The following is a 113,476-nucleotide window of genomic DNA, read 5'->3' as shown; positions in this document are numbered from 1 at the left end:
TCCGGTCGCCGTCGTGCGCGAGGCGGACGACCTCGCCGACCACGATCACCGCGGGCGCGGCGACGCCGGCGAGGCCGGCGGCCGGAACGATGCCGGCGAGGTCGGCGACGGTGGTCCGCTGGTCGCAGCGGAAGCCGCGTTCGATGATCGCGACGGGCATCGCGGCGGCCATGCCGTGACGCGCGAGCCCGGCGGCGAGCTGCGGCAGCGTGTTCACGCCCATCAGCACGACGATCGTGCCGCCGAGGCCGGCGAGGTGGTGCAGCTCCTCCTCGCTGAGCGGTGCGTGCCCGGAGACCACCGTGAAGAGGCGGCTGACGCCGCGGTGGGTGAGGGGGATGCCGGCGGCGCCGGGCACCGCGACGGCGCTCGTCACGCCGGGTAGCACCTCGACCGGCACGCCGGCCCGGTGGCACGCGAGCACCTCCTCGCCGCCCCGCCCGAACACGTACGGGTCGCCGCCCTTCAGTCGGACGACGTTCCGGCCGGCGAGCGCGTGCGCGACGAGCAGCGCCTCGATCTCCTCCTGGGGCAACGCGTGGTGCCCGGGCCGCTTGCCCACGTCGACCAGGTCGGCGTCGGGTGCGAGCTCGGCGAGGCGCGCGTGCGGAGCGAGGCGGTCGTAGAGCACGACGTCCGCGGCACCGAGGGCGCGGACGGCCGCGACCGTGAGCAGGTCCTCCCGCCCGGGGCCGCCGCCGACGAGCGTGACGCGGCCGGTCATGCGCCCGCCCCCCGCACCGGGATCGTCGGGCCGGCGACGAGCACCGCCTCGCCTCGTGCGATCTCGTCGGGTCGGGCCGGGCGGAGCTGGCCGCGCTCCTCGACCCGTGCGAGCGCGGCGACGGTCGCGGCCTCGGGGTCGCCGGAATCGGGCGCGTTCACGAACGGGCGGAACCGCCGCAGCCGCTCGGGGTCGGCGAGCGTCGCCGCCCACTCGTCCTCGTACGTGTCGACGTGCTTCGCCATCGCCGCCTCGAGCTCGTCGGCGAGGCCGAGCGAGTCGTGCACGACGACGTCGCGCACGTGGTCGAGCCCGCCGTCGAGGTCCTCGATCCAGCGAGCCGTGCGCTGCAACCGGTCGGCCGTGCGGATGTAGTACATCATGTAGCGGTCGATGTAGCGGATGAGGGTCTCGTCGTCGAGGTCGCTCGCGAGCAGCTGCGCGTGTGCGGGCTGGAAGCCGCCGTTGCCGCCCACGTAGAGGTTCCAGCCCTGGTCGGTGGCGATCACGCCGACGTCCTTTCCGCGGGCCTCGGCGCACTCGCGCGCGCAGCCCGAGACGCCGAACTTCAGCTTGTGCGGCGACCGGAGGCCGCGGTACCTGAGCTCGAGCCGGATCGCCATCGCGACCGAGTCCTGCACGCCGTACCGGCACCAGGTCGAGCCGACGCAGCTCTTCACGTTCCGGAGGGCCTTGCCGTACGCCTGTCCCGACTCGAAGCCGGCGTCGATGAGCCGCTTCCAGATCTCCGGAAGCTGGTCGAGGCGCGCACCGAAGAGGTCGATGCGCTGGCCGCCCGTGATCTTCGTGTAGAGGCCGAAGTCGGTGGCGACCTGCGCGATGACCGCGAGCTTCCGCGGCGTGATCTCACCGGCGGGGATGCGCGGCACGACGGAGTACGTGCCGTCCTTCTGCATGTTCGCCATGGCACGGTCGTTGGTGTCCTGCAGGCCGCCGCGGCCGCCGTCGAGGATGTACGAGCCGTGCTGCGCGGCGAGCACCGACGCGACCACGGGCTTGCACACGTCGCAGCCGCGGCCGGTGCCGAGCCGGCCGATGATCTCCTCGAACGAGGCGAGCTCCAGCACGCGCACGGACTCGAAGATCTCCTGCCGCGAGATCGGGAAGTGCTCGCACAGCGCGCGCGAGACCGTCTTGCCGGACTTCTCCAGCTCGGCCTCGAGGAGCTTCTTCACGAGCGGCACGCACGATCCGCACTGGGTCCCGGCCCGCGTGCAGGCCTTCAGCGGGCCGAGCTCGGCGCAGCCCTCCTCGTGCCCGCCGTGCGGGCCGTTCACCGCATCGCGGATCGTGCCGGCGGCCACGTTGTTGCACGCGCACACCAGAGCGGATGCCGGGAGCTCGTCGCCCGCGGGCGCCTCCATGCCCGACGCCGAGAGGTACGCGGCCGGCTCGCCGGACAGCTCGGTGCCGAGGAGCGGCCGCAGCGACGCGTACGGCGAGGCGTCGCCGACGAAGACGCCGCCGAGCAGGGTCTTGGCGTCGTCCGTCATCACGAGCTTCTGGTACAGGCCGCGCGCCGGGTCGGCGTAGACGATCTCGAGCGCCTGGTCGGTGCGGGCGAGCGCGTCGCCGAAGCTCGCCACGTCGACGCCCGAGAGCTTCAGCTTCGTCGCGTCGTCGACGGTCGTGAACTCGGCCGCACCGCCGAGCAGGCGGTCGGCGACGACCTCCGCCATCGCGTTCGCGGGGGCGACGAGCCCGGTGCAGCGTCCCTCGAAGCTCGCGACCTCGCCGATCGCCCAGACGTTCGGGGCGGATGCCGCGCACGCCGTGTCGATCGCGACGCCGCCGCGCGGTCCGAGCTCGAGCCCCATCGCCCGAGCCAGCTCGTCGCGCGGCGTGATCCCGATCGCGAACACGACGAGGTCGGCGTCGACGCGGCGGTCGTCGGTGAGCTCCACCCCCACGACGCCGCCGCTGCCGGTGAGCACCTTCGCGGGGCGGACCCCGAGGTGCAGGTCGATGCCCTGGCCGGCGATGATGCGCCCGAGGGCGCGCCCGGCACCCTCGTCGAGTTGCGCCGACATCAGCCAGGAGCCGGAGTGCACGATCGCGGCGCGGGCGCCGAGCGTGGCGAGGCCGCCCGCCGCCTCGAGCCCGAGCAGCCCGCCCCCCGCGACGACGACGCGTGGGGCGCGGCCGAGGCGCTCGGCGAGGTCGCGGGTCTCCGCGACGAGGGCGTCGACGTCGTCGATCGTGCGGTACACGCGGATGTGCTCGCTGCCCGGGATGGCCGGCACGGGCGCGCTCGAGCCGGTCGCGAGCACGAGGTCGTCGAACCGCAACCCGATGCCGTTCGCGGTCGTGGCCACGCCGGCCGCGGCGTCCACCTCGACGACGCGCTCGCCCGTGAGCAGGCGGACCGACCCTTCCGCCCACGGCGTCGGGGAGAGGGTGAGGTCCGCACGGGTGTCGGCGAGCCGGGTGCTCAGCGCGACCCGGTCGTACGGTGCGTGCACCTCGTCGGCGACGACCGTGACGCGGAGCGTCCGCCCGCCGTCGCGGGCGTGCAGGCTGTCGGCGAGTCGGTGCGCGGCGGGCCCGCCGCCGACGACGAGCACGTCGCGCGGGGCGGCGGCGTTCGCGGTGTCGTTCATGGCTCCTCCGGTCCTCGAGTTGACGGCGAGCGTACGGCGGCGCGGTTTCGCTCCTGTTTCGAGGCCGTAACACAAGTGCTCCGGGACCTTGCATCGCGCGTCGGGACGTGTGAGGGGGGTTTCACCCGTGCGAAACACCGTCGGCGCGCCGGGGGAAACATCGCGCGCGTAGCGTCGTCGGCACCGAACGGCCCCGACGGGATCGGAACCGAGGAGAGGAAGCCGCACATGACGTCGACCATGGAACTCGCCACCGACTGGGTCCCCGCGTGCGGGGTCGCCGACCTCGAGCCCGGCTGGGGCGAGGTCGCCCTCGTGGGCGCCCGGATGGTCGCGCTCGTGCGCGTCGACGGCGACGAGGTGTACGCGGTCGATCACCACGACCCGCACACGGGCGCCCCCGTGATGGCGCGCGGCATCGTCGGATCCCGCGGCGAGCGGCCGACGATCGCCTCGCCGCTGCACAAGGAGGTCTACGACCTCGGCACCGGGGAGTGCTTCACCGACCCGTCGCTGGGGCTCCGCACCTACCGCACGCGGGTGGTCGGCGGGATGATCCAGGTCGAGTTCGACGCCTGACCGCCGAGGCGGCGAGGCGATTCAGCCGCGCTGCGTGAGGACGATCGGGTCGCCCTCGGTGATCGCGACCGTGTGCTCCGAGTGCGCGCCCCGGGAGCCGTCGACGCTCCGCAGCGTCCAGCCGTCCGGGTCCGTGAAGATGCGGTCGGTCGAGTGCAAAAACCACGGCTCGATCGCGACGACGAGCCCCGGCTTCAGGGGGAGGCCGCGGCCGGGACGGCCGCTGTTCGGGATGTGCGGGTCGCCGTGCATCGTGCGGCCGACGCCGTGGCCGCCGAAGTCGGTGTTGATCGACAGGCCCTCGGCCTTGGCGACGTCGGCGATCGCGCGCGAGATGTCGCCGATGCGGTTGCCGGGCCGCGCCGCGGCGATGCCCGCGTCGAGTGCGCGGCGCGTCGTGTCGATGAGGCGGAGGTCCTCGTCGCGCGGCGTGCCGACGACCACCGAGACGGCCGAGTCGGCGACCCATCCGTCGACCGAGGCGGCGAAGTCGAGGCTCAGCAGGTCGCCGTCCTTCAGGCGGTAGTCGTGCGGGAGGCCGTGCAGGACCGCGTCGTTGACCGACGTGCAGATGACCTTGCCGAACGGACTGGCGCCGAACGACGGGTGGTAGTCGATGTAGCAGCTCTCGGCGCCCGCCTTTCGGATCATCTCGTGCGCGAGCGCGTCGAGCTCCAGCAGGTTCACGCCGACGGACGCGGCCTTCGACGTCGCCTCCAGCACGCTGGCCACGAAGCGGCCCGCGGGGCGCATCTCCTCGATCTCGGCGGGGGTCCTCAGTTCGATCACGCTCATCCTCTCCGCCCACCATTCTGTCGGGTCCGCCCTGAGTGAACACCCGGCCGCCGTCCAGTCGCCCGAAGTACGCTGGGCGCATGCTCATCCGACGGGGGTTCTACCGGTGGCAGTTCGCCGCCGCGATCGTGCTGCCGGTCTGGCTGCTCATCGGCTACGCGATCTTCGGCTCGAGCGGATGGGGCGTCGTCGGCCTCATGTTCGTGACGCCGATCGCCTTCATCACGCTCGGCGTCGTCGCCCTCCTCGTCGCGGCCCGGCCCGACGTCCGGCGCGACAGGGCCGTCGCCTGGTCGGATGTCGCGGTGCTCGGCGCCTGGCACCTGCTCATCGTCGCCGCGGGGTTCTACGGGCCGACGGGCATCACGTTCGCGATCCTCGCGATGGTGGGCGCGATCGCCGCCTTCTGGTACGCGGTCTGGCGGCTCCTCCGCGACGGCGCCCGCCGCGTGCGGGCGACGATGGACGAGTACGAGCGGCTCGTCGCCGAGGGCGCGCCCGCGCAGGGGGTCGACGGGCGCACGACCCGGTCCGCCGAGGACGCCGGCGAGGTCATCGTCATCCGCGAGGAGCGACGCTGGGAGGAGCGGCGGGGCTGACCCGGTTCCGCGCGTGCGGCGCCGCCACGCGGCATCCCATCACCGCTTTTGGCCGGTGGCGCACGATCTGGCAGAATGGTTGTTCGTGCCGTCGCACCGCTCTGCCTCCGGGGAGCCCGCACGTCGCGAGTGATCGCGCGAACGGCGCCGAACTCTTCTTCCAATCAGATCCGCGTTCGACCGGTGGCGGGCGCAGAGAGCGAACCATCATGCACATCCTCGACCACGTCGACGCCGCGAGCCTGCGTTCGGACATCCCGGACTTCCGCCCCGGCGACACCGTCAAGGTGCACGTCAACATCATCGAAGGCACGCGCTCGCGCATCCAGGTCTTCCAGGGCGTCGTCATCGGCCGCTCCGGCGAGGGCGTGCGGGAGACGTTCACCGTTCGCAAGATCAGCTTCCAGGTGGGCGTCGAGCGCAAGTTCCCGGTCCACTCGCCGGTGATCGACCACATCGAGGTCGTCACCCGCGGTGACGTCCGTCGCGCCAAGCTCTACTACCTGCGCGAGCTCCGCGGCAAGAAGGCGAAGATCAAGGAGAAGCGCGAGAACTGATCGGCTGCGAGCCGCGGTCGAACGCGTCATCCGCTCGAGCTCCCCACCCCTAGACTGGGGCGGGGAGCTCGAGCCGTTTCATGACTGAAGACACACGTACAGAGCGCGACGAACGCGCCACCTCCGGCGCGCCGTCACGACGCCGGAGCGCACTGCTGTTCATCCGCGACCTGGTGGTGATCTTCCTGGTCGCCGTGCTCGTCTCGTTCCTCATCAAGACGTTCCTGATCCGGTCGTTCTTCATCCCGTCGCAGTCGATGGAGGCGACGCTGATGCAGGACGACCGCATCATCGTCAACCAGCTCGTCCCCGAGGTCACGCCCATCGAGCACGGCGACGTCGTCGTGTTCAAGGACCCCGGCGGATGGCTCCCCGCACGCTCCGAGGAGGCGCGGCCGCCGCTCGTGGCGGTGATCGACGGCTTCTTCGCGTTCGTGGGCCTGTCGGCGCCCGACTCGAACGACCACCTCGTCAAGCGCGTGGTCGGCCTGCCCGGCGATCACGTCGTCTGCTGCAACGCGCTCGGCCAGATGACCGTGAACGGCGTACCGCTCGACGAACCGTACGTGGCCCTGCCGCCCGGCGAGACGAAGGTCTCGCGCGACGATTTCGACACGACGGTGCCCGACGACTCGCTCTGGGTCATGGGCGACAACCGCTACAACTCCAAGGACTCGCGCTACAACACCGGCACGCCGCTCGAGGGCTTCGTGCCGATCGAGAACGTCGTCGGCCGCGCCGTCATCGTCAGCTGGCCGATCTCGAACTGGGCCTGGCTCGACAACTATCCCGAGGTGTTCGCGGGCGTCGACGAGGGGACCGGCTGAGGTGAGCCCGGCAGGAGTGCCGACGATGAAGGTCGAGCGCGACCTGCTCGCCGGGGGAGCGCCCGTCGTCCTCGCGTGCGACGAGGTCGGTCGTGGCGCGCTCGCCGGTCCGGTCACCGTCGGCATCGTCGTCATCGACTCGACGGTGAAGCGGATGCCGGCGGGCCTTCGCGACTCCAAGCTCCTGCCCGAACCGAAGCGCGAGTTGCTGGCGCCGCGCGCCGCGGGCTGGGTGCTCGCCTCCGCGGTCGGGGAGGCGAGCGCGGACGAGATCGACCGGCTCGGGATCATGGCCTGCCTCGGCCTCGCGGGTGCACGTGCGTTCGCCGCACTCGCCGTCGACCGCGGGCTCGTCGCGGGCGCTCCGCTGGTCCTCGACGGCAACTACGACTGGCTGAGCCAGTCGATCGAGCACCGGGCGCAGGTCATCACGCGGATCAAGGCCGATCGCGACTGCGCGTCGGTGTCCGCGGCATCCGTCATCGCCAAGGTCCACCGCGACCGGGGCATGCGCCGCGCGCACGATGAGACGCCGCTCTACCACTGGCACGAGAACAAGGGGTACTCGAGCGCCGCGCACTTCGCCGCGATCGCGGAGCACGGGCCGAGCGAGCTGCACCGGCACACCTGGCTGCACGATCGGTCGACCGAACCGGCGCCGTCGCTGTTCGACCTCGAAGTAGGATGAACCACGATGGATGAGGACGAGTTCGACGACTACGACCGTGAAGTGGAGCTCGCGCTGTACCGCGAGTACCGCGACATCGTCTCCCAGTTCAAGTACGTGGTCGAGACCGAGCGACGGTTCTACCTCGCGAACGAGGTGGAACTGGTGCGCCGCGACACGGAGCACGACTTCTACTTCGAACTCTCGATGAAGGACGTCTGGGTGTGGGACGTCTACCGCGCCGACCGGTTCGTGAAGTCGGTGCGCGTGCTGACGTTCAAGGACGTCAACGTGGAGGAGCTCGCGACCCGCGAGTTCGAGCTGCCCAAGGACCTCGCACTCGAGGAGTAGGCGCGGCACCACCCGTCCTCCACCTCGGCGTTCCGTCGGTGTTCCGTCCCGGACTGGGGCCGGGCGCGCACGGTCGCACTCGGCGGTCGCGAGTCTGGGGCCATGGCCCACAACATCGAACTCGGACGACGCGGCGAACAGGTCGCGGCCGAGCATCTCGAGGCGCGCGGCATGCGCGTGCTCGACCGCAACTGGCGCTGCCCGCAGGGCGAACTCGACCTCGTGCTGCGCGACGGCGACGCCACGGTCTTCGTCGAGGTGAAGACCCGCACCGGACCGTCGTTCGGGCACCCGTTCGAGGCGATCACCGCGGTCAAGCTCGCGCGTCTGCGCCGGCTCGCGCTCGCGTGGTGCGAGGCGCACGACGCACCGTCGGCGCGGATCCGCATCGACGCCGTGGCCGTGCACGCACCCTCGGCCTCGCCGGCGATCGTCGAGCACCTCGAGGGGATCGGCTGATGCCGGTCGCACGCACGCGCGCCGTCGCGCTCGTCGGACTCGCCGGCTCGATCGTGGAGGTCGAGGCCGATCTCTCCAGCCAACTGCCCGCCTTCGTCATCATCGGGCTGCCCGACGCGGCGCTCGGGGAGGCACGCGAGCGGGTGCGGTCCGCGGCCACGAACGCCGGCTGCGCGCTGCCGTCGCGACGGCTCACGGTGAACCTGTCGCCGGCCTCACTGCCCAAGCACGGTTCCGCATTCGACCTGGCGATCGCCCTCGCCTGCCTCGCCGCAGCTGGCAGCGTCGACGCGGAGTCGGTCGGGCGGTTCGTGCACCTCGGAGAGCTCGGGCTCGACGGGCGCCTCCGTCCGACGCACGGCATCCTGCCCGCGGTCCTCGCGGCCGTGCGTGCCGGGCACGAGCGCATCATGGTGCCCGTCGCGAACGCCGCCGAGGCCCGGCTCGTACCCGGTGCCGAGATCGTCGCCGTGGCCACGCTCCGCGAGGCCGTCGAACGGCACGGGGGAGATCCGGGACCGGCTCCGCACCGCCTCGGCGACGCGGCGTCCGTGACCGAGACGAGCGATGCGACGCCCTCGCCGCCGTTCGTGCCCGACGGCGATCTCGCCGACGTCCTCGGCGGTGAGGAGGCGATCCAGGCGCTCCTCGTCGCCGCGGCAGGCGGTCACCACCTGCTGCTCGCCGGTCCGCCGGGCGCGGGCAAGACGATGCTCGCCTCACGGCTGCCGGGGATCCTGCCCGACCTCGAACCCGACGCGGCGCTCGAGGTCGCGTGCCTCCGCTCGCTCGCCGGCCACCCCATCGGCGAGACCCTGTCGGTGCGACCGCCGTTCGAGGCGCCGCATCACACCGCGAGCGCCGCCGCCATGGTCGGCGGCGGCAGCCGCGTCATCCGCCCGGGCGCCGCGGCGCGGGCGTCGCACGGCGTGCTCTTCCTCGATGAGGCACCCGAGTTCCCCGCCAACGTGCTCGATGCGCTGCGACAGCCGATCGAGTCCGGGCGGATCAGCATCCACCGGGCGAACTCGGTCGCGACCTTTCCCGCCCGATTCCAACTCGTCCTCGCGGCGAACCCGTGCCCGTGCGGCGGCGGGGATTCGCCGGAGGAGGCGTGCGCCTGCCCGCCCGCGGCCAAGCGACGCTACTTCGCGAGGATCTCGGGACCGCTGCTGGACCGCGTCGACCTTCGGCTGTGGGTGAACCGGGTGACGCCCTCGCGCCTGGCCATCGAGCGGGACCGGGCACTCGAGCCCGGCGCGGCGCCGACGCTCACCTCGCGTGCGGCCCGCGAGCGGGTGATCAGCGCCCGCGCGGCGGCGGCCGAGCGACTGTCGGGCACGCCGTGGCGCACGAACGCCGAGATGCCGGGCCCGTGGCTGCGGGGAGCGGGCGGGCTGCATCCCGGGTCGAAGGCGACCCGTGCCCTCGACCTCTCGCTCGAGCGCGGCGGCGTCACGATGCGCGGCTACGACCGCGTGCTCAAGGTCGCGTGGACCATCGCCGACCTCGAGGGTGCGGAGCGCCCCGACCACCAGCACGTCGGACGCGCGCTCATGATGCGAGGCGGAGTGCCCGCATGAGCCGCAACCTGTTCGAGGACCTCGCGCAGCAGACGGCGGGCGAGCTCGGCGCGATCCGGGCGGCAGGGTCCCGCGCCGGGGCGGGCGCGGTCGAGCCGACCGATGTCGTGGCGTCGATCCTGCTCGGCTTCGTGTCCGAACCCGGTGACGGCGTGCTCGGGCGGCTCGTCGGGTCGCTCGGGGTCCGTTCCGTGGCGACCGGGCTGCTCAGCGGATGGCCGGCCCGCGAGTTCGCCGACCGGACCGCCGACGCGTCCGGCCGGTCGGATCCGCCGAGCACTCGCGAGCTCGCGGCGGGCATCGCGCGCTGGCGTCCGCGTCTGGACCGGGACGCGTTCGTGCGCTCGATCGCGCAGGCCGCACGCGTGCGCGCCCGCCTCCTCCTGCCGGGCGATGCCGACTGGCCCGGCGGGGTCGACGATCTCGGCGTGCATGCTCCGCTCGCCCTCTGGGTGCGCGGCCGGTCGTCGGCGCTCGCCGAGACGCCGTCGATGGCGCTCGTCGGCGCACGGGCGGCGTCGGGCTACGGGGAGCACGTCGCCGTCGAGGCGTCCGCAGGACTCGTGGACCGGGGGTTCGCGATCGTATCCGGCGGCGCGTACGGGATCGATGGCACCGCGCATCGCTCCGCGCTCGCGGCGAACGGCACGACCATCGCATTCCTCGCCGGCGGCGTGGACCGCTTCTACCCCGCCGGGCACGAGGCGCTCCTCGGACGGATCGCAACGACGGGGGCAGTCGTCTCCGAACTGGCGTGCGGCGCTGCGCCGACGCGCTGGAGGTTCCTCCAGCGCAATCGGCTGATCGCCGCCGCCGCGGCGGCGACCGTCGTGCTCGAGGCGGGCGTGCGGTCCGGCTCGCTCAACACCGCGGGCCACGCGGCGGCACTCGGACGTCCCCTCGGCGCCGTACCCGGGCCGGTGACGAGCCCGTCGTCGGCGGGCTGCCATCGCCTGCTTCGGGAGTTCGACGCGGTCTGCGTGACGGACGCCGCGCAGATGGCGGAACTCGTCGCGTTCGGTGCAGAGGAGGACGGTGACGACGACGCTCGGTCCCGTCCCGGGGCCGCGACGCGCACGCTGGAGGTCCTGACGCCGGAGGAGCACCGGGTGCTGGACGTGCTCGGCATCCGTCGTGCGCGCACCGTTCGCGAGCTGGTACCGGCCACCGGGATGACCGCGGGCGACGTGCTGGGCGCGCTCGGCGCGTTGGATGCCACGGGCCTCGCCGCGCGATCCGGGGACGGGTGGGTTCGACGACGCCCCGAATGAGGCACTCGGCAGGGTGCGGGTCGTGGTCCTAGGCTGGCGGCGGAGGTAGACATGGATCATCCTCGGCTGGGCAGGTACCCCGCGGCGCGGCACGTGATCGCGCATCTCAGCGACACGCACCTCCTCGACGGCGGTGCGCCGCTCGGCGGGCGTGCCGACACGGTCTCGAACCTCCACCGCGCCGCGGAACAGCTCTCGCGGATGACGGGCGGGCTCGATGCGATCCTCGTCACGGGAGACGTCGCCGACCTGGGGGAGGAGGACGCGTACCGGCGGGTCCGGGCCGTGCTCGACCCGGTCGCCGACATCACTGGCGCGCGCATCGTCTGGGTGATGGGCAACCACGACGAGCGCGAGCCGTTCCGGCGGGTGCTGCTCGGCGACGACCGCGGCGACGACGGTCCCGTGAACCAGGTGATCGACCTCGACGGGCTCCGCATCGTCACGGTCGACTCGAGCGTGCCGGGCTACCACCACGGCATCCTGGAGGCCGAGACGCTCGACTGGCTCGACGTGGTGCTGGCGGAGCCGGCGCCGAACGGGACGATCGTCGCCCTGCACCACGCGCCGATCGCCACCCCTCTCGCCCTGATGGACGTGCTCGAACTCCGACGGCAGGACGAGTTCGCCGAAGTGGTCCGCGACCGCGACGTGCGCGCCATCCTCGGCGGCCACCTGCACTACCCGACCCAGGGGACCTTCGCAGGGATCCCCGTCTCGGTGGCGGGCTCCCTCGCCTACACGATGGACCTCTCGGCGCCCGCCCGTCACCTCGTCGGCATCGACGGCGGCAGGTCGTTCTCCCTCGTGCACTGCTTCGACGACGCCGTCGTCACCTCCGTCGTCCCCGTCGGGTCGTTCGGCGAGATCACGAGCTTCGGCGAGCAGTTCCTCGCCGAGGTCGAGGCGCTCGACGAGGAGGGACGACTCGACCGGTTCTCGCGCAAGCGCGAGTGGGTGACGGATGGCTGATCCGGCTCCATCCGTCCGACCCGAGCCGCTCGACCGCGATTCCGCCCGGCCGATCGCACTGCACGCCGCGGTCGACGGCTACCTCGAGCACGTGCGCCTCGAGCGGGGCTACTCGGAGCACACCGCGGCCGCCTACGGGTCCGACCTGACCGACCTGATCCGGTTCGCGGAGACGCGAGCCGTGACCGGCGCCGACGGGATCGACCTGCACCTGCTCCGCGACTGGCTGTGGGAGGCGACGGAGCGCGGCCTCGCGCGGGCGACCGTGGCGCGACGCGCGGCGTCCGCCAGGGGGCTCTGCGCCTGGCTCGAGCGCACCGGCGCGCTGCCGGCGGATCCCGCCGCACGGCTGCGCGCGCCGCGTGCGAAGCGCACGCTTCCCCGCGTCGTCGCCGCACCGGCCGTCGCGACGCTGCTCGACGCGCTCCAGATCAGGGCCGCCGAGGGCGACCCGGTCGCGGTGCGCGACCTCGCGCTGATCGAGCTGCTGTACGCGTGCGGGCTGCGCGTGTCCGAGCTCGTGGGACTCGGCGTCGACGACATCGACCGCGGCAACCGGACGGTCCGCGTCACGGGGAAGGGGTCGAAGCAACGCGTCGTGCCGTACGGCGCGCCTGCGGCGGCGGCGCTCGAGCGCTACCTCGGGTCGGCTCGGACGGCGCTGCTCGCGGCCGCCGCCACGTCGGATGCGCGCGGCGCGGCGGCGTCGACGGGTGCAGCGCACGCGGACGCCGCGCACGCGGTGTTCGTCGGCGTCCGCGGCGCGAGGCTCGGCGTCCGGAGCGTGCACCGCCTCGTCGCGGGCCTCCTCGCGGACCTGCCGGGGTCGGGCCCCGCGGGCCCGCACGCCTTCCGGCACAGCGCGGCGACGCACCTGCTCGACGGCGGGGCCGACCTCCGCGCCGTGCAGGAGTTCCTCGGGCACGCGAGCCTCGGCACGACGCAGATCTACACGCACGTCTCGGCCGAGCGGCTCAAGCAGAGTTATCGCACCGCGCACCCGCGCGCCTGAGCCGCGTCCCGTCGTGGACGGACCCCGGCCGGCGGACCGCCCGGCGTCTCGCGCGACCGCGCGGCTCGATCCGGCGCTCCGTCACCGCCCCATCGGCAGCAGGACCGCTCGCGGCACGCCGCCGAACATGAGGAGCGGGGACACGTACTCGCCGTGGATGCGTACGCCGAAGTGCACGCAGTCGTCGTGGCAGTGACCGCCGGCATCGACCGTCGCGACCGTCTGGCCGGCCCGCACGGCGTCGCCGGCCGCGACGGCGGCCGCGACCGGCTCGATGGAACTCACGACGCCTCGGCCGTGGTCGATCGAGAGCACGCCGCGTCCCGCGACCGGACCCGCGAAGGACACGACCCCGTCGTCGGCGGCGACCACCGTCCCGCCGGGCGTCGCAGCGAGGTCGATGCCGCGATGCCCGGCGGCGTACGGCGTCGGCGGAGCGCGGAACGGCGCCACGAGCACGGCGGGCGGGCCGACCGGCCAGGTCCAGCGCATGACGGACGGGTCGTCGTCGGAGCCCGACGTGCGGGTCGAGGCGGGCGCAGCAGAGGCCGCCGGGCGGGGCGACGGCGAGGCCGAGGCCGTCGCGGAGGGGCCGAGGATCACGAGGAACGAGGCGAGCAGGCCGGCGGCGGCCACCGCGACGGCCCGTCCGGGCAGGGGAGACGGGTGCATGCGACGAGGATCGCGGATCGCGACATCCGCCCGCCGTCGGCCCGCGGGACCGCCCGGAGCGGAGCGCCCGCCGCGGTTGGGGAGGAGGGGTCGCCGGGCGGCGCCGTGATAGCATGTCCGGAGCGTCCCGCCTGTCGGGGCGACTACGCGTGCCCATTCGGCCACCGACTCCACTCAGTCCCGCTCGTGCCCTTCCCGGCGCGGGCCGGCGGAGCCGTGCCGGGCACCAGGGCTTCCGGCCGCCGGCCGGGGCATCAACTGAGAACAGAAGGAGAACGGCCATGGCCGTCGTCACCATCCGCCAGCTGCTGGACAGCGGCGTGCACTTCGGGCACCAGACCCGCCGTTGGAACCCGAAGATGAAGCGCTTCATCTTCACCGAGCGTTCCGGCATCTACATCATCGACCTCCAGCAGTCGCTCGCCTACATCGACAAGGCCTACGACTTCGTCAAGGAGACGGTCGCCCACGGCGGCACCATCCTCTTCGTCGGCACCAAGAAGCAGGCGCAGGAGTCGATCGCCGAGCAGGCCACCCGCGTGGGCCAGCCCTACGTCAACCAGCGCTGGCTCGGCGGCCTCCTCACCAACTTCGCGACGGTCTCCAAGCGCCTCGCGCGGATGAAGGAGCTCGAGGAGCTCGACTTCGAGGGCACCACCTCGGGCTTCACCAAGAAGGAGCTGCTCCTCAAGAAGCGCGAGCTCGACAAGCTGCACAAGTCGCTCGGCGGCATCCGCAACCTCTCGAAGACGCCGTCGGCGCTCTGGGTCGTGGACACCAAGAAGGAGCACCTCGCGATCGACGAGGCCAAGAAGCTCGGCATCCCCGTCATCGGCATCCTCGACACCAACTGCGACCCCGACGAGGTCCAGTACCCGATCCCGGGCAACGACGACGCGATCCGCTCGGTGAGCCTGCTCACCCGCATCATCGCCGACGCCGCCGCCGAGGGCCTCATCCAGCGCCACCAGAAGCCGGAAGAGGGCGAAGAGGCCGAGCCGCTCGCCGAGTGGGAGCAGGAGCTCCTCCAGGCCGGCGCCGAGACCACCCCCGAGCAGGCCTCCGCCGAGACCGAGAAGGTCGCGGAGACCGTCGCCGAGGCGAAGGCGGAGGCCGCCGAGGTCCAGGCCGAGGTTCCGGCCGAGGAGTCGGCCGAGCCGGCCGAGGCTCCGGCCGAGTCGGCCGCCGAGTAGTCGCCACCCCTTCATCCACTCCGAAACGACAGGGAGTCCATTCCACATGGCCAACGTCAGCATCGCCGACATCAAGGCGCTCCGCGAGCAGCTCGGAACCGGCATGACCGACACCAAGAACGCGCTCGTCGAGGCCGACGGCGACATCGAGAAGGCGACGGAGATCCTTCGCCTGAAGGGCGCCAAGGGCAACGCCAAGCGCGCCGACCGCTCGACCTCAGAGGGCCTCGTCGCCGCCGCCGAGAACGGCGACGGCACCGCGACCCTCATCGAGCTCGCCTGCGAGACCGACTTCGTCGCCAAGGGCGAGAAGTTCGTCGGCCTCGCCGACCGCGTGCTCGCGGCCGTCGCGGCATCCCGCGCCGAGACCGTCGAGGCCGCCCTGGCCGCGCCGGCCGAGGGCGGGACCGTCGCCGAGCTCATCGACGGCGAGGCCGCGATCCTCGGCGAGAAGGTCGAGCTGCGTCGGGTCCGCCTCGTGAAGGGCGAGCACTTCTCGATCTACCTGCACAAGACCTCGAAGGACCTGCCCCCGCAGGTCGGCGTGGTCCTCGGCTACGCGGGCGACGACGCGGAGACCGCGCGCTCGATCGCGCAGCACATCTCGTTCGCCGCGCCGGAGTACCTCACACGCGAGGACGTCCCGGCGGAGGCCGTCGAGAAGGAGCGTGCGCTCGTCGAGCAGATCACCCGCGAGGAGGGCAAGCCCGAGGCCGCCCTCCCGAAGATCGTCGAGGGTCGCCTCGGCGCGTTCTTCAAGCAGGTCGCGCTGCTCGAGCAGGACTACGCCAAGGACAACAAGCTGTCCGTCGGCAAGGTCGTGCAGGACGCCGGTCTGACGGTGAGCGACTTCGCTCGCTTCAAGGTCGGCGCGTAACACGTGCCAGGGGAGTCCGGATCGCATCATGCGGTCCGGGCTCCTTTGCTGTGTCCGGATGCCGCGGGCGCGCCTCGGGCACGGCGCGGTCCCGCCTGCACTGCGGCGCGGGCCGGGAACCACTAGTTTTGAGTCGCAGAGGGGAAGGATCGGTCGGGGATGACGGAACACACGCGCAGGGTGATGCTCAAGCTGTCGGGCGAGGCGTTCGGCGGCGGCGCACTCGGGGTCAATCCCGACGTGGTCAGCTCGCTGGCCCGTGAGATCGCCGACGCGGCCCGCACGGTCGAGGTCGCGATCGTCGTCGGCGGCGGCAACTTCTTCCGCGGCGCGGAGCTCAGCCAGCGCGGCATGGACCGCGGCCGGGCGGACTACATGGGCATGCTCGGCACCGTGATGAACTCGCTCGCCCTCCAGGACTTCCTCGAGCAGGCCGGCGCCGAGACGCGCGTGCAGTCCGCGATCTCGATGACGCAGGTGGCGGAGCCCTACATTCCGCGGCGTGCCGAGCGACACCTCGAGAAGGGCCGCGTGGTCATCTTCGGCGCCGGTGCGGGGCTGCCCTACTTCTCGACCGACACCGTCGCCGCGCAGCGTGCGCTCGAGATCGGCGCCGACGTGGTCCTGGTCGCCAAGAACGGCGTCGACGGCGTCTACTCCGACGACCCGCGGACCAACCCCGACGCGCACAAGATCGACCGCATCAGCTACCAGGAGGCGCTGCAGCGCGGCCTCAAGGTGGTCGACTCGACCGCCTTCAGCCTCTGCATGGACAACGGCATGCCCATGCAGGTCTTCGGCATGGAGCCCGCCGGCAACGTGACGAAGGCGATCCTCGGCGAGCGACTCGGCACGATCGTCAGCAACGGCGAGCCGACCGCCGATCGATAGACTGTCCCGAGCCCGAGAGAAGGAGTCCCCGTGATCGCGGATGTACTGTCCGAAGCAAGTGCACGCATGCAGAAGGCCGTGGAGGTCGCCAAGGACGAGTTCGCCTCGGTTCGCACCGGCCGCGCCAACCCGCAGCTCTTCCAGAAGATCATGGTGAGCTACTACGGCACGCCGACCCCGCTCGCGCAGCTCGCGTCGCTCGCGAACCCCGAGGCGCGCACGCTCGTCGTCACGCCCTACGACAAGGGCGCGATGAAGGACATCGAGCAGGCGATCCGCGACACGCCGAACCTCGGCGCGAACCCGTCGAACGACGGCAACATCATCCGCGTCACGCTTCCCGAGCTCACCGAGGAGCGTCGCAAGGAGTTCGTGAAGATCGTCCGCGCCAAGGCCGAGGACGCGCGCGTCTCGGTCCGCAACATCCGTCGCAAGGCGAAGGACGACCTCGACGCGCTCAAGGGCGAGGTCGGCGATGACGAGGTGGCACGCGGCGAGAAGGAGCTCGAGCACGTCACCAAGTCCCACGTCGACCAGATCGACGAGGCGTTGAAGCGCAAGGAAGCCGAACTTCTCGAGGTCTGAGGCGACACGATGACGGGCGCCCCGGACGGGGAAGGGTCGGACGCCGAAGACCAGAGGCATTCGACGCGCGATGAGCTCCGCGCGCAGATGCATGCGCGGCGGGTGGACCTCGAACGGCAGTTCGAGGCCTCACGCGCGCAGTTCGACGAGGCGCAGGAGCGGATCAACGCCCGCACGGGCCGCAACCTCCTCCTCGCCACCCTGATCGGCCTGGCCTTCGGCGGCACCCTGCTGCTCAGCCTGCTGGTGTTCAAGGAACTCTTCATGGTGTTCGCGGTCGTCCTGGCCGGGTTCTCCAGCTCCGAACTGGCGACGGCGCTGAAGCACGGCGGATACAAGGTGCCGCGCATCCCGACCGTCGCGGCCGCGATCGTCGCCGTTCCGGTCGCGTACTACTTCGGGCCGGCCGGACAGCTCGTCGCCGTCCTCGGCGGCATGCTGCTCGTCGTCGTCTGGAGACTCGCGGAGCAGATGTCGTCGACCGTGCGCTCCGAGACGTCGGGCCTCGCCCGCGACGTCGGCGCCGCCCTCTTCGTGCAGGGCTACGTGACCTTCCTCGCCACATTCGCCGTGGTGCTCACCGCCGCCGACGGGGGCCAGTGGTGGACGCTGGCGTTCATCATCACGGCCGTCGCCGCGGACACCGGTGCCTACGCGTCGGGGCTCGCCTTCGGCCGGCATCCGATGGCGCCGGTGATCAGCCCGAAGAAGACCTGGGAGGGGTTCGCCGGCGGCGCGCTCGCGAGCCTCATCGCGGGTGTGCTGCTCGGCCTGTTCATGCTGGGGCAGCCGTGGTGGTTCGGGCTCGTCTTCGGCGGGGCCATCTTCCTGTCGGCGACCCTCGGCGACCTCGCCGAGTCGCTGATCAAGCGCGACCTCGGGATCAAGGACATGAGCTCCTGGCTCCCGGGCCACGGCGGGTTCCTCGACCGACTCGACTCGATCCTGCCGTCTGCCGCCGTCGCGTTCGCCGCGTTCCAGCTCTTCGGATGAGCGTGCGCGAGGAACCGACGGGCGTGCGCGATACTGGTGCGGTGGATGCCACGTTCCCCCGGGCCCGCAGGAACCAGCTGGGCTACAAGACCGCCGAGGTCGAGGACTTCCTCCAGCGCGCTCGTCGCGCATACGACGGCCGAGCCGCACCCGACGACGAGAGCCTCGACGCCGAGCGCATCCGCCTGACCGCGTTCTCGATGCAGAAGGGGGGGTACTCGACGTCGCACGTCGACGCCGCGATGGAGCGACTCGAGGACGCGTTCGCGTTCCGGGAGCGCCAGATCGCCTCCCGCCTGCACGGCGACGAGGCGTGGCTCGCCGAGGCCCGCACGACCGCCCAGGTCGTCGCGAACCGCCTCGCCCGCCCGGAGGGCGCCCGATTCGATCGCGTGAGCTGGCTCGCCGTCGGCTACGACGTGCACGAGGTCGACGCGTTCGCCGACCGCCTGACCCGGTACTTCCGCGACGGCTGGCCCATCGCGATCGACGACGTGCGCGCCGTCGTGTTCTCCGCGCAGCGGGGCGGGTATCGCGAGGCGCAGGTCGACCTGGTCCTCGACGCCGTGGTCGACGTCATGCTCGCGGTCCGGTGAGCGAGCAGGGGTTCGCCAGAGGGGACTCCCTCCGATACACTCGGTCAATCGTGGGCAGGCATTCGGGTGAGTACGACGAGATGCCGATGGATGCCGTCCGCGAGCGCTGGGCGCGCGACGACGCCGCGGCCGAGGCTCGGTCGAGGCGTCCCGTCGAGACGCCGGGTCGAGTGGATCGGCCGATGCTCGATCGGGCGGCGACACGGCCCGTGCGGCCGGCCCCGCAGCCGGGAGCGTCGCTGCAGCGTCCGGCGCCCGGTCCGGCCCGGCCCGGGCTCTCGCGCCCGGCCACGGCGTCGAACTCATCGACGCCTCGAGCGGCCGAGCGTCGGAGCGTGACCGGCCCCGTGAAGCAGGCCGCGACGGTGGTGTTCGCGTTCGCGGCATCCGTGAGCTTCCTGCTCGTCAACGTCGTCGACCCGTACTCGGGTGCCACGGCGACCTCGACCTACGTCCCCGTCGACCGCTTCGGCGGGGAGGCCGCGCAGGAGGTCGAGCTCGACGAGGGATACTCGTCGCTCGCCGTGGCGTCCGAGGGCTACGTCGTCGAGGCGAAGCCCGACGAACCCGAGCCCGAAGCCGCCGCCGCGGCCGGATGGGCCCCGCCCGCGGTCGTCCCCGACCCGGGCAGCGCGCAGGCGTACGGCGCGCAGGCCGTCGCCGCACGGGGCTGGCCGACGACGGAGTTCGACTGCCTCGTCGCCCTGTGGAACAAGGAGTCGGGCTGGCGGGTGAACGCGTACAACGCCTCGAGCGGCGCCTACGGCATCCCGCAGGCGCTTCCGGGGTCCAAGATGGCCACGGCCGGCGCCGACTGGGAGACCAACGCGGCCACGCAGATCGAATGGGGCCTCGGCTACATCCAGGCCCGGTACGGCACGCCCTGCGGCGCTTGGGCGCACTCGCAGAGCGTCGGCTGGTACTGATCCGGCGCCGCCGGATCGGATCCCGCCCCGACCGTAGACTGGACCGATGGCCCGCTCGAACCGCTCCCGTGGTCGCGCCGCGAAGGCGCGCGAGCCCCACCCGGAGCTCGACGTCGCCCGCATGACGGCCGGCTGGCGCCGGACCGAGGTCAGGGCGGGCCGCGAATGGAACGTGCAGCCCGTGTCCGAGGCGCAGGCCGTGAAGGCCTACCTCTGCCCGGGCTGCGGACTCGAGATCGAGCCCGGTGTCGCGCACCTCGTGACCTGGCGTGCCGACGGCGTCCTGGGCGACGCCGCCGACCTCGCCTCGCGCCGGCACTGGCACACCCACTGCTGGAGGATCGGACCGACGTGACCGACGAGACCGTGACCGAGACGACCGAGATCCGCGCCGGCGTCCTGCTGCCCGCGCGCCGCGAGGAGATCGAGCTGCGCACCGACGACGGCCTCCGCCTCGTCGGCGAGCTCGCGACGCCGCTCGAGCGAGCGCCCGTGGCGACGCTCGTGACGCTGCACCCGCTGCCCACCGCCGGCGGCTTCATGGATTCGCACATCTTGCGCAAGGCCGCCGCACGGCTGCCCGCGCTCGCCGACCTCGCGGTGCTCCGCTTCAACACCCGCGGCACGAGCTCCGACCGCGGCACGAGCGAGGGCGAGTTCGGGCACGGCGTCAGCGAACGAGCGGATGTCGCCGCGGCGATGCGGTTCGTCGCCGAGCGCGGACTGCCGGACCCGTGGCTCGTCGGGTGGTCCTTCGGCACCGAGCTCGCGCTGAAGTACGGGCTCGAGCACGGGATCGCCGGCGCAGTCCTGCTCTCGCCGCCCCTGCATCGCACGAGCGACGAGGAGCTCGCGCGGTGGCGATCGGCGCCGGTCCCGATGGTCGCATTGATCCCGGAGCACGACGACTTCCTGAAGCCCGCCGAGGCGGCCGAGCGGTTCGCGGGGCTGCCGAACCTCACGCGCATCGACGTCGAGGGCGGCAAGCACCTGTGGGTGGGGGAGTCCCAGACGCGCCGCGTGCTCGACGAGATCGTTCGGGCGGTGAACCCCGGCGCGCTCCCGCTCGCGACCGAGTGGCCCGCGGCATCCGTCTCGATTCCGGAGGCCTGACCCGGCAGCGTCGGCGTGTCGGGTGACGGCGGGGCGGCGCGTCCGCGCACCGACCCGACGCAGGGTCACCGCGGCCGGGCTCAGCGCTCGTTCTGGCGCGGGATGACGACCTGCTTGATGATCAGCAGGATCGCCGCGGCGATCGGGATCGCGACGAGTGCTCCGAGGATGCCGAGCAGCGCGCCGCCTGCGAGCGCCGCCACGACCACGAGCGCCCCGGGCACCTTGACGGCGCGGCTCATGATGCGCGGCGCGAGCACGTACGCCTCGACCTGCATGTAGATCAGGTAGTACACGGCCGCCACGAGCGCCGTGAGCGGCGATCCGAGCCCCGGGATGAGGCAGATGAGGACGATGATCACAGAGCCCGTCAGCGTGCCCACCAGCGGCACGAGCGAGAACAGGAAGGCGATGAACGCGAGCACCGCCGGGAACGGCGCCTGGATGATCGAGAGGAACGCGAAGCTCAGGAAGCCGTTGACGGCCGCGAGCGAGACCTGGCCGATCACGTAACGGCCGACCGACTGCGTGATCTGCTCGGTCAGGTCGGCGAAACGTGCCCGACGCGAGGCGGGGATGAGCTGGTACGTCGCGCGCTTCATCGTGTCGAGCGACGCGGTGAAGTAGATGGTGAGGACCGCGACGACGATGACGGCGAACACGCCGCCGCCGATGGCGATGGCGACCGCCCACACGCCGCCGAGCAGCTCGCTCAGGCGGTTCGGGTTGGTGAAGAAGTCGGTGAGCGCCGCGCCCGCCTGCTCGCTGATCTCCTCGATCCGGAGCAGCGGGAACTGCTCCTGCAGCCAGGCGATCCAGTCGACGCGGTTGATCTGCGCGATGATCCCCGGGATCTGCGAGATGAGCTCGGCGACCTGGTCGACGATGATCGGGATCACCGCGATGAGCAGCGCGGCGACGACCGCGGCGACCCCTGCGATGACCAGCAGGATGGCGCCCCAACGCGGAAGCCCCCGGCGCTCGAGCCCGCTCACGGCGGGTTCGAGGCCGAGGGCCAGGAACAGCGCTGCTCCGATGTAGGTGAGGATCGTCGACAGGCTCGACACGGCGGACAGGATGACGAGTCCCGTGCCCACGCCGAGCGTGCCGACGAGCGCGATGCGGAACGCGTTCTGGATCTTCAATCCGCGCGCTCCCTCGTCTCGCGTTACTTGTTCGCCACCTGCTCCGCCTGGGTCAGCACGCCGCGCAGGCTCTCGAAGTAGCCGGCGACGGCGTCTCGCTCGATCCTAATCTGGGCGAGGCGGTCCTCTGCGTCCGCCACGAGGGCGCGCGTGCGCTCCTCGGCGTCGGCGATGAGCTTGCGCGCCTGCGAGTGCGCCGCGGCGACCCGCTCGCGTGCCTCCTCGTCGGCCCGGTCGCGGGCGTCGGCGATGTCGGTGCGCGCCTCGGTCTCGAGTCGATCGGCCTCGGCACGCGCGTCGTTCGTCCGGGCGACCGCCTCGGCGAGTTCGGCGTTGGCGTCCTCGAGGAACTTCTTCGTCTGGTCCGCGGCCTCCTGCTGGGCGGCGAGCAGCTCCTGCTCGGCCTCGTCGCGCTTGGTGGCGAGCTCGGCCTCGAGGTCCATGCGTGCGCGCTCGATCTCGCGGCGCATCCGGTCGACCTCGTGCGTGGTCTTCTTCTTCATCGACGTCAGCTGGTTGTCGAGGTCGATGCGGGCCTGCTCGGCCTCGGCCTCGAAGTCGGCGCGGGCCTGCTCCTGCTCGAGCGCGAGGTCGGCGCGCATCTGCTCCAGCTCGGCCGCGTGCTTCGCGCGCATGCGGTCGAGTTCGTGCTGGAGCTTGAGGCGGGCGGTCTCGGACTCGCGCTCGAGGTCTACAGCGACCTGATCCCGCTCCTGCGCGAGCTTGGCGCGCTCGGACTCGAGCTCGCGGTCGAGGTCGGTGCGCGCCTGCTCGAGCTCGTGCTCGAGCACGGCGCGGCGCTCCTCGATCTCGGCGTCGAGCGCGGCGCGGGCCTCGGCCGTCTCGCGCTCGAGGTCGAGGCGAGCCTGCTCGGTCTGCTTGGCGAGGTCGATGCGGGCCTGCTCGGTCTCCTTGGCGAGCTCGGCACGCTTCTGGTCGAGCTCGATCGCGACCTCGGCGCGGGTCTGCTCCGTCTCCTCCTGGAGGCCGGCCGCGGCGGCACGGGCCTCGTTCGCCTCGGTGTTCGCGGCGACGAGCATCTCCGCGGCCTTGCGCTCGGCCTCCGCGACCACGGCGGCGGACTCGCGCTTCGCGGTGGCGCGGACCTCGGCTGCCTCGGTCGATGCGGTGCCGCGGATGGACGCCGCGTCGCGGTTCGCGTCGTCGCGGGCCTGCTCGCTCGCCTCGTGCGCGCGGGCCACCATGTCGTCGGCCTCGGCGCGGGCGTTCTCGAGGAGGCGATTCGCCTGGGCGCGGGCCTCGCTGAGCGTCCGCTCGGCGAGCTCGTGCGCGTCGGAGCGCATGAGGTGCGCCTCGTCCTCGGCAGCGCGGCGCAGCTTCTCCGCGTCGATGTCGGCCTGGGCGATGAGCCGGGTCGACTGCTCCTCGGCGACCCGCAGCGTGTTCTCGAGCTTCGTGCCCAGGCCGGAGAACGTCGGGCTGCCGACCTCCTCGAGCTCGGCGGTGAGTTCCTCGATCCGCGCGAGGAGTCGCTTGTTCTCCTTCTGCGCGTCGCCGGACGCGTTGTTCGCCGCGATGATCTCGCGACGGAGCTGGTTGATGCTGCGGTCGACCTCGTCCTTGTCGTATCCGCGGAACACCTGCGTGAACTCGGTCTCTTCGACGGCCAATTCTTCCTCCGGGGTCCGTGTCCCGCGTTGTGGGGGGTTGTGGGGGGGGGCGCGCGGGTCGCCTCCGATCATACGGCTCGGCGACGTGCCGCAGGAGGCCGATGTCACACAGACATCGGTTAGGAGACTCCCAGACACCGTCGGTAGTGTGGGGTGTCTTTGTCGGATGCCGCCCCCGCGGCCTGGAGGTAACCCGAGTGCGATTCGTCCTCGCCATTCTGGCGTTCGCTGCTGCCGCCGTGCTGGTCGGCATCGGCATCGCCCAACGGACCGTCTTCCTCGAGCCGGACAAGGTCACGCTCGGGACGGTCGTCGAGAACCAGGCCAGTTACACCGTGCTCACGCCGGAGGCGCTCGCAGCCAACCCCGGGAAGCAGACGATCACCGTCTCCGGCGGCGGCCCGGTGTACCTCTCCTACGGGCGGACGGACGACGTGCTGAGCTGGATCGGCGACGACCCCTACGTCTCGATCGGCTACGACGGCGAGACGGCCGAGCTCACGAGCGAGGTCGTCGTCGCGGAGCCCGTCGAGGACTCGACGCCCGCGACTCCGACTGCGCCGGCGACCGAGGAGCCGGAGGCCGCCGAGGATGCCGAGGACGAGCCGGACCCCGCCGCATCCCCTGCCGGGAGCGACCTCTGGCTCGACGAGTTCACGGGCGATCGCACGCTGACGACCACGGTCGACGTTCCCGAGGACATCACGGTGCTGGTCGCCTCCGACGGCACGGCGCCGGCGCCGGGCCGGATCGTCGTCGCCTGGCCCCTCGACAACGCCACGCCGTGGGCCGGTCCGCTCATCGCCGGCGGCGCCGTGCTCTTCCTCGCGGGGATCATCCTCGTGATCTCGGGCGTCTTCGCGCACCGCCGCTCGCGCGGGCCGCGTCGCAACCTCCCGAAGGGACCCAGGGGCAAGCTCATGCGCGCTCCGAAACCGCCGCGATCGCAGCGCGCGGCACTCGGCGCCGGCGGTGCGGGCCCGTCCCGCGGCCGCGCGCGCCGCGTCGCGCTGCTCCCCGTGCTGCTCGTGCCCGCGATCGCCCTGTCCGGGTGCTCGGCCGATTACTGGCCCGACCTGTCGTCGGCGCCCGAGACGACCGCGCCGGCCACTCCGGTCGAGACGGCCCCCGAGGGCGAGGGCGAGGAGGCCGAGCCGGCCGACCCCGAGACCCCGGCCGTGGTGCCCGCGGTGACCGTGCCCCAGATGGAGCGCATCATGCGCCGCATCGCCGTGTTCACGACCGAGGCCGACGCCGACGCCGATGCGCAACGGCTCGCCGAGCGCTTCACCGGTCCCGCCTTCGAGGCGCGCAAGGCGAACTACGCGATCCGCAAGTCCCTTCCCGACCACGCCGCGCTGCCTGCGATCCCCGCATCGCCGCTCACCCTGACCCTTCCGCAGCAGGCCACCGGATGGCCGCGTACGGTCCTCACGATCGCGAAGAACAGCGATGACGAGACGATCGCGCCGACCGCGCTCGTGCTCCGCCAGGAGTCGCCGCGCGAGAACTACAAGGTGCTCTACGCGACCGCGCTCGTGCCCGATGCCGACGTCCCCGAGGTCGCTCCCGCCTCGATCGGCGCTCCGCCGATCAACCCGGAGTTCAAGGGCCTGGTCATGCCGACCGGCCAGGTCGCACCGGCGTACGCCGACGTCCTGCTGAAGGGGGACGAATCCGAGTACGCGCAGTTCTTCGACCCCGAGGGCGACATCATCCGCCAGCAGCTCGGCGTCGAGGGGCAGCAGGCGATCGCCGCCGACCTTCCGGAGACGGCCGACGTCGCGTTCTCCAATGCGCCGGGCGACAGCCCGACGGTGGCCCTCGCGACGAACGACTCCGGGGCGCTCGTGACGGTCTCGATCACGCAGACCGAGAAGGTCACACCCAACGACGGCGGCACGATCGGCTTCACGGAGGGCCAGCCCGGCGCCGCACTCTCGGGCTTCGACGAGAAGAGCGCCAAGGGCGTCCAGCGCGTCATCGGCATCCAGCTCATGTTCTACGTCCCAGCGGTCGGATCCGAGGAGCAGATCCGCCTGCTGGGCTGGTCCGAATCCCTGATCGGCGCATCGGAGGTCAAGTGACGAACGCGTTCCCGCCCCACGAGCCCGCGAGCCTTCGCGGTGCGGTCGACCTGTCCTCGCTCGTCCACCGCGACGAGCGCAGGGCTGCGGATGCCGCGGCGCCCGTCGCCGGAACCCCCGGCGGCTACGTCGCCGCGGTCGACGACCAGAGCTTCGGCCAGGTGCTCGAGCTGTCGCGTTCAGTACCAGTGGTGCTCGCACTCTGGGCATCGTGGAGCGAGCAGTCGACCCAGCTCGTCGCCTCGCTCGAGCGTCTCGTCAACGCCCGCGAGGGCCGGCTCGTGCTCGCCCCGGCCGACGCCGACCGCAGCCCGCAGCTCGTCCAGGCGCTCCAGGCGCAGGCGATCCCGACGGTGGTCGCGCTCGTCGCCGGCCAGCCCGTGCCGCTCTTCCAGGGAGTGCAGCCCGACGAGGTCATCGACCAGGTGTTCGATCAGCTGCTCGAGGTGGCCGAACGCAACGGCGTGACCGGGCGCGTGCCCGCCGCCGACGGCGCGGAGGAGGTCGACGGAGCCGCGGACGAGCCGGTCGAGGAGCCGCTGCCGCCGCTGCACCAGGAGGCGTTCGACGCGATCAGCCGCGGGGACTACGAGGCCGCGGCATCCGCGTACCGCACCGCGATCGCACAGGACCCGCGCGACGACCTCGCGGTCGCCGGCCTCGCGCAGGCCAACCTGCTGGGGCGCCTGCACGGCAAGACGCTCGACGAGATCCGCAATCGGGCGGCGGCGGCGCCGACCGACCTCGACGCGCAGCTCGACGTGGCCGACCTCGATCTCTCCGGCGGGCACGTCGACGACGCGTTCGCACGACTCCTCGAGCTCTTCCCGACGCTCGACGCAGCCGGCAGGAACCGGGTGCGAGAGCGACTGCTCGAGCTGTTCCAGGTGGTCGGCGTGGAGGACCCGCGGGTGGCGGCGGCCCGGCGGCGGCTGGCGATGCTGCTCTACTGAGGTCTCGGTCGCTCCGGCTGCGCCGGTGATCCTCGACCCACCCGGTCCCGGTCCGGGCCGGCGCCCGCTCGCCGGTGCTACTCGACCTCCGGGGTGAACCAGAGCGCGCCGAGCGGGGGCAGGGTGAACACCGCCGAGGCCGGCTTGCCCGCCCACGGCTCGTCGGTCGCGTCGACCCCGCCCAGGTTGCCGACGCCCGACCCGCCGAACTCCGCGGCATCCGTGTTCAGCACCTCGCGCCAGCGGCCCGCGAACGGCAGGCCGAGACGCACGCCCTCGTGCGGATTCCCCGCGAAGTTCACGATGCACAGCAGCGGCCGGCGGTCGCGGTCGTAGCGGAGGAACGCGATCACGTTCATGTCGGCGGCACCGCCCTCGACCCAGTCGAAGCCGGCGGAGTCGTCGTCGAGCTGCCAGAGCGCGGGCGTCTCGGCGTAGGTTCGGTTCAGCCGGCCGACGAGCTCGGCGAGCTGGCGGTGGCTCGGCTGGTCGAGGATCCACCAGTCGAGGCCGCGCTCCTCGCTCCACTCTGAGAGCTGCCCGAACTCCTGGCCCATGAACAGCAGCTGCTTGCCGGGGTGCGCCCACATGTAGGCCAGGTAGGCGCGCGTGTTCGCCAGTTGCTGCCAGTGGTCGCCGGGCATCTTGCGGACCAGCGATCCCTTGCCGTGCACGACCTCGTCGTGGCTGATCGGCAGGATGAAGTGCTCGCTGAACGCGTAGAGGAACGAGAACGTGAGCTCGCCGTGGTGGTGAGAGCGGTACATCGGGTCGCGCTGGATGTACTGCAGGGTGTCGTGCATCCACCCCATGTTCCACTTGTAGCCGAAGCCGAGCCCACCCGACGAGGTCGTCGCCGTGACCCCCGGCCACGAGGTCGATTCCTCCGCGACGATCACGACGCCGGGGTTGCGCTTGTACGCCGTCGCCGTCGCCTCCTGCAGGAAGCCGATCGCCTCGAGGTGCTCGCGCCCGCCGTACCAGTTCGGCAGCCACTCGCCCTCCTCGCGCGAATAGTCGAGGTAGAGCATGGATGCCACGGCGTCGACCCGCAGGCCGTCGACGTGCATCTCCTCGAGCCAGAACAGGGCGTTCGCGACGAGGAAGTTCCGCACGCGCGGGTTGCCGTAGTCGAAGACCAGCGTGCCCCAGTCCCTCTGCTCGCCCCGTCGCGGGTCCGGGTGCTCGTAGAGCGGCTCGCCGTCGAAGCGCGCGAGCGCCCACTCGTCCTTCGGGAAGTGCCCGGGCACCCAGTCCATGAGCACGCCGATGCCGGCCCGGTGCAGACGGTCGATCAGGTACTTCAGGTCGTCGGGGCTGCCGAAGCGCGAGGTGATCGCGAAGTAGCCGGTGACCTGGTACCCCCACGAGCCGCCGAACGGGTGCTCGGCGAGCGGCAGGAACTCGACGTGCGTATAGCCCAGCCACTGGAGGTACTCGATGAGCTCGTCCGCGATGTCGCGGTACCCCTTGCCGGGCCGCCACGAGCCGAGGTGGAGCTCGTAGATGCTCATGGGCAACTCGTGCGGGTTGCGGTGCGCGCGCTGCGACATCCACTCGCCGTCGGCCCAGTCGTGCCCGCTCGTCGCGACGACCGACGCGGTCGCGGGCGCGACCTCGGCGCGCCGGGCCATCGGGTCGGCCTTCATGAGCCACTCGCCGGACTGGGCGAGGATCTCGAACTTGTACGCCGCACCCGGCTCGACGTCGGGGACGAACAGCTCCCACACGCCGCTCGAGCCCATGTTGCGCATGGCGTGGCCGAGGCCGTCCCAATGGTTGAAGTCGCCGACGACCCGCACCGCGCGGGCGCGTGGCGCCCAGACCGTGAACGAGACGCCGCGGAGCGGCCCGGTGATCGACGGGTACTCGCGGTGGTGCGCGCCGAGCACGGTCCACAGCTCCTCGTGCCGACCCTCCTCGATGAGGTGCAGGTCGAGCTCGCCGATCGTCGGCGCGTACCGGTAGGGGTCGTCGGCGGTCCACTCGGCGCCGTCGTCGTAGCGCGCCCGGATGCGGTATCCGGTCGGTCCGAACGCACCGGCGCCGGCCCAGATGCCGTGGCCGGCGTGCTCGAGGGCGAGTTCGACGCCGTCGTCGAGCACGGCGGTGACGGATGCCGCGAGCGGCCGCCGAACGCGGATCACCGTGCGCGCTCCGCCCGCTCCGGCGGTCTCGAAGCCGTGCTGGCCGAGCACCTGATGGGGATCGTGGTAGCGGCCCTCCGCGACGGCACGGAGGAGGTCGTCGTGCACCGGCGGAGCCTGGACGGGGGTCGTGTCGGTCATGCCGTGCCTCGAATCACTTGCAGGATGTGCACCGGCTGCGTGAACGCGTCCAGTCGCACGTAGTTGTGCTCGCCCCACGCCCAGCGTTCGCCGGTCACGAGGTCCTCGACCTCGAACGTGCCGCCGGCCGGGAGGTCGATCGCCGGCAGGTCGAGGTGCACGGTCGTCTCGCGGACGGAGTGCGGGTCGACGTTCGCGACGACGAGGATCGTGTCGTGGTCGTCCGGTCCGTGCCCCTCGATGAAGCGACCCTCGAGGTGCTTGGAGTACACCAGTACCGAGTCGTCGTCGCTGTAGTGGAACCGGATGTTGCGGAGCTGCCCGAGCGCGGGATGGTCGGCGCGGATGCGGTTCAGGATGCCGAGGTACAGCGCCAGCGAGGTGCCATCCGCTTCGGCCTTCGCGAAGTCGCGCGGCCTGTACTCGTACTTCTCGTTGTCGATCGCCTCCTCGGCACCCGGCCGGGCGACGGACTCGAACAGCTCGAAGCCCGAGTACACGCCCCAGGTGGGCGCCGCGGTCGCGGCGATCGTGGCGCGCACCGTGAACGCCGCGGGGCCGCCGAACTGCAGGTACTCGGTGAGGATGTCGGGGGTGTTCACGAACAGGTTCGGCCGCATGAAGTCGGCGGTCTCCTGCGACACGCTCGTGAGGAACTCCTCGAGCTCGGCCTTGGTGTTGCGCCAGGTGAAGTAGGAGTACGACTGCTGGAACCCGACCATCGCGAGCGCCTGCATCATGGCGGGGCGCGTGAACGCCTCCGCGAGGAACACCACGTCGGGGTCGGTGGCGTTGATGTCGCCGATGAGCCGCTCCCAGAAGGCGAGCGGCTTGGTGTGCGGATTGTCGACTCGGAAGATCCGCACGCCCTGCTTCATCCAGTGCCGCACGATGCGGGTCACCTCGACGACGAGTCCCTCGAAGTCGTCGTCGAAGTTCACGGGATAGATGTCCTGGTACTTCTTCGGCGGGTTCTCGGCGTACGCGATCGTGCCGTCGGGGAGGGTCGTGAACCACTCCGGGTGCTCGGCGACCCACGGGTGGTCGGGGGAGGCCTGCAGCGCGAGGTCGAGCGCGATCTCGATGCCGAGCGCGGCGGCGCGGCGCACGAACGCGCGGAAGTCGGCGAGGGTGCCGAGTTCGGGGTGCACGGCGTCGTGCCCGCCGGTCGCGGCGCCGATCGCCCACGGCGAGCCGGGGTCGTGCGGACCGGGCGTCAACGTGTTGTTCGGTCCCTTGCGGAACGCGAACCCGATCGGATGGATCGGAGGGAGGTAGACGACGTCGAACCCCATCGCCGCGACGCCGTCGAGTCGGCGCTGCGCGGTGCGGAACGTGCCCGACTTCCACGAGCCGTCCTTCTTCAGCTGCCGCGCGCCCTCCGAGCGCGGGAAGAACTCGTACCAGGAGCCGACGCCCGCGCGCCTCCGCTCGACGAGGATCTCGTGCTCCTCGGAGTCGGTCGTGAGCCGGGCGAGCGGGCGCGAACGGAACTCCTCCAGCAGCGGGTCCTCGAGCAGCGCCCGACGAGCGGATGCCGCGGCATCCGTGTCGCGAAGGGCCGCCGCGTACGCCTTCAGGCGCTTGCGCACGGCCGCCGGCCGGCCGGCCTCCTTCGCCGCGCGCTCGGCGAGCCGCGCCCCGATCTCGTACATGAGCTCGACGTCGACGCCGGCGTCGATCTTCACCTCGGCGTCGTGCACCCACGTGCCGACCTCGTCGCCGAACCCCGTCACGCGCCAGCGCCAGGTGCCGAGCTCGTCGAGCCGGACCTTCGCCTCCCAGCGGTCCGTGCCCGCGGCGAGCGCCTCCATCCGGTGACGCTGCCGGACGCCGGAGGGGCTCGTGAGCACCAGCATCGCGCCCACGAGGTCGTGCCCCTCGCGGAACACCGTGGCGCGGAACGGGACCACCTCCCCGGAGAACGCCTTCGGATTCCATCGCGGATCGGGCAGGGCGGGCGTGAGCCGGGTCACGGGGATCCGGCCGGCGCGGACTGGGCGGCTCGTCACGTTCCGACCGTAGCGCGGATGGGGTGGGACCGACACCGGTTGCGCGGCGCTGCGCGCGACGCGGCCGCATCGCCCCCGTTCATCTTCCGGACACACGGCGCTGCGTAGGGTGGACCCCGTGAAACCGATCCGCAAGTTCACCGTCAGGGCCGTCGTCCCGCCGCAGCTCGGTGCCCTCGAAGAGCTCGCCGCGAACCTCCGCTGGTCGTGGCACGAACCGACGCGCCGCCTGTTCGAGCACATCGATCCCGCCGGCTGGCGCCGGTCGGGGCGAGACCCCATCGCCTTCCTCGGCGACGTCGACCCGCGCCGTCTCGACGAACTCGCGCACGACGACGGGTTCGTCGGCTGGGCCGAACACGAGCGTGCGGCGCTCCGCGCCTACGTCTCGGAGCCGCGCTGGTACCAGTCGCTCGGCGCCGGGACGCCGAGGACGGTCGCGTACTTCTCGCCCGAGTTCGGCATCACGGAGGCGCTCCCGCAGTACTCCGGCGGACTCGGCATCCTCGCGGGCGACCACCTCAAGGCAGCGTCCGACCTCGGCGTGCCGCTCGTTGCCGTCGGCCTGTTCTACAAGGCCGGGTACTTCTCGCAGGCGATCGCGCCCGACGGCTGGCAGCAGGAGCGCTACCCGGCGCTCGACCCCGACGGGCTCCCGCTGTCGGTGCTGCGCCGCGCCGACGGCACGCCCGTGCAGGTCACGCTCGCCGTGCCCGGTGACCGCAGCCTGCACGCCCGGGTCTGGCAGGCCGCGGTCGGCCGGGTGCCGCTGCTGCTCCTCGACACCGACATCCCCGCGAACGACGACGACCTCCGCCAGGTCACCGATCGGCTCTACGGCGGCGGCGGCGAGCACCGGCTGCAGCAGGAGCTGCTGCTCGGCATCGGCGGGGTCCGGGCCCTCCGCGCGTGGAGCGCGCTCACCGGCCGGCACTTCCCCGACGTGTTCCACATGAACGAGGGCCACGCCGGGTTCCTCGGCCTCGAGCGCATCTCGGCGTGCATCGGCGAGGGGCTCTCGTTCGCCGAGGCGCTTCAGCTCGTGCGCGCCGGGACGGTGTTCACGACGCACACGCCCGTGCCCGCGGGAATCGACCGGTTCGATCGCGCCCTCGTCGCCGCCTACCTCGACTCGGGGCTGCTGCCGGGCATCGACCCGGCCGACGCCCTCCCGCTCGGCCTCGAGCCCGGCGTGCCCGCCGAGGACAGTGCGTTCAACATGGCCATGATGGGGCTCCGGCTCGCCCAGCGCGCGAACGGCGTGTCGAAGCTGCACGGCGAGGTCAGCCGGCGCATGTTCGGCGACCTCTGGCCCGGCTTCGACGCCGACGACGTGCCGATCACCTCGGTCACGAACGGCGTGCACGCGCCGACCTGGACCGACCCGGCGCTGCTCGCGCTCGCCGAGGAACGGCTCGGCACCGGCGACACCGAGCACGCGGACTGGCTGAGCGCCGCCGTGAGCGACGCCGAGCTGTGGGGCGTGAAGCGCGGCATGCGCCTGCAGCTCGTGGAGGACGCCCGTCGCCGCCTCGCGACCGCGTGGGCCGACCAGCACGGCGGCGCCGTGGCGCCCGACTGGGTGCGCCGCGTGCTCGACCCCGACGTGCTCACGATCGGCTTCGCGCGCCGCGTGCCGACGTACAAGCGGCTGACGCTCATGCTGCAGGACCCCGAGCGGTTCGCGGCGATCCTCACCAATCCCGACCGCCCCGTGCAGTTCGTGATCGCCGGCAAGGCGCATCCGGCCGACGACGAGGGCAAGCGGCTCATCCAGCGACTCGTGCAGTTCGCCCAGCGACCCGAGCTCCGCGAGCGCATCGTGTTCCTGCCCGACTACGACATCGGGATGGCCCAGCTGCTGTACCCGGGCTGCGACGTCTGGATGAACAACCCGCTGCGCCCGCTCGAGGCCTGCGGCACGTCGGGCATGAAGGCTGCGATGAACGGCGCCCTGAACCTCTCGATCCTCGACGGATGGTGGGCCGAGTACGCCGCGGACGACCACGGCTGGGTCATCCCCACGGCGGATGCCGCGGGCGACCAGGCCGAGCGCGATCGGCTCGAGGCATCCGCCCTCTACGACCTCATCGAGCACCGGATCACCCGGCTCTTCTACGACCGCGACCGCGACGGCGTGCCGACCGAGTGGATGGCGCGCGTGCGCCGCACGCTCGCGAACCTCGCGCCCGAGCTCGGCGCCGACCGCATGGTGCGGGAGTACGTCGAGCGGCTGTACCGCCCGGCGGCCGAGCATGCCGCCGTCGTCGGAGCCGACGGCGCGAAACCCGCACGGGAACTCGCCGCGTGGGGCGCCCGCGTCCGGACCGCGTGGCCGGGCGTCCAGGTCGCGCACGTCGAGTCGGGCGGCGTCGAGTCGACGCCGCACGTCGGCGATGAGCTGCACCTGCGCGCGCACGTCGCGCTGGGCGCGCTGACCGAGTCCGACGTCGCCGTCGAGGTCGTCTACGGGCACTCGCACGGCGACGATCGCATCGACGACGCGAACGTCGCCGAGCTCGTGCCCGACGGGGCGTCGACGACGGATGCCGCGACCCGCGTCTACGTCGGCACGGTCACGCTCGACCGGGCGGGCGCGTTCGGGTACACGGTGCGCGTCGTGCCGCGGCATCCGCTGCTCGTCTCGCCGGCCGAACTCGGACTGGTGGCCGCGGCCGGCTGACCCGCCGGCCGCACCGGGACCGAGCGCGCGGGTCGTCAGCGGGCGCGGGCGATCGGGGCGTAGCGGCCGGACGTGACGGCGACGAGGTCGTCGGGTGCGAGCTCGAGGTCGAGACCGCGGCGCCCGCCGGAGACGAGGATCGTGTCGAACAGGATCGCGGTCTCGTCGAGCACGGTCGGGAGCGCGACCTTCTGCCCGATCGGGCTGATGCCGCCGACCACGTACCCGGTCTTCCGCTCCGCGAGGGCGGGGTCGGCCATCTCCGCCCGCTTGCCGCCGAGCGCGGCGGCCAGGGCCTTCAGGTCGAGCTGCTCGGCGACCGGGACGATGCCCACGGCGAGGGCGCCGTCGACGTTCGCGAGCAGCGTCTTGAACACCCGCTCCGGCTCGATCCCGAGCTTCTCTGCGGCCTCGAGGCCGTACGCAGCCGCGCGCGGGTCGTGCTCGTAGGGGTGGGCGGTGAACGGGATGCCGGCGCGTGCCAGGGCGACGGTCGCGGGCGTTCCCGCCGCGGCATCCGGTCGCCTCGCCATCAGCGCGACGGCTCCGAATCGTCGGCGCGACGCCCGTCGCCGGCCACGTCGGCCACGTCGGCCCCTGCGCCGAGCGAGCCCGCCGCGGCATCCACCAGCACGGGCGCCGGGTCGCCTGACGCGCGGAACAGCCGCATCGACTGCGGCGTCATCGCCAGCCGCGTGCCGGGCTCGTGCACGGCGCCCGGCTCGTCGCCGGGTTCGTCGACCGCCGAGTCCCACAGCGGTTCGTAGCCGTCGACGCCCGGATGCTCGGGCAGGAGCACCTCGACCCCGACCTCCGAGGCGTGCACGACGAGGAGGATGCGGTTGTGCTCCTCGAACTCCGGCGTGGAGGCCGCGAGGAACTGCAGGGTCCGCTGCGACGGGTCGTTCCAGTGCTCGATCGTCATGGTCTCGCCTGCGGCGTTGTACCAGTCCATCTGCGACGCGCTCGGCACGCGCTCGCCGAAGCGCCCGTACCGGACGGGCCGGAGCGCCGGGTGCTCGCGGCGCAGCCGCAGGAGGTGCCGGGTCGTCGCCTCGAGCGCGGCGTCGCGCGCCGCGCCATCCCATGCCAGCCACGTCAGCTCGGAATCGTGGCAGTACGCGTTGTTGTTGCCCCGCTGGCTGCGGCCGTACTCGTCGCCGGCGGTGAGCATCGGCACGCCCGCCGACAGCAGCAGCGTGCCGAGCAGGTTCCGGATGCTCCGGCCGCGCGCCGCGACGACGTCGGCGTCGTCCGTGGGGCCCTCCACGCCGTGGTTGTAGGAGTTGTTGTGGTCGGAGCCGTCGCGGTTGTGCTCGCCGTTGCCGAGGTTGTGCTTCACGTCGTACGCGGTGAGGTCGGCGAGCGTGAAGCCGTCGTGCGCGGTGATGAAGTTCAGGCTCGCGAGCGGGCCGCGCTCGGCGGCGAACGTGTTCGACGAGCCCGCGAGGCGGGTCGCGAAACGGCCGATGCCGCTGCCGTGCTCGCCGCGGCGCTCGCGGCGCAGGTCGCCCAGCCAGAAGTCGCGCATGCGGTCGCGGTAGCGGTCGTTCCACTCGCTGAACCCGGGCGCGAAGTTGCCGGTCTGCCAGCCGAACGGCCCGACGTCCCACGGCTCGGCGATGAGCTTCGACGCGCCGATGACGGGGTCGGCGAGCATGCCCTGCAGCAGCGGATGCTCGGGGGAGTAGGCGCCGAGCGCATCGCGTCCGAGTGTCGCCGCGAGGTCGAGGCGGAACCCGTCGACCTGGAGTTCCTCGGCCCAGTACCGCATCGAGTCGAGCACGAGGCGCACCGGCGCATCCTGCCCGAAGTCGAGGGTGTTGCCGCACCCGGTGGTGTCGACGTACCGGCCGTGCGCGTCGTGCCGGTAGTAGGACGCGTTGTCGATGCCGCGGAAGGCGTACGTCGGCCCCTGCCGACCCTCCTCGGCGGTGTGGTTGTAGACGACGTCGAGTACGACCTCGAGGCCCGCCTCGTGCAGGCGCTTGACCATGCCCGCGAACTCCCGCCGCACCGCGGCGGGGCCGCCGGCCTGGGCCGTCGAGCTCGCGTACGGCGCGTGCGGCGCGAAGAAGCCGAGGGTGTTGTAGCCCCAGTAGTTGACCTGGCCCTGTCGCACGAGCCGTTCCTCGGGAACGAAGGCCTGCACCGGCAGCAGTTCGACCGTCGTGATGCCGAGGCCGGTGAGGTACTCGAGCGACGCGTCGTGAGCGAGGCCGGCGTAGGTGCCGCGCAGGGCCTCGGGGATGCGCTCGTTCAGCCGGCTGAAGCCCTTCGCGTGCGCTTCGTACACCACGGTGTGGTCGAGCGGCACCCGTGGCTTTCGGGCGCCGCCCCAGTCGAAGCCCTCCGAGCCGAGCGAGTCGAGCACGACCCCGCGCCACGACCCATCGGCGGCCGCATGCAGGCCCCGCGCCCACGGGTCGAGCAGCGTGTGCGCCGGGTTGAAGGCGTGCTCGAGGCCCGCGGGCCCGTCGACGCGCAGGCCGTAGCGCGCGCCGGGGACGAGGGCGGCGGATGACCCCTCCCACACGCCGTGCGCGTCGCGTTCGAGCGCCACCCGCTCGATCGCCCAGTTCAGATCCTCCGCGCCGAAGACCTCGAGGTCGACGGAGGTCGCGTGCTCCGACCAGACCCGGATCGTGCCGCCTCCCGGGCCGGTGCGCACGCCGAGGTCGCGGAGCGGATCGGGCGGGGACATGCGAACTACAGTAGTTCGTGGGGAACCGGTTCCCGGTCAGGAGGTGCTCGATGCCCCGCCCCGAACCCGTCTACCTCGACCACGCCGCAACGACGCCGCTCCGCCCCGAGGCGATCGACGCGATCACGCACGCGCTGCGCCTCGTCGGCAACCCCGCGTCGATCCACAGTGCGGGCCAGCACGCCAAGCGCCTGCTCGAGGAGGCGCGAGAGCAGGTCGCCGCGACGCTCGGCGCCGACCCCATCGAGGTCGTCTTCACGGGCAGCGGCACCGAGGCCGTGAACCTCGCGGTCAAGGGGCTCTTCTGGCGACGGCGCGCCGAGGCGTCCGCCCGCCGCATCCTGCTGCCCGGCGGGGAGCACCACGCCACGCTCGACACGGTCGAGTGGCTCGCGGGCATGGAAGGCGCCGAGGTCGTCGAGGTGCCGCTCGACGGGGTGGGACGGCTGCGGGTCGACGCGCTCGCCGCCGAGCTCGCGCGGGACGCGGCATCCGTCGCCCTCGTCACGATGCTCTGGGCGAACAACGAGGTCGGGACGATCGAGCCCGTGCGAGAGGTCGCCGAACTCTGCGCGCGGGCGGGAGTGCCCCTCCACGTCGACGCGATCGCCGCCTACGGGCATGTGCCCGTCGACCTGCGCGCGGTGCGCCGCGACACGGCGGCCCCCGCGGGCGCCGGCCTCGTGGCGATCAGCGTGTCGGCGCACAAGGTCGGGGGACCGGTCGGCATCGGCGCGCTCGTGCTCGACCGATCGACCCGCATCGAGCCGCTGCTGCACGGCGGCGGCCAGCAGCGTCGCATCCGCTCGGGCACCCAGGATGTCGCGGCGGCGGCCGGATTCGCCGCGGCCGCGCGCGCGACGGCCGAGCGGTCCGTCGCCGAGGACGAGCGGATGTCGCGCCTGCGCGACCGGCTCGTGGCAGGGGTCGCGGCGTCCGTGCCGGTCGCCCGCCTCTCGGGCGACCCCGACCCCGCAGGGCGGCTGCCGGGCAACGCGCACTTCTCGTTCGCCGGGTGCGAGGGCGACTCGCTGCTGTTCCTGCTCGACGCCTCGGGCGTCGCCGTCTCGACCGGATCGGCGTGCCAGGCCGGTGTGCCGGAACCGTCGCACGTGCTCCTCGCGATAGGACGCACCGAGGCCGAGGCGCGCGGCGCCCTCCGCATCACGCTCGGCTGGACGACGACCGACGCCGACGTCGATGCGTTCCTCGAGGCGCTCCCGGCGGCGGTCGAGCGCGCGAGCCGGGCCGGCATGGCCGCCCGCCTCACCGCCTTCGACCGCTGACCGGGGAGCCGGGACCGGGGGATCGGGGGATCCAGCGAGGGCGCAGGGACGGGTTCGTAGACTGGGGGGCATGCGAGTCCTGGCAGCGATGAGCGGCGGCGTCGACAGCGCCGTCGCGGCCGCGCGCGCCGTCGAGGCCGGCCACGACGTCGTCGGCGTCCACCTCGCGCTCAGCCGCATGCCCGGCACGCTCCGCACCGGCAGCCGCGGCTGCTGCACCATCGAGGACTCGATGGATGCCCAGCGCGCCGCGAACGTCCTCGGCATCCCGTACTACGTGTGGGACTTCTCCGAGCGGTTCAAGGCCGATGTCGTCGACGACTTCATCGCCGAGTACGCCGCCGGACGCACCCCGAACCCGTGCATGCGCTGCAACGAGCGCATCAAGTTCGCGGCGCTGCTCGAGAAGGCGCTCGCGCTCGGCTTCGACGCCGTCGCGACGGGGCACTACGCGAAGATCACGACGGATGCCGCGGGCCGCCGCGAGCTGCACCGCGCGAGCGCGGAGGCGAAGGACCAGTCGTACGTCCTCGGCGTGCTCACGGCCGAGCAGCTCGCGCACGCGTACTTCCCGCTCGGCGACACGCCCTCCAAGCAGCTCGTCCGCGAGGAGGCCGCGCGCCGCGGCCTGTCGGTCGCGCAGAAGCCCGACTCGTACGACATCTGCTTCATCTCCGACGGCGACACCAGGGGTTGGCTCGCCGAGAAGGTCGGAACCGCGCCGGGCGACATCGTCGACCGGTCGGGAGCCGTCGTCGGCGCGCACGAGGGCGCGCACGCGTACACCGTGGGCCAGCGTCGCGGGCTCCGGCTCGGGACCCCGGCGGACGACGGCAAGCCGCGATTCGTGCTCGAGGTCCGCCCGAAGGAGCGGACCGTGGTCGTCGGCCCGAAGGAGGCGCTCGCCGTCGCGCAGGTCGCCGGATCGCGGTTCTCGTGGGCGGGCGCCGACCCCGTGGCATCCGGTCTCGTCGTCGCCGACGGCGACGCCTTCGACTGCGAGGTGCAGATCCGCGCGCACGCCGATCCGGTTCCGGCGGTCGCGAGCGTGAGGACGGATGGCTCCGGCCGAGCCGAGCTCGTGATCACGCCGCGAAGCCCCCTCGACGGCGTCGCGCCGGGGCAGACCGCGGTCGTCTACGTCGGCACCCGAGTGCTCGGCCAGTGCACGATCGACCGCACGATCAGCGCGGTCCCCGTCGGGGCCTAGGCAGAATCTGTCCCCCATTCGGGGGCCGGATCGCGTAAGGTGCCCTAGGTGGCGTCGCGTCCCCCCGGCGACGCCGCGTGAGGAGCTCCCGTGACGTACTCGCACTCGCTGTATCCCGACCCCGCACGCGATCCCGCGGATCCGTTCCGGAACCTCGACCCGGCACCCGTCACCGGGTCGACGGTCGTCATCGACCCCGGGCCGGGCGGCTACGACGCCGTCGAGCCGCCGCCCGTCACCTTCGAGGAGGTCGCGGAGCGCCAGCGCGAGGCGTTCGGCGGTCCGAAGATCGGCGCGGCCTTCTTCGGCGTACTGGTCGCCGCGGCGACGGGATCCCTGCTCGCGGCGGCGCTCGTCCTCGCGGACGCGACGCTCGGCCTCGCGGTGATACCGGACCCGTGGGCCTCGGGCGGCGTCGGCCCGCTCGATTCGACTGCGGTCGGTTGGGTGGTCGTCGGCGTGCTCGTCGCGATCGTGCTGGTCGCCGCCTACTGCGGCGGCTACGTGGCGGGGCGGATGGCGCGATTCAGCGGCATCGCGCAGGGGCTCGCCGTGTGGGTGTGGGCGATCGTCCTCGCGGTCGCCGGAGGGATCGGCATCGCGCTCCTGGATGGCCGGTACGACCTCCTGGTGCACGTCGCGGGCGCCCGGCCGAGTGTTCCCGTCCCGGAGGACGCCCTGATGGTCGTCGGCGTCTCCGCCGCCGTCGCCGTCGCCGTCGTCGCGCTGGGTGGTGCCCTCCTGGGCGGGGTCGTCGGGGTCCGGTACCACCGACGCGTCGACCGCGTCGGAGTCGACGACTAGCCCGAGTCGCCCCGTCGGCCGGCGGGGCCCATGCGCCCCTGCTGGGCGCCCGCTGGATGTTCCCTGCATGCTGCGAGCGCACGCGCGCCCGGTTTGTCAAGGCCCCCGCACGCGCCGTCGTCCGCGCGTAGGGTCTCAGACGCGCCGGCAGGGCTCCGCCCACGGCGACGACCAGAGAGGGGACCACATCATGAGCACCTCCACAGACCGTCCCGGGCACGATCCGAATCGCGATCCGCGCACCCGGACGACACCCACGGACAGGTCGGTCGACGCCGACGGCGACGGCGTCAGAGACGACCGCGAGGTCGTCGACCGCGATCGCGACGGCGTCCGAGACGATCGAGAGGTCGTCGACCGCGACGGCCGCGTCGTGCACGACGACCGACCGGTGGTGGCCGATCCCGCGATGCGGGCGGCCATGCTCGACCGTGAGCGCGAGCGCTTCGGGGGCATGAAGTTCGGTACGGCCTTCTTCGGGTGGCTGACCGCAGTCGGCGTGGCCGTGCTGCTCACCACGCTCCTCGCCGCGACGGGCGCCGCGCTCGGACTCGGCACCCTCGGAGAGGGCCTCGACGAGGCGGCGGCCGAGAACGCGGGCACGATCGGCATCGTCGGCGCCATCGTGCTCCTCGTCATCCTGTTCGTCGCCTACTTCGCGGGCGGCTACGTCGCAGGCCGGATGGCTCGCTTCAACGGCCTCAAGCAGGGACTCGCCGTCTGGCTCTGGGCGATCGTCGTGGCCGTCGTCGGCGCGGTCATCGCCGCGATCGCGGGCGCCCAGTACGACGTGCTCGCGAACCTCAACGCCTTCCCGCGCATCCCGGTGACGGAGGGGGAGCTGACCATCGCCGGTGTCGCGACGCTCGTGCTGGTGATCGCCGCGAGCCTCGGCGGAGCCGTGCTCGGCGGCAAGGCGGGGACCCGGTACCACCGTCGGGTCGACGCGGTCGGCTTCGGCACCGAGCCCGTCCGGTGACGGCCGACCGGGTGCGCGGAGTTCCGCGCACCCGGTCCGTCCCAGGAGGTCGGCGCCCGGTGGCGCCGGCCTCCCGCACGGGACCGCCCGACGTCGGAGGGCGCTCATAGGATGACTCTCGTGACCGACATCCCCACCGAGTTCGACGATGCCCGGAGCGAGTCCGAGGCGCTCCGCGAGCGCATCGAACGGTACCGACGGACGTACTACTCGGAGGGCGTGAGCCTCGTCAGCGACGCCGAGTACGACGCCGACTTCCATCGCCTCGAAGCGATCGAGCGCGCCTTCCCCGAGCTCGCTGGGCAGGACAGCCCCACCCAGCAGGTCGGCGCAGCGCTGGTGTCGGTCGGGTTCCCGTCGCACGAGCATGCCGAGCGCATGCTGAGCCTCGACAACGTCTTCAGCCTCGACGAGTTCGCCGAATGGGCCGCGAAGGCGCAGGCGGCCGCCGGGCGCCGCGTGCGCTGGCTCTCCGAGCTCAAGATCGACGGCCTGGCGATCAGCCTCGCCTACCGCGACGGTGTGCTCGAGACCGCGACGACGCGGGGCGACGGCCGCGTGGGCGAGGACATCACCGAGAACGTCGAGTTCATCCCCGCGATCCCCCGGAGGCTCGAGGGCGAGGGGTTCCCGCCGTTCTTCGAGGTCCGCGGCGAGGTCTTCCTCCGCTCCGAGGACTTCGAGGCGCTGAATGCCCGGCAGCACGCGCTGCAGGCCGAGTTCGCCGCAGAGCAGCGCGCCAGGGGCCGGGCCGACGACGCGATCCCGACCCGGTTCGCGGAGTTCGCGAACGCCCGGAACACCGCGGCGGGCAGCCTCCGGCAGCGACGCGAGAACAAGTCCGCGCTGCAGCTCGAACTCATGCGGGAGCGGCTCGGCCGACTCGCGCTGTACCTGCACGGCATCGGCGCGTGGGAGGATCCGCCCGTGACGAGCCAATCCGAGATCTACGGACTGCTCGCCGGCTGGGGGCTGCCCGTTTCGCCGCACTCGCGCGTGTTCGACACGATCGACGAGGTCACCGCGTTCATCGCCGACCGCGGCGAGCACCGCCACGACGTCGAGCACGAGATCGACGGCATCGTCGTGAAGATCGACGAGCTCGCGCTGCACGACGAGCTCGGCGCCACCAGCCGCGCGCCGCGCTGGGCGATCGCCTACAAGTACCCGCCGGAGGAGGTGCACACCAAGCTCCTCGACATCCGCGTCGGCGTCGGGCGCACGGGCCGGGCGACGCCGTACGCCGTCATGGCGCCCGTCAAGGTCCAGGGCAGCACGGTCGAGCAGGCCACGCTCCACAATCAGGAGGTCGTGAAGGCGAAGGGCGTCCTCATCGGCGACACGGTGGTGCTCCGCAAGGCGGGCGACGTGATCCCCGAGATCCTCGGGGCCGTGGAGGAGCTGCGCGACGGCAGCGAGCGCGAATGGCACATGCCCGAGCGCTGCCCCGAATGCGGCACGCCGCTCCGCCCGGCGAAGGAGGGCGACATCGATCTCCGCTGCCCGAACGCGCGCAGTTGCCCGGCGCAGGTCCGCGGCCGCGTCGAGCACATCGGCTCGCGCGGCGCCCTCGACATCGAGGCCCTCGGCGAGGTGACCGCCGCGGCGCTCACGCAGCCGTACGTCCCCGCGACGCCCCCGCTCGTGACGGAGGCGGGGTTGTTCGACCTCTCCGTCGACGAGCTCGTGCCGATCGAGGTCGTGGTCCGCGATGCGGAGACCGGCGAACCGCGCACCGACCCGGTGACCGGCGAGGAGGTGCGACGGGCGCCCTTCCAGAAGGTGCGGATCACCTACCCTCCGGGTGCCGAGCAGATGACGCCCGCCGAGCGCCGGGCGGCGGGCATCCGCAAGGACCACCGGGAGCTCCTGCCCTCCGAAGCGGCGACGAAGCTCGTCGCCGAGCTCGAGAAGGCGAAGACCAAGCCGCTCTGGCGCATCCTCGTCTCACTCAACATCCGTCACGTCGGGCCCGTGGCGGCGCGAGCTCTGGCCGATCACTTCGGCTCGCTCGACGCGATCCGCTCCGCGAGTCGCGAAGAGCTCGCCGAGGTCGAGGGCGTCGGCGGCATCATCGCCGACTCGCTCCTCGAGTGGTTCGGGGTCGACTGGCACCGCGAGATCGTCGAGCGGTGGGAGGCTGCCGGCGTGCAGTTCGCGACGGCCGGGCACCCGGGGCCGGGGAGGGCCGCCGACGCGGGGGGCGTGCTCGCCGGACTGACCGTGGTCGCCACCGGCAGCCTCGACGGATTCACTCGCGACGGCGCGCAGGAGGCGATCATCGCGGCCGGGGGGAAGGCGGCGTCGAGCGTCTCGAAGAAGACCGATTTCGTCGCGGCGGGTCCCGGCGCCGGCTCGAAGCTCGCCAAGGCGGAGGAACTCGGCGTCCGGATCATCGATGCGGCGCAGTTCGCGATCCTCGTGACGCAGGGGCCGGCAGCACTCGATGCGTGACCGGCCCGCCGGGCGGCGTCGGCCGCATCGGCCCGCCTCGATAGAATCGCTGCATCCCCATTCCCGGACGACGGAGCAGCATGTCTGAAATCAGCGCCGAGCAGGTCGCGCATCTCGCGAACCTCGCCCGCATCGCGCTCACCGAGGAAGAGATCGAGCACCTCACGACGGAGCTCGGCCAGATCATGCACGCGGTCGAGAAGGTGAGCGAGGTGGCCACGCCCGACGTGGTGCCCACCAGCCACCCGATCCCGCTGCACAACCCGCTTCGGGAGGACGTGCCGGCCGACGTGCTGAGCGTCGAGCAGGTGCTCTCGGGAGCGCCCGAGCACGACGGCACCCGATTCGTGGTCTCGGCGATCCTGGGGGAGGAGCAGTGAGCGAGCTGATCCGGCTGAGCGCCGCCGACCTCGCCGCGAAGCTCGCCTCCGGCGAGGTCTCGTCCGTCGAGGCGACCACCGCCCACCTCGACCGCATCGCGGCCGTCGACGGCGCCGTGCACGCGTTCCTCCACGTGAACGCCGCGGCGCTCGAGACCGCGGCCGAGGTCGACCGCCGCCGGGCGGCCGGCGAGGAGCTCGGCCCGCTCGCGGGCGTGCCGATCGCGATCAAGGACGTGCTCGTCACGACGGGCATGCCGTCGACGTCGGGCTCGCGCATCCTCGAGGGCTGGATCCCGCCGTACGACGCGACGCCCGTGCGCAAGGTCCGCGAGGCCGGCATGGTGCCGCTGGGCAAGACCAACATGGACGAGTTCGCGATGGGCTCGTCGACCGAGCACTCCGCCTACGGCCCCACGCACAACCCGTGGGACCTCGAGCGCATCCCCGGCGGCTCGGGCGGCGGCTCCGCCGCCGCCGTCGCGGCCTTCGAGGCGCCGCTCGCGCTCGGCAGCGACACGGGCGGCTCGATCCGGCAGCCCGCGCACGTGACCGGCACGGTCGGCACGAAGCCGACCTACGGCGGCGTCAGCCGCTACGGCTCGATCGCGCTCGCCTCGTCGCTCGACCAGGTCGGCCCGGTCAGCCGCACGGTGCTCGACGCGGCCCTGCTGCACGACGTCATCGCCGGGCACGACCCGCACGACCAGACCTCGATCCCCGACCCCTGGCCGTCGATGGCCGCGGCGGTGCGCCGAGCGGATGTGTCCGGCCTCCGCATCGGCGTCGTGAAGGAACTCGACTCCGACGGGTTCCAGGCGGGCGTCCGAGGGCGATTCCACGAGTCGCTCGAGCTGCTCGCTGCGAACGGCGCAGAGATCGTCGAGGTGAGCGCCCCGAACTTCGAGTACGCGATCGCCGCGTACTACCTGATCCTGCCCGCCGAGGCGTCCTCGAACCTCGCGAAGTTCGACTCGGTGCGCTTCGGCCTCCGGGTCGTCCCCGAGGGCGGCGGCACGGTCGAGGAGGTCATGGCCGCCACGCGCGAGGCGGGCTTCGGGCCCGAGGTCAAGCGCCGCATCATCCTCGGCACCTACGCCCTGTCGGCCGGCTACTACGACGCGTACTACGGCAGCGCCCAGAAGGTGCGCACGCTCGTCCAGCAGGACTTCGACGCCGCGTTCGCGAAGGTCGACGTGCTCGCCACGCCCACCGCGCCGACCACGGCGTTCAAGCTCGGCGAGAAGCTCCACGACCCGCTGTCGATGTACCTCAACGATGTCGCCACGATCCCCGCGAACCTCGCGGGCGTGCCCGGCATCTCGGTCCCGGCCGGCCTCGCACCGGAGGACGGCCTGCCCGTCGGCATCCAGTTCCTCGCGCCCGCCCGTGAGGACGCGCGCCTCTACAACGTCGGCGGCGCCCTCGAAGCGCTCCTCGTCGAGCGCTGGGGCGGTCCGCTGCTCGCCCAGGCGCCCGACCTGTCCACCCACGAACTCAAGGCGACCGAGGAGGGCGTGGTCTGATGGCGCGCGCGGCACTGATGGACTTCGACGAGGCCCTCGAGCGCTTCGAGCCGGTGATCGGCCTCGAGGTTCACGTCGAACTCAACACGAGGACCAAGATGTTCTCGTCGGCGCCGAACCCGGCGAACGACGCGTTCCACGGCGCCGAGCCGAACACGCTCGTCGCGCCCGTCGACATGGGCCTGCCCGGCTCGCTCCCCGCCGTGAACGGCACCGCCGTGCGCTCCTCGATCTCGCTCGGGCTCGCGCTCGGCTGCTCGATCGCGCCGTCGAGCCGGTTCGCGCGGAAGAACTACTTCTACCCCGACCTCGGCAAGAACTACCAGATCTCCCAGTACGACGAGCCCATCGCGTTCGAGGGCTCGGTCGAGGTCGAGCTCGAGAACGGCCGCACGTTCGAGGTCGCGATCGAGCGCGCCCACATGGAGGAGGACGCCGGCAAGCTCACGCACGTGGGCTCGACGGGCCGCATCCACGGCGCCGAGTACTCGCTCGTCGACTACAACCGTGCGGGGGTGCCCCTCGTCGAAATCGTGACCAAGCCGATCGCGGGTGCGGGGGCGGATGCTCCGGCCCTCGCTCGCGCCTACGTGGCCACGATCCGCGACATCGTGCTCTCGCTGGGCATCTCCGAGGCGCGCATGGAGCGCGGCAACCTGCGTTGCGACGCGAACGTGTCCCTCCGCCCGAAGGGCCAGGAGAAATTCGGCACGCGCACCGAGACGAAGAACGTCAACTCGATGCGCTCGGTCGAGCGCGCGGTCCGGTACGAGATCCAGCGCCAGGCGGCGATCCTCGCCGACGGCGGCACGATCACGCAGGAGACGCGGCACTGGCACGAGGACACGGGGACCACGAGCCCGGGCCGTCCGAAGTCCGACGCCGACGATTACCGCTACTTCCCGGAGCCCGACCTCCTCCCGGTCGAGCCCGACCCGGCCGTCATCGAGGAGCTGCGCGCCGCGCTGCCCGAGCCGCCCGCCGCGCGCCGTCGGCGCCTGAAGGCCGAGTGGGGCTTCACCGACCTCGAGTTCCAGGATGTCGCCAACGGCGGCCTGCTGAACGAGGTCGCCGCGACGATCGCCGCGGGTGCGAGCCCGGCCGCCGCCAAGAAGTGGTGGACCGGCGAGCTGACCCGCATCGCGAATGCGCAGGGCGCGGATGCCGCGGGCCTCGCCGAGCCGGCGCACGTGGCCGAGCTCGCGGCGCTCGTCGAGGAGGGCGTCCTCACCGACCGGCTCGCCCGTCAGGTGCTCGAGGGCGTCATCGCCGGCGAGGGTTCGCCGCGCGAGATCGTCGACGCACGCGGCCTCGCGGTCGTCTCCGACGACGGCGCGCTCATCGCCGCGATCGACGAGGCGCTTGCGGCACAACCCGACGTGCTCGCCAAGATCCGCGACGGCAAGGTCCAGGCCGCCGGCGCGGTCATCGGCGCGGTCATGAAGGCCATGCAGGGCAAGGCCGACGCGGCGCGTGTGCGCGAGCTCGTGCTCGAGCGCGCGGCCGCCGGAAGCTAACCCACCCCGGTCGACGGATGCCGCGGCACGCGTGGTCGCGCCGCGGCATCCGTCGTCTCACAGCCCGTTCTTGGCGTGCGTCAGTAGCCTGAACCTCCCCGAACCTTTGCGAGGACACCATGGGATTCCTGGACCGACTCTTCGGCGGCGGTGACGACCGCGCGGCACGACCCGCCCAGCCGGCACCGCCCGCGCCGCAGGCGCGGCGTCTCAGCGAGGACGAGCTCGCGATCGAGCGCTACCGCTACCTGCTGCGCACCGCGCCTCCCGAGTCGATCGAGGCGGTGCACGCCGAGGCGTTCGCGAAGCTCACGCCCGAGCAGCGGCAGCAGGTGTTCCGTTCGCTCGCCGAGCAGGCGCCCGAGGGCGAGCGGCTCGTCTCCGACGACCCGCAGGCGCTCGCGCGTGCGGCGACGCGGCAGGAGCTGCGGCAGCCCGGCTCGATGGAGCGGGCGTTCGCGGGAGCGTCCGGCGCCGCCGGTGCACCCGGTGTGCGGCAGGGGCCGTCGTTCGGATCGATGGTCGGCGGGTCGCTGCTCGGCACCGTCGCCGGCGTGGTCATCGGCTCGGCCATCGCGCAGGCGTTCCTGCCCGACCCGTCGGCGTTCGAGGCCTCGGGCGCGACCGACGGCGGTGCGGACGGCGCCGACTCGGGTGCCGATGCCGGAGCCGACGCGGGCTCGGTCGACGCGGCGGGCGCCGGGGACGCCGGCGGCGATTGGGGCGGCTTCGGCGGCGGCGACTTCGGCGGCGGCGGCGACTTCGGCGACTTCGGGTTCTGATCCGGGTGTCGGCGGCGGGCGCTAGGGTCGCTCCGTGAGCAAGCAGGACGGCTCGTCGCGCCAGGTCACGACCGGGCCCGTCGACGACTCCGCGACGCCGATCCTGCACGTCGACATGGATGCGTTCTTCGTGTCCGTCGAGCTGCTGCGGCGGCCCGAGCTGCGCGGCAAGCCGGTGCTCGTCGGCGGCACCGCCGGCCGTGGGGTCGTGGCCGCCGCGAGCTACGAGGCCAGGCGGTTCGGCGTGAACTCGGCGATGCCGATGTCGATCGCCCTCCAGCGGTGTCCGAACGCGATCGTGCTGCGCGGCGACTACCGGCGGTACTCCGAATACTCGGAGCGGGTCATGACGATCTTCCGCGAGCTCACCCCGCTCGTCGAGCCGCTGTCGATCGACGAGGCCTTCCTCGACGTCTCCGGCGCGCGCCGGCTGCACGGCAGCCCCGCCGAGATCGCGTGGACCATCCGCCGCCGCGTGCACGAGGAGACCGGCCTGACGTGCTCGGTCGGCGTCGCCGCGAGCAAGTACGTCGCGAAGGTCGCCTCGTCGCGCGCGAAGCCCGACGGCATGCTCGTCGTGCCCGCGGCCGAGACCACCGCGTTCCTGCATCCGCTGCCCGTCTCGGCGCTCTGGGGCGTGGGCCGCGTGACCGAGCAGTCGCTCCTGAAGCTCGGCCTCCGCACGGTCGGCGACGTGGCGGAGATGCCCGAGGAGGCACTGACCCGCGCGGTCGGGCCCGCCCTCGCGGCGCGTCTCTCGCGACTCGCCGACGGCGTCGACCCGCGCGACGTCGAGACGCGGCGGATCGAGAAGAGCATCGGTCATGAGACGACGTTCCACCACGACCTCGTCGCGCACGACGAGATCGCGCGCGAGCTGCTCCGGCTGGCGAACGACGTGGGCGTGCGCCTCCGCCAGGCGGGCATGCTCGCCCGCACGGTGACGCTGAAGCTCCGGTACGGCGACTTCACGACGGTCACGCGGTCGCGCACGCTCGCCGAGCCGACGGACGTCGCCCGCCGCATCTACGAGGAGGCGCTCGTGCCGCTCGGCGACCTCGTGGGCGACGGGCGCCGCGTGCGGCTCATCGGCGTGCGGGCCGAGCATCTGCGCCACGCCGGCGACGGCGCCCCGCTGTGGGATCCCGACGAGGAGTGGCGTGACGCCGAGCGCACGATCGACGAGGTGGCCAGGCGGTTCGGGCGCGGCGCCGTTCGCCCGGCGGCGCTCGTGCGTCCCGCGGCCGAGTCGGCGGCCCCGACCGTGCGCGACGCCGGCGAGGAGGAGCCGCCTCCCGGGCCGCGATCGTTCTGGTGACCGCGGCGCCCGCGCGCCCGCGCCCTTGGCATGCGTCAATGCCCTTCCGACCGCCCCGCCACGCGGGTACCGTGGCGGCATGGCTGATTTCGTGCTCGAACTCGCAGACAGGGTCGCCGGCGTCGGCGTCCGCACCTCCTACGCCGACAAGGTCGAGATCGGCGGTGCCGAGGTCCTGCCGGTCGCGCTCGGCGCCTACGGCTTCGGCGGCGGCGCCGGCAGCGGCACCGACAGCTCCGACCAGCAGGGCGAGGGCTCCGGAGGCGGCGGCGGCGGCTGGTCGGTGCCGCTCGGCGCCTACGTCGGCCGCGGCGGCGACGTCCGGTTCGAGCCGAACGTGCTGGGCCTGCTCATCGTGTCGATCCCGCTCGTCGTGGTCACGGGCAAGGCGCTGCGGATGGTGATCCGCGCGCTGAAGAAGTAGTCGCAGGCCGTCGCGCCCGCACCGCGGCATCCGCTTGCCGTCACGCTCCGTCACCGGGTGGCGGGCGTGCCGACGCGGGTGCGCGACGCGCGTATACTCGTGGGCGAACACGGGAGTCCGGTGAGCCGGGCTGAGAGGAAGGTTCTCCAACCTTCGACCGTCGAACCTGATCTGGGTCATGCCAGCGCAGGGAGGGCATCCGATCTCAATCCCGTGCCGCTTTCCTCGAGACGAAAGGGCACGACAGTGCACGAGACATCCACCGACCAGACCCCCACGGCCGGCACGAAGGGCGAGCGCGAGTCCGCCGCGACCCGCAGCACCCGCTGGCGGGTCGTCGACATCGTGGTCGCGAGCGTGATCGGCGTCGCGACAGGGCTGGTCTTCCTCATCTGGAACAACGTCGGCTACGCGTGGTTCAGCGCCGCCGACGCGCTCACGCCCGGCCTCGGCGGCGTCGCGGTGGGCATCTGGCTCATCGGCGGCGTGCTCGGCGGGCTCATCATCCGCAAGCCCGGCGCGGCGCTCTTCGTCGAGCTCCTCGCCGCGATCGTGTCGGCGCTGATCGGCAACCAGTGGGGCATCGAGACGATCTACTCGGGCCTCGCGCAGGGACTCGGGGCCGAACTGGTCTTCCTCGCGACGGGGTACCGGCGCTTCGGCGTCGTGACCGCGATGCTCGCGGGCGCGGCGGCCGGTGCAGCTGCGTGGACCCTCGAACTGTTCCTGTCCGGCAACCTGCAGAAGTCGGCCGAGTTCCTGGCGCTGTACTTCGGCACGGTCGTGGTGTCCGGCGCGATCCTCGCGGGCCTGCTGGGCTGGATCGTGGTCCGCGCGCTCGCGGCGACCGGCGCGCTCAACCGATTCGGCGCCGGGCGGGACGTGACCGGACGGGTCTGAGCATGGACCGGGCTTCGCACGCCGCCGTTCCCGCCCGTGTGGACGCCACCGGATGGGGCTGGCGGCATGCCGGCCGCCGTCGGGCGGCGTTGCAGGGCATCGACCTCCGCATCCACCCGGGCGAGCGGGTGCTGCTGCTCGGCCCGTCCGGGTCGGGCAAGTCGACGCTGCTGCATGCCCTCGCAGGCGTGCTCGGCGGCGACGACGAGGGTGAGCACCACGGACGGCTCCTGCTGGACGGGCATCCACCAGCCGAGGCGCGCGGGCGCGCCGGCCTCGTCCTGCAGGACCCCGACTCGCAGGTGATCCTCGCGCGCGTGGGCGACGATGTCGCCTTCGGCTGCGAGAACCTCGGCATCCCGCGCGACGAGATCTGGCCGCGCGTGCGCGAGGCGGTCGACGCGGTCGGGCTGGACCTGCCGCTCGATCACCCGACGTCGCGACTGTCGGGCGGTCAGAAGCAGCGGATGGCGCTCGCGGGCGCGATCGCGATGCGCCCTGGCCTGCTCCTGCTCGACGAGCCGACGGCGAACCTCGACCCACGCGGCGTGGTCGAGGTGCGCGAGGCCGTCGCCCGGGTGCTCGCCCGGACGGGCGCGACGCTCGTGGTCGTGGAGCACCGCGTGGACGTCTGGCTCGATCTCGTCGACCGGGTCGTGGTGCTCGGGGCCGACGGCCGGTTGCTCGCCGACGGTCCGCCGTCGTCCGTGCTCGACGAGCGGCGCGAGTCGCTCGCCGCAGCCGGCGTCTGGGTTCCGGGCGTCCCGCTCGAGGTGCCCGACGCGACGGATGCCGCCGTGCCGGGCGCCGGCCCCGCGATCTCGACCGAGGCGCTCGCGATCGGTCGGCCGCGGAGCGCCGTGCTGCACGAGGGGCTCGACCTCGTCGTGTCCGCGGCGAGTTCCACCGTCCTCACCGGGCCCAACGGCGCGGGGAAGTCGACGCTCGCGCTGACGCTCGGCGGGCTGCTCGCGCCGCGCGCCGGGGGCGTGATCGCCGCGCCCTCGCTCGCGCGGGGGCGCGGCGATGCCCCGGTCCGCTGGCGTTCGCGCGACCTGCTCACCCGGATCGGAACGGTCTTCCAGGAGCCCGAGCACCAGTTCGTGGCGACGACCGTGCGCGACGAGGTCGCAGTCGCACCGCGCGCGCTCGGCCTCGCGGCGACGGAGGTCGACGCACGCGTGGACGAGGTGCTCCACCGCCTCCGACTCGACCATCTCGCCGCGGCCAACCCGTTCACGCTCTCGGGCGGCGAGGCGCGGCGGCTCACCGTCGGAGCGGTGCTCGCGACGCGCCCGAGCGCGGTGATCCTCGACGAGCCGACCTTCGGCCAGGACCGACTGGGATGGGTCGAGCTCGTGCGGCTCCTGCACGAGCTGGTTCGCGAGGGCACGACGCTCCTGTCGGTGACGCACGACGCGGCATTCATCGCCTCGCTCGGCGCGCACCGCATCGCGCTCGACGTCGGCACGCCGCTCGACGCCGCCACCACGACTCGGGGCGGTCGGGCATGAGCACGATCGAGATCGCCGACGCGTCCGCAGGCCCCGCGCTGGGGTTCGTCGACCGCGTGAACCCGGCGACCCGGCTCGCCGCCGCGATGGTGCTGACGACGCCGCTGCTGCTCACCGTCGACTGGGTGAGCGCCGCGATCGCGCTCGGCATCCAGCTCGTGCTGTTCGCGCTGGCCGGCGTCACCCCGCGCCTCCTCGTCCGGCGCACGTGGCCGATCCTCGTCGCCGCGCCGCTCGCCGGCATGAGCATGCTGCTCTACGGGCGGCCGTCGGGCACGGTGTACTGGGAGTTCTGGCTCGCCGAGATCACCGACGGATCGATCCAGCTCGCGATCGCCGTGACGCTGCGCGTGCTCGCCATCGGGCTGCCGGCCGCGCTGCTGTTCCTGCGCGTCGACCCGACCGACCTGGCCGACGGCCTCGCGCAGGTGTGGCGGCTGCCCGCGCGGTTCGTGCTCGGTGCGCTCGCCGCGACGCGCCTCGTCGGGCTCTTCGTCGAGGACTGGCGCGCGATGGCGCTCGCCCGCCGGGCGCGCGGCATCGGCGACCACGGCGCGGTCCGCCGTGCGGCGACCATGGGGTTCGCACTGCTCGTCCTCGCGATCCGGCGGGGATCCAAGCTCGCGACTGCGATGGAGGCGCGCGGGTTCGGCGCCGACATCCCGCGGACCTGGGCGCGACCCTCGCGCGTCGGTGCGCGCGACGCGGTGCTGGTCGTGATCGCGGCCGCGATCGCGGCGACGGCGATCGCGGGTGCGGTCTGGGCGGGCACCTACCACCCGGTGTGGGTGTGAACGCCGACCGCGCGCGCACCCTCCGCCCCGCCGTGGAGGCCGTCCTGCGCGCGGCGCGCGCGCGGCGGCATCCGCTCGTGCTCGTCGATGGCCCGAGCGGCGCCGGCAAGAGCACGTTCGCGGCCGCGCTCGTCGCGGCGTGGCCGGGACGCCCGCCCGCGCTCGTCCGCGTCGACGCGGCGATCCCCGGATGGCGCGGCCTCCGGCGCGGCGCGGCCGCCCTCGGCCCGCGCCTCGTCCACCCGCACGTGTCCGGCCGCGTCGGTGCCCTCGACCGGTGGGACTGGAACGCCGACCGACCCGGCGGGACCGAGCGGCGCCCGCCCGGCCGGGCCCTCGTGCTCGAGGGCTGCGGCGCGTTCCTCGCGGGGGCGGCCGCACCGGGCGTCATCCGGGTGTGGCTCGACGCTCCGTACGCCACCCGCCGGGATCGGGCGCTCGAACGGGATGCCGGCGGCTTCGACGACTTCTGGGCGGAGTGGGAGTCGGACTGGCGACGGTACCGGCGCCAGTCCGATGCGGACCGGGCTGCGGCCGTGACCGTGCGACTCGCCTGATCCGCGCAGGTGCTGCGCGGCGGACCCGGTCGGGTCTACGCTCGGCACATGGCTGATGCGACGTATGTGGCGGAGTTCATCGACGGTCCGTTGGAGGGCGACTTCGAGCAGCGGGCCCTGGTGCGCGGCCGGCCGGAGGAGCGGGTCGGCATGGTCGCCGCCGTCGACGGTCTCGAATCCCTCTTCTGGTACGACGCGATCGATCAGCGGGACGTCGGCGGGCAGCTGCGCGTCCGCTTCCGCTTCGACGCCACGGACTCCGACCCGGTCGAGTCCGACGAGGAGAACGACTGAGCCGCTCGCCGATGACGTGAGACGACCGGCCGGCGCTCGGCCGTCGACTCAGGCATCGTCGTCGAGGAACGCCCCGATCAGTTCACCCGGATGGGTGAGGCGCCAGATCGGTCCAGGGTCCGAGATCGCCGAATCGAGCTCGAGCGAAGAACTGACCTCGCGCTCGCCGATCACGACCGTGACCGTCCCGACCTGACGGCCGGCCGGTGCGGTGGTGAACGGCTCCACGTCCACCCTCGCGTCCTCCGCGACCGCTCCGAGCGCGGCATCCGTCCGCCCCGCGGTCGCGACGAGCCGCGCGGTGTCGCCCCACGCCGAACGGACCTCGCCGTAGCCGGCGCCGGCGACGATGACCTCGATCGGATCGGAGGCGGCCTGCATGGCCTCGACGGCGCCGAGCACGGCCGGATCCAGCGTGTCGTAGTCGTCGACGCCCGTCATCGCGCCCACCATCGTGCGCCGATCGTCGCCCGACGCGAGCTCGGCCGTCCACACGAACGTGATCGCCGCCTGATCGGTGAAGCTCCGGCTGATCGCGCGGATGCCGTCGCCGCCCAGGTGGGCGATCGCGTCGGGGATCCGGCGGTCGTCGGTCGACGTCGGCGAGTCGGCGTCACCCTCGAGCATCGTGGAGAGCGTCGGTTCCGCGAGCACCATCGCCGCGAGCTGCGTGAGCTCGGCGGCCGTTCCCACGTTGTCGCCGGAGAGTCCGGTGGCGTCCACGACCCTGGTCGACGTGAGCCCCTGCTCCTCGAGCCATTCGTTCGCGGTCGAGACGTAGGCGTCGACGCTGCCGAAGGCCCAGCGGGCGAGGGTGTCGGCGTGATTGTTGCTCGAGCCGAGGAACACGGCCTGCACGACGTCCCGCTCGGTCCACGAATCACCCGGCGACACCTGCACCGTGCGCGAGCCCTCGCCCGAGTAGCGGAGGTAGTCCGTGTAGTCCTCGGCCCCGATCCGGATCGACGGCCCGTCGTCGTCGGTCGCGAGCGGCAGCGAGTCGAGCACCACGAGCACCGTGACGAGCTTCGCTGCACCGCCGATGGGGGAAGGCTCGTCGTCGGCGGATGCCGCGACGCCGACCGCCTCGCCGTCGTCGCCGATGAACGCGACCGCCGAGGCGTCCTCGACGGGCAGCGCCACCGACGTGGTCGCCGGTGCGGCGGACTGCGCGGCGTCGACCTGGACCTGGACGTCGGGGAGCGGACCCAGGAGCATGGCCGGACCGTAGACGCCGATGCCGAGGATCGCGAGCGCGCCGACGGCGATGCCGACGACGCGTCCGGGGGAGGGACTCATGCGAATCAGGCTAGCGCGGCGGAGGTCACGCCCAGCCCAGCTCGTGCAGCCGGTCGTCGTCGATGCCGTAGAAATGCGCGATCTCGTGGACGAGGGTGACGTGGATCTCGTCCCGGAGCGCCTCCTCGGTCTCGGCGATCGCGAGCAGCGGTTCCCGGTAGAGCACGATGCGGTCGGGCATCTCGCCGAATCCGTATCGGTCGCGTTCGGTCAGTGACACGCCCTCGTAGAGTCCGAGGAGGTCGAGCGATCCGTCCTCAGGTCGGTCCTCGACCACGAACACGATGTTCTCGAGGCCCTCGACCATGTCGTCGGGCAGCTCGTCGAGTTCATCGACGACGAGCCGTTCGAAGGCCTCGGCGTCGAGTTCCACGAACAGCTCCGATCTGGAGGCGATTGGGGTGAGTAACGGGGCTTGAACCCGCGACCTCCTGGACCACAACCAGGCGCTCTACCGACTGAGCTATACCCACCATGTTCCGGCTCGTTCCCACGAGCGGCAACCCTACGAGATTACACCACGTTCGAGGTGGTCGCGGACACCGCGGAGCCCTCGGCCGACACCTCGGCGGCGATCGCCTGGAGTTCCTGGCTCGTCGGACCGGGGTCGGTCACGAAGACCGCCCGCCGGTAGTACTGGAGTTCGCGGATGGACTCCAGGATGTCGGCGAGCGCACGGTGGCCGCCGTCCTTCGCGGGCGCGTTGAAGTACGCGCGTGGGTACCAGCGCTTCGCGAGTTCCTTGATCGAGGAGACGTCGACGTTGCGGTAGTGCAGGTGCGCGTCGAGGCGCGGCATGAACCGGCTGATGAACGCGCGATCGGTGCCGATCGAGTTGCCGGCGAGCGGCGCCTTCTGCTCGTCGGGGACGTGCTTCAGCACGTACTCGAGGACCTGGTACTCCGCATCGGCGAGCGAGACGCCGTTCGGGATCTCCTCGATGAGACCCGACTGGGTGTGCATCGCCCGCACGAAGTCGCCCATGGACTCGAGCGCGCTCGCGTCGGGCTTGATCACGATGTCGAGGCCTTCGTCGACCGGCTGCAGGTCGTAGTCGGTGATGACGACGGCGATCTCGACCAGCTCGTCGACCTCGAGGTCGAGCCCGGTCATCTCGCAGTCGATCCAGACCAGTCGGTCGCTCGAGGAAGCCATGCGGGGATTCTATCGCCGGGCGCCGACACGTCGCGGCGCCCGCGGCCCGGGAGCCCGGATGGAGCCTGAGGTATCGTGGTGGCGATCGGCCCTCGTAGCTCAGCGGATAGAGCAGGAGCCTTCTAATCTCTTGGTCGCAGGTTCGATTCCTGCCGAGGGCGCCGTGACCCGTGTCGCACGGTGGCGATCGCTGCGAGCGGGAAGAGCAGGAGCGAGAGCAGGCCCGCGCCCACGAGCGCCGATGCCGTCCCCGCGTCCATGTCGCCGGCCTCGACGCCGATCGTCGTGACCGCCACGATGATCGGCAGGCCCGTCGCCCCGAAGAGTCCCGTCGAGATCCGCTCGGGCAGGGTGGAACCCGGCGGCGCGAGCAGCGCCGAGGGGATGCCGCGCACGACGAGCAGCAGGATCGTGAAGAGCGGGAGCAGTGCGAGCGTCCGTGCGTCCGCGGCGAGCGCCTCGAGGTCGAACGTGACGCCCGTGTAGATGAAGAAGACCGGCACGAAGACGCCGAACCCGATCCCGTCGAGCTTGACCTCGATCGTGCGCCGATCCTGTTCCGGGGCGCCCGCGAGGAGGAGCCGCGCGATGACGCCCGCCGCGAACGCGCCGAGCAGCATGTCGAGTTCGAGCACGATCGACAGGCCGACGAGCGCCAGCAGCACGAAGATGACGAGGCGGATCGCGAACTGCCCGCTGGTGTGCAGCGTCGCGGCGATCGCCGCGTGCAGCCGGCGACCGTCGCCCTTCGAGGCCCGCCAGATCGCGAGTCCCGTGATCAGCGCGAAGGCGAGCAGGACGATCGTGGCGTGCAGCGGCGTGCGCCCGGAGAGGAACACGGAGATCGCGATCAGCGGCAGGAACTCGCCCGCGGCGCCGATCGCGAGGATCGACACCCCGAACGGCGTGCGGAGCATGCCCGCGTCGCGCAGGATCGGCAGGAGTGCGCCGAGCGCGGTCGAGGTCAACGCGATCCCGATGAACACCGCGCCCGCGTCCGGCTCGACCAACCACCCGGCGGCGAGGCCGAGCACGAGGGAGATCCCCCACCCGAGGCTCGCGCGCGTGAGCGGGCCGCCGCGGATCTTCTCGAAGTCGATCTCCTGTCCGGCGAGGAAGAAGAGCATCGCGAGCCCGAAGTCGGAGAGCAGCTCGATGAACGGGTCGGGCCGGACCCAGCCGAGCGCCGACGGCCCGAGCACGATCCCCAGCACGATCTCGAAGATGACGACGGGGATGGCGATCCACCGGCCGAACGTGCGGGTGGCCAGTGGAGCGAGCGCCGCGATCGCCGGGATGAGCACCAGTGTGGGTACGTCGACGTGCACGCGGGCCCCCTTCGTCGTGGGAATGGTATCCGACGGCATTCCCCGTCCGGCGAGCGGTCGGATGCGTCATCCGCTCGTCACACGCGTGTCGTATCGTCGTGGCATGCGCGACCTCCAGGCACGGATCATCGAAGAACTGCACGTCGAAGCCTCAATCGACCCGGCCGACCAGGTCCGTCGTCGCGTGGACTTCCTGAAGGCCTACCTCGCCGCCTCCGGCGCGAACGGCCTGGTCCTCGGCATCAGCGGCGGGCAGGACTCCTCGCTCGCGGGACGGCTGTGCCAGCTCGCCGTCGAGGAGCTCGAGGCCGACGGCCGGACGGCCAGGTTCATCGCCGTGCGGCTGCCGTACGGGGTGCAGCGCGATGCGGCCGATGCCGAGCTCGCGCTCGGGTTCATCCGCCCGTCCGAGGTCGTCGAGTTCGACGTCAGGGGCGGCGTCGACGGGCTCGCCCACGAGTTCGAGGCCGCCGTCGGTGGGCCGATCAGCGACTTCGGCAAGGGCAACGTGAAGGCGCGCATGCGCATGGTCGCGCAGTACGCACTGGCGGGCGAGGGCGGCCTGCTCGTCGTCGGCACCGATCATGCGGCCGAGGCGGTCACGGGGTTCTTCACCAAGTTCGGCGACGGCGGCGCCGACCTGCTGCCCCTCTCGGGGCTCACCAAGCGGCAGGGTCGGGCGATCCTCGAGCACCTCGGCGCACCCGAGCGGCTGTACCTGAAGACCCCGACCGCCGACCTGCTCGACCACGATCCCGGCCAGTCCGACGAGGCGAACCTGGGGCTGAGCTACCGCGACATCGACGACTTCCTCGAGGGCCGCGAGATCGACGACCTCGCTGCCGAGCAGATCGAGGCGCGCTTCCTGCAGACGCGCCACAAGCGGGCCGAGCCGGTCACGATGTTCGACACGTGGTGGCGCGACTAGCGGTGCCTGTCCCGGTCGCCTGACGCGATCGCGTGAGGACCTCGCCGGCGGGATCGTCGCAGGGCCGCGCGACGACGGGCGCGACGCTCAGTCGCGCTGCACGACCGCGCGACGGTCGGTGTCCGCGTCGGCCACCTCGTCGACCTCGGGGGAGGGGGCGGTCGAGGTCGAGGTCGCGACCGGCTGCGTCGCGGCATCCTCGACGAGCGGAGCCTGCGTGTAGCGCTCGTGGTGCTGCTCGGCGACCCACGAGTCCTGCTCGGCCGCGAGCTCCTGCGCCGGTTCGTCGCGCTGCAGGCGCCACCGCTCGAGATCGTTGCGGAAGTCGCGGCGCGTGCGCGACGGGTGCCGCTGCCACTCGAGCATCCGCTCGCGGAACTCGGCGACCGCGGGGTCGAGCTGGTAGCCGAACGTCGCCGAGGCGCGCTTGAGCTCGTGCAGCTGGTGCGCCGCCCAGTCGGCGGCGACATCCGCTCCGCGCAGCGGCAGCAGGCGCACCTGGATGTCGGCCTGCCCGACGGCGCGGTCCGCGAGCACCTGCTCCTGGGGAGTCAGCGAGTTCCACACGGATGCCTCCGTGGCGGCGTCGATGAGCGTCGCGATCGCGGCGTGGCGCAGCTCACGGTCGCGCTGCCGGATCAGCCCGTGCACCGCGCCCCGCGCGATCCACGCGGAGAGCAACCCGGACACGAGGACCGAGACGAAGACGACTCCGGCCGTGAAGAGCACGGGACGGGTCTCGTCCGAGAGAAGCCAGGCGACGAAGTCATTCCACCACTGCATGTGCGCAGGCTAGCGCCGGGTGGCCGTGCCGCCCCGGAGCCGGACCGGCGCGCCACGCGACCGCGGCCCCGTCGACGGATGCCGCGGCCGCGTCATCAGCTCAGCCCAGTGCGGTGCCGTCGGCGGCGTGCGGTTCGATCGCCGCGATCTCGTCATCGGTGAGGGGCGCCGCCTCGAGCGCGGCGACGTTCTGCTCGAGCTGCGCGACGCTCGACGCCCCGATGAGGGCGCTCGCGACCTGGGGCACCCGGAGCACCCAGGAGAGCGCGAGCTGGGCGAGCGACTGGCCGCGGTCGGCGGCGATGGCGTTCAGCGCGCGTGCGCGTGCCAGGTAGTCCTCGCTGATGCGCTCGGCCGGCAGGAAGTGGCTCGTCGCGGCGCGCGAGCCGGCGGGCACTTCGCCCGAGAGGTAGCGGTCGGTGAGCAGGCCCTGCGCGAGCGGCGAGAAGACGATGGCGGACGCCCCGACCTCGTCGAGCGCGGGGAAGAGGCCGTCCTCGATGTGCCGGTCGAACATCGAGTACCGCGGCTGGTGGATCGTGAGCGGCACCCCCTCGGCCGCGAGCGCCGCCGCGGCCGCGCGCGTCTGCTCGGGCGAGTAGTTCGAGATGCCCGCGTACAGCGCCTTGCCCTGCCGCACCGCGTGCGCGAGGGCGCCCATGGTCTCCTCGATCGGCGTCTCGGGATCGGGCCGGTGCGAGTAGAACACGTCGACGTACTCGAGCCCGAGGCGTGCGAGGCTCTGGTCGAGCGAGGCCAGCAGGTTCTTGCGCGAGCCCCATTCGCCGTAGGGGCCGTCCCACATGAGGTAGCCGGCCTTCGACGACACGATGAGCTCGTCGCGATAGGGCTTCAGGTCGGTCGCGAGCAGGCGGCCGAAGTTCTCCTCGGCGCTGCCGGGGGGCGGGCCGTAGTTGTTCGCGAGGTCGAAGTGCGTGACGCCGAGGTCGAACGCTCGGCGGACGATGGCGCGCTGCGTGTCGAGCGGACGGTCGTGGCCGAAGTTGTGCCAGAGGCCGAGCGAGAGGGCCGGCAGCTTCAGGCCGCTCCGCCCGATCCGGTTGTAGGTCATCTGGTCGTAGCGGTCGGGGGAGGCGACGAAGGTCATGCCGGTAGCCTAGGGCCGTGACTGAGCGCTTCGTCCTGGCCGGCGGCTGCTTCTGGTGCCTGGATGCCGTCTACCGCACGCTCCGCGGCGTGCACGACGTCGTCTCGGGATACACGGGCGGCTCGACGCCGGATCCGTCCTACGAACTCGTGTGCACCGGGGCGACCGGGCACGCCGAGGTCGTGCGCGTCGAGTTCGACCCCGAGGTGCTGCCGCGCGAGGTGGTGCTCGACGTGTTCTTCACGCTGCACGACCCGACGCAGCTGAACCGGCAGGGCGCCGACGTGGGCACACAGTACCGCTCGGCGATGTTCTTCGACGGAGAGGCGCAGCGCGAGCTCTTCGAGGCGGCGCGCACGCGCGCGGCCGACTGGTGGCCGGGCGAGGTCGTCACCGCGATCGAGCCGCTCGGCGAGTTCTTCGCGGCGGAGGAGTACCACCAGGACTTCTTCGCGAAGAACCCCGGCCAGGGCTACTGCCTGGCGGTCGCGCTGCCGAAGGTGAACAAGATCCGCCGGTCGTACGCGGACTACATCGTCGCCTGACCCCTCCTCACCAGCCGTCGGGTCGGACGCCGGCTCCACGGGCCGAGTCGGGGGTCGACGGATGCCGCGGTCGCGCAGCCACGCTGTGCGAAGCGGCATCCGGGGTCGTTCCGGCACGAGGGCCCCGGATGCCGCGAGCCGCCGATCCGCGGCGGCGTCGAGCCCTGAGGAGCACCCATGTCCGACCTCGTGACCATCACCGGCGTCATCGGCAGCGACCCGCGCCACAACGTCACGGCCACCGGCCTGCCGATCACCAACTTCCGGCTGGCCTCCACGCGCCGCATCTTCGACCGCGCCACCGGCGCCTGGAAGGACGGGGAGACCAACTGGTACACCGTCTCGTCGTTCCGCCAGCTGGCGCTCAACACCGCGCGCTCGCTCCGCAAGGGCGAGCGCGTCGTCGTCCACGGCCGGCTCCGCATCCGAGCGTGGGAGACCGCCGAGCGGTCGGGTACCGCGATCGAGATCGACGCCGACGCGATCGGCCACGACCTGTCGTGGGGCGTCGCCGTGTACTCGAGGACCACCGGCTCGCGACTGGTCGAGGCGGCCGGCGAGTCGGAATCGGAGGACGCGGAGCCGGCATCGTCCGCGGCAGGGGAGATCGGTCGCACCGAGGTGCCCGACTGGGCGGCTGGCGCCGACTGGTCGGTGCCGGACGGCGACGGCGGCGGGCAGGTCGCCTCCGATGACCCGCTCGACGGGGACGAAGCGGAGGACGCCGCCCTCGAGTCGACGGCGGCGAGCTGACCGTCGTGCAGCGCGAGTCCCACGGTCGGCCGATCGGGGATCCGGCGACCGCGGGACTCGGACCTCGTCCCCGGGACCGGCGACTGCGGGAGCCGGGGATCGCGTCGCTCGGGGATCGGGGCTGCGTCCGGAATCCGCGCCGCGCTCAGAGTCGGGCCGCGAGGTCGATCGTCCAGATGACCGTCCCGGCGGCCCCCGCGACGGCCAGCAGCCCGAGGTACAGGAGGACCAGCCGCGTGTCGCGCAGCCAGCAGCGAGAACGCGTCAGCCCCGCACGCCAGGCTCGCCAGTATGCGAGGAACCCGATCGCGGCGAACACGAGGAGCGCGAGCGGACCGAGCGCCCACCCGAGCAGCACGATCGTCGCGAAGATGCAGAGCCGAAGAGGATCGTCCGGCGCCCCCGTCGGAGCCGGATCGTCGTTGCGGGCCGCGTCGCGGTGCGACACGAGGTCGCCTGGGGCGGGCCCGCGCGCGATGCGCTCGGCGGCGGCTTCCTGCTCGCTCATCGCGCGCTCCGCGCCGTCCGCACCAGGTCGTCGACGCTCGACAGCGCCGTCGTCGACGGACCTCCGCCGAGCGCGGGGTCGGGCCCGGCCGCGCGCGCGGACGCCGTGCTCAGGCGCTGGCGCGAGAGCGGGCCCCACGCCTGGACCGCGCAGAACGGAGCGCACTGATCGAGGCCGTCGTCGCCGATGGTCCCGACATGGACGCAGCACTGCACGAGCCGCTCCTCGAGCATGGTCGAGATGTCCTGGAAGGGCTTCACGGTGATGCGCTTGACACGCTCTCCCATGAGGCGGCGCATGCGATCGCGCTGACCCGGAAGCCGGCTCGCGGCGAGCGTCGCGAGGGTGCCGATGCCGAGGTCGCACTGCTCGCAGATGTTCTGCCAGAGCGTGGCCGTGCGACTGTCCGCCGGAGACGCCTGCTCGCTCAGCAGATCGAGGAGGGAGTTCTTGACCAGGTTCCGCATCTGCAGCGGGATCGCACGATCCGCGACCCGGTTGGCGAGGCTCTCGGGGGCGATCTCCAGCCAGCGCAGGAGCTCGTCGTGCCCGACGATCGCGACGAGCGAACGCCAGACGCCTGCATCGTCCTTCAGCAGGTAGCCGACCGACGCGCAATGCGGATGCGAGCAGGGCAGCGCCGTGAGGTCGTGCCAGTTGACGACCCCGCCGGTCTGCGGTCCGAGCCGGGCGAGCACACCCGTGTGGGTCAGGCGGTCCATCGGGTCGATGAGCTGCCCTCTGCCCGACCCGAACACGGGCTGCAGCGCGACTCCGCTCACGAACGGCGTTTCGAGCGCGCGCAGGACGACGGCGCCGATGTCCGCGTCGTTGACTCCGAGGGCGGCGGTCATCGTCAGGGTCGTGAAAATCTCGGCCGACGAGAGTCGTTCGATCGCGAGGTCCTTGAAGCGGGTCAGGTCCCCGCCCCGGTGGTGAACGGATGCCTCGGACGACGGCCCGTCGTACTGCAGGTACACCTCCAGTCGGTCGCGGTGCCGGGCGAGCAGCTCGAGCGTGCGGTCGTCGGAGGCGACCAGCATCCCGTTGGTGTTGACCATGATCCGGACGATCGGACGCTCGACCAGTTCATCGAGCAGTTCCTCGAACCAGGGGTAGAGCGTCGGTTCGCCGCCCGAGAGCATCAGGACGTCGAGGCGGCCGTTCTCGCGCTCGAGGCGCGCATCCACGTTGGCGAGCACGGCGTCGAGAGGGGCGACGCCACTCAGCTGCGGACCTGAGGCCGTGAAGCACGTCGGACACCGCAGGTTGCAGTGCTCGGTGACGTCCTCCAGCAGGATGCAGGTGTGCTGGGTCTGCATCTCGGGAAGTCCGTAGCCGTACGCCTCGGGCACCGGCAGCCAATTGCCGGGTCGATCGGGCACGTGGCGCTTCGTCGGCGCCTGCCACCGTTCGAGGTAGCGGAGGATCTCGGGGTCCTCGTCGTACAGCGTGCTGACGAGCCCGTGGACCGGGCAGCCTCGTTCGAGCCACACCCGGCCGTCTCGGACCATGAGCGCGCCGGACAGGCGCCGCACCTCCGACAGGGGACCATCGGGGTCATGGCACTCCGGGCAGTAGGCCGTGACGTAGCGGTGGATCCGGTCGTCGCGGAGCGGCTGGCCGTCGCCGAGGCTCCGTCCTCGCATCGAGTCGAGCGCGCTCACCTCAGGCGCTCCAACTCGTCAACAGGGCGGTGCACACGCCGCCCGTGATCAGCACGGCCGCGCCGAGTGCGATCAGCAGTCCGCTGCCGGTGCGCCTCGTCCGTGGGATGACCGCGAGCACGATCCCCGCCACGAGGAGCGCGACCGGGACGCCGAGCAGGAGCGTGAGGAACACGGTCAGCTGCCGGCCGTCGGTGACTCCGAAGAAGGGCACCAGCCAGACCGATGCGGCCGCGATGACCGCGATGCCGATGCCGAGCCAGATGGAGCCGCGTCCGGCCTGGTGCTCGCCGGGCGTCGGCGGGAACGGCCGGGTGCCCTCGCTCGGCTCCGCCGGCTCACCCTCCGGGGGAACCGGGGGCCCGGGCGGCTCGGGGGGTCGACGCGGATCGACCGGCTCGGGCGGGTCGGGCGGCTGGTCACTCATCGATTCCTCCGGGGGTTGCGGTGACGGGCGTGGTGGGGACGGCTTGAGCTCGGAGGAGACGTTCGACGCGCCAGGCGAGCAACGGCAGGACGGCGAGCAGGAACCACTGCGGGCGGGTGAGTCCGAGCCAGACGGCCTCGTTGGCGCGGACGAATTCCACCAGGAACCGGAAGACGGCGTAGGCGGTGACGTAGAGCACGAAGAGGTCGCCGGGTCGACCCATCCGCGTGCGCAGGACGAGGAGGGCCGCGAACGCCGCCAGCTGGAACGCCGCCTCGTAGAGGTAGGTCGGGTGCAGCCCGACGCCGGGCGGGCCGCCCAGCAGCGCGGCCTGTTCCGACGTGAGGACGATGCCCCAACCGAGGGCGGTCGGCTTGCCCGGCAGTTCGGTGAGGAGGCAGCCGATCCGCCCGATCCCGATGGCCAGGGCGACCGCCGGGGCGAACAGGTCGCCGGTGGATCCCCGATACCGCGTGAGGAGCTTCCCGACGTGGACGCCGATCCAGGCGCCGACGAGGCCGGCCAGCACGCTTCGGCTGCCGTCCATCCACCATTGCGCGAGCGGCTCGTTCGCCGACGGATCGAACTGCTGCCACCAGGTGCCGAGGCGCGACCCGACGGCGCCGAACGCGAGGCACGTGCCCGCGATCACCCACAGGCGATCGTCGTGGCCCACCGTCCGTCGCACCGACCATGCGAAGAGGCCGACTCCTGCGGCGAGGCCGAGGGCGACGAACACGGCATGGACGAGGCCGTTCCCCGCCGCCGCCAGAGCCATCATGGCGCTCACTGTAGCGACGGGCCGTCCGACGGTGATCGCACGGTCGCGCGACGCGCCGGAGAACGGTTCGCGGTCGAGACCGGGCCTAGAATCGACCATCGTGGGCATCGGTCGGGCGCGAGCGCTTCGAGCGCGGATCGCCGCCCGGCGAGCCGTCATGGTGGTCCTCGTCACCGCCGTCGTCGCGACGACGGGCGGCTGTGCCGCACCATCCGTCGACTCCGGAGCGGGGCAGGCATCCGAGCAGGCCCCGACGACCTCGACCGCGCCGATGGTGCCGACCTCCGAGCCATCCGGTGCCGACGACCTCGCCCGCTTCGACGGCGTGAACCGCGGGGTGATCGCCGCCGACGAGTCGCCGGGCGGGTTCGCGTTCGTCGACGCGCTCGCCGAGGCGGGCTTCGACCGCGCGTCGATCGAGGTCACCGCCGACACGACGACCCTCGGCGAGCGTGCGGATTCGATCCAGTTCGCGGTGCGCGTCGACGACCGGTGCCTGATCGGTCAGTACGGCGAGGGTTCCGACGGGTATCGGAGCATGGAGGCCGGCGTCCTCGGCACGGGTGGATGCCTCGTCGGCGCGGCGGTCGCGTCCGGGGGATGACCCGCCGCTCCGTCGGCGATCGGCTCGGTCGTTCGCGGGCCGCTAGGCTGGAGGGCTGAACCGTGCACTCCACTCGTGAGGAACCCAGTGGCTGACTACATTTACTCGATGGTCCGCGCCCGCAAGGCGGTCGGCGACAAGGTGATCCTGGACGACGTCACGATGGCGTTCCTCCCCGGGGCGAAGATCGGCGTCGTCGGCCCGAACGGCGCCGGCAAGTCCACGATCCTGAAGATCATGGCCGGCCTGGACCAGCCGTCGAACGGCGAGGCGAGGCTCACGCCGGGCTACTCGGTCGGCATCCTCATGCAGGAGCCGGTGCTCGACGAGACGAAGACCGTCCTCGAGAACGTCCAGGAGGGCGTGGGACCGATCAAGTCCAAGATCGACCGGTTCAACGAGATCTCGGCCGAGATGGCGAACCCCGACGCCGACTTCGACACGTTGCTCGCCGAGATGGGCACGCTGCAGGAGGACATCGACGCGGCCGACGCGTGGGACCTCGACTCGCAGCTCGAGCAGGCGATGGACGCCCTGCGCTGCCCGCCGAGCGACACGCCGGTCTCGGTGCTCTCCGGCGGTGAGAAGCGCCGCGTCGCGCTCTGCAAGCTGCTGCTGCAGAAGCCCGACCTGCTGCTCCTCGACGAGCCCACGAACCACCTCGACGCCGAGAGCGTCCTCTGGCTCGAGCAGCACCTCGCCAAGTACCCCGGCGCCGTGCTGGCCGTCACGCACGACCGGTACTTCCTCGACCACGTCGCGGAGTGGATCTGCGAGGTCGACCGAGGCCGGCTCTACCCGTACGAGGGCAACTACTCGACCTACCTCGAGAAGAAGGCCGAGCGCCTGCAGGTGCAGGGCAAGAAGGACCAGAAGCTCCAGAAGCGACTCAAGGACGAACTCGAGTGGGTCCGCTCGAACGCCAAGGGACGCCAGGCGAAGTCGAAGGCCCGTCTCGCGCGGTACGAGGAGATGGCGGCCGAGGCCGAGCGCACGCGGAAGCTCGACTTCGAGGAGATCCAGATCCCCGCGGGTCCGCGCCTCGGCGATGTCGTGCTCGAGGCGAAGAACCTCGAGAAGGGGTTCGGCGACCGCATGCTCATCGACGGGCTGAGCTTCACGCTGCCGCGCAACGGCATCGTCGGCATCATCGGCCCGAACGGCGTCGGCAAGACCACGCTGTTCAAGACCATCGTCGGCTTCGAGCCGCTCGACGACGGCAAGCTGAAGATCGGCGAGACCGTGAAGATCTCGTACGTCGACCAGTCGCGCACGGGCATCGACCCCAACAAGACGCTCTGGGAGGTCGTCTCCGACGGACTCGACTACATCCAGGTCGGCAAGACCGAGGTGCCGAGCCGCGCCTACGTCTCGACCTTCGGCTTCAAGGGCCCCGACCAGCAGAAGCGCGCCGGCGTGCTCTCGGGCGGTGAGCGCAACCGCCTGAACCTCGCGCTGACGCTCAAGCAGGGCGGCAACCTGCTGCTCCTCGACGAGCCGACGAACGACCTCGACGTCGAGACCCTGTCGAGTCTCGAGAACGCACTGCTCGAGTTCCCCGGCTGCGCCGTGGTCATCACGCACGACCGCTGGTTCCTCGACCGCATCGCGACCCACATCCTCGCGTACGAGGGAACCGACGAGAACCCCGCCGACTGGTACTGGTTCGAGGGCAACTTCGAGGCGTACGAGGCCAACAAGGTGGAGCGCCTCGGGCCCGAGGCGGCGAAGCCGCATCGCTCGACGTACCGCAAGCTGACGAGGGACTGACATGCGCCTTCACGTGCCGACGCCGCTGCGCTGGAGCGACCTCGACGCGTACGGCCACGTGAACAACGCCCGGATGCTGAGCCTCCTCGAGGAGGCTCGCATCCAGGCCTTCTGGGTGAACGACGACGGCACGGCCGAGCATGCGGTCGGCGCCTCGACCGCGGTGCTCGACGCATCGCCCGGCGCAGCGACGCTCACGCTCATCGCGCGGCAGGAGGTCGAGTACCTCGCACCGATCCCCTACCAGCGGCTCCCGCTCGACATCGAGCTCTGGATCGGACGCATGGGCGGCGCGAGCCTCGACGTCTGCTACGAGGTGTTCTCGCCGGCCGGCGTCCAGCCGCGCACGCTCTACACGCGCGCCGCCACGACGATCGTGCTCGTGGATGCCGCGACCGAGAAGCCACGGCGCATGACGGACGCGGAGCGGGTGGCCTGGGAGCCGTACCTCGGCGACCCCGTCCCGTTCCGGCGCCGCTGACGCGCCGGCGCGGCATCCGCCCTATCGGTCCTCGAGCGGCTCGTCGCTGAACGAGCCCTCCCACACGGCGCGGCTGCCCGCTTCGCCGATGCGCACCGTCGTCCAGACGGCGCCGACGCCGACGCCGACCGTGGCGACGAGCAGCAGGGCCGCGATCACGACGCGTGCGGGGCTGCGCCGGGCGGGCGTCGACACGCCGCGTGCGGCGGCGACCTCGGCGTCGGTGACCCTCCGGGCGGCGGAGCGTTCCGCGAGCGCGAGCGCACTGACGAGCGCCGCGACGACGACGAGGGCGATGACCCAGGGCAGGATGTCGTCGCCCTGATCGGCGTGCGCCTCGATGAGCGGCGTCTCGGGCACGCGCTCGACGAGCCACTCGCCCGCCTCCACGGTGACCCACGTGAGCCCGAGCAGCACGAGCGCCCCGATGAGCGTCGGCAGCCAGAGCGCGCGGCGCGCGGCGGGCCACGCCGCGAGGACGACGAGCAGCACCGAGAGCAGCGGCACGCCGACCACGACGACGTGCACGAGCAGCACGTGCATCGGCAGGCCCGCGACCTGGAAGTCGAAGAGCTCGCTCATCCGGCGATGACCCGGTCGCCCTCGACGGTGACGGGCACCGAGGGGAGCGGCTCGAGCGCGGGCCCCTGCTCGACCTCGCCGGTCGCCGCGTCGAAGACCGACCCGTGGCAGGGGCACTCGAAGCTCGCGCCGGCGGCGGCGACCGTGCAGCGCTGGTGCGTGCAGATCGCGCTGAACGCGACGACCTCGCCCGCGGTCGGCTGCGCGAGCAGAACGGGCTCGCCGCCGATCGTCGCGCCGATGCTGCCCCCGACGGGGATGTCGGCGAGGGCCGCGACGTCCTCGCCCGCGGCATCCGTCGGCGTCGACGCGCCGCTGCCGGCGTCGCCGCCCGAGTCGCCGCCGCCGTCGACCGCGGAGTCGGACGGGGCGCACCCCGCCAGGATCAGCGCGCCGCCGAGCGCGCCGCTTCCGCCGAGCGCGAGCGCCGTGCGGCGCGAGAGTTCACGGGAATCGTCCACGTGTGCTGCCTCCCTCATCAGGCCGCGGGGGCGCGGCGATGCTGCCATTCTGCGGCAGAACGGCCGACGGATGGCGCATTCGCCGGGATCGCACAGCCGCGCGTCGAGGTCGCCGGATCAGGCGGTCGGGACGGGTGCGGGAACGCGGACCATGCCCTCCTGGGCGACGCTCGCGACGAGGACGCCCTCGCGTGTGTAGATGCGGCCGAGCGAGAGCCCTCGCCCGCCGCTGGCCGACGGCGAGTCCATCGTGAACAGCAGCCACTCGTCGACGCGCGCATCCCGGTGCCACCACATCGCGTGGTCGAGGCTGGCGACCTTCAGGCCGGGCGTCGCCCACGCCACGCCGTGGGCCCGGAGCACGGGCTCGAGGATCGAGTAGTCGCTCGCGTACGCGAGTGCCGCGCGGTGCTGACGGGGGTCGTCGGGCAGCCGCCCGTAGGCCTTCATCCAGACGACCTGGTGCGGCATCCGCTCGCCCTCGACCGTGAGGTACACCGGCGACGGGATGTGCCGGACGTCGAACGCGCGCTCGCTCGACCAGTATCGCGCGACGTCGTGGTCGAGGTGGCCGAGCACGTCGGCCGTCGACGGCAGCGAGTCGGGATCGGGGAGGTCGTCCGGCATCCCGATCTGGTGCTCGAAGCCCTCGTCGCGCGTCTGGAACGACGCGATGAGCGACAGGATCGGCAGCCCGTGCTGGAACGCCTGCGTGCGCCGGGTCGAGAACGAACGGCCGTCGTGGATGCGGTCGACCGAGAACGTGATGGGATGCTGCACGTCTCCGGGACGGAGGAAGTAGCCGTGCATCGAGTGGATCGGCCGGTCGTCGGGCACGGTGTGGCTGGCGGCGATGATCGACTGCGCGAGCACCTGACCGCCGAACACACGCCCGCGCGGCATCCACTGCGATGGGCCGGTGAAGATGTCCTCGTCGGTCCGCGCCCCGGTGTCGGTGAGTCGCAGCGTGCTCAACAGGCCCTCGATCGGACCGCTCATGGTTCCTCCGTGTGGGTCGGTCGCCCGTCGCCCCGCCGATCGGCGGGCGCGCGACGGCCGGGGCCGCGGCGCTCTCTCGGTAGTCTAGACAGGCCATGGTCCAGCAATTCACGCTTGCCGACAGCCTGTCGCTCGGCGATCTGCACACGTACCTCCAGCGCGCCTCGCGCGTGGAGGACGGCTCGGTGCGCCTCGTCGCCGCGAACGGGATCCTGGCCGTGTACACCGCGATCCTCTACCCGCGCGGCATCCTCGACGAGAGCCCGACCGTGCTCGGCCTGCGCACCTTCCAGCTCTTCGAGACCGACGACTTCGACGTCGTGGTCCCGATGCGCTCGGTCGTCGACCGCATCGTCCGCGCGCGCGGCGAGATCGGCGAGGACGACGAGTCGCGCCCCGTGACCATGACCCGGCCGCCCGAGGTGAACACCGTCACCTGGGCGGGCATCTCGCCCCCACGGGGCGGCTGGCGGCCGCTCGGCGAGACGGACGCCGCAACGCTCGAGCGTGCGGCCCGCGCGGGCATCGACGAGGTGGCCGCGACGATCCCAGAGGGCACGGGCGAGCAGCTCGTGCAGCGCGTGCGCTCCGAGGTGTGGGGCCGCGGCATCGAGGGCCTCGAGTACGTGCCGACCGGCGCGGCGTTCGCGGCGTTCAGCCTGGGCTTCCTCGGCGACGACCCGACGGCCCTCTTCGAGACCGGCCCGTGGACGCGCCTGAGCTCGCGACGTGGTCACGTGCTCGTGCGGCGGAAGGCGTGGACGCTCAAGGCGTAGCCGCGGCATCCGTCCTCGTCCCGGTCCGCTCCGGCGGCCGCGGGCGCGCGACGAGCCCGAACCGTCAGCGCGCCGCGATCGCGCGCCCCGCGGCGCGCCCCGTGAACAGGCACCCGCCGAGGAACGTGCCCTCGAGCGCCCGGTAGCCGTGCACGCCGCCGCCGCCGAAGCCCGCGGCCTCGCCGACCGCGTACAGGCCGGGCAGCGGAGCGCCGTCGGCGCCGAGCGCGCGCGAGTCGAGGTCGGTCTGGATGCCGCCGAGGCTCTTCCGCGTGAGGATGTGCAGCTTCACGGCGATGAGCGGGCCGGCCTTGGGGTCGAGCAGGCGGTGCGGCGACGCGACCCGGATGAGCTTGTCGCCGCGGTAGTGCCGTGCGCCGCGGACGGCGGTCAGCTGCAGGTCCTTGGAGAACTCGTGGTCGACCTCGCGGTCGCGGGCGACGATCTCGCGCTCGATGTCGTCGGCGTCGAGCACTCCGTCGGGGGAGAGGCGGCGCATGCCGTCGAGGAGTTCCGGAAGCGTGTCGGCGACCACGAAGTCGACGCCGCGCTCCTTGAACGCCTCGACCGGGCCGGGTGCCCCCGAGCCGAGCCGATCGGCGAGCAGCCGCAGGTCCTTGTTCGTCAGGTCGGGGTTCTGCTCGCTGCCCGAGAGGGCGAACTCCTTCTCGATGATCTTCTGCGTGAGCACGAACCAGGAGTGGCCGTGGCCGGTCTTCGCGAGGTGCTCGAGCGTGCCCAGCGTGTCGAACCCCGGGAAGAGCGGCGCCGGCAGTCGCGAGCCCGTGGCATCGAACCACATCGACGACGGTCCGGGCAGGATGCGGATGCCGTGCCGCGCCCAGACCGGATCCCAGTTCGTGATCCCCTCCGTGTAGTGCCACATGCGGTCGCCGTTGACGAGCCGGGCACCGGATGCCGCGGCGATGCCGAGCATGCGCCCGTCGACGTGCGCGGGCACGCCCGACAGCATCTCGGCCGGCGGCGTGCCGAGTCGCTCCGGCCAGGCCGCCCGGACGAGCTCGTGGTTGCCGCCGATACCGCCCGAGGCGATCACGACGGCGGGAGCACGGAGCTCGAAGTCGCCGACGACCTCGCGGTTCGAGCCGACGCCCCGCGCGGCCTCGTCCAGCGCGAGTCGCGCACCGCGGACGCCGACGACCGCGCCGCCCTCGACGACGAGCTCGTCGACCCGATGCCGGAACCGCAGCGACACGAGCCCCGCCGCCTCGCCGGCACGGACCCGAGCGATGAACGGCTCGAGCACGCCCGGCCCGGTGCCCCACGTGATGTGGAAGCGCGGCACCGAGTTGCCGTGCCCGATCGCCATGCCGGCGCCGCGCTCGGCCCAGCCGACGACCGGGAAGAACCTGAGTCCCTTCTCGCGGAGCCAGGCCCGCTTCTCGCCGGCGGCGAACTCGAGGTAGGCCTCGGCCCAGCGCCGGCCCCACTCGTCCTCGTCGCGGTCGAAGCCGGCGGTGCCGAGCCAGTCCTGGCGGGCGAGCTCGAGCGAGTCGCGGACGCCGAGGCGCCGCTGCTCCGGCGAGTCGACGAGGAAGAGCCCGCCGAACGACCACCACGCCTGTCCGCCGAGGCTCGCCTCGGGCTCCTGGTCGAGGATCGCGACGCGCTTGCCGGCGTCGACGAGCTCGGACGCGGCGACGAGGCCGGACAGCCCGCCGCCGACGATCAGCGCGTCGAACTCGGCGGCCGCGGGCGATGCCGCGGAGGGAGTGGTCGGGTCGGCCACGGGGGACTCCTTCGTCTCGGGCGGGGTCGGCATCCGGCTCGGGGTGATGCGGGTGCCTGGGGCGGGCGTCGGGCGACGCGGCGCCGTGGCGGGCGGCTCGGCCGGCTACTCCTCGAAGGTGTTCACCATCGCGAACGCCGCCCGCTGGAGATAGTCCCACAGCGTGGCCTCCGCGACCGGCGGAAGGTCGAGCGTGTCGACGGCGGCGCGCATGTGCGCGAGCCAGCGGTCGCGCGCGTCCGGGTTCACCTTGAACGGCTGGTGTCGCAGCCGGAGGCGCGGATGCCCGCGCTGCTCGCCGTACGTGGTCGGGCCGCCCCAGTACTGCTCGAGGAACATGAGCAGCCGCTCCTCGGCCGGACCGAGGTCCTCCTCCGGGTACATCGGCTTCAGGACCGGGTCGCCGGCCACGCCGCGGTAGAACTCGTGCACGAGCCTCGCGAAGGTGGCGTGCCCGCCGACCTGGTCGTAGAAACTCGGCGAGGGCAGGTTGTCGGGCAGGCTCACGGGGTGTCCTTCGGGATGGGATCGGCGTCGGGCGTGGTCGGGACGCTGCCCGTGCCGGTGACGGTGTTCGCGGCGCGCATGGCGCGGAGCAGCCGCTTGCTCGGCGGCCGGCGGTCCACCACGGGGTTCGGTTCGGTCTTCGGCGGCTTCGCACCCTTCACGCGGGTGACGCCGTCGAATCCGCTGAGCACGACGCTGGCCAGGCTCGGCAGGGTGAGGTCCATGCCGTCGAGCGTGCGCTTCAGCCGCATCCGGAGCTCCCGCGCGACGTCGTCCTTCGCGGACGTGCGGACCTTCATCACGATCCGGATGACCATCGCGTCGTCGGAGACCGACTCCAGGCCCCAGATCTCGGGCTTCTCGAGGACCCGCGAGCGCCACTTGCCCGACTTCGCCATCTCGGTCGCGGTGCCGAGCATCGCGGCCTCGACCTCGTCGACGTCCGCCGTGTACGGCACCGCCAGATCGATGATGACGCGCGCCCAGCCCTGCGACATGTTGCCCACGCGGGTGATCTCGCCGTTGCGGACGAACCACAGCGTGCCGTTGACGTCGCGCACCGACGTCACGCGGATCCGGACCTCCTCGACGATCCCGGTCGCGTGACCGAGGTCGACGATGTCGCCGACGCCGAGCTGGTCCTCGACGACCATGAACATGCCGTTCAGTGCATCCTTCACGATGTTCTGCGCGCCGAAGCCGAGGCCGGCGCCGATCGCCGCCGACAGCAGCGTGAACGAGCCGAGGATGTCGGGGGCGAGCACCTGCACGACGAGGAGGACGACGATCACCGCGATCGTGACGTTCACGATGTTCGTGAGCACCGTGCCGAGGGTCCGGGTGCGCTGCACGACGCGGACCGCGGCGAGCGGCGAGGCGGCGTTCAGCGCCTGCGTGTCGGTCACGTCCTGCTTGCGCTTGACGCCCGTGACGATCTGGTTGACCGTGCGGCGGATCACGAAGTGCAGGATCCAGCGCACGATGAGCGCGATCGCGACGATCGCGGCGATCTGGATGACGTTCGACAGCACCTGGCCGTACCAGGTCTGCCAGAACCCGTCGAGCTGGACCCAGATGTCGACCTGCTCGGGATCGGTCTCTTCGAACGGGCGCATGATGCTCGAATTCTACTGAGCACCGGCGGGGCGGATGCTGGACGCGCCCGAGCACCGCGCGCGGCCCGCCGGTGCCCCGAGGGGGCGACCGACGGGCCGCGATCCGATCCGGCGGTGTTCCGGCTCAGCCGGCGGTGGCCGCGTCGCGTTCCCGGGCGGCGAGGGCGCGCTCCAGTTCGCTCAGCTGCTCCGACACGAGTCGGTGCAGCGGTGCGGGCTCGGCGTGCGCGTCCAGCCAGACGCCGACCGCCTCCGCGAGCCGGGCGTCGACCACGGGCGCCGGGAACAGGCGCCGCACGATGAGCGAGGCCATCGTGTAGCTCCGTTCGGCCCAGACCCGGTCGAGCATGCCGAGGTAGTCGTCGGCGGTGCCGGCGAGGAGCGACGGATCCGACGTGCGCTGCCAGCCGTCGGCGATCGCGCGCGCGAGGTCGTTGGAGAGCGAGGCGTCGCTCGCGACCCGGCGCCACGCGGCATCCTTCGACGCCTGGTCGGGACGCGCGGCGCGCGCCGTCTCCGCGAGCTGGCGACCCTTCGCGGTGTCGTCCGCGGCGAGGGCCGCGTCGATCTCGTCGTCGGACGCCGCGCCGAGCGTCGCCCGTGCGATCGTGATCTCCCACCGCAGGTCGAGGTCGACCTCGAGCCCGGGCAGGCGCGTCTCGCCGGTGGCGAGCGCCTCGAGCACGTCGGCGTGCGCGGGCACGCACGCGAGGCGCGTGAACGCCTTGACGAACTGCAGCTGCGCGTCGGAGCCCTCCGCGGCGAGCTCGGCGAGCGCCCAGATCGCGTCCGCGGCCTCCTCCGCGAGCACGTCGCGGTGGTGGTCGGCGAGGTACCGGGATGCCGCGATCTCGAGCCGCGACAGCGCCAGGCCGCGGGCCGCGGACTGCGTCTCACGCCCGACGTTCGCGACCACGAGCCGCACGAAGTCGGACGCGGGGATCTCCGCGTCCCGGACGCCGTCCCACGCCGAGCCGAGGATCACGGCGCGGGCGACCGGGTCGGCGAGCTCCGACAGCCGGTCGCGGGCGACGGCGAAGGACGCCTCGTCGAGGCGCACCTTCGCGTAGGTGAGGTCGTCGTCGTTCACGAGGAGCAGCGCGGGCCGCGGCCGGCCGACGAGTTCGGGCACGTCGGTGGCCGCCCCGTCGATGTCGAGCTCGACGCGGTGCACCCGCGCGAGCCGACCGTCGAAATCGTCGTACGATCCGATCGCGACGCGGTGCGGGCGCAGCGTCGGGTGCGACGCCGCTGCGGACTGCAGGACGCGGGCGCCGGTGATGAGCCCCGCGGCATCCGCCTCGACCTCGAGCCGAAGCGTGTTCACGCCGGCCGTCTCGAGCCACTTCGCCGACCAGTCGGCGAGGTCGCGGCCGCTCGCGCGCTCGAGCTCCGCGAGGAGGTCGGCGAGCGTGGCGTTGCCGCCCGAATGCCGGGCGAGGTAGGCTCCGACGCCGCGCTGGAAGGCGTCGAGGCCCACCCAGGCGACGAGCTGCTTCAGCACCGACGCGCCCTTGTCGTACGTGATCGCGTCGAAGTTCACCTCGACGTCGCCGAGGTCGCGGATCTCGGCGACGATCGGGTGCGTCGAGGGCAGCTGGTCCTGCTCGGCCGCATGCGACTTCTCGTCGGTCGCGAACGTCGCCCACACGTCGGTGAACTCCGTGACGCGCGAGGTGGCGAGCGTCGACGCCCAGGTCGCGAACGACTCGTTGAGCCAGAGGTCGTTCCACCAGCGCATCGTCACCGAGTTGCCGAACCACATGTGGCTGAGCTCGTGCAGCACGACGATGGCGCGCTGCTCGCGGCGGGCGTCGGACACGCGCGACCGGAACAGGTAGCCCTCGTTGAACGTGACCGCGCCGACGTTCTCCATCGCGCCCCAGTTGTACTCGGGCACGAAGATCTGGTCGTACTTGCCGTACGGGTACGGCACGCCGAACGCGTCCTCGTAGAACGAGAGGCCGTCGCGGACGAGCTCGAACATGACGTCGGGTTCGGCGTACTGCGCGAGGGACGTGCGCGTGAAGAGGCCGAGGGGCACCTCGCGCCCGTCACGACTCGTCGCCGACGAGCGCCACGACGCGTACGGCCCGGCGATGATCGCGACGATGTAGCTGGAGATCACGGGCCCGGTGTCGAACGCCCAGACCGCGGTGCCGGATGCCGCGGGGTGCGGCTCGGGCGATGGCGCGTTGCTCAGCACCGTCCAGTGGTCGGGCGCGGTGATCGTGAACCGCACGGCCGCCTTCAGGTCGGGCTGGTCGAACACGGCGTAGACGCGGTTGGCCTCGGCCACGGCGAACTCCGTGTACAGGTACGCCTCGCCGTCGACGGGGTCGACGAATCGGTGCAGGCCCTCGCCGGTGTTCGTGTACGTGCGCGTCGAGACGACCAGCAGCTCGTTCTCGGCCTCGAGGCCGTCCAGCCGGATCCGGAAGCCGTCGGAGACCGTCGCCGTGTCGAGCTGGCGGCCGTTCAGGACGACCTCGTGCAGTTCGGCCGTGGTCGCCTCGATGAACGTCGACGCGCCCGGAGTCGCGGTGAACCGCACGAGCGTGTCGGACCGGAACCGGCCGTCGTCGCCCGTGAGGTCGAGCGTCACCTCGTACGCGGGGGAGCCGAGGAGCGTCGCGCGCTCCTCGGCCTCCGCCCGCGTCAGGTCGGGGCGGCCCGACATCAGGCGTCCTGTGCGTCGCGCGCCTGCGCAGCCAGCGCGCGGTCGACGCCCGCGAGGTTCTCCACGACGAGACGGCGGAGCGCGGACGGCGCCTCGGGGTTCGCATCGAGCCAGGCTCGCGATGCGTCGGCGAGGGCGCGGTTCGCCAGCGTCGACGGGTACAGCCCGTCGACCAGCTTCTCGGCGATCGCGTAGCTGCGCTCGGTCCAGACGCGGCCGATCATCGCGAAGTACCGGTCGACGAAGCCCTCGAGCACGGCGAGGTCTGCGGAGCGGACGAAGCCGATGGCCGTGTCGCGGACGACCGAGTTCGTCGCCGTGTCGGTCTCGACGAGCGACGCCCAGGCGCGCTCCTTGGCGTCGGCCGTGGGGATCGCGGCGCGCGCCTTCGCCGCGGCTTCGCGCCCGGTGACGGTGTCGTCCTCGGCCAGGCGCACCTCGATCTCCGCGTCGCCGACGCGGCCGGCCGCGGCGAGCGCGATGAGCAGCTCCCAGCCGAGGTCGGTGTCGACGGCGAGGCCGTCGAGCGCGACGGTGCCCGCGTACAGCTCCTCGAGCGCGTCGAGGTTCGAGCCGTGCTCCGCGATCGCGGCGAACGACTTCACGAACTGGAACTGCGCGTCGCTGCCGGCCTCGGCCTCGTTCGCGAGGTCCCAGAACCCGTCGGCCAGGAGGCGCAGCGCGTCGTGCCTGCGGTCGGGCGCGGTGTACGCGCTCGCGGCGAGGATCGAGTTCGCGAGCACGATGCGGAGCGTGGTCGACTCCGTCTCGCTCGCGATGTTGCCGAGCACGAGCGCGAGGTAGTCGCTCGCGCGGGTCTCCGCGTCTCGCGTGGCATCCCACACCGAGCTCCACACGAGCGCGCGCGCCAGGGGGTCCTCGATCTCCGACAGGTTCGCCAGGGCGACGCCGTGCGATGGGGCGTCGAGGCGGATCTTCGCGTACGCGAGGTCGTCGTCGTTCAGCAGCACGAGGTCGGGGCGGGCGAGGCCGACGAGCTCCGCGACCTCGGTGCGCTCGCCGTCGACGTCGAGCTCGACGCGGTGGTCGCGGACGAGCTTGCCGCCAGTGAGGTTGTAGAAGCCGATCGCGAGCCGGTGCGGGCGGATCGTCGGGTACTCCTCGATCGCCGACTGCAGCACCGCGAACGAGGTGATCCGACCGTCGTGGTCGGTGTCGATCTCGGGACGCAGCGTGTTCACGCCCGCGGTCTCGAGCCAGAGCCTTCCCCAGTCGGACAGGTCGCGGCCGCTCGCGGTCTCGAGCTCGGCGAGCAGGTCGGCGAGCGTGGTGTTGCCCCACGCGTGCTTCCGGAAGTACGCAGAGACGCCCGCGAAGAACGCATCGACGCCGACCCACGCGACGAGCTGCTTGAGCACCGAGCCGCCCTTGGCGTAGGTGATGCCGTCGAAGTTCACCAGGACGTCCTCGAGGTCGCGGATCTCCGCGACGATCGGGTGCGTCGAGGGCAGCTGGTCCTGGCGGTACGCCCAGCTCTTCTCCATGGCGTTGAAGGTCGTCCAGGCGCCCTCCCACTCCGTGGCCTCGGCGGTCGCGATGGTCGACGCCCATTCGGCGAACGACTCGTTCAGCCACAGGTCGTTCCACCACTTCATGGTGACGAGGTCGCCGAACCACATGTGTGCGAGCTCGTGCAGGATCGTCACGACCCGGCGCTCGCGGATGGCATCCGTCACCTTCGAACGGAACACGTACACCTCGGTGAAGGTGACCGCGCCCGCGTTCTCCATCGCACCGGCGTTGTACTCGGGCACGAAGAGCTGGTCGTACTTGGCGAACGGGTACGGCACGCCGAACTTGTGCTCGAAGTACTCGAAGCCCTGCTTGGTCTTCTCGAACACGTAGTCGGCGTCGAGGTACTCCGACAGGCTCTTGCGGGCGAACACCCCGAGCGGGATGACGCGGCCGTCGGAGCTCGTCAGCTCGTCGCGGACGACGTCGTAGGGTCCTGCGACGAGCGCCGTGATGTAACTCGAGATGCGGGGCGTCGGCTCGAAGGCCCACGTCTTCGCCGCACCCGTCGAGTCCGAGGCGACCGCGTCGACCGGCTCGGGCGTCGGCGAGTTCGACACGACCTGCCAGTGCGCGGGCGCCGTGACCGTGAAGCGGAATGCCGCCTTCAGGTCGGGCTGCTCGAACACCGCGTACATGCGGCGCGAGTCGGGCACCTCGAACTGCGTGTAGAGGTAGACCTCGTCGTCGACCGGGTCGACGAACCGGTGCAGGCCCTCGCCCGTGTGCATGTAGCGGCCGTCGGCGACGACGGTCAGCTCGTTCTCGTCCTCGAGGCCGTCGAGCCGGATGCGGACGCCGTCGCTGACCTCGGCCGGGTCGAGCTCGCGGCCGTTCAGGGTGACCGAGTGGACGGCAGCGGTGATCGCGTCGATGAAGGTCGACGCACCCCGCCGGGCGGCGAAGCGCACCGTGGTCTCCGACCGGAACATCTCCGGGCCGGTCGTGACGTCCAGGCGGATGTCGTAGTCGTGCACCGTGACGAGCGCGGCGCGCTCCTCGGCCTCGATGCGGGTGAGGTTCTCTCCAGGCACTCAGGTCTCCATCTGCGTCGAACGGATGCGTCGGCCCGACGTTCGTGGCGCGGGCAACCACATCAGCCTAGCCGCGCGGCATCCGGCCCGGGAGGGGAGCGGCGATCCCTAGACTTGGCGCATGCGCATCCACATCGCGACCGACCACGCCGGCCTCGAGTTCAGCCGGACGCTCCAGGCGCACCTCACGAACGGCGGGCACGAGGTCGTCGACCACGGACCCGCCGAGTACGACGCGCTCGACGACTACCCCGCCTTCTGCATCAACGCCGCGCTCGCCGTGGCGCGCGACCAGGCCTCGGGCGTGCGGACGCTCGGCGTGGTCTTCGGCGGTTCGGGCAACGGCGAGCAGATCGCGGCGAACAAGGTCGCCGGCATCCGCGCGGCGCTCGTGTGGAGCATGGACACCGCGATCCTCGCGCGACAGCACAACGACGCGAACGTGATCTCGATCGGCGCCCGCCAGCACACCGTCGAGGAGGCGATCCGGTACATCGACGCGTTCATCGCCGAGCCGTTCTCGGGCGACGAGCGGCACGTGCGCCGCATCGCACAGCTCGCCGAGTACGAGACCACCGGCGACATCGTCGACAAGGGCGTCGACGTCGACGGCTCGACCGGCCGCATCGTCGGCGCGCCCGCGGAGTAGCCGGTGCCCGAGGGCCATTCCGTCCATCGCATCACGCGCCAGTTCGAGCGGAACTTCGTCGGTCGCCTCGTGCGCGCATCGAGCCCGCAGGGCCGGTTCGCCGAGGGCGCTGCCGACCTCGACGGTCGACGGATGGTGGATGCGCGCGCCGTGGGCAAGCAGATGTTCCTCGGCTTCGAGGGCGACCGCTGGCTGCGGGTCCACCTCGGCATGTACGGCGCGTGGGACTTCGCGGGGGACATCCTGATGGATGCCACGATCGCGTCGTCGAACGGCCGCATGGGGCAGACGAACCAGAGGGGCACGTTCCTCGATGGCCCGAATCCCGATGCGGTCGTCCTCGACGCCGCGGGGGAGAACTCGGTGACCTCGATCGGAGCGCCCCGCCGAACGCGACTGCGCATGTCGGAATCGGAGAAGGAGGGCGCCGAGCCGGAGGACTTCCCGCCCGAGCCGGTCGGGCAGGTCCGCGTCCGCCTCCTCACCGACACCGTCGTCGCCGACCTCCGCGGGCCCACCGCGTGCGAGGTGCTCGATCCCGCGCAGGTCGAGGCGGTGGTCGGCAGGCTCGGTCCGGACCCGCTGATCGACGGCGGCCCCGACGCCGAGGAGCGCTTCACGAGCGTCGTGCGGCGCAAGCCCACGCCGATCGGACTGCTGCTCATGGACCAGAACGTCGTCTCGGGCATCGGCAACGTCTACCGCGCCGAGCTGCTCTTCCGCGCCCGCCTGAACCCGCACACCCCGGGCCGGCTCGTGCCCGAGGAGACGGTGCGCGAGCTCTGGCGCGACTGGGCGCGGCTCCTTGGCATCGGGGTCGAGACCGGTCAGATGATGACCATGGACGGGCTCGAGGGCGAGGCGTGGCGCGCCGCGATGGCGAACCGCGACGACCGGCACTGGGTCTACAAGCGCGAGGGACTGCCGTGCCGCGTCTGCGGCACGAACATCCTCCTCGAGGAGATGGGTGCCCGGAAGCTCTACTGGTGCCCGAACTGCCAGGCCTAGGAGCGGAATGAGCGACCACCCGACCCCACGCGAATCGAGCGACCCGCTGGTCCTCGCCGGCGCGCGGCTGCCCGGCGAGGCGCTCCCCGTCGACCTCCACCTCGAGGGCGGGGTCGTGCGCAGCGTCGCACCGGCGGGCGCCATCGCGGCGCCGGGCGGTCGCCGCGTCGAGCTCGCCGGTCGCTGGGTCGTCCCGGGGCTGTGGGATCGCCACGTGCACCTCTCCCAGTGGGCGATGGTGTCGCGACGGCTCGACCTCGGCGGCGTCGAGTCCGCCGCCGCCGCCGCGGCGCTCGTTGCGGCGGCGGTCGCCCACGGCGCCGACGAGGTCGTCGGGTTCGGCTACCGTGACGGCCTCTGGCCCGACGCGCCGACGATCGACGCGCTCGACGCCGTCTCGGGCGAGGTGCCCGTCGTGCTCGTCGCGGCCGACCTGCATTCCTGCTGGGTGAATCGCGCCGCGGCGCGGCGGCACGCGCTCGCCGATGCGGCGGGCGGCAGCGGCGTGCTCCGCGAGGACGACTGCTTCCGGCTCGTCCGCGAGCTCGACGACCTGCCCGACGACGTGCTCGACGCCCGGGTCGCCGAGGCGTCCCGGGCGGCCGCGGCCCGCGGCGTGGTCGGCGTGGTCGATCTCGAGATGCGGTGGAACCGCGACGACTGGGCGCGGCGCGCCCGGCGCGGCGCCGATGCCCTCCGCGTGCGGTTCGGCGTCTACACGCGCGACCTCGGGCGCGCCGAGGCCGAGGGCCTCCGCACGGGCGACCCGATCGACGGCACCGGGGGCCTCGTGCGCGTCGGGCCGTACAAGGTCATCACCGACGGTTCGCTCAACACGCGCACCGCGTGGTGCGTCGACCCGTACCCCGGCCTCGGGCCCGACGAGCACCCGCACGGCCTCGTCAACGTCCCCTACGACGAGCTCGTGCCGCACCTGCGGCACGCCGAGCGCATCGGCCTCGCGCCCGCCGTCCACGCGATCGGCGACCGCGCCAACGAGCGCGCGCTCGACGCGCTCGAGGCGGTCAGGCCCGGCGGATGGTACGGGCAGGCCTCGATCGAGCACGCGCAGCTCCTCCGCCGCGGCGACCTCGAACGGTTCGCGACGCTCGGCGTGGTCGCGAGCGTGCAGCCCGAGCACGCCATGGACGACCGCGACGTCGCCGACCTGTACTGGGCGGGCCGCACCGACCGCGCGTTCATGCTGCGCGACCTCGAGGCCGCCGGGGTGGAACTCGCCCTCGGTTCGGACGCGCCGGTCGCGCCGCTCGACCCGTGGGTCGCGATCGCCGCAGCCGTCGGTCGCTCCCGCGGCGGACGCGAGCCGTGGCATCCGGAGCAGGCCATCGATGCGCGTGCCGCGCTCGCCGCCTCCACCGACGGCGCCGGCCCCGGCGTGCGCGAGGGCATGGCGGCCGACCTCGCCATCGTCGAGCTCGACCCGCTCGCCGCCTCCCTCGACGACCTGAGGCGGATGCCGGTTGCCGCGACCTTCCTCGCCGGCCGCGCGACGTACGACGCTCTCTGACCGACCTCCGGCGCACCCCCCCCGTCCGTCCGGGGGCGAACCCCCGGACGGATCCGGGAGGGCGTCGGCTGGGGTGGGCGGCACGCCGTCGCGAGGCTTGAGGCATGATCCGCCAGGACTCCCGATCCCGTCGCCCCGCCCGCACTCGAACGGGCCCCCGCCGACCGCGCGCTCTCGCCGTCACGGCCGCCTCGCTGGTCGTCGGCGCCGGCGTCGCCCTGGCCTTCTCGGGCTGCGGGTTCGTCGGCCCGGGCCAGGTCTCGACGATCGGCGACGTCGACTTCGACACCCCGATGCCGGTACCGCCGCTCGCCGGGTCGCGGGTCGACGCCGACGGCACCCGCGTCTTCTCGCTCGAGGCGCAGGCGGGCACGACCGAGTTCGCACCCGGGGCCCCGAGCGAGACGTGGGGCTTCGACGGCGCGTACCTCGGGCCCACGATCGTCGCCGATCGCGGCGAGCGGGTGCGCGTGGACGTCACGAACTCCCTCGACGAGGCGACCAGCGTGCACTGGCACGGCATGCACCTGCCCGCGGAGATGGACGGCGGGCCGCACCAGGCCGTCGAGCCCGGCGCCACGTGGTCGCCCGAGTGGGAGATCGACCAGCGGGCCGGCACCCTCTGGTACCACCCGCACCCGCACGGCGAGACCGAGCAGCACGTCGCGCGCGGCCTGGCGGGCGTGTTCCTCGTCCGCGACGACGCCGAGTCGGCGCTGCCGCTGCCTCGCGAGTACGGCGTCGACGACCTGCCCGTCATCGTCCAGGACGCCGCATTCTCCGACGACGGCCGGCTCGAATCGTCCGCGACCGGCTTCGCCGGACGGCTCGGCGACGAGCTCATCGTGAACGGCGCCCGCGCTCCGTACGCCGTGGTGGAGGACGAGGTCGTGCGGCTGCGCCTCATCAACGCCTCGACCGCCCGCACCTACGCCTTCGGGTGGGAGGACGAGCGGCCGGTCGACGTCATCGCGACCGACGGCGGCCTGCTCGGGGCATCCGTCGCCCTCGACCGCGTCGTGCTCTCGCCCGGCGAACGCGCTGAGGTGCTCGTGCGGCTGACGCCAGGGGAGGAGCTGCGCCTCCAGTCGGTGATGACGCCCGAGGCGGCCGGCCTCCAGCCGGCCATCGCGTCGATGAACGGCGCGACCGACGCGTTCGACGTGCTCGAGCTGCGCGCCGCCGACCGGCTCGACCCGGCGCCCGACGTGCCCGAGCGGCTCGCGGAGCAGCCGCCCGTCGGCGCCGAGGACGTCGTCACGACGCGCACGTTCCGACTCGACGGGTTCGAGATCAACGGCCGCACGATGCGGATGGACCACGTGGACGAGACCGTCACGGTCGGCACGACCGAGCGCTGGATCGTGGAGAACGTCAGCGAGATGCCGCACAGCTTCCACGTGCACGACGTGCAGTTCCGGCTCGAGGCGATCGACGGCGCACCGCCTCCCGCCGAGCTCGCCGGCTGGAAGGACACCATCCTCGTCCGCCCGGGGAGCCGGTACGAGCTCATCCTTCGCTTCGAGGACTACGCCGACCCCGACACGCCGTACATGTACCACTGCCACCTGCTGATGCACGAGGACCAGGGGATGATGGGCCAGTTCACCGTCGTCGAGCCGGGTCGGCGTGCGACGATGACCGAGGAGACCGACCATGACCACGCTCACTGACCCCGCCGTGCCCGGCGCCGCCGACGCCGCGACGGATGCCGTGCCCCGCCGCCGCGGCTACGGTCGCCTCTGGGCGGGCCTGCCGCGCGAGCTCGGCTACCTGCTCCTCGGATTCCCGGTGGCGATCGTCGCGTTCGTCACCCTCGTCACGCTGTTCTCGATCGGGGTGAGCCTGCTCGTCGTCGTCGTCGGGCTCGCGATCGTCGTCGCCTCGCTGTACACGGCGCGCGGGTTCGGCGTCTTCGAGCTCGTCCGGCTCGAGTGGGCCGGGCGACCGGCGATCCGCCGACCCCGATGGGATCGCCCGGTGATCGCCGGCGACGGACCGTGGCGCGCGTTCTTCGCGCCGTTCGTCGACGGGCACTACTGGCTGTACCTGCTGCATGGCATGGTCGTCGCCCCGATCGTCTCGCTGTTCAGCTGGACGGTGACGATCGTGTGGCTCGCGATCGCGCTCGGCGGAGTGACCTACTGGATCTGGGCGGTCTTCCTCCCGAACGACTCGCGCGACGTCTGGCCGGCCGAGTGGCTCCTCGACCGCATCGCGCCGGGCACATCCGACACGCTCGCCCTCGACCCCCTCGTACTCGAGTCGATCGCGCAGTTCGTCCTCGGCGCGGTCTTCCTCCTCACCCTGCCGCTCATCGCCGCCGGACTCACATGGGTGCACGACGCCATCGGTCGCGGCATGCTCGGCGCGTGGCGATCCGAGGCGCTCGAGCGCCAGGTCGAGCAACTCGCCGCTTCGCGCGGCGCAGCCGTGCAGGCCGAGGACGCCGCCCTGCGGCGACTGGAGCGCGACATCCACGACGGCCCGCAGCAGCGGCTCGTGCGCCTGCAGATGGACCTCGCGGCCATCGAGCGAAAGCTCGACGCCGATCCGGAGGCCGCGAAGGGCCTCCTCGGCGAGGCGCGCGACCAGGCGCGCGACACGCTCGACGAGCTGCGGGCGCTCTCCCGAGGGTTCGCGCCGCCGCTGCTGCAGGACCGCGGGCTGGCGAGCGCGCTCGAGTCGCTCGCGGGTCGCAGCCCGGTACCCGTCCAGCTCGAGTGGCTGCTGCCGACGGATGCCGCGCTGCCGGCCGCCATCGAGCGCAACGCCTACTTCATCGCCGCCGAACTGCTGACGAACGCGGTGAAGCACTCGGGTGCGAGCGCCATCCGCCTCCGCGTCGCCCAGCGCGACACGGGTGCGACCGGCTTCTGGCTCGATCTCTGGGTCACGGACAACGGGCACGGCGGCGCGACCGCACTACCGGGTCACGGCCTCGCCGGCCTCGACGAGCGGGTGCGGGGACTCGGCGGCGTGCTGCTCGTCGACAGCCCGCCCGGCGGGCCGACCGTGATCGGCGCCCACTTCCCGTTCACGCCGGTCGATAGGGTGTCCGCGTGAGCGACACCACCCGGCCCGACCGCCCGATCCGCGTCGTCCTCGCGGAGGACTCGATGCTCCTCCGCGAGGGGCTCGTGCGCCTCTTCGACGAGGCCGGGTTCGAGACGGTCGGCGCCTACGGCGATGCCGAGGCGCTCCTCGCCGACCTCGAGACGGCAGAACCGGATGTCGCGGTGCTCGACGTGCGCATGCCGCCGACCTTCCGCGACGAGGGCGTCCGGGCCGCGATCGAGCTCCGGCGACGCCGACCCGGCACCGGGGTGCTCCTCCTCAGCCAATACGTCGAGGGAACCTACGCGCACGAGCTCCTGTCGTCGGCCGACGGCGGCATGGGGTACCTCCTGAAGGATCGCGTCGCGTCGCTCGACGACCTGCAGGACGCCGTGCTCCGCATTCGCGACGGCGGCACCGTGCTCGACCCGCAGGTCGTGCGCGAACTGCTCGCCCGCCGCGGGGATCCGCTCGCCTCGCTCACGCCGCGCGAGCGCGAGGTGCTCGAGCTGATGGCCGAGGGGCGTACCAACGCCGGCATCGCTTCGCAGCTCTTCATCGGCGTCGGCGCCGTGGAGAAGAACGTGACCGCCATCTTCCAGAAGCTCGGACTCGAGGACTCAGGCACCGACCACCGGCGCGTGCTCGCGGTGCTCGCCTGGATGCGGCGGTAGCCGCCGGCATCCGGTCGGGCGCCTCGTCTCACCGGCTGGTCCGCAGCGGGGAGTGGACCCGGAACACGGCGACGTATCCGCGATACCCGATCACCGTCCACGCGGCGATCCACCCGATTCCGGCGATCACGCCGAGCGTCACCGCCAGCCACGCCGGGCCATCGAAGGCGAGCACGATGCCGCCGAGGAACAGCCCGAACACGGCCGCCTCGACGACGGTGATGATCATCGCCGAGCTCGCGAGCATCTGGCCGGTCCGCGGGGTGAACGCATAGTAGGTGCGGTGCACGCCCGACTCGTCGTCGTCCGCTGACGAGACCAGGTAGGGGGCGATGCCCGGATCGAGGTCGAGGTACGCACCGCGGAGCCGGTTCATGGCGATCACGTACATCAGGTCGTCGAGCGACGCGTTGAACGTGCGCATCTGGGTGATCAGGCCGAGGACCACGAGCAGCAGGAGCACCCCGAGAGCAGCGACGCCGAACCACCCCTGGAACCGCGTGGCGTTCCCGAGGACGCCCAGGGTGACCAGCCCGGCCGACACGAGTGTCAGGAAGATCGCGATCCTCGTGAGCACCTCGCTCTGCGTGGTGCTGCGGGTCGCCAGGAGACTCCAGTGCTCGGTCGCGAGCATCTGCGCGCGGAGGGACTTCTGCGCGTCCGTCAGGGCCCCGTCTGCCGCAGCCGAGGTCGTTGCATCGGCCGGCGGCAGGGACGGGTCGGGCCCGGGAGCTTCCGCCATGACGGCATTCTGCACCCGGGCCCGCTCGCCCGCACCCCTCGGTGCGGTACTGCTCCGTCTACTTCACGCTGACGTGGGCGGCGAGGAACCAGCGGTCCTTGTCCAGCCCCTGCCGGATCGCGATCGCGACGTCCTGGCTCGCGGGGTCGAGCTCCTCGAGCCCGTCGATGGCGGCGTTCACGCGTGCCGTGGCGACGTCGATCTGCGCGACCACGTCGGCGATGGTGTCGTCGGACTGCTTGAACCCGGCCTTCGGATTCGCCGCGTCGGTCTCCGAGGCGATGGTCGCCAGACGTGCGTCGATGGGAAGCCCCAGTGCGACGACGCGCTCGGCGGCGAGGTCGGCCCACTCCTGCGCATGGTCGACGACCGTGTCGAGGAACTCGTGGACCTCGAGGAAGTCGCGGCCGCGCACGTTCCAGTGCGCCTGCTTGCCGTTGATGGCGAGCACGGTCAGCTCGTGCACGAGCGGCGTGAAGAACTGCGAGACGCCCGACGCGACCTCGGGGTCGGCGCCGCTCATCGGCGCCTTGGACTTCGCTGCGGTCTTCGAGTCGGTCATGTGGTCCCCTTCCACTCGTTCCGTACGGATGCCACGGTAGGGCCAACGCGCCTCGATGTCGCCGGATTCCCCGCCGACTCGCAGGGGCTTGACACTCCGAGTGCTTCGGCGCTTCAGCATCGTCGTCCGCGCCCACGCTCCTGCTCGCGCGCGGACACCACCCGGTACGCAGGCACCGCGACCGGCACCGGCAACCCGAACGCGTTCGAGACCCTGCTGGCCCTGTACGGCATCGCCCAGAACGGGCTGCCGTACAATCCCACCACCCAGGGCAAGATCGAACGCCTCTGGCAGACGCTGAAGAAGCACCTTGGAGCGCATAGGACCCGAACCTCTGGCGAGTCCGCTACGACCGGGTCGACCCCGGCGGGAAAGTCTCACTCCGCTACGCCAACCGGATGCTGCACCTCGGCATCGGCCGACCCCACGCCGGCACCGACGTCATCGTGCTCATCCACAACACCGAAGCGACCGTGATCGACCCTGACGGCACCATCCTCAGTGAACACCGAATCGACCCAGAACGGACCTACCAACCAGCAACGAAAAACGGCTGAACCCGCGTCATCCGCGGGTTCAGCCGTTCACGATGTCGTGAGACATCACAACGGAGGGGATGACGGGAATCGAACCCGCACCATCAGTTTGGAAGACTGAGGCTCTACCATTGAGCTACATCCCCGAGCGCCCGCAGGCGGGCACCCGATCATCGTACACGGCGGCCGGCCCGTGATCGTGCACGACGTCGCCGACCAGGTGCGCCGGCGCCGGAAGCTCTCCGTCGATCAGCGGAGCGCCGCGATGCTCCGCAACATGCCTCGCGCCAGGCGCATCTGCCGCTCGTATGTCGCGGCGATCGCGATCAGCAGTGCGCCGGCGATCCCGAGCCACAGCCACCACCAGACGGCCTCGTACAGGCGCGTGATCCATGGCCAGAGCTGCGCGACGGCGTGCAGGAGCAGCACGCCGCCGCCCAGGAGCAGCGGCGCCTGCAGCCGGAACACCGCGCCGGCGACGACGACCACGACTGCGGCCACACCGAGCGCGACGAGACGCCAGAGCACCGGATCGGTCCAGTCGGCGATGAGCGCTGGGACGAGCAGCACCGCGAGCCCGGGGCCGAGCGTCGGCCAGCTGCCCTGGTCGGGCGAACGACGGAGGCGGAGGGCCCCGGCGGCGACGAGCACCGCGCCGATCGGCACGGTGACCAGGTCGAACGGATCGACCGCACCCGTGCCGAGAGCGAGTCCGCCGACCATCACGGCCACGGCCATGCTCGTCCAGCCGAGCACGGGCCCGCCGAACGGACGGGTTCGGACGGCCGTGCTGAGTACGTGCGCGGCCCCGACGACGAGCAGGAGCACCAGCGCTCGCGTATCGGCATCGAGACCGCCGGCGATCGCGAGCGTGGTCGGCGCCGCGGCGGCTGTCAGGGACGCCGCGAGCGCCGCCTCGGCGGCGCCGGGCGGTTCGACCCGGTCCCGAACCCACAGCAGGCTCGCCACGAGTCCGATCGTCAGGGCGATCACCGGCCAGAACTCGACCGGGAGGTCGCCGGGGCTGCCCGTGGCGATCGCCGAGCCTCGAACGAGCGCCGCGCCCGTCGCAGCCGCCCATCCGGTGCCGACGACGAGCATGCGGATGGGGACGCCGCGCTCGAGGTCGGGGGTGAAGCTCCCGGCTATCACGAGCACCGCGCCCGTCGCGACGAGCACGAGCGTTCGCAGCTCGGACTCGCCCGTCAGGGCGACGCTCGGCAGGACCGCCACGGCGGCCGCTGCGCCGAGGAGCGCAGTGCGCCCTGCGGCGGTCGAGTCGGGGGCGGCGCGCCTCCAGATCAGCAGCCCCGCCGACACCAGCAGCCCGGCGGCGAGCGGGAGCGTGTACGGCTCGACGTCGTCGACGCCGCGTTCGACCGTCCATGCCCAGACGGTCCCGACGCCGAGCACGAGCGATCCCCACGACGCGTGCACCGCAGGCGACGGCCCCGCGATCGGATCTCCGAACAGCGTGGCGATGAGCACGGGCACCGGAGTCAGCAGGAGGAGGACGAGCCAGGCCTCGTCGGGCGGAACGGCGCCCGACACTCCGACGACGGCGGCGACCACGGTGAGTGCGCCGGTGACGATCCCCGACGCCCGCCTGAGGAGCGGCTCCACCGGCAACGCGACGAGCGAGACGCCGACGGCCGCGAGCACGCCGGCCGCGATTCCGATCGCGACGTTCCCGCTGTCGAGCTCCGCGCTCAGGCCGGCACCCGCGAACACCGCCGCGAGCGGGATGCCCGCGGCGAACAGCACCCTCATGGGCAGGAGGTCCGAACGGACCCAGACGAGTCCGACCGCGGCGAGCGCGATGGCCGGAGCCCACGCCCACGGCGTGAAGGCCGTCACGGCGAGCCAGGTCGTTCCGATCATCGCACCGGCGAAGAGTGCGGATCCGGCGGTCAGGCGATCATCGTGCGGGAGACGGCGTGCAGCGGCGAGCACGCCGAGCGCGAGCGTCGCGACCACGGCGGCGAGGAAGGCGGGTTCGTCCCACGGAGTGGGGACCGGCACGCCGGAGGCGGCTGCCCGGCTCGGGTAGGCCACCGTGGCGAGCAGCGCCACGAGCGACGCAGCGATCACGTGCAGCACCCGCACCGTCGGCGCGGCGACCCGGGTCACCCGATCGGTGAGGAGGCGCCCCGCGATCGTCAGTGCGAACACCGTCGGCACCGCCCACCACCAGAGGCTCGTCTCGGCATTCGCGACCAGCCACGCGAGCGCAGCGGCGGGGATCCCGCCGGCCGCCAGGGTGGGGACCGCGCCGGTGACGCGCCGCACCACGGGGACCGGGGCCGCCGCGAGCGAGGTCGCGGCGACGACGAGGAGTCCCGTCGTCGCGGCCGCCACGGTGGGCATGAGCACCGCGGCGGCGAGTCCGGTCGCGAGCGCGGTCGCGATCGCCGTCGCGGCGAACCGGCGCAGTCGGCCGGTCAGGGCGAGGACGACCACGAGCGCGAGGGTTGCGATCCCGAGTGCGAGCACGGCACCCCAGGCCTCGGCGGGCAGGTCCCGCGCCGCGGGCGAGCCGGGCGCCCGCGACCCCACCGCGTCCGCCGTCAGCGATCCGAGGCCGCCCAGCGCGACGACGAGCGCCGGGAGCGTCGCGACGACCGCGATCGTGCACGCGGTGAGGAGTGCGGGGAGCGCGTCCCGACGCAGGGCGCGGACCCTCGTCGCCGCCGCGAGCGTGCAGGCCACGAGTGCCGCGAGCCCCGGTGCGAGCCACACGGAGGTTGCGGTCGACCGTTCGAGCGCGACGCCGAGGACGAACGCGAGCGGGACGCTGAGGCCCACTGCGACGGAGGAGAGCATCCGCCATCCGCTGGGGCCGGTCGCGGACGACGGCATCGAGACGAGGACGACGATCCAGGCTCCAGCGACCGCGAGGAAGGACCAGGTCGTCCCGAACTCGACCGAGGGGAGCGCCCACGCGGCGGATGCGAGTGCGATCCCGCCGCCGGCGAAACCGAAGGTGCGCACGATGGTCCGCTCGGACTCGGGACGGATGAACCGAGATGCCGCGCCGACGAGCGCGAGCGCGATCCCGCCCGTCCAGAGGCCGGTGGCGACCTCGTCGTCGGGAGCGATGGCGAAGGCGCCGATGAACACACCGGCAGGTGCGAGCGCCGACGCGGCGAGCCTCGGCAGCCGCAGGCGGCTGATGATCCCTGCGCCGGCGAGGACCGCCGCGACGACGAGCAGTGCCACGCCCCAGTAGGCCGTCGCGTCGACGCGGTCGGCCCCGAAGAGGCCGTTCACCTGGATGATCCAGGCATCGAGGACGAGCAGGACCGCGCCGACGGCCGACACGCCCTCGGCGGTGCCGGGGAGGCGTCGTGCCCGCAGGAACCACGCGAGGACCAGGACGATCACGCTCACCATCGCGGTGATGAGCGAGCGCATCTCGAGGTCGGCGACGACGAACGCGAAGAAGAGGAAGACCATCGCGGCGACGGAGAGCAGCACGACCCCGAGCGTGAGCAGCAGCAGCTGGACCCCGGACCGGCGGGGAGCCTCCGGGGTCGCGGCGATCGGTTCCCCGGCGAGGTCGGAGCCACCGGGAATCGCGCCCGCAGGCGGCAGCGGCTGGGCCGGCACGGCCGTCGGCGGGAACCCGATCGCAGACGGCCGCGCCGCCGCGGCCGCGGTCACCGCCGACGGCGCGCCCACCGGAGGCGGTGCGATCGGCACCTCGATCGATGACACGACTCCCGTCGCCAGTGTCGCCGCAGTCGGTACCGCCTGCTCCGCCCGCATCCGCGTGATGATCGACTGCCGATCGAGCTCGGCCTCGCGAACCCGCGCACCCGCGGCGAGCAGGTCGGTCGCCGCGGCGACGTCGAGCCGGAGCCCGCAGACGGCGCAGCTGGCGCCGAGGAGGCGCGAGAAGCAGGCGGGGCAGAGCGTCGTGTCGGTGAGCTGGGAGGGATCGCCCGGCCATCGACGCAGGTCGGGCGCGGCGGGGCGCGACGGGTCGGTCATGGGCACACTCTGACACCGCGAGGGAACCGGGCACCATAGGGGACGGCACTGAGCGAGTTCTCCACAGGCCGCGCGCGCGGGTCGATCCGACGCATCGGGCGCACGGCGGCGCGTGCAGTAGACTTTCCCGGGTCCATCCGCGCTTCGAACGTGCTCACGCGCGCCGTCGCGGCGGACCGGCGAGTCAAGCCGGCGACTCGGGGCGTAGCTCAGCTTGGCTAGAGCGCCCGCTTTGGGAGCGGGAGGTCGCAGGTTCGAATCCTGTCGCCCCGACGAGTCGCATCGGCTCGACCACGTACTTCCACCAAACAGGAGAAACTTCCCCATGCCGACCACTTCGGTTGAGAAGCTGAGCCCGACGCGCGCCAAGCTCACCATCTCGGTGACGCCCGAGGAGCTGAAGCCCAGCATCGCCCACGCCTACGAGCACATCGCCGAGCAGATCAACGTGCCCGGCTTCCGCAAGGGCAAGGTGCCCGCGCCCGTCATCGACCAGCGCGTCGGCAAGGGCGCCGTCCTCGAGCACGCGGTCAACGAGGGCCTCGACGGCTTCTACCGCGCCGCCGTCACCGAGCACGAGCTCCGCCCGCTCGGCCGCCCGTCGGCCGACATCGTCGAGTGGCCGAACGAGAAGGACTTCTCGGGCGACCTGCTCCTCTCGATCGAGGTCGACGTCCGCCCCGAGATCGAGCTGCCCGCGTACGCGGGCCTCGAGCTGACCGTGGACTCGGTCGAGGTCGCCGACGATGAGGTCGCCGCCGAGCTCGAGCGCCTCCGCAGCCGGTTCGGCACGCTGATCACCGTCGACCGCCCGGCGAAGACGGGTGACTTCGTGACCCTCGACCTCGTGGCGATGATCGAGGAGACCGAGGTCGACACCGCGAGCGGCGTCTCCTACGAGCTCGGCTCGGGCGAGCTGCTCGAGGGTATCGACGAGGCGCTCGACTCGCTCACCGCCGGTGAGACCACGACGTTCTCGTCGAAGCTGCTCGGCGGCGACCACGAGGGCGAGACGGCCGAGATCACCGTCACGGTCACCGCCGTCAAGGAGCGCGAGCTCCCCGAGGCCGACGACGACTTCGCGCAGATCGCGAGCGAGTTCGACACGCTCGACGAGCTGACCGCGAGCCTCAAGGAGCAGGTCGCGAAGAACAAGTCGTTCGGCCAGGGCACCCAGGCACGCGACCTCCTCGTCGACAAGCTCCTGGAGCTCGTCGAGGTCCCGGTCGCCGACAGCGTCATCGAGGACGAGGTGCACCGCCACCTCGAGTCCGAGGGTCGCCTCGAGGACGACGAGCACCGCGCCGAGGTCACCGAGGCGAGCACCAAGGCCTTCAAGACCCAGATCGTGCTCGACGCGATCGCCGAGGCCGAGAAGGTCCAGGTCAGCCAGGAGGAGCTCACCCAGTACCTCGTGCAGGGCGCCGCGCAGTACGGCATGGACCCGAACGAGTTCGTCCAGGTCCTGAGCCAGAACGGCCAGATCCCGGCCATGGTCGGCGAGGTCGCGCGCAACAAGGCGCTCGCGATCGCGCTCGGCAAGGCGAAGGTCGCGGATGCCGCGGGCAACGCGGTCGACCTCTCCGAGTTCACCGCCGTGGCGGACGACGCAGCCGAGGAGGCGCCCGACCAGGCCGCCGCCGAGGCGGCTCCGGCCGAGGAGAAGAAGCCGGCGCGCAAGCGCACCACCAAGAAGGCCGCCGAGGAGGCGCCCGCCGAGGAGGCGGCAGCCGAGGAGAAGGAGCCCGCGCGCAAGCGCACCACCAAGAAGGCCGACGCCGAGTAGATCGCCGGTCGGATTCGACGGGGCCGGGCAGCACTGCCCGGCCCCGTCGCCGTCTCCCGGCGCGCGGAAGCGACGCGGGGTGCACCCGGGCGGGCGCATCAGGAGGAGGAACGATGGACGACTGGCAGCGCCGCGTGGACGACGTCTGGAACGCGGCATCCGCCCTGGACGATCGCGAGGTGATCGCCCGGATCGACGCGCTCGTCGCAGAGTTGCCCGCCGACGACCCGCGCGGGCCGTTCGAGGCGGCCGGCGCCCGGGACTCCGCCGGCCTCGAGGAGGAGGCCGAGCCGCGCTACCGGCGCGCGCTCGACCTCGGCCTCTCCGGCCGAGCCCGCGTCGAGGCGCACATCCAGCTGGCCTCGACGATCCGCAACCTCGGCCGACCCGAGGAATCCCTCGCGCTGCTCGACGCCGTCGGCGCCGACGCGGGCGACCTCGCCGACGCGGTCGCGGCATTCCGCGCGCTCGCGCTCGCCTCGACCGGTGCGACGGATGCCGCGGCATCCGTTGCGCTCGTCGCACTCGCGCCGCACCTCACGCAGTACCGGCGCGCGGTCGACGCGTACGCGCGCGAACTGACGGCCCCTCCGGAGGCCGAGCCGCGCACCGGGGCCTGACGAGCTGCGCCGCGGCGCGGCATCCGCCGACGGCGAACAGCCCCGTTCCCGCGTGTTGCACCGGATAGATTCGTGACAACGAAGGCAACGGAAACGGAGCGAAATCCATGGCCGAACCGACACTGCAGCCCAGTGTGTTCGATCGACTGCTGAAGGACCGCATCATCTGGCTCGGCTCCGAGGTGCGCGACGACAACGCGAACGAGATCGCCGCGAAACTGCTGCTCCTCGCCGCGGAGGATCCCAAGAAGGACATCTACCTCTACATCAACTCGCCCGGCGGGTCGATCACGGCGGGCATGGCCATCTACGACACGATGCAGTTCGTCCCGAACGACATCGTGACCGTCGGCATCGGCATGGCGGCCTCGATGGGGCAGTTGCTCCTCACCGCCGGGACGAAGGGCAAGCGCTACATCACCCCCAACGCGCGCGTGCTGCTCCACCAGCCGCACGGCGGCTTCGGCGGCACGGCGAGCGACATCCAGACGCAGGCGCAGCTCATCCTCGACATGAAGAAGCGCCTCGCCGAGATCACGGCGGCGCAGACCGGCAAGACGGTCGAGCAGATCAACCGCGACGGCGACCGCGACCGCTGGTTCTCCGCGCAGGAGGCGCTCGAGTACGGCTTCGTCGACCACATCCGCGAGTCGGCGCTCGACGTGTCGGGCGGCGGCGGGACCCAGGCGTAGGAAGAGAGAGACAGTGAGTATGAACATCCCGTCCTTCGGCGGCACCGCCTTCTCGGGCGGCATGCAGGCCCCGGGCTCGCGATACATCCTGCCGAGCTTCGAGGAGCGAACGGCCTACGGCTACAAGCGGCAGGACCCGTACGCGAAGCTGTTCGAGGACCGCATCATCTTCCTCGGCGTCCAGGTCGACGACGCGTCGGCCGACGACATCATGGCCCAGCTGCTCGTGCTCGAGTCGATGGACCCCGACCGCGACATCATGATGTACATCAACTCGCCGGGCGGCTCGTTCACCGCGATGACGGCGATCTACGACACGATGCAGTACATCCGTCCGCAGATCCAGACCGTCGTCCTCGGCCAGGCCGCGTCGGCGGCGGCCGTGATCGCCGCGGCGGGCACGCCGGGGCGTCGTCTCGCGCTGCCGAACGCGCGCGTGCTGATCCACCAGCCCGCGATGGGCGAGGCGGGCCACGGGCAGGCCTCCGACATCGAGATCCAGGCCGCGGAGATCATGCGCATGCGCACCTGGCTGGAGGAGACGCTGTCCCGTCACTCCAACCGAACGATGGAGCAGGTGAACACCGACATCGACCGCGACAAGATCCTGTCCGCCGAGGAGGCCCGCGAGTACGGCCTCATAGACCAGGTGCTCACGTCGCGGAAGACGCTGCCGGCGCTGAGCCGGTAGTCCTGACGGACTCCGGAGGGGCGGGTGCGGATGACGCATCCGCCCCTCGTCATGTCGTTTCCGCCAAACCGTGGCGGATCGGCCCCGAGCGGCGCCCGTCGGGCTAGGCTCGGAACAGAGTCGGTTCGAGGGAGGAAGCGATGGCACGCATCGGGGAGAGCGCTGACCTCTTGAAGTGCTCCTTCTGCGGCAAGAGCCAGAAGCAGGTGCAGCAGCTCATCGCCGGGCCCGGCGTGTACATCTGCGACGAGTGCGTCGAACTCTGCAACGAGATCATCGAGGAGCGCCTGGCCGAGGCCGGGGAGCCCGAGTCGGGCGAGTTCGAGCTGCCCAAGCCGAAGGAGATCTTCGGCTTCCTCGAGGAGTACGTGATCGGCCAGGAGGCCGCCAAGCGCGCCCTCGCCGTCGCGGTCTACAACCACTACAAGCGCGTGCGCGCGAAGGCCGCGATCACGCCCGCCGACCGGGCGCACGACGACGTCGAGATCGCGAAGTCGAACATCCTGCTGATCGGCCCGACCGGGTGCGGCAAGACCTACCTGGCCCAGACGCTCGCGAAGCAGTTGAACGTGCCCTTCGCGGTGGCGGATGCCACGGCGCTGACCGAGGCCGGATACGTCGGGGAGGACGTCGAGAACATCCTCCTGAAGCTCATCCAGGCCGCCGACTACGACGTCAAGCGCGCCGAGACCGGCATCATCTACATCGACGAGGTCGACAAGATCGCCCGCAAGGCCGAGAACCCCTCGATCACGCGCGACGTGTCGGGCGAGGGCGTGCAGCAGGCGCTCCTCAAGATCCTCGAGGGGACCGTGGCCTCCGTGCCCCCGCAGGGCGGTCGCAAGCACCCGCACCAGGAGTTCATCCAGATCGACACGACGAACGTGCTGTTCATCGTGGCGGGCGCCTTCGCCGGCCTGGAGGAGATCATCTCCTCGCGCGCGGGTAAGCGCGGCATCGGATTCGGGGCCCCGTTGCACTCCAAGCAGGACGAGGCGGAGCTCTTCAGCGAGGTCCTGCCGGAGGACCTGCACAAGTTCGGGCTGATCCCCGAGTTCATCGGCCGCCTGCCCGTGGTGGCGACCGTGACCCCGCTCGACCGTACGGCGCTCATGGAGATCCTGACCGAGCCGCGCAACGCCCTCGTCAAGCAGTACCAGCGCATGTTCGAGCTCGACGGCGTCCAGCTCGACTTCGATCATGCGGCGCTCGAGGCGATCGCCGATCTCGCGGTGCTCCGGCAGACGGGTGCGCGCGGCCTCCGCGCGATCATGGAGGAGGTGCTCGGGCCGATCATGTTCGAGGTGCCGTCCTCGACCGGCGTGGCCCGGGTCGTCGTCACCAAGGAGACGGTCATCGACAACGCCGCGCCGACCATCGTCCCGTCGAAGCCGCGTCGCGCCGAGAAGTCCGCCTGACCCGCGGGCCGGTGGTCAGGCAGGCCGTGCTCGCCGCGGAGACCACGGCGCTCGGCTGACGCGGATCGGCCCAGTCGGGCAACGTCTCGGCGCTCGGCTACGCCAGGTCGTCGTCGCTGCGGGCGCCGAAGACGATCTCGTCCCAGCTGGGCATCGCTGCGCGACCCTTCTTCGGCCGGCTCGCCTGGCCGGACTTGCCGCCCCAGAGGGCTCGCGCCGCAGCGCCGGCTCGCTGCTGGACCTCGGTGTCGTCGTCGACGATCTCGGCGTCGGCCGCTGCGTGGGAGTCCGTGCGCTCTCCGCCCTTCCGCGACGGACCGGGGGCCGGATGGGCGACGGGTGCGGCCGGAGCGCTCGGTGCCGGGGCCGGCCGGTCGGCGACCACGCCGACCTCGCGCTCCCCGCGTCGGCGTCGGAGCGCTTCGAGCAGGTCGGCGGTCTCGCCCGTCGGCGGCGCAGGCTCATCCGCGCGCTTGATGGCGGCGCGCGCCACCGCGGCGCTCGAGGCGGACGGCGCGGCCCCTGAGGCCGACCCGTTCGGTGCCGGTGCCGGCCGGGGCATGCTGAGTTCGGGCTGCGGGGCCGTGTCGTCGTTCGCCGTGTCGGTGGCGTCGAACGTGAACGCGCCGCTGTCGAAGCGCGACGACTCGTCGACGGAGACGGAGACCGCGCGCAGGCGCGGGATCATGCCGCCGCGCACCTCGCCCTGCTTCGACAGGGTCGTCGCGTCGGCGTTCTGCGGGTGCAGCGCCTGCTTGCGGGGCTCGAACGACCAGCGGGCGTCGTGATCGATGCCGTCGGCGGTGAACTCGAGCTTGACCATCCAGCCGCGTTCCTCGTCCTTCCAGCTCGCCCAGCGTTCGCCGTGCGCGCCGAGGCCGGCGAGTCGCTCACGGACCATGGTGCCGAACGACGTGGGCTCAGCGCCCTCGGCGACCTCGCCGTGGGTCGGGACCGCGAGCGCCGAGGTCACCATGTGTTCGCGCTCGGCGATCACGGGGCCTTCGAACCGGCGGATGTACTCGACCGACGCGCCCGTGAGGTCGGCGACCTCCTCGGCCGACAGCCCGGAGCGGATGTGCGACTGCACCTCGCGCGGCGAGAGCTTGGGTCCCGTGTGCGTCTCCGGCACCGCCTGGCGGATGCGGGACTGCAGCACCTCGTCGACCTCGATCCGGAATCGCGCCCCGTCGTCCGAGGCCGCGATGAGGGCGCCGCTCTCGACCCCGATCACCTTGAGTTCCTGCATGGCGAGAAGCCCTTCCGTGCCCTTGATCTCCGCCCAAGGATGCCACGCGCCATCGGTCGGCGCTGGGAATACGCCGGGCGTGCCGTGAGTTGTGCATTCAACCGGATCGGTGGGCGCCGGATGGTTTGCTTACGCACTTGATTTCGTGCAGACTATGCCCGCCGAATCCTCGGCAATGGAAAAAAGGATGGGAATGGCAACGGATTACGACGCGCCACGGAAGACCGAAGACGACTCCGAGTCGATCGAGGCCCTCAAGGAGCGCGTGCCCGACAAGATGTCGGGAAGCGTCGACGTCGAGGACGCCGATAACCCCGGCAGCTTCGACCTGGCGGGAGCCGACCTGTCCGACGTCGAACTCGACGTCGTCGTGCTGCCGCCGCAGGCGGACGAATTCACCTGCGTCAGCTGCTTCCTCGTGAAGCACCGTTCGCAGATCGACCACGAGACCAAGCTCGGGCCGATCTGCCTGGAGTGCGCCGCCTAGGCAGGCTCCCCACTGACACGAGGCCGTCGCGATCCGTTGATCGCGGCGGCCATCTCGTGTGGATGGCGCGTCGAGACGAGCCAGTACGGCGCGGGATCCGCGGCATCCGTGATCGGCACCCGGACGACGTCCTTGATCCAGCCCCGGATCACGAGGAACGCACGCGCATCGAGGCCGGTGCCCCGCTCCGTCCGGGCGGCCTCGCCCTCGGCGGGGATCGCCTCGCCGGTCAGCTCGAGCGGGACCTCCGCGCGCCCGGCGCGGAGCCGCCCGTCGGCGACCTCGATCACGGGCGACGTCAGGGTGAGGGAGCCCGCGACGGCGACGTACAGGATGACGCCCGTCGCGATGCCGGCCGGCAGCGAGACCGGGGCGAGCACGAGGATGCTCGCGGGCACGAGCAGCAGGCTGGAGAGGTAGATCCAGGGCGTCGGCCAGAGCCGTTCGCGGTAGTCGGGCATGGCACTATCCCACCAGACTTCTGCACTACCCTCGAACGGTGACCGATTCCGTCGATGTGCTGATCACGGCCGACCACGTCCCCTCCTACGCTCATCCGGGCGATGCCGGGGCCGACCTCCACGCCGCCGAGCCCGTGGTGCTCCAGCCGGGGGAGCGCGCCACCGTCGGCACGGGCGTCGCGATCGCGCTGCCTGACGGCTACGTCGCCTTCGTGGTCCCGCGATCCGGCCTGGCGTTCAGGCACGGCATCACCATCGTGAACGCGCCGGGAACGGTCGATGCCGGCTATCGCGGCGAGATCAAGGTCGCACTGCTGAACACCGACGCCCGTGAGTCGTACCGGATCGAGGCGGGCGACCGGATCGCCCAGCTGGTGGTCATGCCGGTGAGCCGTGCGCGGTTCGTCGAGGTCGAGAAGCTGCCCGGGAGCCTTCGCGGCGAAGGCGGATTCGGGTCAACCGGATTCCGGGCGAACCAGTCAGGAGCACGCGCGTGAGCGACATCGAGAACATCGACGACATCCCCGTCAACCACCCCAAGTCCGCACCGGAGGACCGGGCGACGAACGGCCCGCTCGACGAGTCGGAGGCGAACCCGGTCCGGCCCTACGTCGACCTCGGCGGAGTCAAGGTCCTGCCCCGGGAGGGACTGCACCTCCGCCTCGAGGTCGAGGAGGGCACCAAGCGCGTCGTCGCGGTCGGCCTCGACTACGCGAACTCGACCCTGCAGGTCCAGCCGTTCTCGGCGCCGCGTTCGAGCGGCCTGTGGCACGAGATCCGCGACCAGATCGCCGACCAGATCGCGCGCCAGGGCGGCACCACCCAGGTGCGCGAGGGCACGTTCGGGCCGGAGCTGCTCGCCCAGATCCCGGTGACGACCGCCGACGGCCAGGCCGGCCGGATGCGGCTCGCGCGATTCATCGGCGTCGACGGCCCGCGCTGGTTCCTCCGCGGCGTCATCGCGGGGGAGGCCGCGGCCGATCCCGCCGCGGCGGCGAAGGTCGAGGACCTCTTCCGCTCGATCGTGGTCGTGCGCGGCAACACCCCGATGCCGCCCCGCGACCTGATCCCGCTGCGCATGCCGGCTCCGTCATCGGGCGGTCAGCCCGCGTGAGCGAGGACCACTCCGCCGACCGCACGGGCCGCGAGCGCGAGGGCGAGGTCGCCGGTCCTGCGAACGACGAGCCGGATGCCGCGTCGGGCGAGTTCGGCCGGCAGCTCGCCGCCGCTGCCGAGAAGTCCGGGCTCGGCCGGATCGCCCGTGACGAGACCCTGACGCCCGCCGACCTCGTCGGTGCGCTCGGCGGGATCCGCGGGCTCGCGGAGGCGATCCTGCCCGGCCTCGTGTTCCTCGTCGTCTACACGTTCACGCGCGAGCTCGGCTGGGCGCTCGGCGCCTCGCTCGGGCTCGCGATCGTGTTCACGGCCGTGCGACTGGTCACGCGGAGCCAGCCGACGCAGGCCATCGCCGGCCTGATCGGCGTCGCGGCATCCGCTGCGCTCGCGCTCTGGACGGGCCGGGCCGAGGACAACTACGTCATCGGCTTCTACACGAACGCCGCGTACGCCGTCGCGATCCTCATCTCGCTCCTCGTCCGCTGGCCGTTGGTGGGACTCATCGTCGGGTTCCTCATGGGCGACGGCACCGCGTGGCGCGAGGAGCGGCGGAAGTACCGCGCGATGCAGTTCCTGACCGTCGTGTGGCTCGGCATGTTCGTCGCGCGCCTGGTCGTCCAGGTGCCGTTCTACTTCGCGGGCAATGTCGAGGCGCTCGGTGCGACCCGACTGCTCATGGGCGTGCCGCTGTACGCACTGCTGCTGGTGTTCTCGTGGCTGGTCGTGCGTGCCGTGTACCCGGCGAAGCCCGCCTCCGAGTGATACAGTTATCTCGACATCAAGATAAATCACGGGTGCCGCCGGCAGCCTGTCGGCGGGCGACGCGGTTGGGCTAGCCTTGCTGGGGCGGCCCGCGGCGAACCACCGCGGGCGACGCCGGGAACGGCCGCTTCCGTGGCATCCGCGAAGGAGAGGACATCGTGTCTGCAGTGAACAGTTTCGGGGCGAAGGACACGCTCCAGGTCGGGGACGCCTCCTACGAGATCTACCGGATCGACACCGTCGCCGGGCACGAGAAGCTCCCGTTCAGCCTGAAGGTGCTGCTCGAGAACCTGCTCCGCACCGAGGACGGTGCGAACGTCACCAAGGAGCAGATCGAGGCGCTCGGCTCGTGGGTCCCGACGGCCGATCCCGACACCGAGATCCAGTTCACGCCGGCGCGCGTGGTGATGCAGGACTTCACCGGCGTGCCGTGCATCGTCGATCTCGCAACGATGCGCGAGGCAGTCGTCGCCCTCGGCGGCGACCCGAACAAGATCAACCCGCTCTCCCCGGCGGAGATGGTCATCGACCACTCGGTCATCGCCGACCTCTTCGGCAGCGAGAACGCCCTCCAGCGCAACGTCGAGATCGAGTACGAGCGCAACGGCGAGCGCTACCAGTTCCTCCGCTGGGGCCAGACGGCGTTCGACGACTTCAAGGTCGTCCCGCCGGGCACCGGCATCGTGCACCAGGTCAACATCGAGCACCTCGCGAAGGTCATCTACGACCGCGACGTGGACGGCGTGACCCGCGCCTACCCCGACACCTGCGTCGGCACCGACTCGCACACGACGATGGTCAACGGCCTCGGCGTCCTCGGCTGGGGCGTCGGCGGCATCGAGGCCGAGGCCGCCATGCTCGGCCAGCCGGTGTCGATGCTCATCCCCAAGGTCGTCGGCTTCAAGCTGTCCGGCTCGATCCCCGCCGGCGTCACCGCGACCGATGTCGTGCTCACCATCACCGACATGCTGCGCAAGCACGGCGTGGTCGGCAAGTTCGTGGAGTTCTACGGCTCGGGCGTGGCATCCGTGCCGCTGGCGAACCGCGCGACCATCGGCAACATGAGCCCCGAGTTCGGCTCGACGGCCGCGATCTTCCCGATCGACGATGTCACCGTCGACTACCTGCGCCTCACCGGCCGGAGCGAGGAGCAGCTCGCGCTCGTCGAGGCCTACGCCAGGACGCAGGGCCTCTGGCACGACGCCGCGAACGAGCCCGACTACTCGGAGTACCTCGAGCTCGATCTCGCCACCGTCGTCCCGTCGATCGCCGGTCCGAAGCGACCGCAGGACCGCATCGTCCTGTCGGAGGCGAAGTCGCAGTTCGAGAAGGATCTCACGAACTACGCCGACGTCGAGCACGACCTGGTCGACCTCGAGATCTCCGAGTCGTTCCCGGCGTCCGACCCGCCGAGCAACACCCCCGAGGACGAGCACAGCCACCACGTGCACCACCACCACAGCCACGCTCCGAAGTCGGCGTCCAAGCCGACCAAGGTGCAGTCGGCGGATGGCGGGAGCTACACGCTCGACCACGGCGCCGTGACGATCGCGGCGATCACCTCGTGCACCAACACGTCGAACCCGTCCGTCATGCTCGCCGCGGGCCTCCTCGCCCGCAACGCGGTCAGGAAGGGCCTGAAGGCCAAGCCGTGGGTGAAGACCACGCTCGCCCCCGGCTCGAAGGTCGTCACCGACTACTACGAGAAGGCCGGCCTCACGCAGGACCTCGAGGACCTCGGCTTCTACACGGTCGGCTACGGCTGCACCACCTGCATCGGCAACTCGGGCCCGCTCATCGAGGAGGTCTCGGCTGCGGTGCAGCAGAACGACCTCGCCGTGACCGCGGTGCTCTCGGGCAACCGCAACTTCGAGGGCCGCATCAACCCCGACGTGAAGATGAACTACCTCGCGAGCCCGCCGCTCGTGATCGCGTACTCGCTCGCCGGGTCGATGAACTTCGACTTCGAGACCGACCCGCTCGGCACCGACGGCGAGGGCAACCAGGTCTTCCTCAAGGACATCTGGCCGGACGCGTCCGAGGTCCAGGCGACGATCGACTCGTCGATCGACAAGGACATGTTCGACAAGCAGTACTCGAGCGTGTTCGAGGGCGACGAGCGCTGGCGCACACTGCCGACGCCGACCGGCGCGACCTTCGAGTGGGACGCCGAGTCGACGTACGTGCGCAAGCCCCCGTACTTCGACGGCATGACCATCGAGACGACGCCCGTGAGCGACATCGCCGGCGCGCGCGTGCTCGCGAAGCTCGGCGACTCGGTCACGACCGACCACATCTCGCCGGCCGGCTCGATCAAGGCCGACAGCCCCGCGGGACGGTACCTCACCGACCACAGAGTCGACCGGAAAGACTTCAACTCCTACGGCTCGCGTCGCGGCAACCACGAGGTCATGATCCGCGGCACGTTCGCGAACATCCGCCTGAAGAACCAGCTCCTCGACGGCATCGAGGGCGGCTACACGCGCGACTTCACGCAGGCCGGCGGCCCGCAGTCGTTCATCTACGACGCGTCGATGAACTACCAGGCGCAGGGCACCCCGCTCGTGATCTTCGGCGGCAAGGAGTACGGCTCGGGCTCGAGCCGCGACTGGGCCGCGAAGGGCACGAACCTGCTCGGCGTGAAGGCCGTCATCACCGAGAGCTTCGAGCGCATCCACCGCTCGAACCTCATCGGCATGGGCGTCGTGCCGCTGCAGTTCCCCGCGGGTGAGTCGGCCGACTCGCTCGGCCTCGACGGCACCGAGATCGTCTCGATCACCGGCCTCGAGCAGCTGAACGAGGGCGTCACGCCGAAGACCGTCCGCGTCACGGCCGAGCCCAGCGAGTTCTCGCCCGAGGGCAAGCAGACGGTCGAGTTCGACGCGGTCGTCCGCATCGACACGCCCGGAGAGGCCGACTACTACCGCAACGGCGGCATCCTGCAGTACGTGCTCCGCAGCCTCGTCTGACGACGGCACGCGACGGGGGCGGCGGGCTTCGGCTCGCCGCCCCCGGTCTCTGCCGGGGCTCCCAGCTCGCCCGGCGTACACTCGAACGAAACCCGGGCGCACGGCGCCCTCGCACCCGGAGGCACGACGGATGAGGCTGCTCGACACGATCCGCGGACCGCGCGACCTCGACGCGCTCACCGATGACCAGGTCGAGGAGCTCGCCCGCGAGATCCGGGAGGTGCTCGTCGCCGACGTGTCGAAGACCGGCGGCCACCTCGGGCCGAACCTCGGCGTCGTCGAGCTCACGCTCGCGATCCATCGCGTCTTCGACTCGCCGCGCGATCCGATCATCTTCGACACCGGCCACCAGTCGTACGTGCACAAGCTCCTGACCGGCCGCAAGGACTTCTCGACGCTCCGCCAGACCGGCGGCCTCGCGGGCTACCCGCAGCGCTCGGAGTCGGAGCACGACGTCGTCGAGAGCTCGCACGCGTCGAGCTCGCTGTCGTGGGCCGACGGCATCTCGAAGGCGTTCGAGATGACCGGCCAGGGCGACCGCCACGTCGTCGCCGTCGTCGGCGACGGCGCGCTCACGGGGGGCATGACGTGGGAGGCGCTCAACAACATCTCCGACGACAACACCCGGAACCTCGTCGTGGTGGTCAACGACAACGGGCGTTCGTACGCCCCGACGATCGGCGGGATGGCGCGGTTCCTCAACTCGGTGCGCACGAAGCAGTCGTACCGCTCGCTGCACCTCAAGAGCCGCAGCGCGTTCGACCGGCTCGGCTCGCCCGGTCGTGCGATCTACCGAGGCGTCCGCGGCGGCCTGCACGGCTTCCTCAGCCGCGTCAGCGGAAACGAGGCGCTGTACTCGAACCTCGACATCAAGTACATCGGCCCGATCGACGGTCACGACGAGCGCGCCCTCGAGGAGGCGCTCCGCCAGGCCAAGGACTACGGCGCACCGGTCATCGTGCACACGATCACCGAGAAGGGCCGCGGGTACGAGCCCGCACGACGTGATGCCGCCGACCAGTTCCACGCGGTCGGCCAGATCGACCCAGAGACGGGGGAGTCGCTCGAGACCGCCTCGGCACCGTCCTGGACCAGCGTGTTCGCCGACGAGCTCGTGACGCTCGCGGAGCGGGACGAGCGCCTCGTGGGCATCACGGCGGCGATGCTCCGCCCGACCGGACTGCACCGCATGGCCGAACGCTTCCCGACCCGGGTGTTCGACGTCGGCATCGCCGAGCAGCACGCCGTGACGTCGGCGGCCGGGCTCGCCTTCGGAGGCCTGCACCCCGTCGTCGCGGTCTACGCGACCTTCATCAACCGTGCGTTCGACCAGGTGCTGATGGATGTCGCGCTGCACCGGGCGGGCGTCACGTTCGTGCTCGACCGCGCCGGCGTCACCGGCCCCGACGGGCCGAGCCATCACGGCGTGTGGGACCTCTCGATCCTGCAGGTCGTGCCCGGCATCCGCATCGCGGCGCCTCGCGACTCCGTCCGCCTCGCCGAGGAACTCGCGGAGGCGGTCCGGGTGAGCGACGCCCCGACCGTGCTCCGCTTCCCGAAGGGGACCGTCGGCACCGAGTACGAGGCGGTCCGTCGTACGCACGACGGCGTCGACGTGCTCACCGAGTCCGAGCGACGCGACGTCCTGATCGTCACGGTCGGACCGATGGCGGGCATCGGACTCGAGGTCGCTCGCCGGCTCGAGGCGCAGGGTATCGGCGCCACCGTCGTCGACCCGCGCTGGGTCGTCCCCGTGCCCGGGAGCGTCGTCTCGCTCGCGGGCGACTACCGCATCGTCGTGAGCATCGAGGACGGCATCCGCGTCGGCGGCATCGGCACCCGCATCCGCCAGGACCTGCGCGAGGCCGGGGTCGACACCGCGGTCACGGAGGTGGGCCTGCCCGACGAGTTCCTCGACCACGGGGCGCGCGGCGACATCCTCGAGCGCGTCGGCCTCACGCCGCAGCACATCGCGCGCGACGTCACCGCCATGGTGCTCGGCAGCAAGCTCCCGCACGCCCGCAACGCGGGCGTCGACCTCAGGTCTGACACGGGCGCGCAGCCGCGGGTCTGACTCGCTGCGCCTCGGCTCAGCCGACGCGGTACACGTGTTCGACCGCGTCGCCGAGCCGCGTGACGCCCGTGAGCGTGAGCACCGGCGTCACGGTGGTGACCGGGAGCAGCGGGCGCCCGCGACCGAGCGCGACCGGCATGTAGGTCACGAGGAGTTCGTCGAGTCGGCCGGCGGCGAGGAACTGCGCGGCGACGGGCCCGCCCCCGATGATCCACACGTTCCGGCCGCCCGCGGCGGCGGCTGCGGCATCCGCCACGGCCCCGACCTCGCCCGAGGCGAACCGGATGTCGGCGCCCTCGGGCACGTCGAGGGACCGGTGCGTCAGGACCCAGGTCGGCAGCTCGCCGTACGGCCACCCGCCGCCCTCGCGGAGCACCCATTCGTAGGTGGTCGCGCCGAGCACGAGCGCGCCGACCGAGGCGAGGAACCGTTCGTAGTGCTCGGCGAAGTCCGCCATGCCGAACTGGAGGAGCCACTCGAGCCCGTCGTGCTCGTCGGCGATGAACCCGTCGATCGTCGAGGCGACGTAGTACTGGAACCGTGTCACGCGCTCGAGCCTACGAGCGGCCCCCGACATCGCGTCGGGGGCCGCTCGTGAGACGCTCGGGCGCCGGTCAGGCGTCGACGCCCCGGATCGGCGGGTGGTGGAACGTGTCGCCGAAGACGCGCTCGGAGGCACCGACCCGGTCGAGGTACGGCGTCAGCCCGCCCATCTGGAACGGGAAGCCGGCACCGAGCACCATGCAGAGGTCGATGTCCTCGGCCGCCGCGACGACGCGGTCGTCGAGCATGAGCTTGGTCTCGCGCGCGAGGCCGTCCTGCAGGCGGGCGAGGATCTCCTCGGGCTCCGACGGGTTCGAGCCGCCCGCCACGATCTTCAGGGCGCCCTTGTCGAAGCCCTTGACCTTGCCCTTGTCGTCCTTCTCCAGCAGCTTGCCGTAGTCGGCGAGCCGATGCAGGTTCTCCGACCGGTAGAAGCGGTCGGGGAACGCAGCGTGGTGCGTGTCGAGCACGTGGGCGCCGACCTTGAGCCCGACGAGGTCGAGCAGGACCGACGGGGCCATCGGCAGGCCGAGCGGGGCCATCGCCTGGTCGACGGTCTCGAAGGACGTGCCCTCGTCGACCGCGCGCATGGCCTCGCCGAGGAGCACCGCCAGCAGGCGGTTCACGACGAAGCCCGGGGTGTCGGCCGTGATGACGGCGTTCTTCTTGAGCTTCGCGGCGGTGACCATCGCGGTCGAGAGCGTCGCGTCATCCGTGGCCGGGGTCTTGACGACCTCGATGAGCGGCATGACCGCGACCGGCGTGAAGAAGTGGAACCCGACCACGCGCTCGGGGTGCTCGAGCTTCGCGCCGATCTGCTCGACCGACAGCGACGACGTGTTCGTCGCGAGCACGGCCTCGGGCGAGACGATCTTCTCGATCTCGGCGAAGACGTCCTGCTTGATCGTGAGTTCCTCGAAGACGGCCTCGATGACCCAGTCGCAGTCGGCGAACTCCGACTTGTCGGTCGTGCCGTGCACGAGCGCCTTCAGGCGGTTCGCCTCGTCGGGGGAGATGCGGCCCTTGCCGAGCAGGGTGTCGATCTCGGCGGTGATGGAGGCGACGCCCTTGTCGACGCGCTCCTGGTCGAGGTCGGTGATGACCACGGGCACCTGCAGGCGGCGGAGGAACAGCAGCGCGAACTGGCTCGCCATGTAGCCGGCCCCGAGGACGCCGACCTTCGTCACGGGCTTCGCGAGGGCCTTGTCGGGTGCGCCGGCCGGGCGCTTGGCGCGCTTCTGCACGAGGTTGAAGGCGTACATCGAGGCATGGAACTGGTCTCCGGACACGAGGTCGGCGAGCATCTCGTCCTCGCGCTCGAAACCCTCGGCGCGGGTGCCCGATTTCGCGGCCTTCAGCAGCTCGAGCGCCGCGTACGGCGAACGGGGAACGGTGCCGATGCGGCTCAGCAGCATCTTCTTCGCGATGCCGATGGCCGCGTCCCACTTCACGAGGCGCTCGACCTTGCCGGGCTCGTTCGGCCGCTTGACCTTGACGCGGCCGGAGATCACGTCGTCGGCCCAGCGGATCGAGTCCTCGAGGTAGTTCACCGACGGGAACATGACGTCGGCGATGCCGAGTTCGAGCACCTCGGGTGCCTTGATCGTGCGGTTCTGCTTCAGCGGGTTCTCGACGACGATCTTCAGCGCGTGCTCGATGCCGATGAGGTTCGGCAGCAGCGTCGCGCCGCCCCAGCCGGGGATCATGCCGAGGAACACCTCGGGGAGCGCGAGCGCGGGGAGCGACGCGTCGACCGTGCGGTAGTCGGCGTGCAGCCCGATCTCGACGCCGCCGCCGAGCGCGAGCCCGTTGATGAAGGCGAACGACGGCACGCCCACCTGCGACAGCTTGCCGAGCGCATGGTGGCCGAGCTGCGCGATGCGGAGGGCGGCCTCGCGGTCGGGCAGTTCCGAGACCTTCGAGAGGTCCGCGCCCGCGGCGAGGATGAACGGCTTGCCGGTCACCGCGACGGCGTGGATCTCGCCGGCGGCCGCGCGCGCGGTCAGCCCGTCGAGCGCGGCGGCGTACTCGAGCAACGTGTTCGGCCCGAGCGTGTTCGGCCGCGTGTGGTCGCGTCCGTTGTCGAGGGTCACGAGGGCGAGCGTGCGACCTTCCGACAGCGGGACGTCGCGAACGTACGAGTGCGTGACGACCTCGTCGTCGAACATGCCCGCGAGCTCGGTGAAGTCGATCTTCGTGTAGTCGGTCATCGTCGCTTCCCTCAGGCCTTCTTCGCGGCCTTGCGCGAGTAGTTCGGGTTCTCCCAGATCATCGTTCCGCCCTGGCCGAGGCCGACGCACATCGTCGTGATGCCGTAGCGGACATCGGGGCGCTCGGCGAACTGGCTGGCGAGCTGGTTCATCAGGCGCACGCCCGACGAGGCGAGCGGGTGGCCCACGGCGATCGCGCCGCCCCACGGGTTCACCCGCGGGTCGTCGTCGTCGATGCCGTAGTAGTCGAGGAGCGAGAGCACCTGCACGGCGAACGCCTCGTTGACCTCGAGCAGGCCGATGTCGTCCATCTTCAGGCCGGCCAGGCGAAGCGCCTTCTCGGTCGCGGGCACCGGGCCGATGCCCATGATCTCGGGGTCGACGCCCGCGAAGGCGTAGCTCACGAGCTTCATCCTGACGTTCAGGCCGAACTCCTTCGCGGCGTCGCCGCTCGCGAGCAGTGCGGCGGTCGCGCCGTCGTTCAGGCCCGACGCGTTGCCCGCGGTCACGCGGCCGTGGGGGCGGAACGGGGTCTTCAGGCCAGCCAGCCCCTCGAGCGTGGTCTCGGGGCGCATGACCTCGTCGCGAGTGGCGAGACCCCAGCCCTCGCCGGTGCGGATGGCGACCGGCACGAGGTCCTGCTGGATCTTGCCGGCCTCGTAGGCCGCGGCCGTCCGCTGCTGGCTGCCGAGCGCGTAACGGTCGGCGCGCTCCTTGGTCAGGTGCGGGAAGCGGTCGTGGATGCGCTCGGCGGTCGCGCCCATGACGAGCGCGTCCTCCGACACCATCCGTTCGGCGACGAACCGCGGGTTGGGGTCGACGCCGGAACCCATCGGGTGGTGGCCCATGTGCTCGACGCCGCCGCCGATGGCGAGTCGGTACTGGCCGTAGCCGATGGACCCGGCGAGCATCGCGACCGAGGTCATCGCCCCGGCGCACATGCGGTCGATGGCGAAGCCGGGGACCGACTTCGGCAGGCCCGCGAGAATCGCGGCGCTCCGCCCGATCGTGAGTCCCTGGTCGCCGGTCTGGGTGGTGGCGGCGATGGCCACGTCGTCGATCTGGTCCTTCGGCGCGTTCGGGTTGCGCTCGAGGAGCCCGACGATCGCCTTCACCACCAGGTCGTCGGCCCGGGTGTTCCAGTACATGCCCTTTTCGCCGGCCTTGCCGAAGGGGGTACGGACCCCGTCGACGAACACGACGTCAGCTCGTTCAGCCACGCTGCAGCTCCCTTTCGAATGGAGGATCACCCGATCCTAGGAACGCCGTCGGCGGCCGCCGGAATCGGTTGCCGGTTCCTACGAAGCCTCCGGCGAGGCGTCTTCGAGCGATTGTGCCGCCTGTACAAAGGCGGTGGCGATTATCTGTGAGGTAGCCTCAACCTGCCACGGCCGCGCGCCGAGTTCCTCGAGCGCTGCGGCGACGGCCTCCGGCGTCGGCTCGACGGGCGGATGCCACGCCAGGCGACGCAGGTGATCGGGCGTCAGGAGGTTCTCGACCGGCATGCCGAACTCCTCGGCCACGTCGCCGACCGCCGCCTTGGCGAGCCGGAGCCGCGCATCGGCCTCGGGATTGCGCGAGGCCCACGCCCGCGGCGGCGGCGGTGCGTCGCTCGGCACGCGGGACGCCGGCGGCGGCGCGGTCCTCGCCTCCTCGACGGCCGCCCACCAACGGTCGATCTCCGTGCGGCTCGCCCGTCCGTTGAAGGCCTTGAGGTCGGCGAGTGCGCGCTTGGATTCGGGGAGGGTCTTCGCGACCGCGAGGATCGAGGCATCCGGCACCAGGCGCCCGGGAGCGACATCCGTCTCTGCCGCCAGGTCGTCGCGCGCGTGCCAGAGCGCGCGCGCGACGGCGAGGTTGCGCGGCGACCTGAGGGCGTGGATGCCGCTGAGTCGCCGCCACGGCTCGGCGGCGGGCGGCTTCGCCGCACGATGGACGGTCGCGTCGAACTCCTGCCGCGCGATCACCTCCTTGCCCGCATCGACGAGGCGCTCGGCGAGGCGGTCTCGCACGTCGACGAGGAGTTCGACGTCGAGCGCGGCGTAGTGCAGCCAGGACTGGGGGAGCGGGCGGGTCGACCAGTCGGCTGCCGAATGCTCCTTGGCGAGCCGGATCTCGAGGAGCTCCTCGACCACGCTCGCCAGCCCCACCCTGGGCATGCCGAGCAGCCGTGCCGCGAGTTCGGTGTCGAAGATCCCGATCGGGTCGAGCCCGACCTCGCGGAGGCACGCGAGGTCCTGGCTGGCCGCGTGCAGCACCCACTCCTCATCGCGGATCGCCGCCTGCAGGCTCGAGAAGTCGCCGATCGTGGTCGGGTCGAAGAGGAACGTGCCCGAGTCCCGGCGGAACATCTGGATCAGGTACGCCCGCTGCGAGTAGCGGAACCCGCTTGCCCGCTCGGCATCGACCGCGACCGGACCCACGCCTCCCGCGATGGCCTCGACGGCTTCGTCGTAGCCCTGGCGGGAGTCGATCACGTGGTACTCGTCAGCCACGTCTCCTCCTCCGTGTGGGAAGGGCCGTCACCCCCTCCGAGCTCGGAGGCAGGCCGGCCAGCATGCACAACAACTCGCTCCAGCCTTCCACATGCGGTGCGATCACCGCGTCGAGCGGCGTCCAGGACGCACGGAGCTCGAGTTCCGCGCCGTCGCCCTGACGGGCGAGCTCGCCGTAGCCCGTCGAGAGGATCTTCGTCACGGTCCCGGAGGCGGCGACGTAGCGCGCGCCGCGCGCGTCGAGAGCGTCGACGAGCCACGACCACGCGACATCCGCGAGGAATGGGTCGATCCCGATCTCGGTCTCGAGGGGCGCCTGCGCGAAGCAGACGACACGGAAGCGACCGCCCCACGACTCGGGCTCGGTGGGATCGTGGAGGAGGACGAACCGGCCGGTGCCCAGTTCGGAGTCCTCCGCGTGGCGCCCGGGGATCAGGTCGGCCGCGAGCGCGACGGCCCACGGCGCGAGGGACGATGGCGCGGCGATCTCCGACACGCGCAGTTCGGCTCGCGGTGTCGCTGCTCGCAGCGACTCGAGCGCTGCGGCGAACTCAGGGGGAGGCGTGGTCGCCGAGTCGGACACGTGAGCAGACTAGAGTCTCGATCACGGGGGTCGGCGGCGGCGCGCCGCGAGCGGGCCGGGACCCCGCACGACCCCGGCCGGCGACGGAACTGGAGGCGGGATGTCGAAGCTGGAGCGCACGGTGGGACCGGTCGGCGCGGTGCTCGGCGGCGTCGCGCTCGTCGGTGCCGCATTCGCCGCCGCGACCGCCGCGACCGCGATCGTCTTCGCGCGTCGCGTCGTCACCCCCGAGCTCGAGCGTCCGGACGACGTCCGCATCGAGCGCGTCGATCTCGCGGCGGAGGAGGTCGTGCTCTCGGGCTCCGAGGACGCACGCATGCGCGGCCGGTACGGCCTGTGGTTCGAGCGGGACTCGGGGTATTCCCGCGTCGGCGACGTGCTCCACGACGACGGCCATCGGGTGCGCCGAGTCGTGGAGTCGGTCGAGTTCGGCCGCCTCGACCGCGCTGCTCGTGGCCGCATCAGCGGGTGGGTCCACCTCGGCCCCTGGGAGGTCGCGGACCGCTACGAGAACGTCGTCGTCCCGACGCCGCTGGGTGCGGCGCCGGCCTGGTTCGTCCCGGCGACGGATGCCGCGGGCGATCCGTCGCGGGACTGGCTGGTCGTCGTGCACGGGCGCGGCGCGAAGCGCCACGAGGGCCTGCGCGCGGTCGAACCGGCGACTCGCGCGGGGTGGTCGTCCCTGCTGATCTCGTATCGGAACGACGGCGAGGCCCCCGCGAGCGACGACCGACGGTACGGCCTCGGCGGCACCGAGTGGGAGGACGTGGTCGCCGCGGTCCGGTTCGCCGTCGAGCACGGCGCACGCCGCGTCGTCGTCATGGGCTGGTCGATGGGCGGATCGATCGCGCTGCAGACCGTGTTCCGTTCCCACGAGGTGCGAGAGCACCTCGTCGGCGTGATCCTCGAGTCGCCCGCCGTCGACTGGCCCGACATCCTGCGCTTCCAGGGTCGCGCCCTGGGCCTGCCCGCCGAGCTCGGCGGCGCGGTCGCGCGCGTGCTCAGCGCGCCGCTCGCCGGGACGCTGACCGGCCTCGCGGCGCCGATCGACCTCGAGGCGCTCGACGCCGTCGCTCGCGCCGACGAGCTGGACGTGCCGATTCTGCTCATGCACAGCGAGGACGACGGCTTCGTGCCCATCGACGGGTCGCGCCGGCTCGCCGAGGTCCGCTCCGACCTGGTGCAGTTCGAGGTGTTCGAGGGGGCGCGTCACACCAAGCTCTGGAACCACGATCCGAGTCGCTGGACGATGCTGGTCCACGACTGGCTGGCGGCGCGCTGAGCGCGAGATGCCGGTGCCGTGCCCCGGCCGAGCTCGATCAGGCGTCGCGTCCGGCCTCGCTCAGGCCGCGAGCCGCTCCGCGAGCTGGCGCTTGGCGCGGGCGAGCATGCCCGACATGCCGCGCACGCGGAGCGGCGACACCGCCTCGCCGAGGCCGAGCGACTGCGGGTAGTCGGCGGGGATCGCCATGACCTCGTCGGGCGTCAGCCCGTCGAGCCCCTGGGCGAGGATGGACGCGAAACCGCGCGTCGTCGGGGCCTCGGCAGGCGCGGTCGCGTGCATGTGCACGAGGCCGTCGTCGTCGAGCTCGACGAAGATGTACACGGGCGACTGGCACTCCTCGACGCGTTCGAGCAGGTCGGGGTGGTCGCGATAGCGCTCCGGAAGCTCGGGGAGCTCGTTCGAGAAGTCGAGCAGCAGCGTCAGGCGGTCCTTCACGCCGAGCGCGAGGAAGTCCTCGCGTGTCTCCGCGAGCGTCGTGGGCAGGGTCGTGGCATCCATCCGGTCCATTCTCCCACCCGCCGGCCGCCCGGGGTCCGGGCGGCCGGTCAGCCGGCCGGCGCCTCTCCCCGCTCGGGCCCGGTCGCGATCGGCACGCGCACCGCGCTGC

Annotated in this window: 105 protein-coding genes, 4 tRNA genes and 1 riboswitch (2 of these 110 only partly in view); of the genes, 67 read left to right on the top strand and 42 right to left on the bottom strand. The window is 72.1% G+C overall.

Translation table 11 applies throughout. The features are described 5' to 3' along the window. On the bottom strand, positions 1–724 hold the 5' portion of the coding sequence (gene cobA, locus ACULK2_RS10760; RefSeq protein WP_445967241.1) for a uroporphyrinogen-III C-methyltransferase. Its footprint begins 53 nt before the window's first position; only the first 724 of its 777 coding nucleotides appear in the window; it begins with the start codon at positions 722–724; the stop codon falls past the left edge of the window. Beyond that, a complete protein-coding gene (gene nirB / locus ACULK2_RS10755) occupies positions 721–3,345 on the bottom strand; it encodes a nitrite reductase large subunit NirB (protein WP_445967240.1) in 2,625 nt (874 codons plus the stop codon). The genes cobA and nirB overlap by 4 nt, the downstream gene beginning before the upstream one ends. A 228-nt stretch (positions 3,346–3,573) precedes the next feature. On the opposite strand from nirB, the gene nirD reads away from it, so the two are divergent. Further along, positions 3,574–3,924 carry a nitrite reductase small subunit NirD gene (gene nirD / locus ACULK2_RS10750; protein WP_445967239.1) on the top strand — a complete coding sequence of 117 codons (351 nt, stop codon included), beginning with the start codon at positions 3,574–3,576 and terminating at the stop codon, positions 3,922–3,924. Positions 3,925–3,945: 21 nt separating this feature from the next. Here the strand turns inward: nirD and map are convergent, their stop codons facing one another. After that, on the bottom strand, positions 3,946–4,713 hold the full coding sequence (gene map / locus ACULK2_RS10745; RefSeq protein WP_445967238.1) for a type I methionyl aminopeptidase: 768 nt from the start codon (positions 4,711–4,713) through the stop codon (positions 3,946–3,948). 86 nt (positions 4,714–4,799) lie between these two features. Between map and ACULK2_RS10740 the strand changes: the two genes are divergently transcribed. From ACULK2_RS10740 to ACULK2_RS10695, 10 genes are all read left to right on the top strand, one after another. Further along, complete coding sequence (locus tag ACULK2_RS10740; RefSeq protein ID WP_445967237.1) at positions 4,800–5,318, top strand: hypothetical protein; 519 nt, start codon at positions 4,800–4,802, stop codon at positions 5,316–5,318. A 209-nt stretch (positions 5,319–5,527) separates the two neighbouring features. After that, positions 5,528–5,875, top strand: a complete 348-nt coding sequence (gene rplS / locus ACULK2_RS10735; protein WP_155052218.1) for a 50S ribosomal protein L19 — start codon at positions 5,528–5,530, stop codon at positions 5,873–5,875. Positions 5,876–5,955: 80 nt separating this feature from the next. After that, positions 5,956–6,702 carry a signal peptidase I gene (gene lepB / locus ACULK2_RS10730; RefSeq protein ID WP_445967236.1) on the top strand — a complete coding sequence of 249 codons (747 nt, stop codon included), beginning with the start codon at positions 5,956–5,958 and terminating at the stop codon, positions 6,700–6,702. Between the two features lie 25 nt (positions 6,703–6,727). Beyond that, a complete protein-coding gene (gene rnhB, locus ACULK2_RS10725) occupies positions 6,728–7,390 on the top strand; it encodes a ribonuclease HII (RefSeq protein WP_445967235.1) in 663 nt (220 codons plus the stop codon). A 6-nt stretch (positions 7,391–7,396) separates the two neighbouring features. After that, positions 7,397–7,720 carry a DUF2469 family protein gene (locus tag ACULK2_RS10720; protein WP_155052215.1) on the top strand — a complete coding sequence of 108 codons (324 nt, stop codon included), beginning with the start codon at positions 7,397–7,399 and terminating at the stop codon, positions 7,718–7,720. A 102-nt stretch (positions 7,721–7,822) separates the two neighbouring features. Then, complete coding sequence (locus ACULK2_RS10715; RefSeq protein ID WP_445967234.1) at positions 7,823–8,179, top strand: YraN family protein; 357 nt, start codon at positions 7,823–7,825, stop codon at positions 8,177–8,179. After that, a complete protein-coding gene (locus ACULK2_RS10710; protein ID WP_445967233.1) occupies positions 8,179–9,762 on the top strand; it encodes a YifB family Mg chelatase-like AAA ATPase in 1,584 nt (527 codons plus the stop codon). Before ACULK2_RS10715 ends, ACULK2_RS10710 begins: the two co-directional genes overlap by 1 nt. Continuing rightward, on the top strand, positions 9,759–11,033 hold the full coding sequence (gene dprA / locus ACULK2_RS10705; RefSeq protein WP_445967232.1) for a DNA-processing protein DprA: 1,275 nt from the start codon (positions 9,759–9,761) through the stop codon (positions 11,031–11,033). The genes ACULK2_RS10710 and dprA overlap by 4 nt, the downstream gene beginning before the upstream one ends. A 51-nt stretch (positions 11,034–11,084) precedes the next feature. Further along, complete coding sequence (locus ACULK2_RS10700; protein WP_445967231.1) at positions 11,085–12,005, top strand: phosphodiesterase; 921 nt, start codon at positions 11,085–11,087, stop codon at positions 12,003–12,005. After that, entirely contained in the window at positions 11,998–13,017 is a 1,020-nt protein-coding gene (locus ACULK2_RS10695; protein ID WP_445967230.1) for a tyrosine recombinase XerC, read from the top strand. The genes ACULK2_RS10700 and ACULK2_RS10695 overlap by 8 nt, the downstream gene beginning before the upstream one ends. A gap of 81 nt (positions 13,018–13,098) precedes the next feature. Here the strand turns inward: ACULK2_RS10695 and ACULK2_RS10690 are convergent, their stop codons facing one another. Next, on the bottom strand, positions 13,099–13,689 hold the full coding sequence (locus tag ACULK2_RS10690; protein WP_445967229.1) for a peptidoglycan DD-metalloendopeptidase family protein: 591 nt from the start codon (positions 13,687–13,689) through the stop codon (positions 13,099–13,101). Between the two features lie 281 nt (positions 13,690–13,970). On the opposite strand from ACULK2_RS10690, the gene rpsB reads away from it, so the two are divergent. The 9 genes from rpsB to ACULK2_RS10645 all read left to right on the top strand — a co-directional run bounded on the left by rpsB (position 13,971) and on the right by ACULK2_RS10645 (position 20,863). Continuing rightward, positions 13,971–14,882: a 30S ribosomal protein S2 gene (rpsB, locus tag ACULK2_RS10685; RefSeq protein ID WP_445967228.1), complete on the top strand. Its 912-nt coding sequence runs from the start codon at positions 13,971–13,973 to the stop codon at positions 14,880–14,882. Positions 14,883–14,928: 46 nt separating this feature from the next. After that, positions 14,929–15,759, top strand: a complete 831-nt coding sequence (gene tsf / locus ACULK2_RS10680) for a translation elongation factor Ts (RefSeq protein ID WP_445967227.1) — start codon at positions 14,929–14,931, stop codon at positions 15,757–15,759. A 159-nt stretch (positions 15,760–15,918) separates the two neighbouring features. After that, positions 15,919–16,650, top strand: a complete 732-nt coding sequence (gene pyrH, locus ACULK2_RS10675; protein ID WP_445967226.1) for a UMP kinase — start codon at positions 15,919–15,921, stop codon at positions 16,648–16,650. A 30-nt stretch (positions 16,651–16,680) separates the two neighbouring features. Further along, complete coding sequence (gene frr / locus ACULK2_RS10670) at positions 16,681–17,235, top strand: ribosome recycling factor (protein WP_445967225.1); 555 nt, start codon at positions 16,681–16,683, stop codon at positions 17,233–17,235. A 102-nt stretch (positions 17,236–17,337) separates the two neighbouring features. Beyond that, positions 17,338–18,228 carry a phosphatidate cytidylyltransferase gene (locus ACULK2_RS10665; protein ID WP_445967224.1) on the top strand — a complete coding sequence of 297 codons (891 nt, stop codon included), beginning with the start codon at positions 17,338–17,340 and terminating at the stop codon, positions 18,226–18,228. Positions 18,229–18,230: 2 nt separating this feature from the next. Next, complete coding sequence (locus ACULK2_RS10660; protein WP_501044916.1) at positions 18,231–18,824, top strand: DivIVA domain-containing protein; 594 nt, start codon at positions 18,231–18,233, stop codon at positions 18,822–18,824. A gap of 335 nt (positions 18,825–19,159) precedes the next feature. After that, a complete protein-coding gene (locus ACULK2_RS10655; RefSeq protein ID WP_445967222.1) occupies positions 19,160–19,750 on the top strand; it encodes an aggregation-promoting factor C-terminal-like domain-containing protein in 591 nt (196 codons plus the stop codon). Positions 19,751–19,796: 46 nt separating this feature from the next. Then, the gene (locus ACULK2_RS10650; RefSeq protein WP_445967221.1) at positions 19,797–20,105 is read left to right on the top strand and encodes an Rv1322 family protein; all 309 of its coding nucleotides are present in this window, start codon (positions 19,797–19,799) and stop codon (positions 20,103–20,105) included. Next, positions 20,102–20,863 (top strand): alpha/beta hydrolase, encoded by a 762-nt coding sequence (locus ACULK2_RS10645; protein WP_445967220.1) that lies wholly within the window; start codon positions 20,102–20,104, stop codon positions 20,861–20,863. The genes ACULK2_RS10650 and ACULK2_RS10645 overlap by 4 nt, the downstream gene beginning before the upstream one ends. An 80-nt stretch (positions 20,864–20,943) precedes the next feature. Here the strand turns inward: ACULK2_RS10645 and ACULK2_RS10640 are convergent, their stop codons facing one another. Further along, positions 20,944–22,008, bottom strand: coding sequence for an AI-2E family transporter (locus ACULK2_RS10640; RefSeq protein ID WP_445967219.1), 1,065 nt, complete (start codon positions 22,006–22,008; stop codon positions 20,944–20,946). Between the two features lie 23 nt (positions 22,009–22,031). Continuing rightward, positions 22,032–23,639, bottom strand: a complete 1,608-nt coding sequence (locus ACULK2_RS10635) for a DivIVA domain-containing protein (protein WP_445967218.1) — start codon at positions 23,637–23,639, stop codon at positions 22,032–22,034. 197 nt (positions 23,640–23,836) lie between these two features. On the opposite strand from ACULK2_RS10635, the gene ACULK2_RS10630 reads away from it, so the two are divergent. After that, on the top strand, positions 23,837–25,726 hold the full coding sequence (locus ACULK2_RS10630; RefSeq protein ID WP_445967217.1) for a DUF8094 domain-containing protein: 1,890 nt from the start codon (positions 23,837–23,839) through the stop codon (positions 25,724–25,726). Further along, a complete protein-coding gene (locus ACULK2_RS10625) occupies positions 25,723–26,679 on the top strand; it encodes a tetratricopeptide repeat protein (protein ID WP_445967216.1) in 957 nt (318 codons plus the stop codon). Before ACULK2_RS10630 ends, ACULK2_RS10625 begins: the two co-directional genes overlap by 4 nt. A 77-nt stretch (positions 26,680–26,756) precedes the next feature. Here ACULK2_RS10625 and glgB read toward each other — a convergent pair whose 3' ends face one another. Beyond that, complete coding sequence (glgB, locus tag ACULK2_RS10620; RefSeq protein WP_445967215.1) at positions 26,757–28,967, bottom strand: 1,4-alpha-glucan branching protein GlgB; 2,211 nt, start codon at positions 28,965–28,967, stop codon at positions 26,757–26,759. Continuing rightward, positions 28,964–30,922 (bottom strand): maltotransferase domain-containing protein, encoded by a 1,959-nt coding sequence (locus ACULK2_RS10615; protein ID WP_445967586.1) that lies wholly within the window; start codon positions 30,920–30,922, stop codon positions 28,964–28,966. Before ACULK2_RS10615 ends, glgB begins: the two co-directional genes overlap by 4 nt. 175 nt (positions 30,923–31,097) lie before the next feature. On the opposite strand from ACULK2_RS10615, the gene glgP reads away from it, so the two are divergent. Continuing rightward, positions 31,098–33,662 carry an alpha-glucan family phosphorylase gene (gene glgP, locus ACULK2_RS10610; RefSeq protein ID WP_445967214.1) on the top strand — a complete coding sequence of 855 codons (2,565 nt, stop codon included), beginning with the start codon at positions 31,098–31,100 and terminating at the stop codon, positions 33,660–33,662. Between the two features lie 35 nt (positions 33,663–33,697). On the opposite strand, the gene ybaK is transcribed toward glgP, so the two are convergent. After that, positions 33,698–34,195, bottom strand: a complete 498-nt coding sequence (gene ybaK / locus ACULK2_RS10605) for a Cys-tRNA(Pro) deacylase (protein WP_445967213.1) — start codon at positions 34,193–34,195, stop codon at positions 33,698–33,700. After that, a complete protein-coding gene (gene glgX, locus ACULK2_RS10600) occupies positions 34,195–36,366 on the bottom strand; it encodes a glycogen debranching protein GlgX (RefSeq protein ID WP_445967212.1) in 2,172 nt (723 codons plus the stop codon). The genes ybaK and glgX overlap by 1 nt, the downstream gene beginning before the upstream one ends. 50 nt (positions 36,367–36,416) lie before the next feature. On the opposite strand from glgX, the gene ACULK2_RS10595 reads away from it, so the two are divergent. The 16 genes from ACULK2_RS10595 to ACULK2_RS10520 all read left to right on the top strand — a co-directional run bounded on the left by ACULK2_RS10595 (position 36,417) and on the right by ACULK2_RS10520 (position 53,105). Then, positions 36,417–37,652 carry a cysteine desulfurase family protein gene (locus ACULK2_RS10595; RefSeq protein WP_445967211.1) on the top strand — a complete coding sequence of 412 codons (1,236 nt, stop codon included), beginning with the start codon at positions 36,417–36,419 and terminating at the stop codon, positions 37,650–37,652. 70 nt (positions 37,653–37,722) lie between these two features. Then, the gene (gene mnmA / locus ACULK2_RS10590) at positions 37,723–38,862 is read left to right on the top strand and encodes a tRNA 2-thiouridine(34) synthase MnmA (protein ID WP_445967210.1); all 1,140 of its coding nucleotides are present in this window, start codon (positions 37,723–37,725) and stop codon (positions 38,860–38,862) included. A gap of 90 nt (positions 38,863–38,952) precedes the next feature. Continuing rightward, on the top strand, positions 38,953–39,666 hold the full coding sequence (locus tag ACULK2_RS10585; RefSeq protein WP_445967209.1) for a hypothetical protein: 714 nt from the start codon (positions 38,953–38,955) through the stop codon (positions 39,664–39,666). 190 nt (positions 39,667–39,856) lie between these two features. After that, positions 39,857–40,645 (top strand): hypothetical protein, encoded by a 789-nt coding sequence (locus ACULK2_RS10580; RefSeq protein ID WP_445967208.1) that lies wholly within the window; start codon positions 39,857–39,859, stop codon positions 40,643–40,645. Between the two features lie 111 nt (positions 40,646–40,756). Then, positions 40,757–43,099, top strand: coding sequence for an NAD-dependent DNA ligase LigA (gene ligA / locus ACULK2_RS10575; RefSeq protein ID WP_445967207.1), 2,343 nt, complete (start codon positions 40,757–40,759; stop codon positions 43,097–43,099). Between the two features lie 80 nt (positions 43,100–43,179). Continuing rightward, positions 43,180–43,479, top strand: a complete 300-nt coding sequence (gatC, locus tag ACULK2_RS10570) for an Asp-tRNA(Asn)/Glu-tRNA(Gln) amidotransferase subunit GatC (RefSeq protein WP_445967206.1) — start codon at positions 43,180–43,182, stop codon at positions 43,477–43,479. Further along, positions 43,476–45,005 carry an Asp-tRNA(Asn)/Glu-tRNA(Gln) amidotransferase subunit GatA gene (gene gatA, locus ACULK2_RS10565; RefSeq protein ID WP_445967205.1) on the top strand — a complete coding sequence of 510 codons (1,530 nt, stop codon included), beginning with the start codon at positions 43,476–43,478 and terminating at the stop codon, positions 45,003–45,005. Before gatC ends, gatA begins: the two co-directional genes overlap by 4 nt. Beyond that, complete coding sequence (gatB, locus tag ACULK2_RS10560) at positions 45,005–46,522, top strand: Asp-tRNA(Asn)/Glu-tRNA(Gln) amidotransferase subunit GatB (protein ID WP_445967204.1); 1,518 nt, start codon at positions 45,005–45,007, stop codon at positions 46,520–46,522. The genes gatA and gatB overlap by 1 nt, the downstream gene beginning before the upstream one ends. Before the next feature lie 119 nt (positions 46,523–46,641). Continuing rightward, on the top strand, positions 46,642–47,304 hold the full coding sequence (locus ACULK2_RS10555) for a hypothetical protein (RefSeq protein ID WP_445967203.1): 663 nt from the start codon (positions 46,642–46,644) through the stop codon (positions 47,302–47,304). Between the two features lie 34 nt (positions 47,305–47,338). Next, a complete protein-coding gene (locus ACULK2_RS10550; protein ID WP_445967202.1) occupies positions 47,339–48,622 on the top strand; it encodes a DNA polymerase IV in 1,284 nt (427 codons plus the stop codon). 79 nt (positions 48,623–48,701) lie between these two features. Then, positions 48,702–49,046, top strand: coding sequence for a hypothetical protein (locus ACULK2_RS10545; RefSeq protein ID WP_445967201.1), 345 nt, complete (start codon positions 48,702–48,704; stop codon positions 49,044–49,046). 99 nt (positions 49,047–49,145) lie between these two features. Then, positions 49,146–49,256: riboswitch (TPP riboswitch) on the top strand. A 36-nt stretch (positions 49,257–49,292) separates the two neighbouring features. After that, the gene (locus ACULK2_RS10540) at positions 49,293–49,946 is read left to right on the top strand and encodes an ECF transporter S component (RefSeq protein ID WP_445967200.1); all 654 of its coding nucleotides are present in this window, start codon (positions 49,293–49,295) and stop codon (positions 49,944–49,946) included. A gap of 2 nt (positions 49,947–49,948) precedes the next feature. Continuing rightward, on the top strand, positions 49,949–51,460 hold the full coding sequence (locus ACULK2_RS10535; RefSeq protein WP_445967199.1) for an ABC transporter ATP-binding protein: 1,512 nt from the start codon (positions 49,949–49,951) through the stop codon (positions 51,458–51,460). Beyond that, positions 51,457–52,254: an energy-coupling factor transporter transmembrane component T family protein gene (locus ACULK2_RS10530; protein ID WP_445967198.1), complete on the top strand. Its 798-nt coding sequence runs from the start codon at positions 51,457–51,459 to the stop codon at positions 52,252–52,254. The genes ACULK2_RS10535 and ACULK2_RS10530 overlap by 4 nt, the downstream gene beginning before the upstream one ends. Further along, positions 52,251–52,811: a nucleoside/nucleotide kinase family protein gene (locus tag ACULK2_RS10525; protein ID WP_445967197.1), complete on the top strand. Its 561-nt coding sequence runs from the start codon at positions 52,251–52,253 to the stop codon at positions 52,809–52,811. Before ACULK2_RS10530 ends, ACULK2_RS10525 begins: the two co-directional genes overlap by 4 nt. 48 nt (positions 52,812–52,859) lie before the next feature. Then, positions 52,860–53,105, top strand: a complete 246-nt coding sequence (locus ACULK2_RS10520; protein WP_445967196.1) for a hypothetical protein — start codon at positions 52,860–52,862, stop codon at positions 53,103–53,105. A 48-nt stretch (positions 53,106–53,153) separates the two neighbouring features. On the opposite strand, the gene ACULK2_RS10515 is transcribed toward ACULK2_RS10520, so the two are convergent. The 4 genes from ACULK2_RS10515 to orn all read right to left on the bottom strand — a co-directional run bounded on the left by ACULK2_RS10515 (position 53,154) and on the right by orn (position 55,559). After that, positions 53,154–54,404 (bottom strand): D-alanyl-D-alanine carboxypeptidase family protein, encoded by a 1,251-nt coding sequence (locus ACULK2_RS10515; RefSeq protein WP_445967195.1) that lies wholly within the window; start codon positions 54,402–54,404, stop codon positions 53,154–53,156. 25 nt (positions 54,405–54,429) lie between these two features. Next, positions 54,430–54,777: a metallopeptidase family protein gene (locus tag ACULK2_RS10510; protein WP_445967194.1), complete on the bottom strand. Its 348-nt coding sequence runs from the start codon at positions 54,775–54,777 to the stop codon at positions 54,430–54,432. A gap of 24 nt (positions 54,778–54,801) precedes the next feature. After that, positions 54,802–54,877 (bottom strand) — tRNA-His (locus ACULK2_RS10505). A gap of 40 nt (positions 54,878–54,917) precedes the next feature. Next, positions 54,918–55,559 carry an oligoribonuclease gene (gene orn / locus ACULK2_RS10500; protein WP_445967193.1) on the bottom strand — a complete coding sequence of 214 codons (642 nt, stop codon included), beginning with the start codon at positions 55,557–55,559 and terminating at the stop codon, positions 54,918–54,920. 88 nt (positions 55,560–55,647) lie between these two features. Here orn and ACULK2_RS10495 point away from each other — a divergent pair. Next, positions 55,648–55,720, top strand: a tRNA-Arg gene (locus tag ACULK2_RS10495). On the opposite strand, the gene ACULK2_RS10490 is transcribed toward ACULK2_RS10495, so the two are convergent. Beyond that, positions 55,682–56,926, bottom strand: a complete 1,245-nt coding sequence (locus tag ACULK2_RS10490; RefSeq protein ID WP_445967585.1) for a cation:proton antiporter — start codon at positions 56,924–56,926, stop codon at positions 55,682–55,684. The genes ACULK2_RS10495 and ACULK2_RS10490 overlap by 39 nt on opposite strands. A gap of 64 nt (positions 56,927–56,990) precedes the next feature. Here ACULK2_RS10490 and nadE point away from each other — a divergent pair, with 64 nt between their 5' ends. After that, positions 56,991–57,815 carry an NAD(+) synthase gene (gene nadE, locus ACULK2_RS10485; protein ID WP_445967192.1) on the top strand — a complete coding sequence of 275 codons (825 nt, stop codon included), beginning with the start codon at positions 56,991–56,993 and terminating at the stop codon, positions 57,813–57,815. Between the two features lie 87 nt (positions 57,816–57,902). Here the strand turns inward: nadE and ACULK2_RS10480 are convergent, their stop codons facing one another. Continuing rightward, positions 57,903–58,598: a cation:proton antiporter gene (locus ACULK2_RS10480; RefSeq protein WP_445967191.1), complete on the bottom strand. Its 696-nt coding sequence runs from the start codon at positions 58,596–58,598 to the stop codon at positions 57,903–57,905. A gap of 100 nt (positions 58,599–58,698) precedes the next feature. Continuing rightward, positions 58,699–59,706: an aldo/keto reductase gene (locus tag ACULK2_RS10475; RefSeq protein WP_445967190.1), complete on the bottom strand. Its 1,008-nt coding sequence runs from the start codon at positions 59,704–59,706 to the stop codon at positions 58,699–58,701. 17 nt (positions 59,707–59,723) lie between these two features. On the opposite strand from ACULK2_RS10475, the gene msrA reads away from it, so the two are divergent. Beyond that, entirely contained in the window at positions 59,724–60,251 is a 528-nt protein-coding gene (msrA, locus tag ACULK2_RS10470; protein WP_445967189.1) for a peptide-methionine (S)-S-oxide reductase MsrA, read from the top strand. Between the two features lie 177 nt (positions 60,252–60,428). Beyond that, positions 60,429–61,004 carry a single-stranded DNA-binding protein gene (gene ssb, locus ACULK2_RS10465; RefSeq protein ID WP_445967188.1) on the top strand — a complete coding sequence of 192 codons (576 nt, stop codon included), beginning with the start codon at positions 60,429–60,431 and terminating at the stop codon, positions 61,002–61,004. A 145-nt stretch (positions 61,005–61,149) separates the two neighbouring features. On the opposite strand, the gene ACULK2_RS10460 is transcribed toward ssb, so the two are convergent. The 4 genes from ACULK2_RS10460 to ACULK2_RS10445 are packed head-to-tail and all read right to left on the bottom strand — an operon-like array spanning position 61,150 to position 64,387. Beyond that, positions 61,150–61,512, bottom strand: coding sequence for a hypothetical protein (locus ACULK2_RS10460; RefSeq protein ID WP_445967187.1), 363 nt, complete (start codon positions 61,510–61,512; stop codon positions 61,150–61,152). Continuing rightward, the gene (locus ACULK2_RS10455) at positions 61,509–63,179 is read right to left on the bottom strand and encodes a radical SAM protein (RefSeq protein ID WP_445967186.1); all 1,671 of its coding nucleotides are present in this window, start codon (positions 63,177–63,179) and stop codon (positions 61,509–61,511) included. The genes ACULK2_RS10460 and ACULK2_RS10455 overlap by 4 nt, the downstream gene beginning before the upstream one ends. A gap of 1 nt (position 63,180) precedes the next feature. Beyond that, the gene (locus ACULK2_RS10450) at positions 63,181–63,606 is read right to left on the bottom strand and encodes a hypothetical protein (protein ID WP_445967185.1); all 426 of its coding nucleotides are present in this window, start codon (positions 63,604–63,606) and stop codon (positions 63,181–63,183) included. Further along, a complete protein-coding gene (locus ACULK2_RS10445; RefSeq protein WP_445967184.1) occupies positions 63,599–64,387 on the bottom strand; it encodes a prolipoprotein diacylglyceryl transferase in 789 nt (262 codons plus the stop codon). Before ACULK2_RS10445 ends, ACULK2_RS10450 begins: the two co-directional genes overlap by 8 nt. Positions 64,388–64,487: 100 nt before the next feature. Between ACULK2_RS10445 and ACULK2_RS10440 the strand changes: the two genes are divergently transcribed. The 3 genes from ACULK2_RS10440 (at position 64,488) to ACULK2_RS10430 (ending at position 67,242) form a co-directional block, all read left to right on the top strand. Continuing rightward, positions 64,488–64,991 carry a DUF6993 domain-containing protein gene (locus tag ACULK2_RS10440; protein ID WP_445967183.1) on the top strand — a complete coding sequence of 168 codons (504 nt, stop codon included), beginning with the start codon at positions 64,488–64,490 and terminating at the stop codon, positions 64,989–64,991. 87 nt (positions 64,992–65,078) lie between these two features. Next, entirely contained in the window at positions 65,079–66,761 is a 1,683-nt protein-coding gene (gene ettA, locus ACULK2_RS10435) for an energy-dependent translational throttle protein EttA (RefSeq protein ID WP_445967182.1), read from the top strand. A 1-nt stretch (position 66,762) separates the two neighbouring features. After that, positions 66,763–67,242, top strand: coding sequence for an acyl-CoA thioesterase (locus ACULK2_RS10430; RefSeq protein WP_445967181.1), 480 nt, complete (start codon positions 66,763–66,765; stop codon positions 67,240–67,242). A gap of 21 nt (positions 67,243–67,263) precedes the next feature. Here ACULK2_RS10430 and ACULK2_RS10425 read toward each other — a convergent pair whose 3' ends face one another. From ACULK2_RS10425 to ACULK2_RS10415, 3 genes are all read right to left on the bottom strand, one after another. Then, complete coding sequence (locus tag ACULK2_RS10425) at positions 67,264–67,824, bottom strand: hypothetical protein (RefSeq protein WP_445967180.1); 561 nt, start codon at positions 67,822–67,824, stop codon at positions 67,264–67,266. Beyond that, on the bottom strand, positions 67,821–68,285 hold the full coding sequence (locus ACULK2_RS10420; protein ID WP_445967179.1) for a Rieske (2Fe-2S) protein: 465 nt from the start codon (positions 68,283–68,285) through the stop codon (positions 67,821–67,823). The genes ACULK2_RS10425 and ACULK2_RS10420 overlap by 4 nt, the downstream gene beginning before the upstream one ends. Positions 68,286–68,402: 117 nt before the next feature. Continuing rightward, positions 68,403–69,284 carry an acyl-CoA thioesterase gene (locus ACULK2_RS10415; RefSeq protein WP_445967178.1) on the bottom strand — a complete coding sequence of 294 codons (882 nt, stop codon included), beginning with the start codon at positions 69,282–69,284 and terminating at the stop codon, positions 68,403–68,405. Between the two features lie 95 nt (positions 69,285–69,379). Here ACULK2_RS10415 and ACULK2_RS10410 point away from each other — a divergent pair, with 95 nt between their 5' ends. Further along, positions 69,380–70,060 carry a DUF8185 domain-containing protein gene (locus tag ACULK2_RS10410; RefSeq protein WP_445967177.1) on the top strand — a complete coding sequence of 227 codons (681 nt, stop codon included), beginning with the start codon at positions 69,380–69,382 and terminating at the stop codon, positions 70,058–70,060. Between the two features lie 64 nt (positions 70,061–70,124). Here ACULK2_RS10410 and ACULK2_RS10405 read toward each other — a convergent pair whose 3' ends face one another. The 5 genes from ACULK2_RS10405 to pepN (ACULK2_RS10385) form a co-directional block, all read right to left on the bottom strand. Continuing rightward, a complete protein-coding gene (locus tag ACULK2_RS10405) occupies positions 70,125–71,810 on the bottom strand; it encodes an FAD-binding dehydrogenase (RefSeq protein ID WP_445967176.1) in 1,686 nt (561 codons plus the stop codon). 105 nt (positions 71,811–71,915) lie between these two features. Next, on the bottom strand, positions 71,916–72,299 hold the full coding sequence (locus ACULK2_RS10400; RefSeq protein WP_445967584.1) for a globin: 384 nt from the start codon (positions 72,297–72,299) through the stop codon (positions 71,916–71,918). Positions 72,300–72,313: 14 nt separating this feature from the next. Beyond that, a complete protein-coding gene (locus ACULK2_RS10395) occupies positions 72,314–73,432 on the bottom strand; it encodes a mechanosensitive ion channel family protein (protein ID WP_445967175.1) in 1,119 nt (372 codons plus the stop codon). 124 nt (positions 73,433–73,556) lie between these two features. Next, positions 73,557–76,112 (bottom strand): aminopeptidase N, encoded by a 2,556-nt coding sequence (gene pepN, locus ACULK2_RS10390; RefSeq protein ID WP_445967174.1) that lies wholly within the window; start codon positions 76,110–76,112, stop codon positions 73,557–73,559. After that, complete coding sequence (pepN, locus tag ACULK2_RS10385; protein ID WP_445967173.1) at positions 76,112–78,679, bottom strand: aminopeptidase N; 2,568 nt, start codon at positions 78,677–78,679, stop codon at positions 76,112–76,114. Before pepN (ACULK2_RS10385) ends, pepN (ACULK2_RS10390) begins: the two co-directional genes overlap by 1 nt. A gap of 121 nt (positions 78,680–78,800) precedes the next feature. Here pepN (ACULK2_RS10385) and ACULK2_RS10380 point away from each other — a divergent pair, with 121 nt between their 5' ends. From ACULK2_RS10380 to ACULK2_RS10355, 6 genes are all read left to right on the top strand, one after another. Beyond that, positions 78,801–79,328, top strand: a complete 528-nt coding sequence (locus tag ACULK2_RS10380; RefSeq protein WP_445967172.1) for a ribose-5-phosphate isomerase — start codon at positions 78,801–78,803, stop codon at positions 79,326–79,328. A gap of 3 nt (positions 79,329–79,331) precedes the next feature. Next, complete coding sequence (locus ACULK2_RS10375; protein WP_445967171.1) at positions 79,332–80,336, top strand: Fpg/Nei family DNA glycosylase; 1,005 nt, start codon at positions 79,332–79,334, stop codon at positions 80,334–80,336. 7 nt (positions 80,337–80,343) lie between these two features. Continuing rightward, positions 80,344–81,864, top strand: coding sequence for an amidohydrolase (locus ACULK2_RS10370; RefSeq protein WP_445967170.1), 1,521 nt, complete (start codon positions 80,344–80,346; stop codon positions 81,862–81,864). Between the two features lie 104 nt (positions 81,865–81,968). Beyond that, positions 81,969–83,537, top strand: a complete 1,569-nt coding sequence (locus ACULK2_RS10365; protein WP_445967169.1) for a multicopper oxidase family protein — start codon at positions 81,969–81,971, stop codon at positions 83,535–83,537. Next, entirely contained in the window at positions 83,521–84,930 is a 1,410-nt protein-coding gene (locus tag ACULK2_RS10360; protein ID WP_445967168.1) for a sensor histidine kinase, read from the top strand. Before ACULK2_RS10365 ends, ACULK2_RS10360 begins: the two co-directional genes overlap by 17 nt. 53 nt (positions 84,931–84,983) lie before the next feature. Continuing rightward, positions 84,984–85,595, top strand: a complete 612-nt coding sequence (locus ACULK2_RS10355; protein WP_501044998.1) for a LuxR C-terminal-related transcriptional regulator — start codon at positions 84,984–84,986, stop codon at positions 85,593–85,595. Between the two features lie 28 nt (positions 85,596–85,623). On the opposite strand, the gene ACULK2_RS10350 is transcribed toward ACULK2_RS10355, so the two are convergent. Then, positions 85,624–86,337, bottom strand: coding sequence for a hypothetical protein (locus tag ACULK2_RS10350; protein WP_445967166.1), 714 nt, complete (start codon positions 86,335–86,337; stop codon positions 85,624–85,626). A 58-nt stretch (positions 86,338–86,395) separates the two neighbouring features. Next, on the bottom strand, positions 86,396–86,899 hold the full coding sequence (locus tag ACULK2_RS10345; protein ID WP_445967165.1) for a Dps family protein: 504 nt from the start codon (positions 86,897–86,899) through the stop codon (positions 86,396–86,398). A gap of 398 nt (positions 86,900–87,297) precedes the next feature. Between ACULK2_RS10345 and ACULK2_RS10340 the strand changes: the two genes are divergently transcribed. After that, positions 87,298–87,456 (top strand): hypothetical protein, encoded by a 159-nt coding sequence (locus ACULK2_RS10340; RefSeq protein ID WP_445967164.1) that lies wholly within the window; start codon positions 87,298–87,300, stop codon positions 87,454–87,456. Positions 87,457–87,510: 54 nt separating this feature from the next. On the opposite strand, the gene ACULK2_RS10335 is transcribed toward ACULK2_RS10340, so the two are convergent. Together ACULK2_RS10335 and ACULK2_RS10330 are read right to left on the bottom strand one after the other, a co-directional pair. Then, a tRNA-Gly gene (locus ACULK2_RS10335) sits at positions 87,511–87,581 on the bottom strand. Positions 87,582–87,684: 103 nt separating this feature from the next. After that, complete coding sequence (locus ACULK2_RS10330; RefSeq protein WP_445967163.1) at positions 87,685–91,428, bottom strand: SCO7613 C-terminal domain-containing membrane protein; 3,744 nt, start codon at positions 91,426–91,428, stop codon at positions 87,685–87,687. 198 nt (positions 91,429–91,626) lie between these two features. Here ACULK2_RS10330 and ACULK2_RS10325 point away from each other — a divergent pair. The 6 genes from ACULK2_RS10325 (at position 91,627) to clpX (ending at position 96,635) form a co-directional block, all read left to right on the top strand. Further along, a tRNA-Pro gene (locus ACULK2_RS10325) sits at positions 91,627–91,701 on the top strand. A 52-nt stretch (positions 91,702–91,753) separates the two neighbouring features. Continuing rightward, complete coding sequence (tig, locus tag ACULK2_RS10320; RefSeq protein WP_445967162.1) at positions 91,754–93,214, top strand: trigger factor; 1,461 nt, start codon at positions 91,754–91,756, stop codon at positions 93,212–93,214. 113 nt (positions 93,215–93,327) lie between these two features. Then, complete coding sequence (locus ACULK2_RS10315) at positions 93,328–93,834, top strand: tetratricopeptide repeat protein (RefSeq protein ID WP_445967161.1); 507 nt, start codon at positions 93,328–93,330, stop codon at positions 93,832–93,834. Positions 93,835–93,941: 107 nt separating this feature from the next. Beyond that, complete coding sequence (locus tag ACULK2_RS10310) at positions 93,942–94,526, top strand: ATP-dependent Clp protease proteolytic subunit (protein WP_445967160.1); 585 nt, start codon at positions 93,942–93,944, stop codon at positions 94,524–94,526. Between the two features lie 19 nt (positions 94,527–94,545). Beyond that, entirely contained in the window at positions 94,546–95,217 is a 672-nt protein-coding gene (locus tag ACULK2_RS10305) for an ATP-dependent Clp protease proteolytic subunit (protein ID WP_445967159.1), read from the top strand. A gap of 140 nt (positions 95,218–95,357) precedes the next feature. Next, a complete protein-coding gene (gene clpX, locus ACULK2_RS10300; RefSeq protein ID WP_445967158.1) occupies positions 95,358–96,635 on the top strand; it encodes an ATP-dependent Clp protease ATP-binding subunit ClpX in 1,278 nt (425 codons plus the stop codon). 97 nt (positions 96,636–96,732) lie between these two features. Here the strand turns inward: clpX and sepH are convergent, their stop codons facing one another. Beyond that, positions 96,733–97,884 (bottom strand): septation protein SepH, encoded by a 1,152-nt coding sequence (sepH, locus tag ACULK2_RS10295; protein ID WP_445967157.1) that lies wholly within the window; start codon positions 97,882–97,884, stop codon positions 96,733–96,735. Positions 97,885–98,077: 193 nt separating this feature from the next. Between sepH and ACULK2_RS10290 the strand changes: the two genes are divergently transcribed. After that, positions 98,078–98,371, top strand: coding sequence for a DUF4193 domain-containing protein (locus ACULK2_RS10290; protein WP_129233012.1), 294 nt, complete (start codon positions 98,078–98,080; stop codon positions 98,369–98,371). Here ACULK2_RS10290 and ACULK2_RS10285 read toward each other — a convergent pair. Next, on the bottom strand, positions 98,368–98,832 hold the full coding sequence (locus tag ACULK2_RS10285) for a DUF3093 domain-containing protein (protein WP_445967156.1): 465 nt from the start codon (positions 98,830–98,832) through the stop codon (positions 98,368–98,370). The genes ACULK2_RS10290 and ACULK2_RS10285 overlap by 4 nt on opposite strands. A gap of 38 nt (positions 98,833–98,870) precedes the next feature. On the opposite strand from ACULK2_RS10285, the gene dut reads away from it, so the two are divergent. The 5 genes from dut (at position 98,871) to dxs (ending at position 105,753) form a co-directional block, all read left to right on the top strand. Beyond that, positions 98,871–99,329: a dUTP diphosphatase gene (gene dut / locus ACULK2_RS10280; protein ID WP_445967155.1), complete on the top strand. Its 459-nt coding sequence runs from the start codon at positions 98,871–98,873 to the stop codon at positions 99,327–99,329. Further along, the gene (locus ACULK2_RS10275; protein WP_445967154.1) at positions 99,326–99,946 is read left to right on the top strand and encodes a DUF3710 domain-containing protein; all 621 of its coding nucleotides are present in this window, start codon (positions 99,326–99,328) and stop codon (positions 99,944–99,946) included. The genes dut and ACULK2_RS10275 overlap by 4 nt, the downstream gene beginning before the upstream one ends. After that, positions 99,943–100,710: a DUF3159 domain-containing protein gene (locus ACULK2_RS10270; protein WP_445967153.1), complete on the top strand. Its 768-nt coding sequence runs from the start codon at positions 99,943–99,945 to the stop codon at positions 100,708–100,710. The genes ACULK2_RS10275 and ACULK2_RS10270 overlap by 4 nt, the downstream gene beginning before the upstream one ends. 158 nt (positions 100,711–100,868) lie before the next feature. Beyond that, positions 100,869–103,679 carry an aconitate hydratase AcnA gene (gene acnA / locus ACULK2_RS10265; protein WP_445967152.1) on the top strand — a complete coding sequence of 937 codons (2,811 nt, stop codon included), beginning with the start codon at positions 100,869–100,871 and terminating at the stop codon, positions 103,677–103,679. 130 nt (positions 103,680–103,809) lie between these two features. Next, positions 103,810–105,753, top strand: a complete 1,944-nt coding sequence (dxs, locus tag ACULK2_RS10260; RefSeq protein ID WP_445967151.1) for a 1-deoxy-D-xylulose-5-phosphate synthase — start codon at positions 103,810–103,812, stop codon at positions 105,751–105,753. 16 nt (positions 105,754–105,769) lie between these two features. On the opposite strand, the gene ACULK2_RS10255 is transcribed toward dxs, so the two are convergent. The 5 genes from ACULK2_RS10255 to ACULK2_RS10235 form a co-directional block, all read right to left on the bottom strand. Continuing rightward, positions 105,770–106,300 carry a dihydrofolate reductase family protein gene (locus ACULK2_RS10255; RefSeq protein ID WP_445967150.1) on the bottom strand — a complete coding sequence of 177 codons (531 nt, stop codon included), beginning with the start codon at positions 106,298–106,300 and terminating at the stop codon, positions 105,770–105,772. A 67-nt stretch (positions 106,301–106,367) separates the two neighbouring features. Then, on the bottom strand, positions 106,368–108,506 hold the full coding sequence (locus ACULK2_RS10250; RefSeq protein ID WP_445967149.1) for a 3-hydroxyacyl-CoA dehydrogenase NAD-binding domain-containing protein: 2,139 nt from the start codon (positions 108,504–108,506) through the stop codon (positions 106,368–106,370). 11 nt (positions 108,507–108,517) lie between these two features. After that, positions 108,518–109,726 (bottom strand): thiolase family protein, encoded by a 1,209-nt coding sequence (locus ACULK2_RS10245; protein ID WP_445967148.1) that lies wholly within the window; start codon positions 109,724–109,726, stop codon positions 108,518–108,520. A gap of 78 nt (positions 109,727–109,804) precedes the next feature. Beyond that, a complete protein-coding gene (locus ACULK2_RS10240; protein ID WP_445967147.1) occupies positions 109,805–111,001 on the bottom strand; it encodes a ribonuclease D in 1,197 nt (398 codons plus the stop codon). Beyond that, positions 110,994–111,584, bottom strand: a complete 591-nt coding sequence (locus ACULK2_RS10235) for a DUF3000 domain-containing protein (RefSeq protein WP_445967146.1) — start codon at positions 111,582–111,584, stop codon at positions 110,994–110,996. The genes ACULK2_RS10240 and ACULK2_RS10235 overlap by 8 nt, the downstream gene beginning before the upstream one ends. 100 nt (positions 111,585–111,684) lie before the next feature. Between ACULK2_RS10235 and ACULK2_RS10230 the strand changes: the two genes are divergently transcribed. After that, positions 111,685–112,866, top strand: a complete 1,182-nt coding sequence (locus tag ACULK2_RS10230; protein WP_445967145.1) for an alpha/beta hydrolase family protein — start codon at positions 111,685–111,687, stop codon at positions 112,864–112,866. Positions 112,867–112,926: 60 nt separating this feature from the next. Here the strand turns inward: ACULK2_RS10230 and ACULK2_RS10225 are convergent, their stop codons facing one another. Together ACULK2_RS10225 and ACULK2_RS10220 are read right to left on the bottom strand one after the other, a co-directional pair. Continuing rightward, a complete protein-coding gene (locus ACULK2_RS10225; RefSeq protein WP_445967144.1) occupies positions 112,927–113,367 on the bottom strand; it encodes a SufE family protein in 441 nt (146 codons plus the stop codon). Positions 113,368–113,414: 47 nt separating this feature from the next. Continuing rightward, positions 113,415–113,476, bottom strand: partial view of a sulfurtransferase gene (locus ACULK2_RS10220; protein ID WP_445967143.1) — the 3' portion only. It continues 838 nt past the right edge of the window; only the last 62 of its 900 coding nucleotides appear in the window; its start codon lies off the right edge, out of view; it ends in the stop codon at positions 113,415–113,417.

It is taken from the genome of Agromyces molybdatiresistens, assembly GCF_052748445.2.
Note: the sequence above shows the minus strand (reverse complement) of the source record. Positions and strands in the feature narration are given on the sequence as shown.

Bases quoted from the DNA above. Each gene is read 5' to 3' on its own strand.
- pepN (WP_445967174.1), bottom strand. From the start codon at position 76,112: ATGTCGGGCCGCCCCGACCTGACGCGGGCGGAGGCCGAGGAGCGCGCG.
- dxs (WP_445967151.1), top strand. From the start codon at position 103,810: ATGAGGCTGCTCGACACGATCCGCGGACCGCGCGACCTCGACGCGCTC.
- ACULK2_RS10555 (WP_445967203.1), top strand. From the start codon at position 46,642: ATGGGATTCCTGGACCGACTCTTCGGCGGCGGTGACGACCGCGCGGCA.
- ACULK2_RS10345 (WP_445967165.1), bottom strand. From the start codon at position 86,899: ATGACCGACTCGAAGACCGCAGCGAAGTCCAAGGCGCCGATGAGCGGC.
- ACULK2_RS10545 (WP_445967201.1), top strand. From the start codon at position 48,702: ATGGCTGATTTCGTGCTCGAACTCGCAGACAGGGTCGCCGGCGTCGGC.
- ACULK2_RS10695 (WP_445967230.1), top strand. From the start codon at position 11,998: ATGGCTGATCCGGCTCCATCCGTCCGACCCGAGCCGCTCGACCGCGAT.
- ACULK2_RS10230 (WP_445967145.1), top strand. From the start codon at position 111,685: ATGTCGAAGCTGGAGCGCACGGTGGGACCGGTCGGCGCGGTGCTCGGC.
- glgB (WP_445967215.1), bottom strand. From the start codon at position 28,967: ATGACCGACACGACCCCCGTCCAGGCTCCGCCGGTGCACGACGACCTC.
- pyrH (WP_445967226.1), top strand. From the start codon at position 15,919: ATGACGGAACACACGCGCAGGGTGATGCTCAAGCTGTCGGGCGAGGCG.
- ACULK2_RS10480 (WP_445967191.1), bottom strand. From the start codon at position 58,598: ATGCAGTGGTGGAATGACTTCGTCGCCTGGCTTCTCTCGGACGAGACC.
- lepB (WP_445967236.1), top strand. From the start codon at position 5,956: ATGACTGAAGACACACGTACAGAGCGCGACGAACGCGCCACCTCCGGC.
- ACULK2_RS10310 (WP_445967160.1), top strand. From the start codon at position 93,942: ATGGCCGAACCGACACTGCAGCCCAGTGTGTTCGATCGACTGCTGAAG.
- ACULK2_RS10305 (WP_445967159.1), top strand. From the start codon at position 94,546: ATGAACATCCCGTCCTTCGGCGGCACCGCCTTCTCGGGCGGCATGCAG.
- ACULK2_RS10595 (WP_445967211.1), top strand. From the start codon at position 36,417: ATGCCCCGCCCCGAACCCGTCTACCTCGACCACGCCGCAACGACGCCG.
- ACULK2_RS10710 (WP_445967233.1), top strand. From the start codon at position 8,179: ATGCCGGTCGCACGCACGCGCGCCGTCGCGCTCGTCGGACTCGCCGGC.
- rpsB (WP_445967228.1), top strand. From the start codon at position 13,971: ATGGCCGTCGTCACCATCCGCCAGCTGCTGGACAGCGGCGTGCACTTC.
- nadE (WP_445967192.1), top strand. From the start codon at position 56,991: ATGCGCGACCTCCAGGCACGGATCATCGAAGAACTGCACGTCGAAGCC.
- ACULK2_RS10350 (WP_445967166.1), bottom strand. From the start codon at position 86,337: ATGGCGGAAGCTCCCGGGCCCGACCCGTCCCTGCCGCCGGCCGATGCA.
- ACULK2_RS10490 (WP_445967585.1), bottom strand. From the start codon at position 56,926: ATGCCGTCGGATACCATTCCCACGACGAAGGGGGCCCGCGTGCACGTC.
- ACULK2_RS10720 (WP_155052215.1), top strand. From the start codon at position 7,397: ATGGATGAGGACGAGTTCGACGACTACGACCGTGAAGTGGAGCTCGCG.
- ACULK2_RS10290 (WP_129233012.1), top strand. From the start codon at position 98,078: ATGGCAACGGATTACGACGCGCCACGGAAGACCGAAGACGACTCCGAG.
- tig (WP_445967162.1), top strand. From the start codon at position 91,754: ATGCCGACCACTTCGGTTGAGAAGCTGAGCCCGACGCGCGCCAAGCTC.
- ACULK2_RS10450 (WP_445967185.1), bottom strand. From the start codon at position 63,606: ATGAGTGACCAGCCGCCCGACCCGCCCGAGCCGGTCGATCCGCGTCGA.
- ACULK2_RS10580 (WP_445967208.1), top strand. From the start codon at position 39,857: ATGAGCACCTCCACAGACCGTCCCGGGCACGATCCGAATCGCGATCCG.
- ACULK2_RS10515 (WP_445967195.1), bottom strand. From the start codon at position 54,404: ATGAGTCCCTCCCCCGGACGCGTCGTCGGCATCGCCGTCGGCGCGCTC.
- gatB (WP_445967204.1), top strand. From the start codon at position 45,005: ATGGCGCGCGCGGCACTGATGGACTTCGACGAGGCCCTCGAGCGCTTC.
- ACULK2_RS10365 (WP_445967169.1), top strand. From the start codon at position 81,969: ATGATCCGCCAGGACTCCCGATCCCGTCGCCCCGCCCGCACTCGAACG.
- ligA (WP_445967207.1), top strand. From the start codon at position 40,757: ATGACTCTCGTGACCGACATCCCCACCGAGTTCGACGATGCCCGGAGC.
- ybaK (WP_445967213.1), bottom strand. From the start codon at position 34,195: ATGGCGAGGCGACCGGATGCCGCGGCGGGAACGCCCGCGACCGTCGCC.
- ACULK2_RS10285 (WP_445967156.1), bottom strand. From the start codon at position 98,832: ATGCCCGACTACCGCGAACGGCTCTGGCCGACGCCCTGGATCTACCTC.
- ACULK2_RS10650 (WP_445967221.1), top strand. From the start codon at position 19,797: ATGGCCCGCTCGAACCGCTCCCGTGGTCGCGCCGCGAAGGCGCGCGAG.
- ACULK2_RS10690 (WP_445967229.1), bottom strand. From the start codon at position 13,689: ATGCACCCGTCTCCCCTGCCCGGACGGGCCGTCGCGGTGGCCGCCGCC.
- glgX (WP_445967212.1), bottom strand. From the start codon at position 36,366: ATGTCCCCGCCCGATCCGCTCCGCGACCTCGGCGTGCGCACCGGCCCG.
- ACULK2_RS10355 (WP_501044998.1), top strand. From the start codon at position 84,984: ATGCTCCTCCGCGAGGGGCTCGTGCGCCTCTTCGACGAGGCCGGGTTC.
- ACULK2_RS10415 (WP_445967178.1), bottom strand. From the start codon at position 69,284: ATGAGCGGTCCGATCGAGGGCCTGTTGAGCACGCTGCGACTCACCGAC.
- ACULK2_RS10475 (WP_445967190.1), bottom strand. From the start codon at position 59,706: ATGACCTTCGTCGCCTCCCCCGACCGCTACGACCAGATGACCTACAAC.
- ACULK2_RS10535 (WP_445967199.1), top strand. From the start codon at position 49,949: ATGGACCGGGCTTCGCACGCCGCCGTTCCCGCCCGTGTGGACGCCACC.
- mnmA (WP_445967210.1), top strand. From the start codon at position 37,723: ATGCGAGTCCTGGCAGCGATGAGCGGCGGCGTCGACAGCGCCGTCGCG.
- ACULK2_RS10250 (WP_445967149.1), bottom strand. From the start codon at position 108,506: ATGACCGACTACACGAAGATCGACTTCACCGAGCTCGCGGGCATGTTC.
- ACULK2_RS10430 (WP_445967181.1), top strand. From the start codon at position 66,763: ATGCGCCTTCACGTGCCGACGCCGCTGCGCTGGAGCGACCTCGACGCG.
- ACULK2_RS10225 (WP_445967144.1), bottom strand. From the start codon at position 113,367: ATGGATGCCACGACCCTGCCCACGACGCTCGCGGAGACACGCGAGGAC.
- rplS (WP_155052218.1), top strand. From the start codon at position 5,528: ATGCACATCCTCGACCACGTCGACGCCGCGAGCCTGCGTTCGGACATC.
- nirD (WP_445967239.1), top strand. From the start codon at position 3,574: ATGACGTCGACCATGGAACTCGCCACCGACTGGGTCCCCGCGTGCGGG.
- clpX (WP_445967158.1), top strand. From the start codon at position 95,358: ATGGCACGCATCGGGGAGAGCGCTGACCTCTTGAAGTGCTCCTTCTGC.
- ACULK2_RS10315 (WP_445967161.1), top strand. From the start codon at position 93,328: ATGGACGACTGGCAGCGCCGCGTGGACGACGTCTGGAACGCGGCATCC.
- nirB (WP_445967240.1), bottom strand. From the start codon at position 3,345: ATGAACGACACCGCGAACGCCGCCGCCCCGCGCGACGTGCTCGTCGTC.
- ACULK2_RS10715 (WP_445967234.1), top strand. From the start codon at position 7,823: ATGGCCCACAACATCGAACTCGGACGACGCGGCGAACAGGTCGCGGCC.
- gatC (WP_445967206.1), top strand. From the start codon at position 43,180: ATGTCTGAAATCAGCGCCGAGCAGGTCGCGCATCTCGCGAACCTCGCC.
- ACULK2_RS10530 (WP_445967198.1), top strand. From the start codon at position 51,457: ATGAGCACGATCGAGATCGCCGACGCGTCCGCAGGCCCCGCGCTGGGG.
- tsf (WP_445967227.1), top strand. From the start codon at position 14,929: ATGGCCAACGTCAGCATCGCCGACATCAAGGCGCTCCGCGAGCAGCTC.
- sepH (WP_445967157.1), bottom strand. From the start codon at position 97,884: ATGCAGGAACTCAAGGTGATCGGGGTCGAGAGCGGCGCCCTCATCGCG.
- ACULK2_RS10425 (WP_445967180.1), bottom strand. From the start codon at position 67,824: ATGAGCGAGCTCTTCGACTTCCAGGTCGCGGGCCTGCCGATGCACGTG.
- orn (WP_445967193.1), bottom strand. From the start codon at position 55,559: ATGGCTTCCTCGAGCGACCGACTGGTCTGGATCGACTGCGAGATGACC.
- dprA (WP_445967232.1), top strand. From the start codon at position 9,759: ATGAGCCGCAACCTGTTCGAGGACCTCGCGCAGCAGACGGCGGGCGAG.
- rnhB (WP_445967235.1), top strand. From the start codon at position 6,728: ATGAAGGTCGAGCGCGACCTGCTCGCCGGGGGAGCGCCCGTCGTCCTC.
- ACULK2_RS10700 (WP_445967231.1), top strand. From the start codon at position 11,085: ATGGATCATCCTCGGCTGGGCAGGTACCCCGCGGCGCGGCACGTGATC.
- ACULK2_RS10395 (WP_445967175.1), bottom strand. From the start codon at position 73,432: ATGCGCCCGTTCGAAGAGACCGATCCCGAGCAGGTCGACATCTGGGTC.
- ACULK2_RS10740 (WP_445967237.1), top strand. From the start codon at position 4,800: ATGCTCATCCGACGGGGGTTCTACCGGTGGCAGTTCGCCGCCGCGATC.
- ACULK2_RS10410 (WP_445967177.1), top strand. From the start codon at position 69,380: ATGGTCCAGCAATTCACGCTTGCCGACAGCCTGTCGCTCGGCGATCTG.
- ACULK2_RS10330 (WP_445967163.1), bottom strand. From the start codon at position 91,428: ATGACCGACCCGTCGCGCCCCGCCGCGCCCGACCTGCGTCGATGGCCG.
- ACULK2_RS10460 (WP_445967187.1), bottom strand. From the start codon at position 61,512: ATGAGCGAGCAGGAAGCCGCCGCCGAGCGCATCGCGCGCGGGCCCGCC.
- ACULK2_RS10360 (WP_445967168.1), top strand. From the start codon at position 83,521: ATGACCACGCTCACTGACCCCGCCGTGCCCGGCGCCGCCGACGCCGCG.
- ACULK2_RS10380 (WP_445967172.1), top strand. From the start codon at position 78,801: ATGCGCATCCACATCGCGACCGACCACGCCGGCCTCGAGTTCAGCCGG.
- ACULK2_RS10520 (WP_445967196.1), top strand. From the start codon at position 52,860: ATGGCTGATGCGACGTATGTGGCGGAGTTCATCGACGGTCCGTTGGAG.
- ACULK2_RS10370 (WP_445967170.1), top strand. From the start codon at position 80,344: ATGAGCGACCACCCGACCCCACGCGAATCGAGCGACCCGCTGGTCCTC.
- ACULK2_RS10340 (WP_445967164.1), top strand. From the start codon at position 87,298: ATGCTGCACCTCGGCATCGGCCGACCCCACGCCGGCACCGACGTCATC.
- ACULK2_RS10445 (WP_445967184.1), bottom strand. From the start codon at position 64,387: ATGATGGCTCTGGCGGCGGCGGGGAACGGCCTCGTCCATGCCGTGTTC.
- ssb (WP_445967188.1), top strand. From the start codon at position 60,429: ATGTCCGACCTCGTGACCATCACCGGCGTCATCGGCAGCGACCCGCGC.